This is a genomic window from Streptomyces daghestanicus (assembly GCF_020521275.1).
Classification (GTDB): Bacteria; Actinomycetota; Actinomycetes; order Streptomycetales; family Streptomycetaceae; genus Streptomyces; species Streptomyces griseoviridis.
Genome location: NZ_BNDX01000008.1, coordinates 112,670 through 228,012, shown reverse-complemented (window position 1 = coordinate 228,012; position 115,343 = coordinate 112,670). Strand labels below are relative to the sequence as shown.

At 74.0% G+C, this 115,343-nt stretch carries 92 protein-coding genes (2 of these 92 running past the window's edge); 50 read left to right on the top strand and 42 right to left on the bottom strand.

Translation table 11 applies throughout. The annotated features are described in order from the left end of the window. On the bottom strand, nucleotides 1–1,262 hold the 5' portion of the coding sequence (locus tag Sdagh_RS10465; RefSeq protein WP_190077790.1) for an AMP-binding protein. 400 nt of this gene lie to the left of the window's left edge; the window shows 1,262 of its 1,662 coding nt (coding positions 1–1,262); its start codon is at nucleotides 1,260–1,262; the stop codon falls past the left edge of the window. 116 nt (nucleotides 1,263–1,378) lie between these two features. Between Sdagh_RS10465 and Sdagh_RS10460 the strand changes: the two genes are divergently transcribed. Then, nucleotides 1,379–2,509 carry an acyl-CoA dehydrogenase family protein gene (locus Sdagh_RS10460; RefSeq protein WP_190077789.1) on the top strand — a complete coding sequence of 377 codons (1,131 nt, stop codon included), beginning with the start codon at nucleotides 1,379–1,381 and terminating at the stop codon, nucleotides 2,507–2,509. Beyond that, on the top strand, nucleotides 2,506–2,904 hold the full coding sequence (locus tag Sdagh_RS10455) for a RidA family protein (protein ID WP_190077788.1): 399 nt from the start codon (nucleotides 2,506–2,508) through the stop codon (nucleotides 2,902–2,904). Before Sdagh_RS10460 ends, Sdagh_RS10455 begins: the two co-directional genes overlap by 4 nt. A gap of 12 nt (nucleotides 2,905–2,916) precedes the next feature. Here the strand turns inward: Sdagh_RS10455 and Sdagh_RS10450 are convergent, their stop codons facing one another. Next, entirely contained in the window at nucleotides 2,917–3,111 is a 195-nt protein-coding gene (locus tag Sdagh_RS10450) for a DUF5999 family protein (protein WP_189421061.1), read from the bottom strand. A 207-nt stretch (nucleotides 3,112–3,318) separates the two neighbouring features. Here Sdagh_RS10450 and Sdagh_RS10445 point away from each other — a divergent pair, with 207 nt between their 5' ends. Further along, complete coding sequence (locus tag Sdagh_RS10445; RefSeq protein WP_189421063.1) at nucleotides 3,319–3,759, top strand: DUF6299 family protein; 441 nt, start codon at nucleotides 3,319–3,321, stop codon at nucleotides 3,757–3,759. Nucleotides 3,760–3,789: 30 nt separating this feature from the next. Here Sdagh_RS10445 and Sdagh_RS10440 read toward each other — a convergent pair whose 3' ends face one another. Then, the gene (locus Sdagh_RS10440; protein ID WP_189421065.1) at nucleotides 3,790–5,013 is read right to left on the bottom strand and encodes a helix-turn-helix domain-containing protein; all 1,224 of its coding nucleotides are present in this window, start codon (nucleotides 5,011–5,013) and stop codon (nucleotides 3,790–3,792) included. Nucleotides 5,014–5,713: 700 nt separating this feature from the next. On the opposite strand from Sdagh_RS10440, the gene Sdagh_RS10435 reads away from it, so the two are divergent. After that, complete coding sequence (locus Sdagh_RS10435; RefSeq protein WP_189421068.1) at nucleotides 5,714–6,523, top strand: PAS domain-containing protein; 810 nt, start codon at nucleotides 5,714–5,716, stop codon at nucleotides 6,521–6,523. A 59-nt stretch (nucleotides 6,524–6,582) separates the two neighbouring features. On the opposite strand, the gene Sdagh_RS10430 is transcribed toward Sdagh_RS10435, so the two are convergent. Continuing rightward, a complete protein-coding gene (locus tag Sdagh_RS10430; RefSeq protein WP_189421070.1) occupies nucleotides 6,583–7,101 on the bottom strand; it encodes an RNA polymerase sigma factor in 519 nt (172 codons plus the stop codon). Between the two features lie 80 nt (nucleotides 7,102–7,181). Then, a complete protein-coding gene (locus Sdagh_RS10425; RefSeq protein ID WP_189421072.1) occupies nucleotides 7,182–8,642 on the bottom strand; it encodes a phthiocerol/phthiodiolone dimycocerosyl transferase family protein in 1,461 nt (486 codons plus the stop codon). A gap of 532 nt (nucleotides 8,643–9,174) precedes the next feature. Here Sdagh_RS10425 and Sdagh_RS10420 point away from each other — a divergent pair. The 3 genes from Sdagh_RS10420 to Sdagh_RS10410 all read left to right on the top strand — a co-directional run bounded on the left by Sdagh_RS10420 (nucleotide 9,175) and on the right by Sdagh_RS10410 (nucleotide 21,939). Continuing rightward, nucleotides 9,175–17,811 carry a non-ribosomal peptide synthetase gene (locus tag Sdagh_RS10420; RefSeq protein WP_190077787.1) on the top strand — a complete coding sequence of 2,879 codons (8,637 nt, stop codon included), beginning with the start codon at nucleotides 9,175–9,177 and terminating at the stop codon, nucleotides 17,809–17,811. Continuing rightward, nucleotides 17,804–21,619, top strand: coding sequence for a type I polyketide synthase (locus Sdagh_RS10415; RefSeq protein WP_189421076.1), 3,816 nt, complete (start codon nucleotides 17,804–17,806; stop codon nucleotides 21,617–21,619). The genes Sdagh_RS10420 and Sdagh_RS10415 overlap by 8 nt, the downstream gene beginning before the upstream one ends. A 125-nt stretch (nucleotides 21,620–21,744) precedes the next feature. Continuing rightward, nucleotides 21,745–21,939 carry an antitoxin gene (locus tag Sdagh_RS10410; RefSeq protein ID WP_189421078.1) on the top strand — a complete coding sequence of 65 codons (195 nt, stop codon included), beginning with the start codon at nucleotides 21,745–21,747 and terminating at the stop codon, nucleotides 21,937–21,939. Here the strand turns inward: Sdagh_RS10410 and Sdagh_RS10405 are convergent. From Sdagh_RS10405 to Sdagh_RS10395, 3 genes are all read right to left on the bottom strand, one after another. Continuing rightward, entirely contained in the window at nucleotides 21,909–22,565 is a 657-nt protein-coding gene (locus tag Sdagh_RS10405) for an enterobactin synthetase (protein WP_226535000.1), read from the bottom strand. The genes Sdagh_RS10410 and Sdagh_RS10405 overlap by 31 nt on opposite strands. 71 nt (nucleotides 22,566–22,636) lie before the next feature. Continuing rightward, nucleotides 22,637–24,121 (bottom strand): class I adenylate-forming enzyme family protein, encoded by a 1,485-nt coding sequence (locus Sdagh_RS10400; protein WP_189421095.1) that lies wholly within the window; start codon nucleotides 24,119–24,121, stop codon nucleotides 22,637–22,639. After that, complete coding sequence (locus tag Sdagh_RS10395; protein ID WP_190077786.1) at nucleotides 24,121–24,369, bottom strand: acyl carrier protein; 249 nt, start codon at nucleotides 24,367–24,369, stop codon at nucleotides 24,121–24,123. The genes Sdagh_RS10400 and Sdagh_RS10395 overlap by 1 nt, the downstream gene beginning before the upstream one ends. A gap of 282 nt (nucleotides 24,370–24,651) precedes the next feature. Here Sdagh_RS10395 and paaA point away from each other — a divergent pair, with 282 nt between their 5' ends. From paaA to Sdagh_RS10350, 9 genes are all read left to right on the top strand, one after another. Next, complete coding sequence (gene paaA / locus Sdagh_RS10390) at nucleotides 24,652–25,662, top strand: 1,2-phenylacetyl-CoA epoxidase subunit PaaA (RefSeq protein ID WP_226534998.1); 1,011 nt, start codon at nucleotides 24,652–24,654, stop codon at nucleotides 25,660–25,662. After that, entirely contained in the window at nucleotides 25,659–25,973 is a 315-nt protein-coding gene (gene paaB / locus Sdagh_RS10385) for a 1,2-phenylacetyl-CoA epoxidase subunit PaaB (RefSeq protein WP_189421100.1), read from the top strand. Before paaA ends, paaB begins: the two co-directional genes overlap by 4 nt. Then, complete coding sequence (gene paaC / locus Sdagh_RS10380; RefSeq protein ID WP_189421103.1) at nucleotides 25,957–26,757, top strand: 1,2-phenylacetyl-CoA epoxidase subunit PaaC; 801 nt, start codon at nucleotides 25,957–25,959, stop codon at nucleotides 26,755–26,757. The genes paaB and paaC overlap by 17 nt, the downstream gene beginning before the upstream one ends. Then, nucleotides 26,751–27,263 (top strand): 1,2-phenylacetyl-CoA epoxidase subunit PaaD, encoded by a 513-nt coding sequence (paaD, locus tag Sdagh_RS10375; protein ID WP_370594974.1) that lies wholly within the window; start codon nucleotides 26,751–26,753, stop codon nucleotides 27,261–27,263. Before paaC ends, paaD begins: the two co-directional genes overlap by 7 nt. A gap of 145 nt (nucleotides 27,264–27,408) precedes the next feature. Then, nucleotides 27,409–28,674 (top strand): ferredoxin--NADP reductase, encoded by a 1,266-nt coding sequence (locus Sdagh_RS10370; protein ID WP_226534986.1) that lies wholly within the window; start codon nucleotides 27,409–27,411, stop codon nucleotides 28,672–28,674. A 48-nt stretch (nucleotides 28,675–28,722) separates the two neighbouring features. Next, on the top strand, nucleotides 28,723–29,505 hold the full coding sequence (locus Sdagh_RS10365) for an SDR family oxidoreductase (RefSeq protein WP_189421106.1): 783 nt from the start codon (nucleotides 28,723–28,725) through the stop codon (nucleotides 29,503–29,505). 25 nt (nucleotides 29,506–29,530) lie between these two features. Continuing rightward, nucleotides 29,531–30,379 carry a tryptophan 2,3-dioxygenase gene (locus Sdagh_RS10360; RefSeq protein ID WP_190077785.1) on the top strand — a complete coding sequence of 283 codons (849 nt, stop codon included), beginning with the start codon at nucleotides 29,531–29,533 and terminating at the stop codon, nucleotides 30,377–30,379. After that, nucleotides 30,369–31,208, top strand: a complete 840-nt coding sequence (locus tag Sdagh_RS10355) for an alpha/beta hydrolase (protein ID WP_189421110.1) — start codon at nucleotides 30,369–30,371, stop codon at nucleotides 31,206–31,208. Before Sdagh_RS10360 ends, Sdagh_RS10355 begins: the two co-directional genes overlap by 11 nt. Beyond that, a complete protein-coding gene (locus Sdagh_RS10350) occupies nucleotides 31,205–32,464 on the top strand; it encodes a kynureninase (RefSeq protein ID WP_190077784.1) in 1,260 nt (419 codons plus the stop codon). The genes Sdagh_RS10355 and Sdagh_RS10350 overlap by 4 nt, the downstream gene beginning before the upstream one ends. Nucleotides 32,465–32,489: 25 nt before the next feature. On the opposite strand, the gene Sdagh_RS10345 is transcribed toward Sdagh_RS10350, so the two are convergent. The 4 genes from Sdagh_RS10345 to Sdagh_RS10330 all read right to left on the bottom strand — a co-directional run bounded on the left by Sdagh_RS10345 (nucleotide 32,490) and on the right by Sdagh_RS10330 (nucleotide 37,001). Further along, entirely contained in the window at nucleotides 32,490–33,020 is a 531-nt protein-coding gene (locus tag Sdagh_RS10345) for a hypothetical protein (RefSeq protein WP_190010766.1), read from the bottom strand. Nucleotides 33,021–33,114: 94 nt separating this feature from the next. Beyond that, a complete protein-coding gene (locus Sdagh_RS10340; RefSeq protein WP_190077783.1) occupies nucleotides 33,115–35,097 on the bottom strand; it encodes a hypothetical protein in 1,983 nt (660 codons plus the stop codon). Further along, nucleotides 35,094–36,257 (bottom strand): 5'-methylthioadenosine/S-adenosylhomocysteine nucleosidase family protein, encoded by a 1,164-nt coding sequence (locus Sdagh_RS10335; RefSeq protein WP_190077782.1) that lies wholly within the window; start codon nucleotides 36,255–36,257, stop codon nucleotides 35,094–35,096. The genes Sdagh_RS10340 and Sdagh_RS10335 overlap by 4 nt, the downstream gene beginning before the upstream one ends. Continuing rightward, nucleotides 36,258–37,001 carry an NUDIX hydrolase gene (locus tag Sdagh_RS10330; protein ID WP_189421121.1) on the bottom strand — a complete coding sequence of 248 codons (744 nt, stop codon included), beginning with the start codon at nucleotides 36,999–37,001 and terminating at the stop codon, nucleotides 36,258–36,260. 144 nt (nucleotides 37,002–37,145) lie between these two features. Here Sdagh_RS10330 and Sdagh_RS10325 point away from each other — a divergent pair, with 144 nt between their 5' ends. The 5 genes from Sdagh_RS10325 (at nucleotide 37,146) to Sdagh_RS10305 (ending at nucleotide 41,674) form a co-directional block, all read left to right on the top strand. After that, the gene (locus Sdagh_RS10325) at nucleotides 37,146–37,307 is read left to right on the top strand and encodes a hypothetical protein (protein WP_189421123.1); all 162 of its coding nucleotides are present in this window, start codon (nucleotides 37,146–37,148) and stop codon (nucleotides 37,305–37,307) included. Between the two features lie 960 nt (nucleotides 37,308–38,267). Beyond that, nucleotides 38,268–38,918 carry a TetR/AcrR family transcriptional regulator gene (locus Sdagh_RS10320; protein ID WP_189421125.1) on the top strand — a complete coding sequence of 217 codons (651 nt, stop codon included), beginning with the start codon at nucleotides 38,268–38,270 and terminating at the stop codon, nucleotides 38,916–38,918. A 9-nt stretch (nucleotides 38,919–38,927) separates the two neighbouring features. Continuing rightward, complete coding sequence (locus Sdagh_RS10315; RefSeq protein ID WP_190010760.1) at nucleotides 38,928–39,128, top strand: ferredoxin; 201 nt, start codon at nucleotides 38,928–38,930, stop codon at nucleotides 39,126–39,128. Further along, nucleotides 39,125–40,318, top strand: a complete 1,194-nt coding sequence (locus Sdagh_RS10310; RefSeq protein WP_190077781.1) for an NAD(P)/FAD-dependent oxidoreductase — start codon at nucleotides 39,125–39,127, stop codon at nucleotides 40,316–40,318. The genes Sdagh_RS10315 and Sdagh_RS10310 overlap by 4 nt, the downstream gene beginning before the upstream one ends. 120 nt (nucleotides 40,319–40,438) lie before the next feature. Continuing rightward, the gene (locus Sdagh_RS10305; RefSeq protein ID WP_189421132.1) at nucleotides 40,439–41,674 is read left to right on the top strand and encodes a cytochrome P450; all 1,236 of its coding nucleotides are present in this window, start codon (nucleotides 40,439–40,441) and stop codon (nucleotides 41,672–41,674) included. A 158-nt stretch (nucleotides 41,675–41,832) separates the two neighbouring features. Here the strand turns inward: Sdagh_RS10305 and Sdagh_RS10300 are convergent, their stop codons facing one another. Continuing rightward, the gene (locus Sdagh_RS10300; protein WP_190010752.1) at nucleotides 41,833–43,362 is read right to left on the bottom strand and encodes a helix-turn-helix domain-containing protein; all 1,530 of its coding nucleotides are present in this window, start codon (nucleotides 43,360–43,362) and stop codon (nucleotides 41,833–41,835) included. 88 nt (nucleotides 43,363–43,450) lie between these two features. Then, nucleotides 43,451–43,642 (bottom strand): DUF4236 domain-containing protein, encoded by a 192-nt coding sequence (locus Sdagh_RS10295; protein ID WP_189421136.1) that lies wholly within the window; start codon nucleotides 43,640–43,642, stop codon nucleotides 43,451–43,453. Between the two features lie 598 nt (nucleotides 43,643–44,240). Here Sdagh_RS10295 and acnA point away from each other — a divergent pair. Continuing rightward, nucleotides 44,241–46,958 (top strand): aconitate hydratase AcnA, encoded by a 2,718-nt coding sequence (gene acnA / locus Sdagh_RS10290; protein WP_308288744.1) that lies wholly within the window; start codon nucleotides 44,241–44,243, stop codon nucleotides 46,956–46,958. Between the two features lie 430 nt (nucleotides 46,959–47,388). Here the strand turns inward: acnA and Sdagh_RS10285 are convergent, their stop codons facing one another. Beyond that, a complete protein-coding gene (locus Sdagh_RS10285; RefSeq protein ID WP_190077779.1) occupies nucleotides 47,389–51,192 on the bottom strand; it encodes a GH92 family glycosyl hydrolase in 3,804 nt (1,267 codons plus the stop codon). Nucleotides 51,193–51,573: 381 nt separating this feature from the next. Between Sdagh_RS10285 and ngcE the strand changes: the two genes are divergently transcribed. The 10 genes from ngcE (at nucleotide 51,574) to Sdagh_RS10235 (ending at nucleotide 65,007) form a co-directional block, all read left to right on the top strand. After that, nucleotides 51,574–53,040: an N-acetylglucosamine/diacetylchitobiose ABC transporter substrate-binding protein gene (gene ngcE / locus Sdagh_RS10280; RefSeq protein ID WP_190077778.1), complete on the top strand. Its 1,467-nt coding sequence runs from the start codon at nucleotides 51,574–51,576 to the stop codon at nucleotides 53,038–53,040. A 97-nt stretch (nucleotides 53,041–53,137) separates the two neighbouring features. Beyond that, nucleotides 53,138–54,064 (top strand): carbohydrate ABC transporter permease, encoded by a 927-nt coding sequence (locus Sdagh_RS10275; protein WP_190010748.1) that lies wholly within the window; start codon nucleotides 53,138–53,140, stop codon nucleotides 54,062–54,064. A 2-nt stretch (nucleotides 54,065–54,066) separates the two neighbouring features. Continuing rightward, on the top strand, nucleotides 54,067–54,954 hold the full coding sequence (locus tag Sdagh_RS10270) for a carbohydrate ABC transporter permease (RefSeq protein WP_189421147.1): 888 nt from the start codon (nucleotides 54,067–54,069) through the stop codon (nucleotides 54,952–54,954). A gap of 159 nt (nucleotides 54,955–55,113) precedes the next feature. Then, entirely contained in the window at nucleotides 55,114–56,325 is a 1,212-nt protein-coding gene (locus Sdagh_RS10265) for an ROK family transcriptional regulator (RefSeq protein WP_189421149.1), read from the top strand. Between the two features lie 133 nt (nucleotides 56,326–56,458). After that, entirely contained in the window at nucleotides 56,459–57,562 is a 1,104-nt protein-coding gene (locus Sdagh_RS10260; RefSeq protein WP_189421346.1) for an ABC transporter substrate-binding protein, read from the top strand. 163 nt (nucleotides 57,563–57,725) lie between these two features. After that, nucleotides 57,726–58,517 carry an ATP-binding cassette domain-containing protein gene (locus tag Sdagh_RS10255; protein WP_189421151.1) on the top strand — a complete coding sequence of 264 codons (792 nt, stop codon included), beginning with the start codon at nucleotides 57,726–57,728 and terminating at the stop codon, nucleotides 58,515–58,517. Next, entirely contained in the window at nucleotides 58,514–59,800 is a 1,287-nt protein-coding gene (locus Sdagh_RS10250; RefSeq protein ID WP_189421153.1) for a sugar ABC transporter permease, read from the top strand. The genes Sdagh_RS10255 and Sdagh_RS10250 overlap by 4 nt, the downstream gene beginning before the upstream one ends. Nucleotides 59,801–59,991: 191 nt before the next feature. After that, a complete protein-coding gene (gene dxs, locus Sdagh_RS10245) occupies nucleotides 59,992–61,914 on the top strand; it encodes a 1-deoxy-D-xylulose-5-phosphate synthase (RefSeq protein ID WP_189421155.1) in 1,923 nt (640 codons plus the stop codon). 136 nt (nucleotides 61,915–62,050) lie between these two features. Next, complete coding sequence (locus Sdagh_RS10240) at nucleotides 62,051–63,544, top strand: amino acid permease (protein WP_190010747.1); 1,494 nt, start codon at nucleotides 62,051–62,053, stop codon at nucleotides 63,542–63,544. A gap of 23 nt (nucleotides 63,545–63,567) precedes the next feature. Then, nucleotides 63,568–65,007, top strand: a complete 1,440-nt coding sequence (locus tag Sdagh_RS10235) for a glycosyltransferase family 39 protein (protein ID WP_190077777.1) — start codon at nucleotides 63,568–63,570, stop codon at nucleotides 65,005–65,007. Nucleotides 65,008–65,055: 48 nt separating this feature from the next. Here the strand turns inward: Sdagh_RS10235 and Sdagh_RS10230 are convergent, their stop codons facing one another. Further along, on the bottom strand, nucleotides 65,056–65,838 hold the full coding sequence (locus Sdagh_RS10230; protein WP_189421162.1) for an SDR family NAD(P)-dependent oxidoreductase: 783 nt from the start codon (nucleotides 65,836–65,838) through the stop codon (nucleotides 65,056–65,058). A gap of 87 nt (nucleotides 65,839–65,925) precedes the next feature. Here Sdagh_RS10230 and Sdagh_RS10225 point away from each other — a divergent pair, with 87 nt between their 5' ends. Beyond that, nucleotides 65,926–66,777, top strand: a complete 852-nt coding sequence (locus tag Sdagh_RS10225) for a helix-turn-helix transcriptional regulator (protein WP_190010744.1) — start codon at nucleotides 65,926–65,928, stop codon at nucleotides 66,775–66,777. Here the strand turns inward: Sdagh_RS10225 and Sdagh_RS10220 are convergent, their stop codons facing one another. Continuing rightward, nucleotides 66,778–67,164 (bottom strand): PIN domain-containing protein, encoded by a 387-nt coding sequence (locus tag Sdagh_RS10220; protein WP_189421166.1) that lies wholly within the window; start codon nucleotides 67,162–67,164, stop codon nucleotides 66,778–66,780. 51 nt (nucleotides 67,165–67,215) lie between these two features. On the opposite strand from Sdagh_RS10220, the gene Sdagh_RS10215 reads away from it, so the two are divergent. Then, nucleotides 67,216–68,235: a PLL family lectin gene (locus Sdagh_RS10215; protein ID WP_190077776.1), complete on the top strand. Its 1,020-nt coding sequence runs from the start codon at nucleotides 67,216–67,218 to the stop codon at nucleotides 68,233–68,235. A 121-nt stretch (nucleotides 68,236–68,356) separates the two neighbouring features. Here Sdagh_RS10215 and Sdagh_RS10210 read toward each other — a convergent pair whose 3' ends face one another. After that, on the bottom strand, nucleotides 68,357–68,629 hold the full coding sequence (locus Sdagh_RS10210; RefSeq protein ID WP_190077775.1) for a hypothetical protein: 273 nt from the start codon (nucleotides 68,627–68,629) through the stop codon (nucleotides 68,357–68,359). 334 nt (nucleotides 68,630–68,963) lie between these two features. On the opposite strand from Sdagh_RS10210, the gene Sdagh_RS10205 reads away from it, so the two are divergent. Then, the gene (locus Sdagh_RS10205; RefSeq protein WP_190077774.1) at nucleotides 68,964–69,146 is read left to right on the top strand and encodes a hypothetical protein; all 183 of its coding nucleotides are present in this window, start codon (nucleotides 68,964–68,966) and stop codon (nucleotides 69,144–69,146) included. A gap of 43 nt (nucleotides 69,147–69,189) precedes the next feature. Here Sdagh_RS10205 and Sdagh_RS10200 read toward each other — a convergent pair whose 3' ends face one another. From Sdagh_RS10200 to Sdagh_RS10185, 4 genes are all read right to left on the bottom strand, one after another. Further along, the gene (locus Sdagh_RS10200) at nucleotides 69,190–71,319 is read right to left on the bottom strand and encodes a 3-hydroxyacyl-CoA dehydrogenase NAD-binding domain-containing protein (RefSeq protein ID WP_189421174.1); all 2,130 of its coding nucleotides are present in this window, start codon (nucleotides 71,317–71,319) and stop codon (nucleotides 69,190–69,192) included. Then, nucleotides 71,316–72,533: a thiolase family protein gene (locus tag Sdagh_RS10195; protein WP_190077773.1), complete on the bottom strand. Its 1,218-nt coding sequence runs from the start codon at nucleotides 72,531–72,533 to the stop codon at nucleotides 71,316–71,318. Before Sdagh_RS10195 ends, Sdagh_RS10200 begins: the two co-directional genes overlap by 4 nt. 195 nt (nucleotides 72,534–72,728) lie before the next feature. Then, on the bottom strand, nucleotides 72,729–73,754 hold the full coding sequence (locus Sdagh_RS10190; RefSeq protein ID WP_189421178.1) for a LacI family DNA-binding transcriptional regulator: 1,026 nt from the start codon (nucleotides 73,752–73,754) through the stop codon (nucleotides 72,729–72,731). Then, complete coding sequence (locus Sdagh_RS10185; protein WP_190077772.1) at nucleotides 73,751–76,111, bottom strand: glycoside hydrolase family 2 protein; 2,361 nt, start codon at nucleotides 76,109–76,111, stop codon at nucleotides 73,751–73,753. Before Sdagh_RS10185 ends, Sdagh_RS10190 begins: the two co-directional genes overlap by 4 nt. Nucleotides 76,112–76,274: 163 nt before the next feature. Here Sdagh_RS10185 and Sdagh_RS10180 point away from each other — a divergent pair, with 163 nt between their 5' ends. From Sdagh_RS10180 to Sdagh_RS10170, 3 genes are read left to right on the top strand one after another with little or no spacing between them, the layout of a single operon-like run. Further along, nucleotides 76,275–77,591 carry an ABC transporter substrate-binding protein gene (locus Sdagh_RS10180; protein WP_189421182.1) on the top strand — a complete coding sequence of 439 codons (1,317 nt, stop codon included), beginning with the start codon at nucleotides 76,275–76,277 and terminating at the stop codon, nucleotides 77,589–77,591. Further along, nucleotides 77,591–78,532, top strand: a complete 942-nt coding sequence (locus tag Sdagh_RS10175; RefSeq protein WP_190077771.1) for a carbohydrate ABC transporter permease — start codon at nucleotides 77,591–77,593, stop codon at nucleotides 78,530–78,532. Before Sdagh_RS10180 ends, Sdagh_RS10175 begins: the two co-directional genes overlap by 1 nt. Continuing rightward, the gene (locus Sdagh_RS10170) at nucleotides 78,529–79,359 is read left to right on the top strand and encodes a carbohydrate ABC transporter permease (protein WP_189421186.1); all 831 of its coding nucleotides are present in this window, start codon (nucleotides 78,529–78,531) and stop codon (nucleotides 79,357–79,359) included. The genes Sdagh_RS10175 and Sdagh_RS10170 overlap by 4 nt, the downstream gene beginning before the upstream one ends. Before the next feature lie 3 nt (nucleotides 79,360–79,362). Here Sdagh_RS10170 and Sdagh_RS10165 read toward each other — a convergent pair whose 3' ends face one another. From Sdagh_RS10165 to Sdagh_RS10155, 3 genes are all read right to left on the bottom strand, one after another. Further along, complete coding sequence (locus tag Sdagh_RS10165) at nucleotides 79,363–80,646, bottom strand: ribonuclease D (protein ID WP_189421188.1); 1,284 nt, start codon at nucleotides 80,644–80,646, stop codon at nucleotides 79,363–79,365. Between the two features lie 103 nt (nucleotides 80,647–80,749). Next, the gene (locus tag Sdagh_RS10160; protein ID WP_003972894.1) at nucleotides 80,750–81,412 is read right to left on the bottom strand and encodes a response regulator transcription factor; all 663 of its coding nucleotides are present in this window, start codon (nucleotides 81,410–81,412) and stop codon (nucleotides 80,750–80,752) included. Nucleotides 81,413–81,731: 319 nt separating this feature from the next. Continuing rightward, nucleotides 81,732–82,418 carry a DUF3000 domain-containing protein gene (locus tag Sdagh_RS10155; RefSeq protein WP_189421190.1) on the bottom strand — a complete coding sequence of 229 codons (687 nt, stop codon included), beginning with the start codon at nucleotides 82,416–82,418 and terminating at the stop codon, nucleotides 81,732–81,734. A 225-nt stretch (nucleotides 82,419–82,643) separates the two neighbouring features. Here Sdagh_RS10155 and hemE point away from each other — a divergent pair, with 225 nt between their 5' ends. Beyond that, complete coding sequence (gene hemE, locus Sdagh_RS10150; protein WP_189421192.1) at nucleotides 82,644–83,711, top strand: uroporphyrinogen decarboxylase; 1,068 nt, start codon at nucleotides 82,644–82,646, stop codon at nucleotides 83,709–83,711. Between the two features lie 274 nt (nucleotides 83,712–83,985). Continuing rightward, on the top strand, nucleotides 83,986–84,324 hold the full coding sequence (locus Sdagh_RS10145) for a hypothetical protein (protein WP_190077770.1): 339 nt from the start codon (nucleotides 83,986–83,988) through the stop codon (nucleotides 84,322–84,324). A gap of 204 nt (nucleotides 84,325–84,528) precedes the next feature. Here Sdagh_RS10145 and Sdagh_RS10140 read toward each other — a convergent pair whose 3' ends face one another. From Sdagh_RS10140 to Sdagh_RS10125, 3 genes are all read right to left on the bottom strand, one after another. Beyond that, nucleotides 84,529–85,356: a rhomboid family intramembrane serine protease gene (locus Sdagh_RS10140; RefSeq protein WP_189421196.1), complete on the bottom strand. Its 828-nt coding sequence runs from the start codon at nucleotides 85,354–85,356 to the stop codon at nucleotides 84,529–84,531. A gap of 467 nt (nucleotides 85,357–85,823) precedes the next feature. Then, entirely contained in the window at nucleotides 85,824–87,218 is a 1,395-nt protein-coding gene (locus tag Sdagh_RS10130; protein ID WP_372478455.1) for an FAD-dependent oxidoreductase, read from the bottom strand. A gap of 43 nt (nucleotides 87,219–87,261) precedes the next feature. Next, complete coding sequence (locus tag Sdagh_RS10125) at nucleotides 87,262–88,260, bottom strand: DUF4349 domain-containing protein (protein ID WP_190077768.1); 999 nt, start codon at nucleotides 88,258–88,260, stop codon at nucleotides 87,262–87,264. 210 nt (nucleotides 88,261–88,470) lie between these two features. Here Sdagh_RS10125 and hemG point away from each other — a divergent pair, with 210 nt between their 5' ends. Both hemG and hemQ read left to right on the top strand, forming a co-directional pair. Next, complete coding sequence (hemG, locus tag Sdagh_RS10120) at nucleotides 88,471–89,937, top strand: protoporphyrinogen oxidase (RefSeq protein WP_189421203.1); 1,467 nt, start codon at nucleotides 88,471–88,473, stop codon at nucleotides 89,935–89,937. A gap of 4 nt (nucleotides 89,938–89,941) precedes the next feature. Further along, nucleotides 89,942–90,673 (top strand): hydrogen peroxide-dependent heme synthase, encoded by a 732-nt coding sequence (gene hemQ / locus Sdagh_RS10115; RefSeq protein WP_189421205.1) that lies wholly within the window; start codon nucleotides 89,942–89,944, stop codon nucleotides 90,671–90,673. Here hemQ and Sdagh_RS10110 read toward each other — a convergent pair whose 3' ends face one another. From Sdagh_RS10110 to zapE, 11 genes are all read right to left on the bottom strand, one after another. Beyond that, the gene (locus Sdagh_RS10110) at nucleotides 90,674–92,269 is read right to left on the bottom strand and encodes an alpha/beta hydrolase (protein WP_190077767.1); all 1,596 of its coding nucleotides are present in this window, start codon (nucleotides 92,267–92,269) and stop codon (nucleotides 90,674–90,676) included. It lies immediately after the preceding gene. 147 nt (nucleotides 92,270–92,416) lie between these two features. Then, the gene (locus tag Sdagh_RS10105; RefSeq protein ID WP_190077766.1) at nucleotides 92,417–93,199 is read right to left on the bottom strand and encodes a TIGR04222 domain-containing membrane protein; all 783 of its coding nucleotides are present in this window, start codon (nucleotides 93,197–93,199) and stop codon (nucleotides 92,417–92,419) included. A gap of 95 nt (nucleotides 93,200–93,294) precedes the next feature. Further along, the gene (locus Sdagh_RS10100; RefSeq protein ID WP_190077765.1) at nucleotides 93,295–94,596 is read right to left on the bottom strand and encodes an MbnB/TglH/ChrH family RiPP precursor modification enzyme; all 1,302 of its coding nucleotides are present in this window, start codon (nucleotides 94,594–94,596) and stop codon (nucleotides 93,295–93,297) included. Nucleotides 94,597–94,724: 128 nt separating this feature from the next. Next, nucleotides 94,725–95,444, bottom strand: coding sequence for an aminoacyl-tRNA hydrolase (locus Sdagh_RS10095; RefSeq protein WP_189421212.1), 720 nt, complete (start codon nucleotides 95,442–95,444; stop codon nucleotides 94,725–94,727). Nucleotides 95,445–95,509: 65 nt separating this feature from the next. Next, entirely contained in the window at nucleotides 95,510–96,370 is an 861-nt protein-coding gene (locus tag Sdagh_RS10090; RefSeq protein ID WP_189421215.1) for a polysaccharide deacetylase family protein, read from the bottom strand. Nucleotides 96,371–96,480: 110 nt separating this feature from the next. Next, nucleotides 96,481–98,001, bottom strand: coding sequence for an FAD-dependent oxidoreductase (locus Sdagh_RS10085; protein ID WP_189421216.1), 1,521 nt, complete (start codon nucleotides 97,999–98,001; stop codon nucleotides 96,481–96,483). 32 nt (nucleotides 98,002–98,033) lie between these two features. Continuing rightward, nucleotides 98,034–99,443: a PhoX family protein gene (locus tag Sdagh_RS10080; RefSeq protein WP_189421218.1), complete on the bottom strand. Its 1,410-nt coding sequence runs from the start codon at nucleotides 99,441–99,443 to the stop codon at nucleotides 98,034–98,036. Nucleotides 99,444–99,594: 151 nt separating this feature from the next. Then, nucleotides 99,595–101,124 carry a SulP family inorganic anion transporter gene (locus Sdagh_RS10075; RefSeq protein WP_190010729.1) on the bottom strand — a complete coding sequence of 510 codons (1,530 nt, stop codon included), beginning with the start codon at nucleotides 101,122–101,124 and terminating at the stop codon, nucleotides 99,595–99,597. 8 nt (nucleotides 101,125–101,132) lie between these two features. Further along, entirely contained in the window at nucleotides 101,133–101,714 is a 582-nt protein-coding gene (locus Sdagh_RS10070; RefSeq protein WP_189421220.1) for a carbonic anhydrase, read from the bottom strand. Nucleotides 101,715–101,793: 79 nt separating this feature from the next. Beyond that, entirely contained in the window at nucleotides 101,794–102,195 is a 402-nt protein-coding gene (locus Sdagh_RS10065) for a hypothetical protein (RefSeq protein ID WP_189421222.1), read from the bottom strand. Between the two features lie 206 nt (nucleotides 102,196–102,401). Then, the gene (gene zapE, locus Sdagh_RS10060) at nucleotides 102,402–103,538 is read right to left on the bottom strand and encodes a cell division protein ZapE (RefSeq protein WP_264201186.1); all 1,137 of its coding nucleotides are present in this window, start codon (nucleotides 103,536–103,538) and stop codon (nucleotides 102,402–102,404) included. Between the two features lie 37 nt (nucleotides 103,539–103,575). Here zapE and Sdagh_RS10055 point away from each other — a divergent pair, with 37 nt between their 5' ends. The 4 genes from Sdagh_RS10055 (at nucleotide 103,576) to msrB (ending at nucleotide 107,030) form a co-directional block, all read left to right on the top strand. Continuing rightward, nucleotides 103,576–104,388 (top strand): pyrimidine reductase family protein, encoded by an 813-nt coding sequence (locus tag Sdagh_RS10055; RefSeq protein ID WP_189421224.1) that lies wholly within the window; start codon nucleotides 103,576–103,578, stop codon nucleotides 104,386–104,388. Nucleotides 104,389–104,613: 225 nt separating this feature from the next. Beyond that, nucleotides 104,614–105,087 carry an indole-3-glycerol phosphate synthase gene (locus Sdagh_RS10050; protein ID WP_189421227.1) on the top strand — a complete coding sequence of 158 codons (474 nt, stop codon included), beginning with the start codon at nucleotides 104,614–104,616 and terminating at the stop codon, nucleotides 105,085–105,087. A 126-nt stretch (nucleotides 105,088–105,213) separates the two neighbouring features. Further along, nucleotides 105,214–106,602, top strand: a complete 1,389-nt coding sequence (gene murC, locus Sdagh_RS10045) for a UDP-N-acetylmuramate--L-alanine ligase (RefSeq protein ID WP_190077764.1) — start codon at nucleotides 105,214–105,216, stop codon at nucleotides 106,600–106,602. A 14-nt stretch (nucleotides 106,603–106,616) separates the two neighbouring features. Continuing rightward, nucleotides 106,617–107,030 carry a peptide-methionine (R)-S-oxide reductase MsrB gene (gene msrB / locus Sdagh_RS10040; RefSeq protein ID WP_189421231.1) on the top strand — a complete coding sequence of 138 codons (414 nt, stop codon included), beginning with the start codon at nucleotides 106,617–106,619 and terminating at the stop codon, nucleotides 107,028–107,030. 461 nt (nucleotides 107,031–107,491) lie between these two features. On the opposite strand, the gene Sdagh_RS10035 is transcribed toward msrB, so the two are convergent. Further along, a complete protein-coding gene (locus Sdagh_RS10035; protein WP_190077763.1) occupies nucleotides 107,492–108,418 on the bottom strand; it encodes a LysR family transcriptional regulator in 927 nt (308 codons plus the stop codon). 85 nt (nucleotides 108,419–108,503) lie between these two features. Between Sdagh_RS10035 and Sdagh_RS10030 the strand changes: the two genes are divergently transcribed. From Sdagh_RS10030 to Sdagh_RS10020, 3 genes are all read left to right on the top strand, one after another. After that, nucleotides 108,504–109,622, top strand: coding sequence for an epoxide hydrolase family protein (locus Sdagh_RS10030; protein ID WP_190077762.1), 1,119 nt, complete (start codon nucleotides 108,504–108,506; stop codon nucleotides 109,620–109,622). 145 nt (nucleotides 109,623–109,767) lie between these two features. Further along, entirely contained in the window at nucleotides 109,768–110,658 is an 891-nt protein-coding gene (locus Sdagh_RS10025; protein WP_189421237.1) for a fumarylacetoacetate hydrolase family protein, read from the top strand. Between the two features lie 58 nt (nucleotides 110,659–110,716). Beyond that, nucleotides 110,717–111,622, top strand: coding sequence for an SCO6745 family protein (locus tag Sdagh_RS10020; protein ID WP_226534973.1), 906 nt, complete (start codon nucleotides 110,717–110,719; stop codon nucleotides 111,620–111,622). Nucleotides 111,623–111,718: 96 nt separating this feature from the next. On the opposite strand, the gene Sdagh_RS10015 is transcribed toward Sdagh_RS10020, so the two are convergent. Beyond that, nucleotides 111,719–113,212, bottom strand: coding sequence for a HAMP domain-containing sensor histidine kinase (locus Sdagh_RS10015; RefSeq protein WP_189421353.1), 1,494 nt, complete (start codon nucleotides 113,210–113,212; stop codon nucleotides 111,719–111,721). A 5-nt stretch (nucleotides 113,213–113,217) separates the two neighbouring features. Then, complete coding sequence (locus Sdagh_RS10010; RefSeq protein ID WP_189421241.1) at nucleotides 113,218–113,913, bottom strand: response regulator transcription factor; 696 nt, start codon at nucleotides 113,911–113,913, stop codon at nucleotides 113,218–113,220. Between the two features lie 123 nt (nucleotides 113,914–114,036). On the opposite strand from Sdagh_RS10010, the gene Sdagh_RS10005 reads away from it, so the two are divergent. Next, nucleotides 114,037–115,343: the 5' portion of a ferredoxin reductase family protein gene (locus Sdagh_RS10005; protein WP_190010725.1), read on the top strand. 46 nt of this gene lie beyond the right edge of the window; only the first 1,307 of its 1,353 coding nucleotides appear in the window; it begins with the start codon at nucleotides 114,037–114,039; its stop codon lies off the right edge, out of view.

Genomic DNA, 115,343 nt, shown 5'->3' with positions numbered 1-115,343 from the left:
GGCTCGCGGACGTAGGTGTCCCCGGTGATGTTCCAGCCGCCGCGCACGTACTCCCGCTGCCGCGGATCGGCCAGGTAACGGCACCCGACCGGGCCGCGCACCGCGAGCAGCCCCGGCTCCCCGTCGGGCACGGGCCGGCCCCGCGCGTCCTGCACCTCGGCCCGCCACCCCGGCACCGGCACCCCCGTCGTGCCGGGCCGGATGTCGTCGTCGGCGGCGGAGACGAAGATGTGCAGCAGCTCGGTGGCGCCGATGCCGTTGATGATCCGCAGCCCGGTGCGCTCGTGCCAGGCGTGCCAGGTGACGGCGGGCAGGTTCTCGCCGGCCGACACGCAGCGGCGCAGCGAGGACACGTCGTGGGCGTCCAGGCCGGCGAGCATCGCGCGGTACGCCGTCGGCGCGGTGAACAGCACCGACACCCGGTGCCCGGCGATCGCCGGCGGCAGTTCGCGCGGCCCGGCCCGCTCCAGCAGCAGGGAGCACGCCCCCGCCCGCATCGGGAAGATCACCAGCCCGCCCAGGCCGAAGGTGAAGCCGAGCGGCGGACTGCCGGTGAACAGGTCGTCAGGACGCGGCCGGAGCACGTGCCGGGAGAAGGTGTCGGCGACCGCGAGGACGTCCCGGTGCAGATGGACGCAGCCCTTGGGCCGGCCGGTGGTGCCGGAGGTGAAGGCGATCAGTGCCACGTCGTCGGCCGCGGTGTCCACGGCCCGGTACGGCGTGTCCGGCGCCGGGCGGTGCGCCGGGTCCGCGAGGCCGGCCCCGCCGTACGTCGCGATCCGCAGCCCCGGGACGTCCGCCGCGACCAGGCCGTCCACCGAGCGCGCGTCGCACAGGGCGTGCCGGACCCGCGCGATCGCGCACATCCGGCGCAGCTCCCGCGGGCGCTGCTCGGCCAGCACGGTCACGGCGATCGCACCCGCCTTGAGCACCGCCAGCCAGCACGCGGCCAGCCACGGGGTGGTGGGGCCGCGCAGCAGCACCCGGTTGCCGGGGACCACCCCGAGGCCGCCGGTGAGGAGGTGCGCGATCCGGTCGACCCGGGCACCCAGCTCGCCGTAGCTCCACACGGCACCGGAGGCGGTACGGAAGACGGGGCGGTCCGGGGCGCCGCCGGCGAGCAGCTCCACGGCGGCGTTCAGCCGGGCCGGATAGCGCAACTCCGGCAGGTCGAAGCGGAGTTCGGGCCACTGGCCGGGCGGCGGCAGCCGGTCACGGGCGAAGGTGTCGACATGGGCGGTGGCGGTGCTCCGGGGATTCATGACGGCGCCCCCCTGAGGCTGACTCGTGCCGTGAGCGTAGCGCGGTGATGACGGCAGTCAACGCCCCGCGATAGCCTCGCTCCACAGGAGCCGCAGGCACCCAAGGGGGACCGGCGATGACCGCCTTCTCGCTCGCACCGGAACAGTCCGCCTGGTGCGCCGCCCTGCGCGCCCTGGCCGCCGAACGGCTCCGCCCGCTCGCCGAGCGCGGCGAACCCGGCCGGGTCAACCGCCCCCTGGTCGCCGCCCTCGGCTCCCTCGGGCTGCTCCCGCGCCTGTTCACCTCCACCGCCCTCGACCTGTGCCTGATGCGCGAGTCCCTCGCCTACGCCTGCACGGAGGCGGAGACCGCGCTCGCCCTCCAGGGCCTGGGCGGCCACCCGGTGCACCTCCACGGCACCGGCGCCCAGCGCGCCCGCTGGCTGCCCCGGGTGGCCGACGGCACCGCGGTGGCCGCCTTCGCCCTCACCGAACCGGGCGCCGGTTCGGACGCGGCGGCGCTGGCGCTGGCGGCCCGCCCCGAGGGCACCGCCGGCTGGCGGCTGACCGGCGAGAAGTGCTGGATCTCCAACGCGCCCGAGGCCGACCTGTACACCGTCTTCGCCCGGACCACCCCCGGCGCCGGGGCCCGCGGCGTCACCGCCTTCCTCGTCCCCGCCGACCGCCCCGGCCTCACCGGCACCCCGCTGGAGATGCTCTCCCCGCACCCCATCGGCACCCTCGCCTTCGACGGCGTCCCCGTCACCGCCGACGACGTGCTCGGCGCACCCGACCAGGGGTTCCGGGTCGCCATGGACACCCTGAACCGGTTCCGCCCCAGCGTCGGCGCCTTCGCCGTCGGCATGGCCGGCGCCGCCCTGGACGCCACCCTCGCCCACACCCGCGCCCGCGACGCCTTCGGCGGCAAGCTCCGCGACCTCCAGACCGTCGCCCACCAGGTCGCCGAGATGGCGGTGCGCACGGAGGCGGCCCGACTGATGGTGCACGCGGCGGCGACGGCGTACGACACCGGCGCCCCGGACGTCCCCGAGCGCGCCGCGATGGCGAAACTGCTGGCCACCGAGACCGCCCAGTACGTCGTCGACACCGCCGTCCAGCTGCACGGCGCCCGCGCCCTGACCCGCGGCCACCTCCTGGAACACCTCTACCGCGAGGTCCGCGCCCCCCGCGTCTACGAGGGCGCCAGCGAGGTCCAACGGGACATCATCGCCCGGGAGTTGTACCGGCGGACCGAGGAGGGGCCATGAGCACCGAGCGGGTGAACCCGCCGGGCCTCGCCCCGCCGGCCGGCTTCTCGCACGCCGTCGTCGCCACCGGCAGCCGCGTCGTCCTGCTGGCCGGCCAGACCGCGCTGGACGCGTCCGGCACGGTGACCGGCGCGACCCTGCCCGCCCAGTTCGCCCGCGCCCTGGACAACCTGCTGACGGCACTGCGCGCGGCCGGCGGCACCCCGGCCGACCTCGCCCGGGTCACCGTCTACGCCACCGATGTCGCCGCCTACCGCGCCCACTCGGCCGAACTGGGCCGGATCTGGCGGGAGCGGATGGGCCGCGGCTACCCGGCGATGGCCGTCGTCCAGGTGGTCCGGCTCTGGGACGAGGAGGCGCTGGTGGAACTGGACGGCCTCGCCGTACTGCCGTGAGCGGTGGCGCGCTCAGGCGGCGATCGTCAGTACCCCGGCGGCGACCCGGTGCGGCCCCACCGCCCGGCCGTCGGGCAGGAGTTCACCGGTGTCGTCGAAGACGATGGTGCCGTCGCACAGCAGGTACCACCCCTGCTCCGGGCGGGCCGCGACGACATGGGCGGGGACGGTGTCGGAACCGGGACACGAGGACCGGTGGGAACACATGGCGCACCTCCGCGCGGGATACGGGCCTTCCTCACCGGAGACGATGCCCGCGCCCCGCGCCCGCCGGAACCCGCGGCGGCCGACCGTGACAACACCCGGACACGACCGGCACGCCCCGGCAACGCGCCGCCGAAGGGGTGACGGACGCGCCGCGCGCCGCACGGGCGGGTACCAGTGGGAACCCCACCCTCGGATCAGGAGGTCCCTGTGTCCTTGACGTCCGCACTCGCCGCCGCCGCCCTGCTCACGCTGGCCGCCGCCCCCGCCGCCCAGGCCGGAACCGTCCCCGCCGCCGGCGGTTCGGTGACCGTCGACCCGGCCGGCCGCATCGCCCCCGACGGCACCGTCACCCTCACCGGCACCTACCGCTGCGACGCCGCGAGCGGCCCGGTCTACGTCACCTCCTCGGTGAGCCGGGACGCCGGGTCCGTACGGCACGGCATCGGCGGCACCCCCGCGGTCTGCGACGGCCTGGACCACCCGTGGGCCAACTCGGGCAGACCGTCCGGCGGGTCGGCCCCGGCCGGGCCGGCGCCGGGCCCGGCCCGGGTCGAGGCCACCCTGATGGAGCTGCGCCCCCTCGGCGGCCTGCCGCTCCCCGCCTTCCACGCCCGGCAGACGCGGACCGTGACCCTCGTCCGGGGCTGACGGCCGGGCGGGAGGCGCGGGCCGGTCCGGTCAGGAGCGGACGTCGGCCAGGGTGGTGGCCAGGGACTGCCAGACGTGGGCCGCCAGGTCCAGGTGCTGCGACTGGGCCGCCTGCTGGCCGAGCCGCCGCAGCGCCGCGATGCCCTCGTCCACCCGGCCCGCGAGGATCTCCAGCCGCCCGTCGAGCACCGCGAGGCGCACCCGGTCCCGGTAGGACAGCCGCAGGTCCTCCTCGTGCAGCAGCCGCCGGCTGAGCGATCTGGCCTCGTCGAACCGCCCCTGGTGAAAGGCGAGGTGGGCCTGGAGGGCATGCAGCTCCTGCACCTGGAGCGGAGTGCCGATCAGGTCGAGGACGGAGGCGGCCTCGCCCAGCCAGCGGTCGGCGGCGGCCACCTGCGGCGGTGACATCTGGAGGGCGGCGGCGGTCGCGGCGGCCCGCAGCCGGGTCCACAGGGCCAGGTCGTCCTTGCCCCGCAGCAGCGCCAGCGCCCGGTCGAGGCGGGACCGGGCGGCCGCGTGATCGCCCTCGCGGTTGCTGACCATGGCGGCCGTCCACAGCGCCTCGGCCGCCTGGGCCGGGCCGGCCTGCGGCAGCAGGTCCCGCTCCAGCTCCTCGACGTGCCGCCCGGCCTCCTCCAGCCGGCCCAGTTCCGTCTCGACGCTGATCAGCACCATCAGGGCGGCGAGCGTGTCGGACACCGACAGCTTCTCGGTGCGGGCGACCGACAGGGCCGTGACGGCCGCGGGCTCCGCCGTCCGCAGGTCACCGAGGGCCCTGGTGCAGCGGGCGTACTGCACCCGCGAACGGGCCCGCAGCTCCGCCGCCCCCAACTCGTCGGCCAGCTCGACGAGTTCGCGGAGCAGGGTGCGCTCGCGCTCGTGGTCGCCGTCCCGGCCGGCGGCGCGGCCCAGCAGCCACAGGGCCTGCCAGCGGGCGGCGGGATCGTCACCGGCGTCCTCCTCGACCGCGCGGCACAGCGCCGCCGTGTCGTCCGCGCCGGGCGGCGCGGAGGCGACGGCGGCCAGCACCCCGGTCAGGGACCGGTCGTCCGCCGGGCCGGTCAGCGCGGACGGGTCGACGCCGAGCCGGCGGGCCAGATAGGCCACCGCCCGCTCGGTCGGGCGCCGTTCCCCCGACTCCAGACGTGACAGGTATCCCGTCGACATGCCGTCGCCGACGAGACCGGCCTGGCTCAGGCCCCGCTCCAGCCGGAGCCTCTTCAGCCGGCGGCCGAAATGCGGCTGTGTCAGCATCTCCCCCCTTTTGGTTCCGTGGCGCGATCGTCAGGGCCTCTTTCTTCCCGGGCCTGCCCGGTCGGGCGCATGGAGTTGCCACCACCTTATGAAGCGGGCGTAGCGGTGGGCAAGCCTCTCCGTGAACGGGGAACCGCGCAGTTCAGAGGTGCCCGTTCGGCTTCCGGAACGGGCAGGGGAGAGCGTCATGCGGGCATCTGCAATTTCCCTTTCGGAAAGGAAGTTGACAGGAATTCCGGTTCGCCTGGCAAAACCTTGCCAGAGACGGGGGCGGCCCTTAATCTCGAAGGCGCCGCCTTGACGCGATCCCCTACTCGTCTCACGGAGGTTTTCGTGCTGCGCAGCGCCCGACCGGGCCCGCCCCGACGGCCGGCCCCTCGGTCCGCGGTCGCCGCTCCCGCCCTTCCCCCCGCCCCCCGGGGTCTGCCCCCGGGAGGGAGCGGCGAGATCGAATGGCCGTGACAACGTTTTCCAGGTGCCGGCCGTCCCGGTGCCCGTCCCTGTCCGCACCCTGATCGACCCGGGAGACCGGCGCCCGGCGCCGGCCGGCCCGGGGCGACGCGGAACACCGGCCCCGCGCACCCACCAGGTGACACCGGCCGGCCCCGGCGCACCGCCGGCACCCGGCCCGGTGCACCGGCCGGCTCCGCGTTCGCATCCCTTCCCAGCCCCCACGCGCAGGAAGAAGGACGGTACGTCCGTGGCGACCACCAGGTTCCCCGACGCTTCGCCCCGCAAGAACGGAGCCGCGCTCACGGCTTCGCCCGCCCCCGACCTCCCCGTTCCCCGGCCCCGCGTCCCGCGCGGTGCCTGTACGGCCCATGCCTCGCCCGGCGCCCTGGTCATCACGGCGGCGGAACACGAGTTCGCCCGCCTCTTCGGTCTCCGGCCCAAAGAGATATGCGGACGCGGTCTTTTCGAGCTGCTGCGGTCGTCCGCCCCCGGGCGCCTCCGGGAGCAACTCACCGCGCTGTCCTCGGGACGGTGCCGCCGCGTCACCCGGAAGGTGACCGGACGGGACGCCGCCGGGCGGGAGTTCACCGCGGAGCTCACCGCGACCGCAGTGCGGGCACCGGCCGGCGGGACCACCGGAGTCCTCGTCCTCCTGCGCCGTACGGAAACGGAAGCGGTGCGCCGCACGGGGAGGGTGGACCGCGCGGAAGTGACGGACCGGGCGGAAGCGGTGGACCGGGCGGATGCGGTGGACCGGGCGGGCGCGGAGCGTAAGGAGGCCGTGGCCGGTGCGGCGGAAGGGGACCGCACGGCCGGGCGGCCGGTGCTCAGCGCCCTGGACGCACAGGTCCTGGAGGGCGTGGCGAGTGGCGAGTCCACGGTGCAGTTGGCCTCCCGTCTCTATCTGAGCCGTCAGGGGATCGAGTACCGCGTGGGGCAGATGCTGCGCCGGTTCGACGCGCCCAACCGCCCCGCCCTGGTGGCGCGGGCGCACGCGCTGGGGATGTTCGCCGCGGGCCAGTGGCCGCCGCGGGTCCTTCCCGAGCGGGTGAGGTGACGACGGGCCGGGCCCGGTGACGGCGGCCGTGGCGGTGCGCACCGCCACGGCCGCCGCCCTCACGCCGCGGTGGGCTGCCACGCCTCCTGGAACCGGCGGCGGGCGCGGAAGAGGCGGGAGCGGACGGTGCCGACGGGCAGCTCCAGCACCTCGGCCATCTCCTCCTCGTTGAGCCCGTACGCGCGCAGCGTCAGGACCTGCCGGTGCGCCGCGGAGAGCCGGTCCAGCACATCGGTGATGTGCACCGCGTCCAGGGGGTTGGCCTCCTGCCGGGACTCCACCTGCGAGCAGGCGCACTCCTCGCCGTACCGCCGGGCGGTGCGGACGGCCTCGCGGACCGTCACCGAGCGCACCCAGCCGTAGAAGGCCGCCGGTTCGCGCAGGGAACCCAGACCGCGGTAGATGGCGAGCAGCGCCTCCTGGGTGGCGTCGGCGCCGTCGTCGTGGGTGATGGACCGGCAGATGCGGGCCACATAGGGGGTGATGCGGTTCAGCAGGTGGTTCATCGCGTGCTCGTCGCCCGACTGGGCTCGGGGGAGCAGCGTCAGGGGGGAGGGAAGTTCACTGACGGTGGTCATGCCGGGCAAGCTCCTTGGGGTGACCGATGACCGGTGATCGTGGCCGGTGACCGGGCGGCGGGTACGGGAGCGGGTCGCGCTCAGCCCACGGCCGCGGGGACGTGCGCGGCGGGGACGTGCTCGGGGCGCCCCGCGTGCGCGAAGCGGAGCAGCCCGGCGCGCACGTCGTCGCGGAACGCCCGCATGAAGGACGGGCTGAAGCAGGCGGTGGAGTGCGGGAACTCGATGGCGAGCCGGCCCCCGAAGGAGACGACGCACGCCATCACGGGGCTCCGCCCGGCCTGCGGGAAGTACTGCTCGCGCGCCGGGACCAGCCGGACGTCCACCATGCGCAGCCCGCCGGGCAGCCGGGGGCCGGGGACGACCCCCATGTTGGTGGCGATCACGGTCGCCCGTTGCAGCGCGGGGTCGCGGGGGATCTCCGGGGTGATCCGCGTCTCGTGCAGGTGGTCCCCGTCGGCGACGAAGCGGGTGAGGCGGGTGTGCACGGTGCGCGCCAGCTCCGCCGGGTCGGAGGCCCGGGACACGTCGAGGGTCTGGAGGTGGGTGGTGACGGCGGGCACCAGCAGGGCGGCGGGCAGTGCCGGGGAGAGCCGGGAGCGCAGGTCGACGGGGGAGAGGACGCCGAGGGTGCGGGGTCCGTCGCCGTCCAGCCGCCGCCGGGCCGTGGCCAGCAGGGTCGCGCCGATCAACGCGTGCACGGAGACACCGTGGGCGCGGGCCGCCGAGCGCAGCCGCGCGGTGAGGTCCGTGTCCAGGGTCAGCCGCCGCACCTCGATGCGCCCGGCCCCCTCCGGGCCGTCCGCGCGGGGCGCCGCGCCGGTCTCCGTGGCGGTCTGCGCGCGGGGCGCCCCGTCGGCCTGCGGGGCCGTCCCGCCGGTTCCCGCTCCGGTCTCCGTGCCGGTCGGGGCGTCGGGCGTGGCCGGGCCGGGCACGTCGTACGGGACCAGGTCGACCGGGTGCCGGCGGAGCGCCTCGACGCGGCGGTCCAGGTACGCCGCCGTCGCGGCCCCGTCGGCCGGGGGCAGCAGCCGGCTCACCGGCTCCGGCCAGTGCGGCCCGCCGTCCCCGTCCCCGCCGGCGGCGGGCGCCATGGGCACCGGCTCGCCCTCGACCAGGGCCCGGTACTGGTCCCACAGCGCGTTGAGCGCCGCGATGCTGCTGTGGCCGTCGGTCACGGTGTGGTCGATGACCAGCACGAACAGATGGCTCTTGCCGTCCGGTCCGCTGATCAGGACCGCCCGGCTCAACGGCCCCCCGACCGGCAGCGGCCGGTTCAGCTCCGCCGCGTACTCCGCCGCCTCGTCGGAGCCGGTACGGGTGCTCAGCCGGGGCCGTTCGTCCTCGTCGAGCAGGTGCAGCGCGTAACCGTCGCCGTCCCGCGCGATCCGGGACCGCAGCGTCGGATGCGCCCGCGTCAGCGCGTCGAACGCGGCCGACAGCGCACCGACGTCGACGCGTCCGCGCAGGGAGCACGACAGGACGGCCCTGCTTCTCTGACCCACGTAGAGCGTCTCGACCGGACACAGCGCACGGTGCATGCCGTCAGCCTTCTTTCGTCGTTCATTTCCGGGACGTTCACGGGGGGACGCCTGCGAGAGGCGCGCAAGAAGGGGAACCGCCAAGGGCGTTCAGAGGGGGAGGAGCCCACGCCCGGACCGGGGGCCATCCGAGAGTGCACCGGCGGGCACGGCCGAATCCAGCGGGGAAGGCGGCACACCGGGAAGTCGCGTGATTTCCCTAGAACTCTGCCCGGATTCCGGGAAGTCCGCCCGATCGGACGCCGTCCACTCCCTCGCCGCGCACAATTCAGGGAAACCCCTGAATCGCCGCCCCGGCGGCCGGTCCGGCTTGACCCGGGGACCGGCGCCGCGCACGGTGGTGAGCCGTGGAACCGGGGCCGGGAGAGGCCATATCCCCTGCCCCCGGCGTGCGGCCCCTTCCTGCGCCCCGTGGGCCGGCCCGGCGCGTGTACCCGACGCGCGGGCGGCACGGAGCGCCGGCCGCACCCGCCCCATCCGGCCGGGCCTTCGCCGTCCGGGACATCACCGCTTGCCACGTGAGGGTTGTGCCATGTCACTCCAGGAGGACGAACGTCGACCGCTGTCCGGGGCCCAGGAGGGACTCTGGTACGCCGGGCGGCTCGCGGCGGACGGCGCCGCCTACACCACCGCGGAGGCCGTGGAGATCCACGGGCCGCTCGACACCGACCTGTTCGAGACCGCGCTGCGGCGGACCGTGGGCGAGGCCGACACCTTCGCCCTGCGCTTCACCGACACCGACGACGGCCCCCGCTGCCACCGCGCCGCCGACGCGGACGACTGGGTCCTGCACCGGACCGACGTCAGCACCGCCGAGGACCCCGAGACCGCCGCCTGGGCCCACGTCCGCGCCGACCTCGCCACCCCCGTGGACCTCGACAAGGGCCCGCTGTTCGCGCACAGCCTGCTGACCCTCGCCCCCGACCGCCACCTCTGGCTGCTGCGCGCCCACCACCTCCTGCTCGACGGCTACAGCTACAAGCTCCTCGGCCGGCGCCTCGCCGAGACGTACAACGCGCTGGCCGAGGGACGCGACCCCGGCCCCTCCGGTTTCGCGCCGGCCGCCCGGCTCCAGGAGGACGAGGCCGCCTACCGCGCCTCCGAGCGGTACGGCCGCGACCGCGACCACTGGGCGCGGCGCCTGGCCGGCCTGCCGCCGGAACCCGCCCGGCTCACCTCCCGTACGGCGCCCCCCACCGCGCCCTTCCTGCGCCGCACCGCCGAACTGACCCCCGCCGAGACCGCCGCCCTGGACGCCGCCGCGGCCCGCCTCGGCGTCACCCGCGCCGACCTGCTGGCCACCGTCACCGCCGCCTGGCTGCACCGGATGACCGGCGCCCGGGACCTGGTGCTGGGCCTGGCCACGATGAGCCGGCTCGGCAGCGCCGCCCTGCGCGCCCCCGGCACCGCCTCCGACGTCCTCCCGCTGCGGGTGGCCGCCGGCCCTAAGACGCCCCTCGCGGACCTCGCCCGCACCGTCGCCGGGGAGATGCGGGCCCTGCGCCGCCACCAGCGCTACCGGGGCGAGTTCCTCCGCCGCGACCTGGGCCTGCTCGGCACCGGACGACGGCTGTACGGGCCGGTGCTGAACATCGTCCCGTTCGACGAGTCCCCCGTCTTCGGCGGCGCCCCCACCACCTGGCACCACCTGTCCGGCGGGGCCGTCGACGACCTCCAGATCTCGGTGCGCCCCGGCGCCCGCGCCGAGGGCCTCTGGCTGGCCTTCGACGCCAACCCCGCCCTGTACGAGGAGGACGAACTCGCCCTGCACCGCGACCGGTTCCTCGCGGTGCTGCGCCGCTTCGCCGAGGCCGGCGCGACGACCCCGCTGGGCGACCTGGACGTCCTGCTGCCCGGCGAGCACCCCCGCGACGCCCCCGTCCGTACCCACCCCGTGGCCAGGACCCTCACCGCCCTCTTCGAGGAACAGGCGGCGGCCGGCCCCGAGCGGACCGCCGTCACCTGCGGCGACGACCACCTCACCTACGCCGCCCTCAACGCGGAGGCCAACCGGCTGGCCCGGCTGCTGACCGGGCACGGCGCCGGCCCCGGCCGGGTGGTGGCGCTGGCCCTGGACCGGGGCCCCCGGCTGCTGCCCGCCCTGCTCGCCGTCCTCAAGACCGGCGCCGCCTACCTCCCGCTGGACCCCGGCCACCCCGCCGAACGGCTCCGCCTGGTCGTCGAGGACGCCGCCCCCGTCGTCCTCGTCACCGAACGCGCCCACGCCCACCTCGCCGGGGACGCCCTCCCCGCCGTCCTCCTCGACACCCCCGAGACCGCCGCCGCCCTCGCCCGCCACCGGGCCGGCGACCTCACCGACGCCGACCGGCACGGCCCGACCGGCCCGGACGACATCGCGTACATCATCCACACCTCCGGCTCCACCGGCCGCCCCAAGGGCGTGCCCGTCCCGCACGCCAACGCCGTCCGCCTCTTCTCCGCCGCCGCCGCGCACTTCACCTTCGGCGCCGACGACGTGTGGACGCTCTTCCACTCGTACGCCTTCGACTTCTCCGTCTGGGAGATCTGGGGCGCCCTGCTGCACGGCGGCCGGGTCGTCGTCGTGCCGTACGCCGTCAGCCGCTCGCCGCGCGCCTTCCTGGACCTCCTGCACCGCGAGGGCGTCACCGTCCTCAACCAGACGCCGTCCGCCTTCGAGCAGCTCATCGACGCCGACCTGGAACGCGGCGGGGACACCGGCGCGCTGCGGTACGTCGTCTTCGGCGGCGAGGCGCTGCGCCCGGCCCGGCTGCGCCCCTGGGCCGACCGGCACGGCCTGGACCGCCCGGCACTGGTGAACATGTACGGCATCACCGAGACCACCGTGCACGTCACCCACCACCGCCTCACCCGCGCCGACCTGGACGACCCGCGCCGCGGCAGCGTCATCGGCACCCCCCTCGACGACCTGCGCGTCCACCTGCTCGACGACCGGGGCCGCCCGGTGCCGCCCGGCGCGACCGGCGAGCTGTACGTCTCCGGCGCGGGCGTCGCCGCCGGCTACCTGAACCGGGCCGGCCTGACCGCCGAACGCTTCCTGGACGACCCCTTCGGCCCGCCCGGCACCCGCATGTACCGCTCGGGCGACCTGGCCCGGCGCCGCCCCGACGGCACGCTGGACTACGTGGGCCGGGCCGACGCCCAGGTGCAGCTGCGCGGCTTCCGGATCGAGCCCGGCGAGATCGAGGCCGTCCTCGCCGCGCACCCGGACGTCGCCCGGGCCGCCGTGCTGGTCCGCCGCGCCGCGCACGGCGCCGCGCAGCTCGTCGCCTACACCGTCCCGGCGGGCGGCACGCCCCCGGACCCGGCCGCGCTGCGCGCGCACGCCGCCGCCCGGCTGCCCGAGTACATGGTCCCGGCCGTGTGCGTGCCCGTGGACGCCCTGCCGCTGACCGCCAACGGCAAGCTCGACGCCGACGCCCTGCCCGCCCCCGACTTCACCGCCGCCGCCTCCGGCAGCCGCCCCGCGGACCCCCAGGAGGCCCTGGTCTGCGCGCTGTTCGAGGACGTCCTGAAACTGGACCGGGACACCGTCGGCACCGACGCGAACTTCTTCGACCTCGGCGGCGACTCCCTGCTCGCCACCCGGCTGCTCGCCCGCCTGCGCCACGAGGCCGGCGCCGAGATCCCCATCACCGCCCTGTTCGAGACGCCCACCCCGGCCGCCCTCGCCCGGCGGCTCGCCGTACCGCACGGGGCCGCCCCGGCCCGCCCGGTCCTCGGCGCCGCCGCGCGGCCCGCGCGGGTGCCGCTGTCCTACGCGCAGGAACGCATGTGGTTCCTGCACCGGCTCGACGACGGCGCCGCCACCTACAACATCCCGCTCCTCGTCCCGCTCGGCACCGCACCCGACACCGACGCCCTCCGGGCCGCCCTCGGCGACCTCGCCGACCGCCACGAGATCCTGCGGACGGTGATCGCCGAGCACGACGGAACCCCGTACCAGCGCGTCCTGCCGCCCGGCGAACTCCGGCCGGAGCTGCGCGAGGCCGACTGTCCCGAGGCGGAGACCGCCGCCCACGTCACCGCCGCGCTGCGGCACCGCTTCGACCTCACCGCCGAGAGCCCCCTCGCCGTCTGGCTGCTGGGCCCCACCCTGCTGTTCGTCCTGCACCACAGCGCCGCCGACGGCTGGTCGCTGCGCCCCTTCGCCGACGACCTGGGCACCGCCTACGCGGCCCGCCGGGCCGGCCGGGCCCCCGAGTGGAGCCCGCTGCCCGCCCAGTACGCCGACTACGCCCTGTGGCAGCGCGCCCTGCTCGCCCCCGCCCCGGACGGACCCGGGCACCTGGAGCGGCTGACCGCCCACTGGCGCACCGCCCTGGCCGGCCTGCCCGAGGAGTGCACCCTGCCAGGTGACCGGCCGCGCCCCGCCGTGCCGCGCGGCGCCGGCGCGCACGTCGAGGTCACCGTCGACGCCCCCGGGCACCGCGCCCTGCTGGACCTCGCCGACCGGGCGGGCGCCAGCCTCTTCATGGTGCTGCACGCCGCCCTCGGCGCCCTCCTCACCCGCTGGGGCGCCGGCGAGGACATCGTGCTCGGCACCCCCGTCGCGGGCCGCACCGAACCCGCCCTCGACCCCCTGATCGGCCTCCTCACCAACACCCTGGTGCTGCGCGCCGACACCTCCGGCGACCCCGCCTTCCGGGACCTCCTCGCCCGGCTGCGCACCGCCGACCTCGCCGCCCTCGACCACCAGGACCTGCCCTTCGACCGGCTGGTCGACGACCTCAACCCGCCCCGCAGGCCCGGCCGGCACCCCTTGTTCCAGGTGATGCTGGCCCTCCAGAACAACGAGCCCGCCGTCCTCGACCTGGACGGCCGCCGCACCGAGCTGCGGCCCACCGCCACCGGCACCGCCAAGTTCGACCTGTTCGTCGACGCCCAGGAACGCCGCACCCCCGAGGGCGCCCCCGACGGCCTGACCCTGCACGTCGAGTACGCCACCGACCTGTACGACGCCGGCACCGCCGAGGCGTTCGCGCACGCCCTGCACGACGTGCTGCACGCCGTGGGCGCCGACCCCGGTCTCCGCGTCGGCGCGCTGCCCGCGCCGCCCGAGCGGACCCCCGCCCCGGCCGGCCCCACCGACCTCACCGGCCTCACCGACCTTACCGACACCGTCCGGTCGGTGCCCGGCATCCGCGACGCCCACGCGCTGCCCGCCGCCGACGGCACCCCGCCGCGCCTGTACGTGGTGCCGGGCCGGGCGGACGCCGCCGAACGAGCCGAGGACGCCCTCGCCCGCGCCGGCCACGGCCCCGTCCGCGTCACCGCCGTCAACGCCCTGCCCCGCACCGCGGACGGCGGTGTCGACACCGCCGCGCTGCGCGCCCTGCCCGCCGTCGACCGCGCCGCCGCCGAAGCCTGGCGGGAGCGGCTGGCCGGCCTGCCCGGCGTCACCGCCGCCGAGGTGACGGTGGAGGACGCACCCGGGGAACTGGACCGCCGCCACACCGGCCTGCCCGAGCACACCGCCGCTCCCGCCCCCGCCGCCCGGACCCGGAACGCCTCGGCCGCGCCCGCCCTCAGCGAGGGCCCCGCCCTGACCGAACCGTCCGTGCCGGGCTGGGCCGACGCCCTGCGCCGCGCCGCCGCGCGGGGCCGCGGCGACATCGTCCACGTCCACGCCGACGGCACCGAACACCGGCGCGACTACGCCTCCCTGATCCCCGAGGCGTCCCGCGTCCTGGCCGGACTGCGCCGGGCGGGCCTGCGCCCCGGCGACCAGGTCATCCTCCAGTGCGACGCCACCGAGGACTTCCTCGCCGTCCTCTGGGGCTGCGTCCTCGGCGGCTTCGTCGCCGTCCCGCTGACCGTCCCGCCCTCCTACGACACCCCGTCGGCGGCCCTGACCAAGCTGGAGGGCATCTGGCGGATGCTCGGCCGCCCCTGGATCGTCTGCTCCGCCGGACGCGAGAGCGGCCTGCGCGCCGTCGCCGCCCGGCAGGACTGGCCCGGCCTCCGGCTGGCCACCGCCGACGCGCTGCGCGACGCCCCCGAGGACCGGGACTGGTACGCCGCCGCGCCGGACGACCTGATGCTGATGCTGATGACGTCCGGCAGCACCGGCCTGCCCAAGGCGGTCCGCCTCACCCACCGCAACGTCCTCACCCGCTCCGCCGCCACCGAGCAGCGGAACGGGCTCGGCGCCGACGACGTCACCCTGAACTGGATCCCGCTCGACCACGTCACCGGCGTGGTCATGTTCCACCTGCGGGACGTCTACCTGGGCTGCCGCCAGATCCACGCCCCCACCTCGTACGTCCTCCAGGACCCGCTGCGCTGGATGGACCTCGCCGACCGGCACCGGGTCACCGTCACCTGGGCGCCCAACTTCGCCTTCGGGCTCCTCGCCGAACAGTCCGACCGCTTCGCCGGCCGCACCTGGGACCTGTCCCCGATGCGGCTGGTGATGAACGCCGGCGAGGTCGTCGTCGCCTCCGCCGCCCGCCGGTTCCTGCACACGCTGAAGCCGTTCGGCCTGCCGCAGGACGTCATGCACCCCGGCTGGGGCATGTCCGAGACCTGCTCGGTGGTCACCGACGCCGTCCTGCCCGCCGAACCCGCCCCGGACGAGGGGACGTTCGTCAGCTGCGGCCTGCCCTACCCCGGCTTCGCCATGCGGATCGTCGACGAGCGGGGCACGGTGCTGCCGGAGGGCGAGGCGGGCCGCTTCCAGGTCCGCGGCACCTCCGTGACCGGCGGCTACCACGACAACCCGGCCGCCAACGCCGAGGCGTTCACCGAGGACGGCTGGTTCGACACCGGCGACCTGGCCTATCTGCGCGACGGCGAGCTGTACATCACCGGCCGCGCCAAGGACGTCATCATCGTCAACGGCGTCAACCACTACAGCCACGAGATCGAGGCGTGCGTCGAGGAACTGCCCACCGTGGAGCGCAGCTTCACCGCCGCCGTCGCCGTACGCACCGACCCGTCCTCACCCACCGACGAACTCGCCCTCTTCTGCCACCTCCCCGGCGAGGCCACCGCCGACGCCCTGCGCGAGATCGCCGGGAAGGTCACCCGCGAGATCGGCGTCAGCCCCGCCTTCCTCGTCCCGGTCGGCCGGGACGCCATCCCCAAGACCGAGATCGGCAAGATCCAGCGCACCAAGCTGCGCAAGGGCTTCGAGGCCGGGGACTTCGACGACGAGGTCCGCCGCGCCCAGCTCATGATGGGCACCGCCGCCACCGTCCCCGACTGGTTCCTGCGGCCGGTCTGGCAGCGCGCCGCGCGCCCCGGCCCGCACCCCGCGCCCCCCGGCCGGCACACCCTCGTGCCGACCGGCGCCGACCCCCGCGCCCGCCGGCTCGCCGAGCGCCTCGCCGACGCCCTGCGGGCCGACGGCGGCCTGTGCACGCTGGTCGACCCCGGCCCGTCGTACGAGCGGCTGGGCGCCGCCCACTACCGGGTCAGGCCCGGCGAGGCGGGCGACTGGGCGGCGCTGCTGGAGCGGCTCGCCCACGACCGGCGGCCGGTCGACGCCGTCCTCCACCTCGGCGCGCTCTACGGCCCCGGGAACGCCGACGGCCACACCGCCGTGGAGGAACTCCTCGCCCTGGCACGGGCGTCGGTCGCCCGGCGGCGTCCGCTGGACCTCGTGTACGTGACGGCGGGCGCCCAGGCCGTACGCCCCGGCGAGCGGCCCTCACCCGCGCACGCCATGGCGGGCGCCCTGCTGAAGTCGCTGGGCGAGGAGTCCGGCGGGCTGCGCGGCACCCACCTCGACCTGGCGCCGGACGAGGACACGGACCCGCTGCCCGTCCTGCTGGCCGAGGCGACCGTCACCACCGACGGCACGGACGTGGCGTACCGCGACGGCCACCGACACGTGCGCCGCCTCGCCGCCCTGCCCGAGCGGCCCGAGCGCGCCACCACCCCCGCGCGCGACGGCTTCACCCTGCTCACCGGCGGCCTCGGCGGCGTCGGCACCGAACTCGCCGCCCACCTGCTGCGCACCCCCGGCACCCGGCTGCTCGTCGTCGGCCGCACCGAGCGGCCCGCGGACGAGGCCCTCGGCCGGCTCCGCGAACTGGGCGAGGTCCGCTACACCGCCGCCGACGTCACCGACGAGCAACAGGTACGGGCCGCCGTGTCCGCCGCCGCCGAGGCGTGGGGCGTCCCCCTGGCCTCGGTGCTGCACCTCGCCGGCACGCTCGTGGAACGCCCCGTCGGCGAACTGGACACCGCCACCTGGCGGCGTGCGGTGGCGGCGAAGACCCGCGGCGCGTGGACGCTGCACCGGCTCACCGAGGACCACCCGGTCGCCTCCTTCGTCACCTTCTCCTCCGTCAACGGCCTGTTCGGCGGCGCGCTGAACGCCGCCTACGCCGCCGCCAACGCCTACCTGGACGCCCTCGCCCTGCACCGCCGCGCCCTGGGCCTGCCCGCGCAGTCCCTGGCCTGGAGCATGTGGCGCGAGAAGGGCATGAGCCGCGGCTACGGCCTCACCGCGCTCACCGAGGCCCGCGGCTACCGGCTGCTCGACACCCCCGCCGCGCTGCGCTCCTTCGACCTGGCCCGCACCCTGGACGCGCCGCACCTGCTGATCGGCGCCGACCGCACCGCCCCCTGGGTCCGCAGCCACGTCGTCGCCCCCGTCCGCCAGGTCCGCCGCCTGGCCGCCCGCGTCGGCCTGGCGGACGGCACCGACCTGGGCGCCCTGTACCGCGCGGCGGCCGACGCCGCCGGGTCGGCCGGCCTGTCCGACGCGTGGACGCTGCGCTCGGCCGGCGCCACCGGCGACCGGGACGGAGCGGCGGACCGGGAAGCCGGCCCGGGCGCCCTGGAGGGCCGGCTCGCCGAGGTGTGGTCCGGGGTCCTCGGCCGGGACCGGGTGGGCCGGGACGAGAACTTCTTCGACCTGGGCGGCAACTCCCTGCTGCTGGTCACCGCCCAGTCCGCCGTCAACCGCGCCTTCGGCACCGCGCTGACGGTCGTCGACCTGTTCGCCCACCCGACCGTGCGGGACCTCGCCCGCCACCTCGCGGCCCTCGGCGCCCGCACCCCGGCGGAGCGGGCGGCGGACGGCGGCGGTCCCGGACCGTCGTCCCCGCCGCGCGAGCCCAGCGGCCTGGACCGCGCCAAGGAACAAGCACAGCGCCTGCGGGCGGCCCGCGCCCGCCGCACCGCCCGGCACGGGAAGGACCGAGGCCATGCCTGACACCACCGCACCCCACGACGCCGCGTTCCCCGACGAGGAGTTCCCCGCCGTCGCCGTCATCGGCATGGCGGGCCGCTTCCCCGGCGCCGACGACCTCGACGCCTTCTGGGAGAACCTCGCGGCCGGCCGGGAGTCGATCCGCCCCGTCACCGACGACGAGTTCCTCGCCGCCGGCGGCGACCCCCGCGACCTCGATGACCCCTCGCTGGTCCGCATGGTGTCGACGGTCGACGGCATGGACCGCTTCGACGCCGGCTTCTTCGGCCTGAGCCCCGCCGAGGCCGCCGTGATCGACCCGCAGCAACGGCTGCTGCTGGAGACCGCCTACCACGCCCTGGAGGACGCCGGCCGGCTCGGCGCCGACCGGACCGGCGAGCGGTTCGGGGTGTACGCGGGCAGCGGCGACAGCCGCTACTACCCGGCCCACGTGTACCCCCGCTTCGCCGGGCAGCCCGGCTCGGTCGCCCTCGTCCACGCGGCCACCGCCAACTCGCTGGGCACCCTCGCCACCCGCGTCGCCTACGAACTCGGCCTCACCGGGCCCGCCCTCTCCGTCCAGACGGCCTGCTCCACCGCGCTGGTCGCCGTGCACACCGCCTGCCAGGACCTGCTCGACCACCGCTGCGACACCGCCCTCGCCGCCGCCGTCTCCCTCAACCCCTCGGCCGCGCTCGGCTACCGCCACGTCCCCGACGGCCCCTTCTCGCCCGACGGGCACTGCCGGGCCTTCGCCGCCGACGCCGCCGGCACCTCCTCGGGCGACGGCGTCGGAGCCGTCGTACTGAAGCGGCTGGAGGACGCCCTCGCCGACGGCGACCGGGTCCGCGCCGTCATCCGGGGCAGCGCCGTCAACAACGACGGCCGCCGCAAGGTCGGCTTCAGCGCGCCCAGTTCCGCCGGCCAGACCGAGGTCATCCTCGACGCGCAGGCCCAGGCCGAGGTCGACGCCGGCACCATCGGCCTGGTCGAGGCGCACGGCACCGCCACCAAACTCGGCGACCCCATCGAAGTGGCCGCCCTCACCGAGGCGTTCCGGCACTCCACCGACCGCACCGGGTACTGCGCGCTCGGCTCGGTCAAGACCAACATCGGCCACCTCGGCGCCGCCGCCGGCATCGCCGGACTCATCAAGGCCGTCCTCGCCCTGGAACACCGGCAGATCCCGCCCAGCCTGCACTTCGACCGGCCCAACCCGCACATCGACTTCACCGCGAGTCCCTTCCGGGTGCCCACCGCCCTGGAGGACTGGCCCGCGGGCGAGCACCCCCGCCGGGCCGCCGTCAGCGCCTTCGGCATCGGCGGCACCAACGCCCACGTCGTCCTGGAGGAGGCCCCGCCCGTCCCGCCCGCCGCCCCCCGGCCGCCCGAGGACGGCCGCCGCCTCGTGCTGCCGCTGTCCGCCCGGACCGCCGGCGCCCTGCGCGGCCAGGCCGAGGCCCTCGCCCGGCACCTCGAACACCGGCCCGCGCTCCGCCTGGACGACGTCGCCCACTCCCTGCGCGCCGACCGGCCCGCGCTGCGCCACCGCCTCGCCGTCACGGCCGCCGACCGCGCCGAGGCCCTCGACGCGCTGCGCTCCGCCGCCCCCGCCACCCCGCCGGTCCCCGACGACCCGGTCCGCGTGGCGTTCCTGCTGCCGGGCGGCGGCACCCAGTACCCCGGCATGGGCGCCGGGCTCTACCGCGGCCACGCCGTCTACCGGGACACCGTCGACGAGTGCGCCCGCATCCTGCGCCCCGCCCTCGGCACCGACCCGCGCACCGCCCTGTTCGAGCGGCGCGAACCCGACCAGGTCTCCGCGCTGCTCTCCCTCGTCGTCACCGAGTACGCCCTGGCCCGCACCCTCATCGAGGCGGGCGTCCGCCCCGACGCGCTGATCGGCCACTCCCTCGGCGAGTACACCGCCGCCTGCCTGGCCGGCGTCATCGACCTGGCGGACATGCTGCCGCTGGTCACCGAGCGGGTCCGGCTCATCGCCTCGGCCGGCGGCGCCACGGTCGGCGTCGCCGCCCCCGCCGAGGAGATCCGGCCCCTGCTCGACGACACGCTGTCCCTGGCCGCCGTCAACGGCCCCGGCGCCTGCACGGTCGCCGGACACCTCGACGCCGTCACCCGCTTCGAGGCCGAACTCACCCGCCGCGGCGTCCCGTTCCGCCGGCTGCGCATCCCCGTCGCCGCCCACTCCCACGTCCTCGACCCGGTCCTGCCCGCCTACGAGGCCCACCTGCGCCAGGTCACCCTGCGCCCGCCGCGCGTCCCGTACGTCACCAACGTCACCGGCACCTGGGCCACCGACGCCCAGGCCACCTCCGTACAGCACTGGCTCGACCACACCCGGCACACCGTGCGGTTCGCCGACGGCATCACCGCCCTCTGGGACCGGCTGCACCCCGTCCTCGTGGAGATCGGCCCCGGCGACACCCTGACCAAGCTCGCCACCGGCCGCCTCACCGGCCAGGCACCGGTCACGGTCACCACCATGCGGCACGCCAAGGCCGAGGCGTCCGACGACTTCGTCCTCGCCGAGGCCCTGGGCCGGCTGTGGAGCGCGGGCGTCGACGGTGCCCTGCCCCCGGTTCCGGGCACCCCCCGGCGGGTCCCGCTGCCCCCGTACGCCTTCGACCGCCGCCGTCACTGGATCGACGCCCCCGGCGCCCGCGCCGCCGCCGACGACACCCAGGCCACCGAGGAGAGGGCCCCCGCGCTCGCCCCGCGCCCCCGGCTGACCACGGAGCACGTGGCGCCGCGCACGGAGCGGGAGGCGGCGGTCACCCGGCTCTGGGAAGAGGCCCTCGGCATCGGCGGCATCGGCGTGCACGACAACTTCTTCGACCTCGGCGGCGACTCGATGCGCGCCGTGCTCCTCGCGGGCCGGCTGCGCCGGACCGGCGTCCTCACCGTCCCGGCGGCCACCCTGCTGGCCGCGCCCACCGTGGCCGGCGTCCTCGCCGCCGCCGACGAGCGGGGCGGGCCGGAGCCGGGCACCGCGCCCACCGCGCTCGGGCCGCTGCTGCCGCTGCGCGCGGAGGGCACCGCCATACCCCTGTTCTGCGTCCACCCCGGCGCGGGCGTCTCCTGGCGGTACACCGGGCTGCTGCCCCACCTCGGCGGCGACCAGCCCGTCTACGGCATCCAGGCGGCCGGCCTGGACGGCACCGCCCCGCCCGCGCCGGACGCCGCCGCCATGGTCGCCCACTACCTCGGCCTGGTGCGGCGGATCCAGCCGCACGGCCCGTACCGGCTGCTGGGCTGGTCCTACGGAGGGTTCGTCGCGCACGCCATGGCCTGCGCGCTCCAGGCGGAGGGCGAGCGGGTCGAGCTGCTCGCGCTGCTCGACGCCCCGCAGCCGCACGGCACCGTCCACGACCCGGCCGGGGTCGAACGGCAGGTGGCCGCGCTGCTGTCGCGGGTGGCCGGACTGCCCCTGGACGCCGGGACCGCGCCCCCGGACGTCGGCACCGTCCTGGACCGCATCGGCGCCGCCGTCGCGGCGGACCCGGCGAGTTCCCCGGTCACCCGCGCCGAGGCCGCAGCCATCGCCGCCGTCATGCGCAACAACCTGCGCATCGCCCCCCAGTTCGCCCCCGGCGTCTTCCACGGGGACGTGCTCTTCTTCAGCGCGGCCGAGGAGGAACCGGCCGGGGCCGCGACCGACCTGGCGGTCCAGCCGGGGAAGGCCGACAGCTGGCGGCCGTACGTCGACGGCACCCTCCACGACCACCAAGTCCCGTGCGGCCACTACGACATGACCGAACCCGGGCCGATCGCCCGGATCGGCGAGGCCGTCGCGAAGGCCCTGCGCGACTGAACCGCCGGCGACCGCCCCACCCTTCCCCCGGCCGGAAAGCCCCCGCCGGCCGGGGGATTCGCGCGGTCCACGCGGGGTACCTGCGGCCGGGTACGACGCACGAAGCGAGGCACGGGAGGTATCCCATGGGCAAGCTCGGTGACATGGCGGACAAGGCCAAGCAGCTGGCGAAGGGCCACCCCGACCAGGCCGACAAGGGCGTCGCGGGCGCCGAACGGGCGGTGGACCGGCGGACGGGCGACAGGTACGACGCCCAGACCGACCGGGCCGCCGACGCGGCCCGCCGCTCCTACCGGGACGGCGGCTCCGCCGGGCACTGACCCGCCCGGCCGGGGCGGTCACCGGCCCAGCCCAGCACGAGGCTGAGCACCCCCGCCCCGGCCGGCCGCACCCGGACCCGCACCGCGCGTGCGGGGTCGGCCCGGTGCGCGACGCACAGGTCGTCCCCGTACGGGCGGGCCAGCAGGTCCCACACACTTCCGGGCCGCCGCCCGTCCGGCACGTACAGGGCCTTCCAGGCGGCCTCCTTGGCGGAGAACAGCTCCGTCACCGACCACGGGCGGGCGCCGCCGAGCAGCGGTTCCTCGTCCGGGCGCAGCACCAGCCGGGCGGCGCGGCGGGGGAGGGGCCGCAGCTCGATGTCACAGCCGAGCGGGACGTCGTCCCGGCCCGGCGCGCGGGCCACGGCGACGGCGGTCCCGGCACTGTGCGAGATCGACGCGGCCCGGCCCGGCGGGAACACCGGCAGCCGGCCCGCGCGGGGGATCTCCCCGCACTCCAGCCCCACCGCGCGCAGCGCCCGCCGGGCGGCCCACCGCCCCGCCAGGAACTCCCGCCGGCGCCGCTCGGGCATCCGCGCCGCGGCCGCCGCCTCGGCGGGCCCGGCGGGTGCGAGGCCCGCCTCGGACACGGTGGCGACGCCGAGCCCGAGCCCGGTGGCGGGCAAGGAGGGGAACGCCTCGGCCGGCGCACCGGAAACCGGTCCGCCGGCCGAGGCGTGGCGCGTGCCGGGGCCCCTCACACCCGCAGCAGCTTCTTGACGATCTTCCCCGCCGGGTTGCGGGGCACCTGCTCGATGAACTCGATGCGGCGCGGCCGCTTGTACGGCGCCAGCAACCCCGCCACATGCTCCAGCAGCGGCGCCGGGTCCGGGGCCGCGCCCGGCACCAGGGAGACGTAGGCCAGCGGCACCTCGCCGTAGTCCTCGTCGGGGGTGCCGACGACGGCCGTGTCCCGGACCGCCGGATGGGTCATCAGGGCCCGCTCGATCTCCGACGGGTAGACGTTCTGCCCCGCGCGGATGATGACGTCCTTGGTGCGGTCCACCAGGCTGATCCGGCCCGCCTCGTCCAGGAAGCCGAGGTCGCCGGTGCGGACCCAGCCGTCGAGGGTGATCTCGCGGGTGGCCTCCGGGTCGTTCCAGTACCCCCGCATGACGCCCGGCCCGCGCACCACGATCTCGCCGATCTCCCCGGGCGGCAGCTCCCGGCCGGCCCCGTCCACCGCGCGCGCCGACATGCCCGGCACCACCCGGCCGCAGGGGATGCGGGCGGTGACGTCCCCGGGCTGGGGGTGCTCGTCCGGCCCGAGCGTGACGAACGGGCCGCCCACCTCCGTCATCCCGTACACCTGCCGGAAGCCGCAGCCGAGCCGCTCCACCGCGTCGGCGTAGACGTCGAGCGGCATGGGGGCGGCGCCGTAGAGGATCTCCCGCAGGGAGGACAGGTCGGTGCGCTCGGACACCTTGGCCTGGAGCATGAAGCGCAGCATCTGCGGCACCAGCCACATGTGCGTGGCCCGGTGCCGGGCCACCGCGGCGAGCGCCCGCTGCGGGGTGAAGCCCGGCAGCAGCACGACGGTCGCGCCGGCCGCCAGATAGGTCAGCGACACCACCATGCTGCCGTGGTACAGCGGGCAGCAGTTGACCATGACGATGTCGTCGGTGGGCCGGGCCATCACCAGCCAGCCCAGGGCGATCGCCCGGAACGACGCGCTGTCCACGGTGACGCCCTTGGCCTGCCCGGTGGTCGCCGAGGTGTGCAGCACGGCGATCGGGTCGGTGTCGGCGACGTCCGGCAGCTCCCGCCGGTCGGACAGGGTGCCCAGCGCCTCGAAGGCGGGCTTGTCCAGGGCCATCCTGATCCGCACCGACGCCGGCAGCCGGGGGTGCCGGTCCAGCAGCTCCGACTCGCCGAGGACGGCCACCGCCCCGACGCGTTCGACGATGCCGGCCACCTCGGGCACGGCCAGGCTGTGGTTCAGCGGCACGAACAGCGCGCCGAGCCGGGCCAGCGCGAAGTAGCTCTCCAGCACCTCGATGCGGTCCTTGGACAGCACCGCCACCCGGTCACCACGCTCGATGCCCAGCTCCGCCAGTCCGTGGGCGAGCTCGATCGTACGGTCGTGCAGTTCCGCCCAGGTGACGCTGCGCTCCTCGTCGACCAGGGCGGTCCGGTCCGGCCAGCACTGGCGGTTGCGCTCCAGCAGTTGCGTCAGCCACATCACGCACCGCCGGCGGCGCCGGCGACCTGCCGTCCGGCGACGAAACGCTCGTAGTCGGCGATGGTCCGCAGCTCCTCCATGTCCTCGGCGGTGATCTCCACGCCGAGCCGCTGCTCGATGAGGAGGACGAGCCGCACCAGGTCCCCGGAGTCGATGCCGCTCGCGGCCAGGTCGACGTCGTCGCCGACCTGGCCGGCGTACTCGGCCGTGCCGGTGAGTTCGACCAGCAACTCTCGGACGGTGCTCATGGTTTCCCCTTTCCTCGGCGTGCCGGCCGCCGTACGGGTCTCGGCCGTCACCCCCTCCAGAGGCGGACGGGGCCCGCCGCACTCCCCGGGCCGTCCCGTGAGCTTTGTCACGCGCCCGAACCCCGCCCGGCGGGGATAGCGGGCGCCCGCGCACCGCCTCTTACCGCAACGAAGCGCCCCGACCGAAGGAGTGATACGAGTGCACAGGCAGCCGGTACGGGTCCGGGACCGGGCCCCGGGGCGGCGCCGCCCGGCGGACCCCGCCCACCCGGGTGGTGCCCGGTGACCGCGCCGACCGCCGCCCCCGCCGTGGACGCCGACGCGTCGCTCGCCCGCTTCGAGGAGCTGATCGCCGCCGGCGAGACCATCGAGCCGCGCGACTGGATGCCCGACGGGTACCGCCGCATGCTGGTCCGCCAGATCGCCCAGCACGCCCACTCCGAGATCATCGGCATGCAGCCCGAGGGCGCCTGGCTCACCCGGGCCCCGTCCCTGCACCGCAAGTCCGTCCTCCTCGCCAAGGTCCAGGACGAGGCGGGCCACGGCCTCTACCTCTACTCCGCCGCCGAGACCCTGGGCGTGGACCGCGCCGACCTGCTCGACGCCCTGCACCACGGCCGGCAGCGCGCCTCCGCGACCTTCAACCACCCCGCGCTGACCTGGGCCGACACCGGTGCCATCGCCTGGCTGACGGACGGCGCCGCCGTCATCAACCAGGCACCCCTGTGCCGTACCTCCTACGGGCCGTACGCCCGCGCCATGCGCCGCGTCTGCCAGGAGGAGGCGTTCCACGTGCGGCAGGGCTACGACCTGATGCGCGCCCTGTGCGAAGGGACCCCGGAGCAGCGGGAGATGGCGCAGGACGCGGTGGACCGCTGGTGGCTGCCGGCCGTGGCGCTGATGTTCGGGCCGCCCGACACCGAGGCGGGCGGCGACGCGCGGACCGCCGCGCTGGGCGCCGCCGTCTCCCGCCGCGCCCTGGCCTGGGGCATCAAGCGGCACACCAACGACGAACTCCGCCAGCGCTTCGTCGACACCTGCGTCCCGCAGGCCGAACGCCTCGGTCTGGCACTGCCCGACCCGGCGATCCGCTGGAACGAGGAGCGCGGCCACTACGACTTCACCCCCGTCGACTGGGACACCTACCGCGAGGCGCTCGGCGACGACACCCACTGGGCCCGGCAGCGCGTCGCGCACCGCCGGGCCGCGCACGAGGACGGCGCCTGGGTGCGGGAGGCCGCCGCCGCGTACGCCGCCCGCACCGACGACACCGCACGAGGAGAGGACGGATGAGCGCCGCCGCACGGGAGGGCGCGCCGGCGTCCTGGGAGGTCTTCCTGCGGGCCCGCCGGGGCCTCGCCCACCAGCACGTGGGCTCCGTACGGGCCGTGGACCCGGACGCGGCCCTGGCTGCCGCCCGCGACCTGTACACCCGCCGGGGCGACCCGCTGTCGCTGTGGGTGGTCCGCTCCGACGCCGTGCACGCGGCCTCCCCGGACGAACACGACCCGTACTTCGCGGGCGCCCGCCACAAGCCGTACCGCCACCCGGAGCACTTCGCGCCGCTGACCGAGAAAGGCACCGAAGGTGACCACCACACGTGAGGCCCCGCCCCGGCACCGGGCGGCCCCGGCCGGAGACGCCGACCTGGCCACGCTCCTGCTGCGCCTCGGCGACGACGCCCTCGTCCTCGGGCAGCGGCTGTGCCAGTGGATCACCTGGGCGCCGACCGTCGACGAGGACCTGGCCCTGTCCAACATCGCCCTCGACCTGATCGGCCACGCCCGGGTCCTGCTCACCCGGGCCGGCCGCCTCGACGGCACCGGCCGCACCGAGGACGACCTGGCCTTCACCCGCCCGGAGCGCGCCTTCACCAACGTCCTGCTCGCCGAACTCCCCAACGGCGACTTCGCGGCGACCGTGGCCCGCCAGCTCGCCTACACCCACTACGCCGTCCTGTACTACGAGGCGCTGGCCGGGTGCGCCGACCCCGAACTCGCCGCGTTCGGCGCCCGCGCCGCCAAGGAGGTCGCCTTCCACCGGCTGCACGCCGACCGCTGGACCAGGACCCTGGCGGGCGGCACCGCAACGAGCGCCCGCCGGCTGCGGGAGGGCCTGGAGCGGGTGTGGCCGTACACCGCCGAACTCTTCGAGGAGGACGCCGTACTGCGCCGTCTGACGGCCTCCGGCACGGTGCCCTCCCCGGCGGGCGTACGCCGGGCCTGGGAGCGGGCCGTCGCCGACGTGCTCACCGGCGCGGGGCTCACCGTGCCCGCCCCCGCCTGGACGGCCACGGGCGGCCGGTCCGGCCTGCACACCGAGGAGTTCGGCCCGCTGCTCGCCGAACTCCAGTCGGTGCACCGGCAGTTCCCCGGAGGCACCTGGTGACCGCGCCGACGCGCACACCGCTGCCGCCGGCCGAGGTACGGGAGCGGGTGGCGGCCCTCCCCGACCCGGAACTGCCGGTGATCGGCCTCGGCGACCTCGGCGTGGTCGGCGCGGTCGCGCCCGGCGCCGACGGGGTGCTGGAGGTGGAGATCCTGCCCACCTACCTCGGCTGCCCGGCGCTGCCCGAGATCACCGCCGCGGTACGGGACGTCCTGACCGCCTGCGGCCACCCCGGCGGCCGCGTCCGGCAGGTGCTGTCCCCGGCGTGGACGACCGACCGCATCACCGCCGAGGGTCGGCGCGCCCTCGCCGCGCACGGGATCGCCCCGCCGGTCGCCCCCGCCCCGGACGGCGGCCCGGTCCCCGTGGAACTGGCCGGCGTGCCCTGTCCGCACTGCGCCTCCCGCGCCACCCGCCCGCACAGCCCCTTCGGCCCGTCCCGCTGCCAGTCGGTCCTGTGGTGCACGGCGTGCGAGGAGCCGTTCCCCCATGTGAGGGCGTTGTGAGACGGGCGCGTCGCGTGGCCGCCGCGCTTCCGTGAGCCCACCCCGACCGCACCGCGCCGTTCGGCGCGCCCCCTCCCGGCCGCGAGCCCCGCAGTGTGCGGCCCCGGCCCCGTGACCCCCGCCCCGACCACGCCCCGAGGCACCCGTGAACACCGTCGCCACCCAGCCCCACGTGCAGCCCGGCACGCAGCCGGGCACGCAGACCGGCTCCCAGCCCGGCACGCGGCCCGGCACCCCCCGCCGCGCCGGTTGGCACCGCCTCCCGGTCACCGAGGTGCGCCGCCTGACCGCCGACACCGTGGCCGTCACCCTGGACGTCCCCGCCGCCCTGCGGGACGTCTTCGCCCACCGCCCCGGCCGGCACGTCGTCGTCCGGCACCGCCGCCCCGGCGGCGAACTGCGCCGCAGCTACTCGCTCTGCCCGCCCCCGCACGACCCCGGCGGGTTCCGCCTGGTGATCAAGCGCGGCTCGGCGGACGGCTTCGGGGCCCACGCCCTCACCCGGCTCGCCCCCGGCGACCACCTCGAACTCTCCCCGCCCACCGGCTCCTTCGCCCTCGCGGAGCTGCCGCCCGGCGGCCACCACGTCCTGCTCGCGGGCGGCTCCGGCATCACCCCCCTCGCCCCGATGGCCGCCGACGCCCTGCGCCGTGACCCGGCCTGCCGGGTCAGCCTCGTCCACTCCGTGCGCACCGCCGCCGACGCCGTGCTCGCCGACGAACTGGCCGAGCTGAAGGACCGGTACGTCCGGCGCCTCACCGTCCTCCACGTGCTGACCCGCGAGGACCGGGGCACCGGCGGCCCGCTCGCCGGACGGATCGACGGCGACGCCCTGCGCCGCCTGCTGGCCGCCGTGGACGCCCGGCCAGGACCGCACACCGCCTTCGCCCTGTGCGGCCCGCCCGGCCTGCTCGACACCGCCCTGCGCACCCTGACCGACTGGGGCGCCGACCCGGCCCTCGTCCGCCGGGAACTGTTCACACCGGGCGCGCCGGGCACGCCGGGCGCGCCGGGCACGCCGGGCACGCCGGGCACGCCGGGTTCGACGGGGGCGACGGGGACGCCGGACACGGCGGGTCCCCGGGACACGCCGGGCGCGCAGCCCCCCGCCCCCGCCCGCACCGCCGCGGGGGAGACCCGCGTGACCGCCCTCCTCGACGGCCGCCGCCGCACCGCCACCGTCCAGGCCCGGGACCCCGCACTCCTCGACGCGCTGCTGCGCGCCCACCCCGACGTGCCGTACGCCTGCCGCGAGGGCATCTGCGGCAGCTGCCGCGCCAGGGTCGTCGCCGGGCGCGTGACGGCGGACGACCAGCCCGCCCTGGACGACCGCGACCGCGCCGCCGGCTACACCCTCGTCTGCCGCGCCCGGCCCGCCACCCCCGACCTCACCCTCGACTTCGACGCCTGACCCCGCCTCACCGAAGCCGGTACACCACGCTCACCGAAGGAGACCGAGATGACCACCGCCGCGCGCCGCCACCAGGGCAGGACCGCCCTGGTCACCGGAGGCAGCCGGGGCATCGGCCGAGCCATCAGCCACCGCCTGGCCCGCGAGGGCGCCCTGGTGGCGGTCCACTACGGCCACGACGCGACCGCCGCCGAACGCACCGTCAAGGAGATCGAGGCCGACGGCGGCCGGGCCTTCCCCGTCCACGCCGAACTCGGCGTCCCCGGCGACGCCGACACCCTGTGGGCGGCCTTCGACCGGGCCCTGGCCGAACGGGACGACGCCCCCGCCGGCCTGGACATCCTCGTCAACAACGCCGGCATCACCCTCCCCCGCCCCCTCGCCCGGGTCACCGAGGCCGACTACGACCGGGTCTTCGCCATCAACACCAAGGCGCCGTTCTTCATCATCCAGCGCGGCCTGGACCGCCTGCGCGACGGCGGGCGCGTCATCAACATCTCCTCCGTCGTCACCCGCATCGCCTACCCGCCCCTCGTGTCGTACGCCATGACCAAGGCGGCCCTCGACCACCTCACCCTCACCCTCGCCCAGGAACTCGGCCCCCGCGGCATCACCGTCAACGCCGTCGCGCCCGGCTACACCGAGACGGAGATCAACCCCACCCTCGCCGTCCCGGAGATCCGCCGCAGGTACTCCGAGGCGTCCACGTTCGGCCGGCTCGGCGACCCGGTGGACATCGCCGACGTCGTGTCCTTCGTCGCGAGCGACGAGGCCCGCTGGGTGACCGGCCAGTGGATCGACGCCTCCGGCGGCGCCCACCTCGGTGTGTGACCCGCCCGCACCCCCAGGAGACGCGATGAACGACAGCACGACCACCCTCGACCGCCCCGTGGCGGACGACGCCCTGACCCGCCCCTTCCCAGGCGCGAGCCCCTACGACACCTACGTCCACGCCTCCGTCCTCAACTCCCTGCAACAGCCGCTCACCGAGGCCCCCGACGAGATGGGCTTCCTCGTCACCACCCAGGTGATGGAGCTGTGGTTCACCCTGATCGTGCACGAGTGGCGCACGGCCCGGGTGGCCTTCGCCAAGGACGAGCTGCCCGCGGCCATGGACGCGCTCACCCGCAGCCGCCGCGCGCTGACCGCCCTCTCCGGCGCCTGGGCGCCCATCGCCGCGCTGACCCCGGCCCAGTTCAACGGCTTCCGGGCGGCGTTCGGCCAGGCGTCCGGCTTCCAGTCGGCGATGTACCGGCACATGGAGTTCCTGCTCGGCGACAAGAACGCCGGCCTGCTGCGGGCCCACAGCGGCGACCGGGCCGTCCACGAGGCGCTCGGCGAGACCTTCCGCGAGACGTCCCTGTACGACGAGGTCCTGGCCCACCTGCACCGGCAGGGCCGGCCCGTCCCCGCCCACGTCCTCGAACGGGACGTCACCCGCCCGTACGCCTCCGACCCCGGCGTCGTGGAGACCTGGCGGCAGATCTACGCCGGTCCCCAGCACCACCCCCACGTCGCCCTCGGCGAACTCCTCACCGACGTCGCCGAACTCGTCGCCCGCTGGCGGTACGAGCACGTCGCGGTGGTCCGCCGCGCCATGGGCGCCAAGCCCGGCAGCGCCGGCTCCTCGGGCCTCGCCTGGCTGGAGCGGCGCGCGGCCCGCCCCGTCTTCCCGGAGCTGTGGGAGGCCCGCGGTGCCGTCTAGGACCATCTCCGCCTTCGCGGCCGAGGAGGAGCGCCGCGTCCTGAGCCTGAAGCCGGTCCTCGCCCCGGCCCACGGCCGCTACGGCGACCACCCCCACCACACCTACGACCGCTGGCCGTCCGACGACCCCGACGCCCCCCTGGTCGTCCTGCTGCACGGCGGGTACTGGCGCTACGACCGGATGCACCTCACCCCGTTCGCGGCGTACCTCTCCCGGCAGGGCTTTGACGTGCTGCTCCCCGGCTTCCGCCGCTCCGGCGGCGCGGGCGGCTACCCCGAGACCTTCGACGACGTCGCCCGGATCGTGGACACCCTGCCCGAGGGACGGCCGTACGTCCTCGCGGGCCACTGCTCCGGCGGCCACCTGGCCCTGTGGTGCGCCGCCCGCGGCCTGCTCCCCGAGGGCTCCCGCTGGCACACCCGCACCCTGCCGACCAGCGTGCTCGCCCTCGCCCCGATCACCGACCTGACCGCCACCCGCCGGGACGACCTCAGCGACGGCGCCGCCCTCCAGCTCCTCGGCGGCGAGGAGAGCTTCGCGCGCCGCCTGCCCGAGGTCGACCCCCTGACCCTGCTGCGCGCCGCCGGCACCACCGGCGTGCCCACGGTGCTGCTGCACGGCGCCGCCGACGAGGAGGTCCCGCTCACCCAGTTCAGCGACTACGCGGCCGTGCACACCGACCTGAGGACGGTCGTCCTGCCCGGCACCGGCCACTACACCCTCATCGAACCGGAAGCACCCGGCGCCCGCGCGGTCGCCGGCACCCTCCGGGAACTGGCGGCCGCCTTCCCGCCCGGCCGCGCGGACCAGGAGGCCGCACCCCGATGACCACCGCACTCTCCGCCCCGCCCGCCCTGCGCGCCCAGGCCGGCCGCCTGGACGCCGCCGACCCCCTGGCCCCCCTGCGCGCCCGCTTCCTCCTCCCCCCGGACGTCGTCTACCTCGACGGCAACTCCCTCGGCCCGCTGCCCGCCGCCGTGCCGCCCGCCCTGGACGACGCGGTGCGCCGCCAGTGGGGCACCGGCCTGATCGGCTCCTGGAACGGGGCCGGCTGGTGGGAGGCCCCGCTGCGGGTGGGCGACGCCGTCGGCCGGCTGATCGGCGCCGCGCCGGGCCAGACCGTCGCGGGCGACTCCACCAGTGTGCAGCTGTTCACCGCGCTGGACGCCGCCGCCGCGCTCCGCCCGGACCGCCCCCTGCTGGTCACCGACCCCGGGCACTTCCCCACCGACCGCTACCTGGCCGACGCGGTCGCCCGCCGGCGCGGCCTCGACGTCCGCCGGGTGGCCCCGGCGGACCTCCCGGCCTTCCTCGCCGCCGAGGGCCACCGGACCGCCGTCGTCAGCTACTCGCCCGTCGACTTCCGCACCGGCGAGCTGTACGACCTGGCGGCGCTGACGCGGGCCGCCCACGACGCCGGCGCCCTCGCCCTGTGGGACCTGTGCCACGCCGCCGGGGCCCTCCCGCTCGACGTCGACGGCACCGGCGTCGACCTGGCCGTCGGCTGCGGCTACAAGTTCCTCTCCGGTGGCCCCGGCGCCCCCGCCTACCTGTACGTCGCCCAGCGCCACCACGCCGCGCTGGAGACGCCCCTGCCCGGCTGGACCGGCCACGCCGCCCCCTTCGACCTGGCCGCCGGCTACCGCCCGGCCCCGGGCATCGCCCGCGCCCGCATCGGCACCCCGCCGATCCTCTCCCTGCTCGCCCTCGAAGCGGCCCTCACCGCCTTCGACGGCGTCGACCTGCGCCAGGTCCGCGCCAAGAGCCTCTCCCTGACCGGCTTCTTCCTGCGCTGCGCGGACGAACTCCTCACCCCCCTCGGCTTCGCCCCGGTCACCCCCGCCGACCCGGCCCGCCGCGGCAGCCAGGTCACCCTGCGCCACCCCGACGCCCACGCCCTGACCCGTGCCCTGGCCCACCACGGCGTCCTGGCCGACATGCGCGCCCCCGACCTCCTCCGCTTCGGCGTCAACGCCCTCTACACCACCCACACCGACCTCCTGGAAGCCGCCCTCCGCCTCCACACCCTCACCGCCACCGGGGCCTACGACCGGACACCGCCCGCGCCGGGGGTGGTGACCTGAGCGGCCTCGTCACCGTCCGGGGCGGTCACCGCTCCGCGTAGCGCAGGAACTGCCAGCCCAGGACGGCCTGGAAGAGCGTCTGGACGAGTGAGACGATCACGAACGCCGGCCGGACGGCGGACGAGCACCAGAACGCGGTCAGGCAGAGCATCGGCAGGACCAGGTAGGTGATCAGGTCCACGGCGGTCTGCAGCCGCTTGCGGGTGGCGCGGCCCGCGTCGTCGCGGTGGTAGGTCTCCCAGCCGAACACGCCGTCGGCGCCGCTGAGTTCGGCCAGCCGCGGTCCCAGCCGGTCGCGGACGTAGCAGCCGGCCGCCGAGATCTTCTCGTCGTTGACCAGGTAGGTCCAGCCCAGGACCAGGCAGATCACGGGGACGGCGAGCAGCAGCCGGGTCTGCCCGCTCTGGACGGTGATCGTCAGGACCGCGGTGGCCGCGGCGAGCGTGAAGTACAGCAGGTTGTCACGGAAGCCTATCCGGGTCTTCTGCTCCTCCTTGAGCCGGTCGTACTCGGCCAGCAGCAGTCTGCTCTCGGTGACGTCCTCGGTGGCGGCCACGGCCCTCCCTGAACTCGGGTACCGGCTGGTCCGACGCGGGGCGGGCGGGGTTCCGGCGCTCCGGACCCCGCCCGCCCTCAAGGCTCCGGACATCTCAGTCAGGTGCGCGGAAGGGCGGCAGGTTGTTGGGGTTGTTCCGTTCGATCCACTTCTTCCCGTCCGCCGCGATTCCCTCCAGGAGGCGGAAGGTGTGGATGAAACCGGCCGCGTTGAGATTGATCTCGGCGATCTCCTGGGCGTTCTCGTCCGGCGCCAGTTGATGGGTGTCGGCGTCCTTGACGCGGATGTTCCTGGCCGGCCCGTTGGTGAGGACGAGTTCGAGGTCGTACCCGACATTGCTGCGTTCCGTGACCTGCACGGAGGACAACGCGTCGAAGCGGTAATTGCTCCGCTGCTCGTTCTCGCGTTTCCCATCGGTGAAATCGAATTCCGTGCTGATCTCGCGGACACCGTCCTGGGTGACCAGGAAAAGCCGGAAACTGTAGCGCGAGTATCGCCAGGGACCGCCCTTCACGCGCCCTCGCTTGTAGGGGCGGGCGGGGGTCACCAGGATGGTGTGGGTGATCAGGTCCCGCCAGGTGAGCTGGTAGTGGCGGAGCGCTTCGTCGACGAACAGCGTCTTGTCGCAGCTGAGCCAGGTCTCCATCTCCAGCTCGCTGGGCCGCGTGGTGTCCAGATACGACTTCCAGTTCTGGTACGCGGCCTGCCGCGCGGCCAGCCGCTCCTGGTAGGCGCGGTGCTCCTCGGCCACTTCGCGTTCCTCGTCCTTGGCCTGCAGCCACAAGGTCGCGGCCGTGCGTCCGGACCAGAAGGCACCGGCCAGGGCCAGGACGGCCAGCAGCGTCCGGAACGCCCCGGAACCGGAGGCCACGGCTCCGAGCAGGCCGAAGGTGGTGAAGGCGAGAACGATGAAGGCCACCACGCACAGGGCCTTGGCCGGCACCGGTGTCCGGTGCTGGGGACCCTGGTCGAACAGGGTGCCGTCGTCGTGGCGGTCCCGGGCGTCCTCGGCGAGGTGACGGATCAGCCAGTTGACCCGGTCCACGCCGATCCGGCTCTCGCGGTAGAGGACCGCGATCTCGGCCACGAGGCCGTCGCGGACACCAGCGCTCAGGCTGAGCCACTGGGGCGCGGTCAGACCGCGGGGCACGTGGACACCGAAGTAGTACTGGAACGACTGGCGGACGCTCTTGGTGAACCCGTCCGAGGCGGACGCGGGACCGACCGTGTGCGGGGCCGGGGACCGGGCGCCCGCGGCCTTCAGCCGGTGTTCCTGGTACCACCACGCCCGGCCGAAGCGGACCAGGGCCGCGGCGGCGCCGCCCGCCAGCAGGAGCAGCGGGACTGCCGTGGCCGGCTCCGCGAGCAGCGCCAGGACGGAGAAGACGCCGACGCTCACGGCGAACAGGCCGGCCCGGACCGGGACCGCCGCCTGGCCGGTGGCGTCGGTGCGCGGCCGGGGCGGCAGGGCGCGCGGCCCGATGGGGTCGGGTTCGAAGTAGGCCCAGACCCGCTGGACCCGGTCATGCCCGAAGCGTTCCGCCTCGGCCCGCTCGCGGTGCTCGGACCACAGGCTGTCCTTCAGCCCCCCGGTGAGCACGAGGTCGAGGTGGTGGAGGATCGCCTCCCGCCGGAGCGGCGGCAGGGCCCGCAGCCGCTCCAGTACGCGTCCGGTCCCGCCGTCCGGGGTGCTGAGCATCGCCAGCAGTTCGAACGTGACGCGCAGCGCGTCCTTCCACTCCCCCTCGGCGTAGGCCCCCACGAGTCCGGAGGCGTAGTGCAGCCGCTGGAGTTCCTCGGCGCCGAGCTCGTGGTAGGCGCGTGCGCTGAGCATGGCGAGCACCCAGTGGAAGCGGACCTCCGCGTTGTCGTGTCCGTGGGCGATCGCGTCACCGATCAGCTCGCGGGCTCGGCTGGGGACGCCCTCCTCCAGGAACCGCACACCGACCTTGTACTTCTCCTGGGGCGACGCGTCCGGAGGGACTATGTACACCTGGGAGTTGTGTACGGTCTCGGCCTGGATCCCGACGGTGGAGTACGCGGCCGTGTTGTACGTGCCACCGCTGCCGTCGCTCATGACAGGTCACCCGCCGCGGCGACCAGGGGAGCCAGCGCGGCCAGCAGCTCGGGGGAGTCCGCGACCAGGCCGCGCAACCTCTTCAGCGCCATGGTCGCCCGCTTGCGCGAGGCGGGGGTGTCCTCCTTCACCGCCCGGCGGGCGAAGCCCAGTTCGGCCAGCGCCTCCCGGTGCGTGTCGTCGTCGAGGGTGCCCTCGGCGTGGTGACGCCTCAGGCGGTCGCGGAGCCCGTCCAGCTCCGTGACCAGGTCCGCCGGGCGGCTCACCGCCGGGGCCGCGTTCACGTGCGCGCTGCTGCTCTGGACGGAGCCGGCCATGATGCCGACGGTGCTGCCGTGCGCGGTGTTGTCGACGTGCTCCCTCGGCCTGTCGCCCGTATGGGCCCGGTCTGCTCGGGACATGGCGATCTGCTCCTGTTCTCCCACCAGTTCCACGGCCAGCCGGACGGCGAACGCCGCCGCGTTCGCCGCGGCCCGTGGCTGCCGGTCACGGTCCTTCGTGCTGCTCTTGGTGCCGTCCGCCCGGTCGCTGATCCCCCGGATGATGGCCACCGGCGCCCCGTTCAGATGGCCGGCCTGCGCCACGCCGGCGGCCTCCATCTCGATGGCGAGCGCGTCGTTGTAGTGCTGCCTGATCCACCGCGCCTCGGCGGAGATCCTCGAGTTCTGCACCACCTCGCCGGCGGCGATCGCGCCGAAGCGCACCTGCGGCGCGCGCCCGCGCCCGGGGGACTCGTCGGCCCAGCCGCCGACCCGGGCCAGGTGCGCACCGAGCTGGCTGATGCCGTGGGCCGTCTCCCACACCCGGGGACGGGACTTGAGCCCGTCGTCCTCGCTGGTCCCGCCGTGGTACGCGTACACATGGCTCGCCATCACCACGTCGCCGAGCCTGGCGGTGTCCCACAGGGCACCGGCGACGCCGACGAACAACACGGCCACCGGCGAGAACTCCTGGATCGCGCGCTCGGCGATGACCGCGGCGGAATGGTTCCCCTTGTTGGTCAGCCCCAGCGCGACCCGGCACGAAGTGCCTTGTACGGTTCCCACCTCGAACCGGGTCCCGCGCTCGTGGAGGTGCGCCCGCGGTCCGGCCAGTTTCCGGCGCACGGCCTCGTACTCGAGATTGAGGGCGGTGAGGATCACCACCAGGTCTTTCGACATCTAATTCGCTTCTCCCTTCGTTTCCTTTTCCGTCGTGGACGGTGTGGGACGGGTCAGCGGCGGTGACAACACCGTCTTCGGACCGGCCCGGTACAGCCGCGCCGGCCGTCCCCCCGTGGTCCTGCGCCCCGAACCGGCGGGGACGATGAATCCCTTCACAGCCTGGACTTTCCGGTAGAAATTACGGGTGTCGAGTTCGGTGCCCCAAACCGCCTCGTACACCTGCTGCAACTCGGCTATGGTGAACAGTTCTCCGCAGAAAGCCGTGGCCAGCGCCGAGAATTCGAGCTTGGTCCGCGCGCGTTCGATCCCGTCCGTCACGATCCGACGGTGGTCGAAGGCCAACGCCACCTCACCCGACAGGACGGACTCCGCGGGGACCCACCCGGCGTTCATGGCGTCGGTCCCCGCGACCGGTTCGGGGAGTCCCGGCGCGATCGCCAGATGGGCCACGGAGACGACCCGCCCCCGGGGATCACGGCCCGCGGCGCCGTAGGTGCCGAGCTGCTCCAGGTGCACGGACCCGGCACCCAGCGCGGTCTCCTCACGCAGTTCACGGTGGGCGGCGTCGAGGATCTCCTCACCGGCGTGATTGAGGAAACCGCCCGGCAGTGCCTGCATGCCCTGGAAGGGATCTTCACCCCGCTCCACGAGCAGCACACACAACCGCCCCTCGCGCATCGTCAGGATCACGAGATCGACCGTCAGCAGAACGGGAGGAGGTGACCACACGTCATCTTGCATGCCTTGTACGGTACTTGGGTTCCTGTCACTTTAACAAGAAGGGAGACGGGGTTCGGTGCGAGCGGCCGATGGACGCCCTTTCCCGCGCCGGCCGGCGACCCGGCGAGGGGGCCCACGCTCGGGCGACGGCGAGGGGGGAACGCCATGTCCGGACCGCTGTACGGGCCTGTCCTGTCGGCCCGTCCGTACGCGGCGGCCGCGTACCGGGATCTCGCACCGGACGTACGGCGCCGGATCACGCCGCTGTGGACGCCGCCTCCCCACCCGGGCGTGCCGCCCGGCCCGCTCGCCGGGCGGATCGCGTAGGACGCCGCCGCCCGTGCGCGACCACGCACGCCGGCGCTGGCCGGACGCGCCGTTCGCGGACGACGCGGAAGCGGCGGTGCCGGCGAGCGCGCTCGGCCCCGAGTCGTGGGAGGACCGCCATCTGCTTCCGGTCACCGGCCCGCGGCACCCCGAGCGCCGGCGGACACCCGCTCCGGGCGCACGAGGCATCGCGCACGGACCGGGAGACCCGGACGGCGGAGATCCGGCTCGGCGACCGCCCCTGCCTCCCCGGCCTGTGCTGCGGCGACTGCGCCACCCGCCCCGCGGCGTACGACACCCAGCGGCCCGGCCTCGGGCGGCGGCTCGCCGTGGGGCATCCTCCGCCGCACGACCGCCCGCTCCTGCCACCTGTCCGAGGTGCCGTACGGCAACCGGTACGACGCCCGGAACCGCGCGGCGGCCGGACTCCTCACCGACCTCACGTCCGCGGGGCGGGGGCGAGCCCGGGGGAGTGCTGGCCGCGGGACCGGGTCCTGGGCGCCGGCGCACCACCACGCCTGGCGCAAGGCCGGGATCGTCCAGTACATGACGTACGTCGCAGGGAGCCTGAGCCACGGCTGAGCGACGCCTGAGCGGCCGCAGGCCGGGCTTCGGGTGCCCGGCCGCCCCACCCGGTTCCCGGCCGGCCGGAGCCTGCCCACGCCGGCCGGCGCGGCCCATGGCGGAGCGACGTGTCCGAGCCATATTAATTCAGTCGATTGACTTACTGATTCCTGTGGCGTCTACTGCTCCCGGAGGCCCGTTCGTCCGCGACTGGAGACACGTGACCGAAGACCACCGCAACGCCGAGCCCCGGCACCACGGGACCACCGTGCTGTCGGTCCGGGCTCTCCGCTCCGGGCCGACAGCCCCCCGGACGAGCGGCACACGGCACGGGTCGAAGGGGCCGAGCGGCTCCCCGGTCCCGGCCGTACCGAGCGACGAGCGGCCGGTCACGCGATGACCGGGGTCCGTCCGGCGGCGCGCTCGGCCGCAACGCGCGAGGCGATCATGGCGGCGGCCGAACGGCTGTACGCGGAGCAGGGGCTGTCCACCGTGTCCAACCGGCAGATCAGCGAAGCGGCCGGCCAGGGCAACGTGACCGCCGTCGGCTACCACTTCGGTACCCGGCTCGACCTGGTGCGGGCCATCATGGCGCGCCACGGCCGTGAGGTGGACGCGCTGCGTGAGCGCCACGTGTCCGGGCTCAGGGACGGCGGCGACCTCCGGGACTGGGTGCGTTGCCTGGTCCGGCCGGTGACCGAGCACCTGGGAACCCTGGGCGTTCCCTCCTGGCAGGCCCGCTTCTCCGTGCAGGTGCTCACCGACCCGGTGGCCCGGAACCTGATCACCGACGAGGCACTGACCCGCCCCGGACTGCAAGCCGTCATCCGGGGTCTGGAGCGGTGTCTGTCCCCGCTTCCGCCGGGAGTGCGGCGGCGACGTGGCGGCATGGCCCGCACGCTGATCATCCAGACCTGTTCCGAATGGGAACGGGACCTCGCCGACGGCAACGCCCTGCCCTCGTACACATGGTCCGACATCGCCGACGAACTGGAGGACGCGGTCGTCGGCCTGTTCACCGCTCCCGTCACACACCCCCACACCTGAGGAACGCACATGAAGATCACGGTCGACGAAGACAAGTGCTGCGGCGCCGGCAGCTGCGTGCTGACCGCGCCCGATGTCTTCGACCAGCGGGACGAGGACGGCATCGTCGTCCTGCTGGAGGCCCGACCGCCCCGGGAACGGCACGACGCCGTGCGCGAGGCCGCCACGGTCTGCCCGGCCGCCGCCATCCACGTGGGCGAGGAGGCGTGAAAGCTCCCGGGCACGTCCTGGTCGTCGGCGCCTCGGCAGCCGGGCTCGGCACCGCGGAGGCGCTGCGCCGCAAGGGCTTCACAGGGCGCCTCACCCTGGCCGGCGCCGAACCCGAACCGCCCTACGACCGGCCGCCGTTGTCCAAGCGCGTCCTCGCCGGCGCGTGGGAGCCTGCCCGCGCGCACCTGCGTACGCCGGACGTCCTGGACGTACTGGACGCCCGCTTCCTCCTCGGCGATCCCGCCACCGCGCTGGACGCCGAGCGCCGCAGTGTGTCCACCGCCTCCGGACGCACCCTGACCGCGGACGCGATCGTCGTGGCCACGGGAATCCGGGCGCGGAGGCTTTCCGGCCACGGCGGACCGCGAGGCGTGCACGTCCTGCGCACCCTCGCCGACGCGGCCGCGCTCCGTGCCGACCTGCTCGGGGCCCGGCGCGTCGTCGTCGTCGGTGACGGGGTCCTGGGCGCGGAGACCGCGGCGACCGTGCGGACGATGGGCCTCGAGGTGTGCCTGGTCGGGCCGCAGCCGGCGCCGATGACCGGCCAACTCGGCCCGCTCGTCGCCCGTCGCCTCTCCGCCCTGCACGCCGGCAACGGCGTCGTCCTGCGCGCCGGTGTCCTGCTGGACGGCCTGCTGACGCGCGACGGGCGGGTGTCCGGCGTCCGGCTCAGCGACGGGGAGGAACTGGAGGCCGACGTGGTGGTGACCGCGATCGGCTCCTCACCGGCCACCGACTGGCTCGACGGGAGCGGCCTGCGCCTGGACGACGGCGTCGTGTGTGACGCGTACTGCCGTGCCGCCGACGGCGTATGGGCCGTGGGCGACGTGGCGCGCTGGCACCATGAAGGGCTGGGACGGCTGCTGCGCCTGGAGAACCGGACCAACGCGTCCGAGCAGGCACTCGCCGTGGCCGGGAACATCCTCGGAGAGAACCGGCCCTACTCTCCGGTGCCGTACTTCTGGACCGACCAGTTCGACGTCAGGATCCAGGTGTTCGGCCTGCCGTCCGCCGAGGCTCCGGCACGGGTCGTCGAGGGCGACCTCGCACAGGGACGGTTCGTGGTGTGCCAGGACGGTCCTCGCGGACCGCTCAGTGTGCTCGGCTGGAACATGCCCAGGCAGACCCGCTCGCACCGGGCGAGTCTCGTCGACCACTACACCAGGCCGCTCGAACCGACCGCGCCATGACGGTCGGGAGGCGCCGACCGCGGTGACGCCCCGGTCACCCGGCCCCGGGCGGCACCCCGCGCCCCCGTGCCCGGTGCCGTTCCGTACTCCCCTCCACCCCCCACCCGCAAGGAGAGGACCATGACCCCACACCCCGAGACCGCCGTCTCCCCGGAGATTCCCGACTTCCCGGCCCCACGCTCGTCCGGCTGCCCGTTCGACCCCTCCCCGGACATGCGGGCGCTGAGCGACCGCGGTCCGGTGACCCGCGTGCGTTCCTGGGGCGGCAGCACGCCCTGGGCGGTCACCGGACACGCCGAACAGAAGGCCCTCCTGGCCGATGCGCGGCTGAGCGTCGACTTCTCCCGCCCCGGTTATCCCAGCCCGGTCGACCCCCGGTACACCCACGCGGGCGGAACGACGGACCTGAGCTTCGTCGGCATGGACGACCCCGAGCACAACCGGCTGCGCCGCATGATCAGCGGAGCGTTCACCGTCAAACGGGTCCAGGCCATGCGACCGGCCGTGCAGCGGATGACCGATTCCCTCATCGACGAGATGCTCGCCGGCCCCAAGCCCGCCGACCTCGTACAGGCACTGGCTCTGCCGCTGCCCTCGCTGGTCATCTCGGAGCTGCTCGGCGTGCCCTACCGTGACCACGGGTTCTTCCAGCGGAACAGCAGGACCATGGTGTCCGCCGTCGCCACCGGCGACGAACGGCACGCCGCCCACACCGCGTTGTCCGAGTACCTGGACGACCTGGTGGGGCGGAAGACGGCCGAGCCGGCCGACGACCTGCTGTCCGCGCTCGGCCGGCGGATCGAAGCAGGCGAACTGACCCGCCGGGAAGCGGCCACGATGGGGGTCCTGCTGCTGCTCGGCGGTCACGAGACCACCGCCAACATGATCAGCCTGGGCACGCTGTTGCTGCTGCGCCACCCGGACCAGCTCGCCGCCGTCCGCGACGCCACCGGCCAGCGGGCCGTCGACGACGCGGTCGAGGAACTGCTGCGGTACCTCTCCATCGTGCACCTCGGACGCCGCCGTACCGCCGTGGAGGACATCGAGGTCGGCGGCCGGACCATCAAGGCCGGCGAAGGCGTGATCCTCCTGGGGGAACTCGCCAATCGTGACCCGCGGGTCTTCCCGGACCCCGACCGCCTGGACGTCACCCGCGACGCGCGCGGGCACCAGGCGTTCGGCGCCGGGACCCACCACTGCGTCGGGCAGCCGCTGGCCCGCCTCGAACTCCAGGTGGTCTACCCCACCCTCCTCCGCCGCGTCCCCACCCTGCGCGCCGCGGTCCCGCTGGAGGACACCCGTTTCAAGTACGACGCGGTGATCTACGGCCTCCACGAACTGCCCGTCACCTGGTGAGCCGGAGCCCCCCTGGCCAGGAGACCGGCGCGGAGCCCGCCGCCGATCCCCGTCCGATCACGGAGAAGCCCGGAGTCGCCGCCGCACCCCCTCCCTGACCTGCTGAGCCGCAGGCCGGACGGGGTGCGGCGGCATCCTCCGATTAGATGTCCCGGAAATTAGATGTCCCGGAAAATCTCGATCTGCGCCCCGATCGAGTTCAACCGCTCCGCCAGATCCTCGTACCCCCGGTTGATGACGTACACGTTCCGCAGGACCGACGTCCCCTCCGCCGCCATCATCGCCAGCAGGACGACGACGGCCGGGCGCAGGGCCGGTGGGCACATCATCTCGGCGGCGCGCCAGCGGGTGGGGCCCTCCACCAGGACGCGGTGGGGGTCGAGGAGCTGGAGGCGGCCGCCGAGGCGGTTCAGGTCGGTCAGGTAGATCGCGCGGTTGTCGTAGACCCAGTCGTGGATCAGGGTCTTGCCCTGCGCCGACGCCGCGATCGCCGCGAAGAACGGGACGTTGTCGATGTTCAGGCCCGGGAAGGGCATCGGGTGGATCTTGTCGATGGGCGCCTCCAGCTTGGAGGGGCGCACGGTGAGGTCCACCAGGCGGGTGCGGCCGTTGTCGGCGAAGTACTCCGGCGTGCGGTCGTGGTCGAGGCCCATCTCCTCCAGGACCGCCAGCTCGATCTCCAGGAACTCGATGGGGACGCGACGGACCGTCAGTTCGGACTCCGTGACGACCGCCGCGGCCAGCAGGCTCATCGCCTCGACCGGGTCCTCGGAGGGGGAGTAGTCCACGTCCACGTCGATGACCGGGACGCCGTGCACGGTCAGGGTGGTGGTGCCGATGCCCTCGACCCGGACACCCAGCGCCTCCAGGAAGAAGCAGAGGTCCTGGACCATGTAGTTGGAGGAGGCGTTGCGGATGACGGTGACGCCGTCGTGACGGGCGGCGGCCAGCAGCGCGTTCTCCGTCACCGTGTCGCCGCGCTCGGTCAGGACGATGGGGCGGCCGGGGCGGACCGCGCGGTCGACGACCGCGTGGTACTGGCCCTCCGTGGCCGCCACGTCCAGACCGAACCGGCGCAGCGCGATCATGTGCGGCTCGATGGTGCGGGTGCCGAGGTCGCAGCCGCCGGCGTAGGGCAGCTTGAAGCGGTCCATGCGGTGCAGCAGCGGCCCGAGGAACATGATGATCGAGCGGGTACGCACCGCCGCCTCGGCGTCGATCGCGTCCATGTCGAACTCGGCGGGCGGCACGATCTCCAGGTCCACGCCGTCGTTGATCCAGCGGGTGCGCACGCCGATGGAGTGCAGCACCTCCAGGAGGCGGTACACCTCCTCGATGCGCGCGACCCTGCGCAGGACCGTGCGCCCCTTGTTCAGCAGCGAGCCGCACAGCAGGGCCACGCACGCGTTCTTGCTCGTCTTGACGTCGATGGCGCCGGAGAGGCGCCGGCCGCCGACCACGCGCAGGTGCATCGGACCCGCGTAGCCCAAGGAGACGATCTCGCTGTCCAGCGCCTCGCCGATCCGGGCGATCATCTCAAGGCTGATGTTCTGGTTGCCGCGTTCGATGCGGTTGACCGCGCTCTGACTGGTGCCGAGCGCCTCCGCGAGCTGTGACTGCGTCCAGCCGCGGTGCTGCCGGGCGTCACGGATGAGCTTGCCGATGCGTACGAGGTAGTCGTCTGCCATGAGGTTGAGGCTATCTCAGATATGAGATGGCGCCTCTTGGGGGGTCCGTTCGAGTGGCGAACGGAGTGGCGAACGGGGTGACGGGCGGTCAGCGGCCCTTCGTGGTCCGCCGCCAGCCGAACGGGCCGGGCAGGTCCATCGACGTCGTACGGCGTCCGGTGCTGCTGTGGGTGTGGCGCGGGCCGTTCTTGCCGCCGGTCGTCACGGACCAGGACTTCTTGTTGATGTTCAGGCGCACTCCGGGAAGGATCCGGAAACTCTTGCGGAACGTGAGGGGCATCGTGCCTCCAATCCGAGTGGTGCCGGGCCGTCCCGGCACCGGTCGGATACCCCCGGACGGCGTAGTGATGGCCCTCCGGGCGCTCCGGGTGCGGCGGTCGCTCTCGATCGGCGCGACGCGGGGCGTCCGGGGGTGTGGGTCCGGAGGGCGGGGAGGCCGGGCTCGGCCACACGCGCCTGCCGAGGTGTACGGATGCGGATACGCCGCGGTGGCACTCGACCGGTGCGCCGACGCGCATCCCGCGAGCCGGTGGCGCTCCGCGCCCGGACCGTCGGCGACCACTCGTCGCGGGGCCGTGCGCCGGACCGCTGGACGGGTCCAGCCGCCCCCAACCTGGGACCGTGTCGCCGGCCGGTCCGCCCACCGTGCCCCCGCGGGACGCTCCCCACGCCGGAACGGCCGGGTCCGGGCATGACCGTTCCGCCCTCATGTACTAGAGTTATCTCGACATCGAGATATCTGCCGAGGCGTACTGCGGTCGCCGCCCCGGAGCCCGATCTAGTAAGGGTGACCTAACTTAGCCTCACCTTACCGGATCGGCCAGGGTGGCGTGGCGGCAGGATGCGGTGGTACGCGCACATGAATGAAGGAGACTGTCGTGTCGGCGAACAGCTTCGACGCCCGCAGCACGCTGCAGGTGGGCGACGAGTCGTACGAGATCTTCCGGCTGGACAAGGTCGAGGGCTCCGCGCGCCTTCCCTACAGCCTGAAGGTGCTGCTGGAGAACCTCCTCCGCACCGAGGACGGCGCGAACATCACCGCCGACCACATCCGCGCCCTCGGCGGCTGGGACTCCCAGGCCCAGCCGTCGCAGGAGATCCAGTTCACACCGGCCCGTGTGATCATGCAGGACTTCACCGGCGTGCCCTGTGTCGTCGACCTCGCCACCATGCGTGAGGCCGTCAAGGAGCTGGGCGGCGACCCGGACAAGATCAACCCGCTCTCCCCGGCCGAGCTGGTCATCGACCACTCCGTCATCGCCGACAAGTTCGGCACCAGCGACGCCTTCAAGCAGAACGTCGACCTGGAGTACGGCCGCAACAAGGAGCGCTACCAGTTCCTGCGCTGGGGCCAGACCGCCTTCGACGACTTCAAGGTCGTCCCGCCGGGCACCGGCATCGTCCACCAGGTCAACATCGAGAAGCTCGCCCGCGTCGTCATGGTCCGTGACGGCAAGGCGTACCCCGACACCCTGGTCGGCACCGACTCGCACACCACCATGGTCAACGGCCTCGGCGTCCTCGGCTGGGGCGTCGGCGGCATCGAGGCCGAGGCCGCCATGCTCGGCCAGCCGGTCTCCATGCTCATCCCGCGCGTCGTCGGCTTCAAGCTGACCGGTGAGCTGAAGCCCGGCACCACCGCCACCGACCTGGTGCTCACCATCACCGAGATGCTGCGCAAGCACGGCGTCGTCGGCAAGTTCGTCGAGTTCTACGGCGAGGGCGTCGCCGCGACCTCCCTCGCCAACCGCGCCACCATCGGCAACATGTCCCCGGAGTTCGGCTCCACCGCCGCGATCTTCCCGATCGACGGCGAGACGCTGAACTACCTGCGCCTGACCGGCCGCAGCGACCAGCAGGTCGCCCTGGTCGAGGCGTACGCCAAGGAGCAGGGCCTCTGGCTGGACCCGAAGGCCGAGCCCGACTTCTCCGAGAAGCTGGAGCTGGACCTCGCCACCGTCGTCCCCTCCATCGCCGGCCCGAAGCGCCCGCAGGACCGCATCGTCCTGGCCAACGCCGCCGAGCAGTTCAAGCAGGACGTCCGCAACTACGTCGACGACGTCGACGAGGCCGGCCAGGAGTCCTTCCCGGCCTCCGACTCCCCGGCCGTCGCCCCCAACGGCGCCCCGAGCAACCCGGTCCAGGTGACCGCCCCCGACGGCTCCACCTACGAGCTGGACCACGGCGCGGTGACGGTCGCGGCCATCACCTCCTGCACCAACACCTCCAACCCGTACGTCATGGTCGCCGCCGCGCTGGTCGCGAAGAAGGCCGTGGAGAAGGGCCTGACCCGCAAGCCGTGGGTCAAGACCACCCTCGCCCCGGGCTCCAAGGTCGTCACCGACTACTTCGACAAGGCGGGCCTGACCCCCTACCTCGACAAGGTCGGCTTCAACCTCGTCGGCTACGGCTGCACCACCTGCATCGGCAACTCCGGCCCGCTGCCGGAGGAGGTCTCCAAGGCGGTCAACGACCACGACCTCGCCGTCACCTCGGTCCTCTCCGGCAACCGGAACTTCGAGGGCCGCATCAACCCCGACGTCAAGATGAACTACCTGGCCTCCCCGCCGCTGGTCGTCGCCTACGCGATCGCCGGTTCCATGAAGGTGGACATCACCAGGGACGCGCTGGGCACCGACACCGAGGGCAACCCGGTCCACCTCGAGGACATCTGGCCGAGCGAGGCCGAGGTCGAAGAGGTCGTCGCGAGCGCCATCGGCGAGGACATGTTCAACAAGTCCTACGCCGACGTCTTCGCCGGCGACGCCCAGTGGCAGGCGCTGTCGATCCCGACCGGCAACACCTTCGAGTGGGACCCGGAGTCGACCTACGTCCGCAAGCCCCCGTACTTCGAGGGCATGACGATGGAGACCACCCCGGTCTCGGACATCTCCGGCGCCCGCGTCCTCGCCAAGCTCGGCGACTCGGTGACCACGGACCACATCTCGCCCGCCGGCGCCATCAAGGCCGACACCCCGGCCGGCAAGTACCTCACGGAGCACGGCGTCGAGCGCCGCGACTTCAACAGCTACGGCTCGCGCCGCGGCAACCACGAGGTCATGATCCGCGGCACCTTCGCCAACATCCGCCTGCGCAACCAGATCGCGCCGGGCACCGAGGGCGGCTACACCCGCGACTTCACCCAGCCCGACGCGCCGGTGTCGTTCATCTACGACGCCTCGCGCAACTACCTCGAGCAGGGCATCCCGCTGGTCGTCCTGGCCGGCAAGGAGTACGGCTCCGGCTCGTCCCGCGACTGGGCCGCCAAGGGCACCGCGCTCCTCGGCGTCAAGGCCGTCATCGCCGAGTCCTACGAGCGCATCCACCGCTCCAACCTCATCGGCATGGGCGTCCTGCCCCTCCAGTTCCCCGAGGGCCACACCGCCCAGAGCCTCGGCCTGACCGGCGAGGAGACCTTCTCCATCACCGGCGTCACCGAGCTGAACGACGGCACCACCCCGCGCACGGTGAAGGTCACCACCGACACCGGCGTCGAGTTCGACGCGGTCGTCCGCATCGACACCCCCGGCGAGGCGGACTACTACCGCAACGGCGGCATCATGCAGTACGTGCTGCGCAGCCTGATCCGCAAGTAAGAGGCGGAGCGCGACAGTCGAGGGGCGTGTTCTCCGGTCACCGGAGAACACGCCCCTGCCTTGACACCCGGCCGGTTCGCGCAGGGCCCCTCGCCTGTGACAGCGCACACCCGTCCACCCGCCTGGACGGGCGCCTGTCCAGAAGCCCCCGCGCGTTCTCGCCGGCAGGGCGCGCAGGTCACTGACGGACGCACTCACCGTCCCGGTCTCCACACGGATGAGCTTCGACCGCGACCACTCCGCCTGCGCTGCGGCCTCACGCCGGCTGGGCCCGGCGCTCTCCTCTCCTGGGCCTCGCGCGGGGCCAGGCGCAGCCTGCGCCGGCTGGGACCCGGGTCCTCCGCGCGGCATGACGGAGTGACGCCGGGACCCGGACGACGCGGAGGGCCCGCCCGGAGACCGGGCGGGCCCTCTCACACGCCGGAGGCGGTCACGCCAGCAACTCCACCTCCGCGACCGTCGCCCCGCCCGTGAACACCAGCCGGTACCGCTCGTACGCCCCAGGTGCCCGCACCGAGAACGCCCGGGTCTGCCGGTCCCAGGCGAAGGACTGGCCGGTCCGCTCGTCCAGCGTCCGCCAGGCCGTCCCGTCGGCCGAGCCCTCCAGCTTCCAGCCGGCCGGCGCCTTCGTGCGGTCCTTCGGCGAGGTCAGCGTGTACTGGACGGCCTCGGTGCGCCCGGCGACCGGGAGGTCGACGGAGGTCACCGCCGCCTCCGTCGCCGAGGTGTCGTCGAAGAGCGCGCCGTCGCCCCGGACGGCGTCCTTCCGCGGCGCCGGCACCTCGTCGCCGGTCGTGATCGACACCGGCGCCGCGTGCTCGCCGGTGCCCCACGAGGACGGCCGCGCGCCCATGGCGAACTCCAGGACACCGCCCTTGGCGAGCACGGAGTGCGGCAGCGACGTGGAGTTCCAGGAGCGGCCGTTGACCTTCAGCCCCTGCACGTACACGTTCTTCGTACTGTTCCGCGGGGCCTTGACGACCAGCTCGCGGCCGTTCTCCAGGTGGACGGTGGCCTTGGTGAACAGCGGGGAGCCGATGGCGTACTCGCCGCTGCCCATCACCAGCGGGTAGAAGCCGAGCGCGGAGAAGAGGAACCAGGCCGACTGCTCGCCGTTGTCCTCGTCGCCGTGGTAGCCCTGCCCGATCCCGCTGCCGGTGTACAGGCGGGAGAGGACCTCGCGGACGTTCTTCTGCGTCTTGTACGGCTGCCCGGCCGCGTCGTACATGTACAGGGCGTGGTGGGCGACCTGGTTGGAGTGGCCGTACATGCCCATCCGGACGTCCCGCGCCTCGGTCATCTCGTGGATGACGCCGCCGTAGGAGCCGACGAACTCGGTGGAGGCCGTCTCCGGGGTGGCGAGGTACTCGTCCAGCTTGTCGGCGAGGCCGGAGCGGCCGCCGTAGAGGTTGGCCAGGCCCCGGCTGTCCTGCGGGGCGGTGAAGGCGTAGCCCCAGCCGTTGGTCTCGGTGTAGTCGTAGCCCCACACGCGCGGGTCGTACTTCTCCGAGTCGACGCGCCACTTGCCGGACGCGTCCTTGCCCTGGAAGAAGCCGGCCTTCGCGTCGAACATGTTGACGTAGTCCTGGGCGCGGTTCAGGAAGTACGCCGACTCCTCCTTGTACCGCTTCTCGCCGGTCTCCTTGTACAGCTTGGCGCCCATCTGCGCGATGCCGTAGTCGTTGAGGTAGCCCTCCAGTGCCCAGGAGAGGCCCTCGTGGGTGTCGGTGGCGGTGTAGCCGAGGAACGGCGAGGTCTCCATGCCCTTGCGGCCCACGCCGGAGGACGGCGGCACCACGGTCGCGTTCTTCACCGCGGCGTCGTACGCCGCCTTCGCGTCGAAGCCGACGCCCTTGACGTAGGCGTCCGCGAAGGCGACGTCGCTGGAGGTGCCGGTCATCAGGTCCGCGTAGCCCGGGGAGGACCAGCGCGAGGTCCAGCCGCCGTCCTTGTACTGCTGCACGAACCCGTCGACCAGCTCACCGGCCTTCTGGGGGGTGAGGAAGGAGTACGCAGGCCAGGTCGTCCGGTAGGTGTCCCAGAAGCCGTTGTTGACGTACACCTTGCCGTCGACGATCTTCGCGCCGGTGTGCGTCGGGGTGTCCGGCTCCGGCATCCTCTGGAAGGGGGAGGCGTACTTGTACGTCCCGTCGACCTTCTCGAAGCCCGAGTTGGGGTAGAGGTAGAGCCGGTACAGGCTGGAGTACAGGGTCGTGAGCTGGTCCCGCGTGGCGCCCTCGACCTCGACCTTGCCGAGGATCTCGTCCCACGCCCGCTGGGCGGACCGCTTCACCTTCTCGAAGGAGGTGCCCTCCGGCGCCTCCTGGCGCAGGTTGTCCTTCGCCTGGTCGACGCTGATGAGGGAGGTGGCCAGGCGGAGGGTGACCGTGCGGTCCCGGCCCGCGTCGAAGGTGAGGTGGCCCTTGACGCCGCTGGAGCCGCCGCCCGTCACCTTCTTGTCGAACTCGCCGTAGACGAAGAGGCGGGTCGCGCCCGTCGACAGGCCGGACTTCACGTCCGAGTAGCCGGTGAAGGTGCCGCTGTCCTTGTCCAGGGTCAGGCCGGCCTGGTCGGTGACGTTGTCGAAGACGACGCTCGCGTCGTCACCGGGGTAGGTGAAGCGCATCAGCGCCGCGTGGTCGGTCGGCGTCATCTCGGCCTTCAGGCCGTTCTCGAAGGTCACGCCGTAGTAGTACGGGCGGGCCGTCTCGTTCTCGTGCCGGAACGGCAGCGCTCGGGCCTCCCGGCCGGTGTCCGGGGTGCCGGACGCGGCCGACGGCATCACCTGGAAGGTCTGGCGGTCACCCATCCACGGGCTCGGCTCATGGCTCGCGCTGAACGCCTGGAGCGTGGGGAGGTTGTCGGCGTTGTTGCCGCGCGCGTAGTCGTACAGCCAGCTCAGCGAACCGGCGTTGGTCACCGGCGTCCAGAAGTTGAAGCCGTTCGGGACGGCCGTCGCCGGGAAGTTGTTGCCGCGCGAGAAGCTGCCGCTTGAGTTGGTGCCGCGGGTGGTCAGCGCGTAGTCGGAGAGGTGGGCCTCGGGCCTCGCGGCCTTCGCCCGGCGGATCGAGATGTCGTCCAGCCAGCCCCGGAACTTCGCCGGGCCCTTGGGGGAGTCGTACGCGACGAGGACGCGGTCGACCGTCTTGCCGGCCGCGACCGAGCCGATGCCCGACTCCACCGCGTTCCACTGGTTGACGTAGAGGATCTTCGCGGCGCCCTGGCCGCGCGGCGTCAGCGGGAAGCCGTGGGCGTCGGTGGCGCCGAGGTCGCTGAGGTAGGTGCCGTCGGTGAAGGCGAGGTCGACGGAGACGTTCGTGGCGTCGTAGTCGAGATCGCCGTCGGCCATCGACGGGAAGATCTTGTAGGACAGTTCGGTGCGGCGGTCGACCTTGACATTGACGTCGAACACCTTGTTGTACGAGTAGGCCCGGCCGTCTGCGGTGTGCCGGCCCGCGTAGCGCAGCGCCCGCTTGCCGGTGAAGCCCGCGCCCGCCTTCGCCGTCGGGGAGCCGGTCGGGCCCTTGTCGACCAGGGAGAGCATGTCCTCCGGGACGGCTGTGCCGTCGCCGCCCGTGGAGAGCTGGACGTCCGCGAGCTGGAGGGCGTCGCCGGCGCCGTTGTTCCTGGTGAACTCCAGCCGGAAGTGCCGGTACTCGGCCTTCTCGGCCAGCTCGAACGTCCTGGTCTGGAACCGCTCGGCGAAGGACTCCCCGGAGCGGGTGTCCACCGTCGTCCAGTTCTCGCCGTCCGCCGACCCGCGCAGCGTCCAGTCCACCGGGTCGCGTTCGTCGTGGTCGTTGGCCGAGGTGAGCGCGTACCGGGTGACCGCGGTCGGCGCGTCCAGGTCGAACTCCACCCAGCCGGTGGGCGCGAAGGTCAGCCACTTGGTGGAGGGCTCGGTGTCGACGAGGTTCTCCTTCACCTCGTTGCCGCCCGCGTTCTCCCCGCTGGCCCGTACGTCCGTGACATGGCCGCTGACATTGCCGGGGATGCCGGTGCTGTAGCCGCCGTCCACCCCCGAGGCGCGCTTGTCGCCGTCCGGACCGGTGTCGACGGTGTTGAGCCAGTCCGGAGCCGGGTCCTCCGCCTCGAACGAGGACGTGAACTCCCGGTCCGGAGCGGCGGCGGCCCGCGGCAGGGCGACCGCCGCGCCCTGCGCGCCCGCCGCCAGTGCGAACGCGGTCGTCACCACGACCGCCGGACCCCATCTGTGCCGAGTTCTGCGCTGCATCTCCCGAGACCCTCCCTGCGCGCTGGACAACGTTGTCAATTCCTGTGCGCAAGCTCCAGTAGTGGGTCAAGGGGTCAGGGATGTCAAGGGTGTTGCCTGCGGCGTTCGGGGTTTATGTCGCGGATTTTTCCGGCGATCCGCCCACAGCCCACGCATATGTCCGCCAGGTCTCAACTCGGAAAAGACCCGGGCCGGAGCGTGCCCTCGATCTTGCTCCGCTGGCGGGAAGTGGACTATACCTGTCGGCCACCGGAGAGATATCTACCCGCACGATCCGTACTTCCCGCACTTCCTGCACGACCCAGCGAGACCCGAACCGCGGTGCCGGGGAAGGATGTTCCGGTTCACCGCCTGAGTCCTGGAGAAGGCGAGGACTTGAGCATGGGATCCACTTCCGCCGAGCCCACCGGCACCACCGGCCACCCCGCGGGCGTCGGCCGCCGCGACCTGATCAGGAGGTCGGCCGCGCTCGGCCTGATCTCCGTCCCCACGATGAGCTTCCTGTCCGCCTGTGCCAGCGGGGGCGGTGGCGGCGGCGAGGACAAGGCGGAGGCGGGGAAGAAGACCGCCGAGAACCCCCTCGGCGTGAACGGCAGCGCCCAGCTGGAGTTCGTCCTTTTCGACGGCGGATTCGGCAAGGAATACGCCGAGGACGCGGTGAGGATCTACGAGAAGGACTTCCCCGACGCGACCGTCGAATTCTCCGCGACCCAGAAGATCCAGTCGACCCTTCAGCCCCGTTTCAACCAGGGCACCCCGCCCGACCTCATCGACAACTCCGGTGCGGAACAGATGGACATGGGCGTCCTGGTCGGCAAGAACCAGCTCGCGGACCTCACCCCGCTGCTCGACGCCCCCTCGTACGACGACCCGGCCAGGAAGGTCCGCGACACGCTGCGCCCCGGCATCGTGGAGATGGGCCGGTTCGACGGCGAGAAGGTCTGGATCCTCTACTACGCCTACACCGTGTACGGCGTCTGGTATTCGCAGAAGGCGCTGGACTCGCTGGACGCCGAATACCCCAAGACCTGGGACGAGATGCTCGCGGTCTGCGCCAAGGCCAAGAAGAAGGGCATGGCCGGCTGGACGTATGCGGGCAAGTACCCGTACTACATCCCCTTCTCGCTCTACCCGATGATCGCCAAGGTGGGCGGCACCGAGGTCCTCGACGCCATCGACAACCTGGAGCCGAACGCCTGGAAGCACCCGGCCGTCAAGGCGTGCTTCGAGGCGTACTACGAGCTGTACCGGAAGGGGTACGTCCTCAAGGGCACCCCCGGCCTGGACCACATCCAGTCGCAGACCGCGTGGGCCAAGGGCGACGCCCTGTTCCTGCCCAACGGCTCCTGGGTGGAGAACGAGTCGGCCAAGGTCATCCCCGCCGACTTCCAGGTCACCGTCTCCGCGCCCACCGGCCTGGACGCCTCGGACAAGCTGCCGTTCGGCACCATCTGGGCCTCCGGCGGCGAGCCGTTCATCGTCCCCGCCAAGGCGAGGAACGGCACCGGCGGCATGGAGCAGCTGCGCATCATGCTCAGCGAGGCGTCGTCCAGGAACTTCACCTCCAAGGTCAAGTCCCTGACCGCCTACGACGGCGGCACCGACGGCATCGAGCTGACCCCCGGTCTGAAGGCGGGCGTCGCCGCCCTCGACCTGGCCGGCGAGAACGTCGTCAACCCCCGCATCCAGGACTGGTACGTCAAGCTCCAGAAGGAGCAGATCGGCGTCGGCGGCCTCGGCGAGATGATGGCCGGCCGGCTCACCCCGGCCGAGGCCGTCAAGAAGATCCAGGGCTACGCCGACGACGCCGCCAAGGACACGTCGATCAAGCACTACAAGCACCAGTAGCACCCTCAAGGAAGCGCGCCCAGGGCCGGTCCGGAGCCCGCCGTGCCCCGGACGGGCCCCGGCGCGCCGTCCGCGCGCAGATCGGGGTCGGTTGGCAATGCAGCACGGCAAGTACCGCTTCATCGTGGGGTTCCTGGCGCTGCCGCTGGGGATCTACGCCCTCTTCGTCGTCTGGCCGTTCGTCCAGTCCATCTACTACTCCTTCACCGACTGGACCGGCCTGAGCCCCGACTTCGAGATGGTCGGCTTCGACAACTACACCCGCATGCTCGACGACGACATCTTCTGGAAGTCGCTCTGGCACAGCGTGCTCTTCGCCCTGCTCGTCCCCCTGGTGACGCTCGGCCTCGCGCTGTTCCTCTCCTTCATGATCAACGTGGGCGGCCGGAAGCGGAAGGGCGGCCCGGTGGTCACCGGCGTCCGCGGCTCCGCCTTCTACAAGATCGTCTACTTCTTCCCGCAGGTGCTCTCCATCGCGATCGTCGCCCTGCTCTTCCAGTTCGCCTACAACCCGGACAGCGGCGCGATCAACTCCCTGCTGCGCGGCATCGGCCTGGACGGCCTCCAGCCGCTGTGGCTGGGCGACCCGGACCTGGCGCTGTGGGCGGTGACGGCCGTCCTGGTCTGGTCCACGGTCGGCTTCTTCGTGGTCCTGTTCTCCGCCGGCATGGCCTCCGTCCCGGCGGAGCTGTACGAGGCGGCGCTGCTGGACGGGGCGACCCGCTTCACCACGTTCTTCCGGGTCACCCTGCCGCTGCTGTGGGACACCGTGCAGTCCGGCTGGGTCTACATGGGCATCCTCGCGCTCGGCGCCGAGTCCTTCGCGGTCGTGCAGATCATGACCGTCGGACCCGGCGGCCCCGACTACTCGACCACCGTCATGGTCCTGTACGTGTACCAGAAGGCGTTCCGTGACGGTCAGGCCGCCTACGCCACCACGATCGGCGTCGCCCTGCTCGTCGTCACCCTGGCCTTCGCGGCCGTGGTGATGCGGCTGGGCCGGCGCGAGCGGCTGGAGTACTGACGATGAAGACGACCGAAGCCCCCGCCACCACCGCGAAGGGGAAAGGGAACGGCACAGGGAAGAAGGAGGGCACCGCCCTCAACGTCTTCTCGCACGGCATCCTCGTCCTCTGGGCGATCATGGTGGTGCTGCCGCTGCTCTGGGCGGTGATGACGTCCTTCAAGGACGACGCCTCGATCTTCGGCTCGCCCTGGTCGCTCCCGGACGCGCTGCACTTCGACAACTGGTCCCGGGCCTGGACCCAGGCCCACATGAGCGAGTACTTCCTCAACACCGTGCTGGTCGTGGGCGGCTCGCTCATCGGCACCCTGGTGCTCGGCTCGATGGCCGCCTATGTGCTGGCCCGCTTCGACTTCCCCGGCAACCGGTTCGTCTACTTCCTGTTCGTCGGCGGCATGAGCTTCCCGATCATGCTGGCCCTGGTCCCCCTCTTCTACGTGGTGGACAACATGGGGCTGCTGAACACCATCCACGGGCTGATCCTCGTCTACATCGCCTACTCGCTGCCGTTCACCGTCTTCTTCCTGACCGCGTTCTTCCGCACCCTGCCGACCTCGGTGGCGGAGGCCGCGTTCGTCGACGGTGCCTCGCACACCCGGACGTTCTTCCAGGTCATGCTGCCGATGGCCAAGCCGGGGCTGATCAGCGTGGGGATCTTCAACTTCCTCGGGCAGTGGAACCAGTACATGCTGCCGACCGTGCTGAACACCGACCCGGACAAGCACGTCCTCACCCAGGGCCTGGTGCAGCTCGCGGTCAGCCAGGGGTACAAGGGCGACTGGTCGGGACTCTTCGCCGGCCTGGTGATGGCGATGCTGCCGGTGCTCGCGGCGTACATCCTCTTCCAGCGGCAGGTGGTCCAGGGGCTGACCGCCGGGGCGCTGAAGTGACGCCGGCGGGAGCGGCGGGGAGATTCGGCGGAGGAGGGCAGGGGCACCCGGATGCGGTTCAACCTCTTGACGGGAGGCGACCCGAACGGCTCAGCTTAGAGTTCACTAGTTGGACATAGACGGGGCCTCATCGCTGCGGCCCCGGCGCAGGAGGTCGTCGTGGAGACTCCGGGGTCGCAGTCGTCGCTGCACCGAGCCAACCTGGAGAGGGTCGTACGTGCCGTACGGCTGGCCGGGTCGCTCACGCAGGCGGAGATCGCGAGGACGACGGGGCTGTCCGCCGCGACCGTCTCCAACATCGTCCGGGAGCTGAAGGACGGCGGCACGGTCGAGGTGACGCCCACCTCGGCGGGCGGCCGGCGGGCCCGCAGCGTCTCGCTCAGCGGGGACGCCGGGATCGTCATCGGCGTGGACTTCGGCCACACCCATCTGCGGGTCGCCGTCGGCAACCTCGCCCACCAGGTGCTGGCCGAGGAGTCCGAGCCGCTGGACGTGGACGCCTCCTCGGCCCAGGGCTTCGACCGGGCGGAGCAGCTGGTCAGCCGGCTGATCGTGGCGACCGGCGTGGACCGTTCCAAGATCGCCGGGGTGGGTCTCGGCGTGCCCGGCCCGATCGACGTGGAGTCGGGGACGCTGGGCTCGACGTCGATCCTGCCCGGCTGGAGCGGCACCCGGCCCGCCGAGGAGCTGCGGGGGCGGCTCGGCGTGCCCGTGCACGTGGACAACGACGCCAACCTCGGCGCCCTCGGCGAGCTGGTCTGGGGGAGCGGCCGGGGGGTGCGGGACCTGGCGTACATCAAGGTCGCCAGCGGCGTCGGCGCCGGGCTGGTGATCAACGGCAAGATCTACCGGGGGCCGGGCGGCACGGCCGGTGAGATCGGGCACATCACCCTCGACGAGTCGGGACCGGTCTGCCGCTGCGGCAACCGCGGCTGCCTGGAGACCTTCACCGCCGCCCGGTACGTGCTGCCGCTGCTCAGATCCAGCCACGGCACCGATCTGACCATGGAAGCGATGGTCAGGCTGGCCCGGGACGGCGATCCGGGCTGCCGTCGGGTCGTCGCCGACGTCGGCCGGCACATCGGCAGCGGCGTCGCCAACCTCTGCAACCTGCTCAACCCCAGCCGGGTCGTCCTCGGCGGCGATCTCGCCGAGGCCGGCGAACTGGTCCTCGGCCCCATCCGGGAGTCCGTCGGCCGGTACGCCATCCCCAGCGCCGGACGCCAACTCTCCGTGCTCCCCGGGGCACTTGGCGGGCGGGCCGAGGTGCTGGGCGCGCTCGCCCTCGCGCTCAGCGAGATGGGCGATTCGACCCTTCTGGACGGCAGCGCGGCGGGCGCCCGGCCCACCGCCACCCCCGTCTTCACTTAGAGAACGGATGGCACCGTTGCCATCTCGTTAAGGATTTACTTCTTGACGTCGCACGTGTGGCCGAGTTGACTTCCAGCCACCTCGGCCGCAACGACGCGGCCTCGTCAGGGAGGTTTCTGAAGTGAACACGCGTATGCGTCGTGCCGCCGTTGCCGTAGCCGCCACCGCGATGGCCGTCTCGCTCGCCGCCTGTGGCAGTGCCAAGGAGTCCGGCGACAACGCCGATTCCTCGAAGGACTCGGGCAAGAAGGGCGACGCGATCAAGGTCGGTCTGCTCCTTCCCGAGAACCAGACCGCGCGCTACGAGAAGTTCGACAAGCCCTTGATCGAGAAGAAGGTCAAGGAGCTGACGAACAACAAGGGCGAGGTCGTCTACGCCAACGCCAAGCAGGACGCCAGCCAGCAGGCGCAGCAGGTCGACACGATGATCACCAACAAGGTGGACGTCCTGATCGTGGACGCGGTCGACTCCAAGGCCATCGCCGGTTCGATCAAGAAGGCCAAGGACCAGGGCATCCCGGTCGTCGCCTACGACCGCCTGGCCGAGGGCCCGATCGACGCCTACACCTCGTTCGACAACGTGACCGTCGGCAAGACCCAGGGCGAGGCCCTGCTGGAGGCGCTGGGCGACAAGGCCAAGGACGGCCAGGTCGTCATGATGAACGGTTCCTCCACGGACCCGAACGCCGCCCAGTTCAAGGAGGGCGCGCTCTCCGTCCTCAAGGGCAAGGTGAACATCGGCCGCTCCTACGACACCAAGGAGTGGAAGCCGGAGAACGCCAACGCCAACATGGAGGGCGCCATCTCCGCCCTGGGCAAGGACAAGATCATCGGCGTCTACTCCGCCAACGACGGCATGGCGGGCGGCATCATCACCGCCCTGAAGGCCGCCGGGATCGACGACATCCCGGTCACCGGCCAGGACGCCGAGCTGAACGGTGTGCAGCGCATCATCACCGGCGAGCAGTACATGAGCGTCTACAAGTCCTACCCGCAGGAGGCGGCCACCGCGGGTGAGATGGCCGTCGCCCTCGCCAAGGGCGAGTCGCTCGACTCCATCGCCAAGGACAAGGCCGACAGCGCCACCACCAAGGACATCCCGACCGTCCTCGTCCCGGTCGTCTCGCTGACCAAGGACAACATCAAGGACACCGTGGTGAAGGAAGGCTTCTACACGGTCGACGAGATCTGCGCGGGCAAGTACAAGAGCGCCTGCGACAAGATCGGCCTCTCCTAAGCAGCACCGCCTCCCGTACCGCGCGCGCCGCGTACGGGACCGGCTGCCCCAGCTCCTCCGGCGCCCCGCACACACCAGCCCCGCAAGCTAGGCGGGGCGCCGGACGGACCACCACCCCCCAAATCTTCTGCACAACCTCCCGCCGGGTCAGGCGGCGAAGGAGTTGGTTCACGTGTCCGCTACGCCCGTGCTGGCGTTGCGCGGGGTCTCCAAGCGGTTCGGTGCCGTCCAGGCGCTCACCGACGTAGAGCTTGAGGTCCACGCCGGTGAAGTGGTCGCCCTGGTCGGCGACAACGGTGCCGGAAAGTCCACGCTGGTCAAGACGATCGCCGGCGTCCACCCCATCGACGAGGGCGCCATCGAGTGGGACGGCAGGCCCGTCACCATCAGCAAGCCGAACGACGCCCAGAACCTCGGCATCGCGACCGTCTACCAGGACCTCGCGCTGTGCGACAACATCGATGTCGTCGGCAACCTCTACCTGGGCCGGGAGATCCGCAAGCGCGGTGTCCTGGACGAGGTGGAGATGGAGCGCCGCTCCCGGGAACTGCTGGACACGCTGTCCATCCGCATCCCCAGCGTCCGCATCCCCATCGCCTCGCTCTCCGGCGGTCAGCGCCAGGTCGTGGCGATCGCCCGCTCGATGCTCGGCGAGCCCAAGCTGGTCATCCTCGACGAGCCCACCGCCGCCCTCGGCGTCGAGCAGACCGCCCAGGTCCTCGACCTGGTCGAGCGGCTGCGCGAGCGCGGCCACGCCGTCATCCTCATCAGCCACAACATGGCCGACGTGAAGGCCGTGGCCGACAAGGTCGCCGTCCTGCGGCTCGGCCGCAACAACGGCATCTTCGAGGTCAAGTCGACCTCCCAGGAAGAGATCATCTCCGCCATCACCGGTGCCACGGAAAACGCCGTGACCCGTCGTGCGGCGCGCACCAATGGGGAGATCCAGAAGTGAGCATCGACAAGACCCCCGCCCCGGCCGCCACCGAGCCGGCCGAGAAGACCGCCGCCGCCGCGGTGCCCGCGGTCGACCCCCGCCTGCTCGTCCGCGAACAGGGCTTCGCCGGTTACGTGGGCGAGTTCAAGCGCAAGATGAAGGCCGGCGATCTCGGTTCCATGCCGGTCGTCGTGGGCCTGCTGGTCATCTGGGCCATCTTCACCAGCCTCAACGGCAACTTCCTCACCGCCGGCAACTTCTCCGACATGTCCGTCGCCATGGTCGGCACCGGCATGATCGCCGTCGGCATCGTCTTCGTCCTGCTGCTCGGCGAGATCGACCTGTCGGTCGGCTCGGTCAGCGGTGTCGCGGGCGCCGCCTTCGCGGTCATGAACGTCACGCACGGCATGAACGAGATCCTGGCGCTGGTGCTGTCCATCCTCACCGGCACCGTCGCGGGCGCCATCCACGGCTTCGTCTTCGCCCGCATCGGCGTCCCGGCGTTCGCCGTCACCCTGGCCGGCCTGCTGTTCTGGCAGGGCTTCATGCTCCGCATACTCGGCGACAACGGCACCATCAACCTGGACGCCGACGGCATCGTCGTCAACCTGACCAGCTACTACTTCAGCGACGTGGCCGCCGCCTACGGCCTCGCCGTCGTGGTGACCGCCGGGTACTTCCTCTCCGCGTTCCTCGGCAACCGCCGCCGCGAGGCCGCCGGGGTGCCCTCCCGCCCGCTGAGCGAGATCATCGTCCGCACGGTGCTGCTGGGCGTCCTCGCCTTCGTCGTGGCGATCGTCTTCAACCAGTACAAGGGCCTTCCGCTGGCCGTCGTGATCTTCCTGGCGTTCCTGCTGCTCACCGATTTCGTGCTGCGCCGCACCGCCTACGGCCGCAAGGTCTTCGCGCTCGGCGGCAGCGTCGAGGCGTCCCGCCGGGCCGGCATCAACGTCGAGCTGGTCCGGATCTCGGTCTTCGCGATCGCCGGTACCTTCGCCGCGATCGGCGGCCTGTTCGTCGCGTCGAAGATCGCCTCGGCGAACCAGGGCGCGGGCACCGGTGAGTTCCTGATGAACGTCATCGCCGCGGCCGTGATCGGCGGCACGTCCCTCTTCGGCGGCCGCGGCCGCACCTGGGACGCGCTGCTCGGCGTGATGGTCATCGTCTCCATCCAGTACGGCCTGGCCCTGGAGGGCATCGCCTCCCCGGTCCAGTACATGATCACCGGTGGTGTGCTGCTCGCCACGGTCGTCATCGACGCGGTGACCCGCAAGACCCAGAAGACGGCCGGCCGCGCCTAGCGATCCGGCCGCTTCTGAACCGGCCTGTGCCCGGCACCAACGGCGGTGCCGGGCACAGCCGTGTCATAGGAGGGGCCCCTGCGGGGTAGGGCCGAACGCGTGACGTACGCCGCACCGCCCGGAGTCGTGGCACCGGAGCGGAACATTAGACTCGACAGGCCCGGCAACAGCTCTACTGCAAGGAGGCACGGGTGCCGCTGCTGACCCGCATCACGGGACCGCGCGATCTGGACCGGCTCAGCCTGGAGGAGCTGGATCAGCTGGCCCAGGAGATCCGGACCTTCCTCGTCGAGGCCGTTTCCAAGACCGGCGGCCACCTCGGCCCGAACCTCGGCGTGGTGGAGCTCACCATCGCCCTGCACCGCGTCTTCGACTCCCCCCGGGACAAGGTGCTCTTCGACACCGGACACCAGTCCTACGTGCACAAGCTGCTCACCGGCCGCCAGGACTTCTCCCGGCTCAAGATGAAGGGCGGCCTCTCCGGCTACCCCGCGCAGAGCGAGTCCGAGCACGACGTCATCGAGAACAGCCACGCCTCCACCGTCCTCGGCTGGGCCGACGGCATCGCCAAGGCCAACGAGATCCAGGGCCTGGACCGGCACGTCGCCGCCGTCATCGGCGACGGTGCCCTGACCGGCGGCATGGCCTGGGAGGCGCTGAACAACATCGCCGCCGCCAAGGACCGCCCCCTGGTCATCGTCGTCAACGACAACGAGCGCTCCTACGCGCCCACCATCGGCGGCCTCGCCAACCACCTGGCCACCCTGCGCACCACCGACGGCTACGAGCGCTTCCTCGCCCGTGGCAAGGACCTCCTGGAGCGCACCCCGGTCGTCGGCCGCCCCCTCTACGACACCCTGCACGGCGCCAAGAAGGGCCTGAAGGACTTCATCGCCCCGCAGGGCATGTTCGAGGACCTGGGCCTGAAGTACGTCGGCCCGATCGACGGCCATGACATCGAGGCCCTGGAGTCCGCGCTGACCCGCGCCAAGCGCTTCGGCGGCCCGGTCATCGTGCACTGCCTCACCGAGAAGGGCCGCGGCTACCAGCCCGCCCTCGCCGACGAGGCCGACCGCTTCCACGCCGTCGGCAAGATCCACCCCGACACCGGCCTGCCGATCTCCACCGCCGGCGCCGACTGGACGTCCGTCTTCGGCGAGGAGATGGTCAGGCTCGGCGAGGAGCGCGCCGACATCGTCGCGATCACCGCCGCGATGCTCCAGCCGGTCGGCCTGGACAAGTTCGCCAAGCGCTTCCCCGAGCGGGTGTACGACGTCGGCATCGCCGAGCAGCACGGCGCGGTCTCCGCGGCCGGCCTCGCCCACGGCGGCCTGCACCCGGTCTTCGCCGTCTACGCCACCTTCCTCAACCGGGCCTTCGACCAGGTGCTCATGGACGTCGCCCTGCACAGGTGCGGCGTGACCTTCGTCCTGGACCGGGCCGGCGTCACCGGCACCGACGGCGCCTCCCACAACGGCATGTGGGACATGTCGATCCTCCAGGTCGTCCCCGGCCTCAGGCTCGCCGCCCCGCGCGACGCCGACCAGGTCCGCGCCCAGCTCCGCGAGGCCGTCGCCGTGGACGACGCGCCGACCGTGGTCCGCTTCTCCAAGGGCGCCGTCGGCCCCGCCGTCCCCGCCGTGGGCCGCGTCGGCGGCATGGACGTCCTGCGCGAGCCCGGCACCGGGAACCCCGACGTCCTCCTGGTCTCCGTCGGGGCGCTCGCGCCGATGTGCCTGGAGGTCGCGGACCTGCTGGACAAGCAGGGCATCACCACCACCGTCGTCGACCCCCGCTGGGTCAAGCCGGTGGACGAGGCGATGGCCCCGCTCGCCGAGCGGCACCGCGTCGTCGTCACCGTCGAGGACAACTCGCGCGTCGGCGGCGTCGGCTCCGCCATCGCCCAGGCCCTGCGGGACGCCGGCGTGGACGTGCCGCTGCGCGACTTCGGCATCCCGCCGCGCTTCCTCGACCACGCCTCCCGCGCCGAGGTCCTCGCCGAGATCGGGCTGACCGCACCGGACATCGCCCGCCAGGTCACCGGGCTGGTCGCCAAGCTCGACGGCCGGTACGACCGCTCCGGCGCCGAAGCGGTGGAGGCCACCCGCGACTGACGCGCCGCCGACGGGCCGGTCCCGCCACCGCATCGGGGTGGCGGAACCGGCCCGTCCGCGTGGATGCGCGCCCGCCGGGGCATACGTACCGCGCCCCCTCTCGATCATGTCGAGGGCGACCAGCGTGGGAGGTCCCGTGAGCAGCACCCTCTTCCGGACGAAGCAGATCGAGCAGTCCATCCAGGACACCGAGGAACCCGAGCACGCCCTCAGGAAATCCCTGTCCGCGCTCGATCTGACCGTCTTCGGCGTCGGTGTCGTCATCGGCACCGGCATCTTCGTGCTCACCGGCACGGTCGCCAAGAACAACGCCGGACCGGCCACCGCGCTGGCCTTCGTCGTCGCCGGCGTGGTCTGCGCGCTCGCCGCCCTCTGCTACGCCGAGTTCGCCTCCACCGTGCCGGTGGCCGGATCGGCGTACACCTTCTCCTACGCCTCGCTCGGCGAGCTGCCGGCCTGGATCATCGGCTGGGACCTGGTGCTGGAGTTCGCGCTCGGCACGGCGGTGGTCGCCGTCGGCTGGTCGGGGTACATCCGCTCGCTGCTGGAGAACGCCGGCTGGCACTTCCCGGACTACCTCGGCGGCCGGGACGGCGCGGACGGCTTCGGCTTCGACATCCTCTCCGCCGCGCTGGTGCTGGTGCTCACCGCCGTCCTCGTCCTCGGCATGAAGCTGTCGGCGCGGATCACCTCGGTCGTCGTCGCCATCAAGGTGGCCGTCGTCCTCGTCGTCATCATCGCCGGGGCCTTCTTCGTCAAGGGCGCCAACTACGACCCGTTCATCCCGAAGTCCCAGCCGGTCGAGGCGGGCGGCGGACTGCACTCACCCCTCATCCAGCTCATGTTCGGCTGGGCCCCGGCCAACTTCGGCGTGATGGGCATCTTCACCGCCGCATCCATCGTCTTCTTCGCCTTCATCGGCTTCGACATCGTCGCCACCGCCGCCGAGGAGACCAGGAACCCGCAGCGCGACATGCCCCGCGGCATCCTCGGGTCCCTCTTCATCTGCACGATCCTGTACGTCGCCGTGTCGATCGTCGTCACCGGCATGCAGCACTACAGCGAGCTGTCGGTGGACGCACCGCTCGCCGACGCGTTCAAGGCGACCGGGCACCCGTTCTTCTCCGGCGTCATCAGCTTCGGCGCGGCGGTCGGCCTGACCACCGTCTGCATGATCCTGCTGCTCGGCCAGACCCGGGTCTTCTTCGCCATGAGCCGCGACGGCCTGCTGCCCCGCTTCTTCTCCCGCGTCCACCCCAGGTTCAAGACGCCGTACCGTCCGACAATCCTCCTCGGCGTCGTCATCGCGATCGTCGCCGGCTTCACCTCCCTGAGCGAACTCGCCGAGCTGGTCAACATCGGCACCCTCTTCGCCTTCGTGATCGTCGCCGTCAGCGTGATCATCCTGCGCCGCACCCGCCCCGACCTGCCCCGCGCCTTCCGCACCCCGCTGGTCCCGGTCCTGCCGATCGTCTCCGTGGCGGCCTCGTTCTGGCTGATGCTCAACCTGCCCGCCGAGACCTGGCTGCGGTTCGGCATCTGGATGGTGATCGGCGTCGTCGTGTACTTCTTCTACGGCCGCACCCACAGCCGCCTGGCCCGCGGCGAGGCGGAGAACGGCCGGGGGTGACGCCGGACCGCTAGCGTGCGGGCATGCACGCTCTGCTGCCCGCACCGTCACCCTCCGTCGCCGTCCCGCGTGCCGGGCGCCGGTACTGGACGCGGGTGCTGCCGCTCCTCGCGGCGCTGGCCTGCCTCACCCGCGTCCCGTCCTTCACCCGGCCCTGGTGGAACCCCGACGAGGGCTACCTCGCCGTGCAGGCCCGGCTGCTCGCCGGGGGCGGCCGGCTCTACGAGACGGTCGTCGACCGCAAACCGCCGCTGGTGCCCTGGCTCTACCAGGGCGCCTTCGCGCTGACCGGTTCCGAGTCACTGGTGTCGGTACGGGTCCTGGCGGTCCTCGCCCAGTTCGCCACCGCGGCCCTGCTCGCCTCGCTGGCCCGCCGCCGCTGGGGCGACGGCCCCGGCCGCACCGCCGGGGTGCTGTACCTGCTGGTCTCCGTCGGCCTCAACCCCGAGGACGCCCAGGCCGCCGGCTTCGAGGTGTTCATACTGCCGTGCACGGCGGCGGCCCTGTGGTGCGCCGACCGCCGCCGCTGGACCGCCGCCGGGCTGGCCGTCGCCTGCGCCTTCCTGGCCAAGCAGACCGGCGCGGCGGTGCTGCTGCCGGTGCTGTGGCTGTGCGGCCCCGGGCGGGGCCCCCTGCTCCGGCTGACGGCGGGCGCCGCCCTCCCCGTCCTCGGCGCGGCCCTGCTCACCGACCCCTCCGGTTTCCTCTTCTGGACGGTCACCGGCTCCGGCTCCTACGCCTCCTTCTCCGGCTCCTGGACGCACGTCGCACTGCGCGCCGCCGGCAACGCGGCGCTCCTCGCCGTCGCCTGCGCGGCCCTGCTGTCCCCGCTGGCCCGCCGCCCGCCCGGCCGCGCCGCCGACCTGTGGGTGTGGCTCGCCGCGTCGGCCCTGGCGGTCGGCACCGGCCTGCACTTCTTCGGCCACTACTACCTCCAGCTGCTGCCGCCGCTGACCCTGCTGGCGACGGCCGCGCTCACCGCCCTTCCCCGGGAGCGCACCGCCCGCGCGGTCCTCGGCACCGCGTGCTGCTGCGCGCTCTTCCTGACCTGGGGGCTGCTCGCGCCCCGCGCCTCGCTCGACCACTCCCGGCGGCTCGCCGACGCCGTGGCCCGCGCCACCGCGCCGGACGACCGGGTCCTGGTCTGGGGCATGCACCCGGAGACGTACTGGCTGGCCGGCCGGTCCCCCGCCAGCCGCTACCTCACCGCGGGGCTCCTCACCAACCACAGCGGCGGCCGGTCCGGCGCCCGGGTCGGCGAACGGTACGCCGTCCCGGGCGCCTGGCGCGTCTTCCGCCGGGAGACGTCCGCCCGGCCGCCCGCCCTGATCGTCGACGACTCCCGCGGCGCCCCGTACGCCCCGGCGCACCTCCCGACCCTGCGCCGCCTCCTGGCCGAGCGGTACCGGGAGGCGGCGGTGGTGGACGGGGCGGTGGTGTATGTGCGGGTACGGCGGCCGTGACGGGGCGGTGGGGTACGCGCCCTACGGCGCCCCTGGACGGGCCTCGGCTCAGGCGCCGGCGCCGCCGTCCACCGGCACGATCGCGCCGGTCACGTACGAGGCCCGGTCGCTGAGCAGCCAGGCGGCGGCCTCGGCGATCTCGCGGGGCTCGGCCATCCGGCCCAGCGGGACCGACGAGGTGATCCGTTCGACGACGCCGGGGGTCGCCGCCTCCCACGCGTCGATCATCTCCGTGGTGGTGCCGCCGGGGGTGATGCCGTTGACCCGGATGCCCTCCGGGGCCCAGGTCACCGCCGCCGTCTCGGTGATGCTGTTGAGCGCGCGCTTCATCGCGCCGTACGCCGGGAGGGCCGGGTTGGCGCGGCGGCTGCCGACGCTGGAGGTGTTGACGATCGCGCCGCCACCGCCGCGCCGCATGAGGGCGGCCTCGGCGTTCATGGCGGTCCAGTGCGCCCGGAAGTTCACGGTGAACTGGACGTCGATGTCCTCGTCGCTCGTGGTGTGCAGCGGGCCCGGCCGCTGGATCGCCGCGCCGTTGTTGAAGGCGCCGTCCAGCCGGCCGTGCAGTTCCCCGACGCGGTCGACCGCCGCGCGGACGCTGTCGGGGTCGGCGAGGTCCAGGGCGACCGCGTCGGCGGTGCCGCCGCCGGCCCGGATGCCGGCGACGACGCGGTCGAGGGCGTCCGTGCCGCGGGCGGCGAGCACGACGGCGGCGCCCTCGGCGGAGAAGAGCCGGGCGGCGGCCTCCCCGATACCGCGGCTGGCGCCGGTGACGAGGACGACCTTGCCGGTGAGCAGGCCGATGGGGGCGATGTCGGTGTGGTTCGTCATGCCACCAGTGTGGGGGCGGGCCCCGGACCGGGGGCAGGCACACCCCGTACCAGGATCGGCGGCCGGGCGGGGTGCACACTTCGGGGTATGGACAAGCAGGAACTGGGGGCGTTCCTCCGCTCCCGTCGCGAGCGGCTCCGCCCCCAGGACGTCGGCCTCCCCACCGGACCGCGCCGCCGGACCCCGGGCCTGCGCCGGGAGGAGGTCGCGGTGCCGGCGCACATCTCCACCGAGTACTACGTCCGGCTCGAACAGGGCCGGGCGCCCCGCCCGTCGGGCGAGGTGCTCGCCGGGATCGCGGGCGCGCTGCGGCTCACCGACGCCGAGAGCGACCACCTCCACGTCCTCGCGGGCACCGCGCCGACCCGGACCCGGGCGCACCGGCGCGACGTCCGGCCGAGCATCCTCGCGTTGCTGGAGCGGCTGCCGCAGACGGGCGGCCTCGTCCTGTCCGCCGCCTTCGAGGTGCTCGCCTGGAACGACCTCGCCGCGGCCCTCATGGAGGACTTCGGCCCGCTCGCCCCCGAGCAGCGCAACCTCGCGCGCCGCGCCTTCCCCGGCCCGGACCGGGCCGGCCCCCCGCTGTACGGGGTGTCGGACGCGGCCGAGTTCCGGCTGCACGTCGTCAGGCAGCTGCGGACCGCCCTCGCCCGTTACCCGGCGGACCCCGTGGTCACCGGGCTCGTCGCCGAACTCCGGGCCACCAGCCCCGACTTCGCCCGCCTGGGGGAGCGCCACGACGTGCGCGCCGCGCCGACCCTGACGAAGACCTTCCGGCACCCGGTCGTCGGCGAGGTCACCGTCGACTGCGACTCCCTCGCCCTCACCGACCGCGACCAGCACCTCGTCCTCTACAGCGCGCCGCCCGGTTCCCCCGCCGCCCAGGCCCTCGCCCTGCTCGGCGTCCTCGGCACCGAGACCGACGCCTGCCTGCGCTGACTAGGTGGCGTCCCGCCCCGGCCGCACCGTCCGCGGCCCCGCCACCTCGGCGCCCAGGTCCGTCACCCGGCGCCGCAGTTCCCGGTCGGCCGTCACCACCAGGACGGGGCGGCCGCCGGCCCGCGCGACCAGGTCGACCATGTGGTCGTCACCGCTGCCGGGGGCGTCCTCCACCCGTACGCCGGGCACGGACGGCACCCCGCGTGCCGCGCCCTCCACGACCAGCACCAGCTCCACCGGCCCCGCCCGCCCCGGCACCCCGTCCGCGGCCAGCCGGTCCCGCAGCCGCTCGGCGGCGCCGCGCCGGTCCCGCCACCAGCCGTCGGGCACCGACCCGACCACGTTGGCGGCGTCCACGATCACGAGCAGGGGGGCGTCGGAGTCCATGCGGTCAGGGTCGCACGGCAGGGTGCGAACGGCGCCGCGTAAAGTGAACTGGTGAACGGCGACTGGCTCCTGCGCGGCCGTGACGGCCGCCTCTGCGTCTATCTGCCGTCGGGCGACGCGGTCCTGTGCCGCGCGGAACCGGGGCCCGGCGGCCCCTGGGAGGCCCCGCGCCGGATCGGCGGCGACCAGAAGCTGCGCCCCGGCCTCTCGGTCGGCGTCGGCGCCGACCGGTACGCCCATCTGGTCGCGTGGCGGCCCACCGGCGGCGGCCAGTCCGGCCTGGTGCACTCCACCCACTTCCGGCCCCGGCTCGCCCCGCTGGACTGGAGCCCGGTCGGCCACCCCGACAAGAAGGGCGCCCGCACCGGGACGCCCGCCGTCGCGGTCGACGCGCGGGGCCGCGCCCACCTCTTCGTCCGCAACGCGGGCGGCGGCATGAGCCTGCTGGCCCAGAAGGAGAAGGGCGGCTGGGAGCCCTGGCGGGACCTCGGGGGCGAGGGACTCCAGGACGAACCCGCCGCCGTCACCGGGGAGTCGGGTCTCGTCGAGGCGTACGCCGCCGCCGACGGCGTACTGCTGCACTGGCGGCAGGAGAAGCCGGGCGCGCAGCCGGTTCTCGACGACCGGGCCGAGGCGAGCGTCCGGCCGGGCACGCTGCGGGCGCTGGCCACCTCCGCCGGGCACACCACCGTCTTCTTCACCGACGCCGTCTCCGGGGACCTGTGCGCCTGGCGTCCCGGCGGGCCGCCCGTCGCGCTGGCCGCCGCCGCGGGACCCGGCCCGGTCGCCGCCGTGCGCTGTGTGATCGAGGGGTACGACTGCACGCTGCTCGGCCAGCGGTCGGCCGGCGGGCGCGTCGCCTTCGCGGCCTACCCGACCGAGCGGGAGGCGGCGGGTGCCTGGTGGACCGAGTCCGGGCCCGCGCTCGCCGACGACGCCGAACTCGCCCTGGCCGTGGACGAGACCGAGCGGGTGGTCGCGGTCACCCTCTCCCCGTCGACCGGGCGCCTCCTGCTGACCCGCCGCAAGGACGAACCGGGCCTGGCGCTGACCGCCTGGCAGGAGGTCTGAGAGCCGGGGGACGCGCGGGCGGAGGGGCACGGGCCGCGGCGGCACCCACCGTGCAGTTCGTGCCGTATATCCCGATCGGCGCACTCTTTCGGGGCGTGGTGGATGAGTACGGACCTTGTCGTCACCGGGCTCGGCCCCGTCGGGCTGCCCCTCGCCTCGCCCGCGCGGCCACGGCGGCCGGCTGCGGGCGCCGGCAGGTGTTCTCCAGCAGCTCGGCCGGCTCGGCCTCCCGGGCGCCCCTGGCCTCCACCACCCGGGACGCGAACCGCTCGTAGGAGGTCAGGGGCGGTGTACGCGGTGAGCGGGTCGGTACGCGGATCACCGCCGTGCCGGCGGCGGCGATCACGCCGGGCTCGCGGACGGCCGTGAACCCCTGTGCCCGCCTCGCCCGCATCGCCCGCGCGTCGGCGACGTCGACCCGGCGTCGGCGGGCACCGCATCCCGGTCGCCCCCCACTGCCTCTCGTACAAGGTGCGTTCGCTCGGCATCCCGTTCCGGTTCGTGGAGCTGGCGCAGGAGATCGACCAGCGGATGCCGGCGCATGTGGGGGACCGCGCCGCGAAGTTGTTCGACGACGTGGGCCGGCGGTGCGCGGCTCACGGGTCCTGCTGCTCGGCGTCACCTGCAAGCCCGGCGTCTCCGACCAGCGGGAAGCCCCGCGCCGGCCGTGGCCGGCCGCTTCCTGGCCCGGGTGCCGAGCTGGTGTACGGCGACCGGCGGGTGGAGCGGTGGACGGTGGCCGGGGCCCCGGTGGAGCGGGCCGGGGGCCGCCCGCCGCCGCGGCCGCGGACCTGACCGTACTGCTCCGGCCGTACCGGGAGTCCGACCCCGCCCTGCCGGCGGACCGCCCCCGGCTGCTGCCCGGCACCCGGGGCGTCACCGCCGGCCACCCCCGGGCGGCCGGGCTCTGACCGGGCGGGGCGAGGGGCACGGCCCCCGCCCCCCTCCGGCCGTCTACGCCGGGACGCTCGCCACGCCCGGCTCCAGGAACCGCTTGCCGTTCACCCGCTCGGCGACGCCCGCCCGGTCCAGGTACGGCGTGACGCCGCCCAGGTGGAAGGGCCAGCCGGCACCGGTGATCAGGCACAGGTCGATGTCCTGCGCCTCGGCGACGACGCCCTCGGCGAGCATCAGCCCGATCTCCTGGGCCACGGCGTCCAGGACGCGGTCGCGGACCTGCTCCTCGGTCAGCACGGTGTCGCCCTGCTTCAGCAGCGCGGCGACCTCCGGGTCCAGCTCCGGCTTGCCGCTGTCGTAGACGTAGAAGCCGCGCTTGCCCGCCTCGACGACCGCCTTGAGGTTCGGGGAGACGGTGAAGCGGTCCGGGAACGCGCGGTGCAGCGTCTCGGAGACGTGCAGGCCGATCGCCGGGCCGACCAGTTCGAGGAGGACCAGCGGGGACATCGGCAGGCCGAGCGGCTCCACCGCCTTCTCCGCGACCTCGACGGGGGTGCCCTCGTCGATCACGTTCTGGATCTCGCCCATGAAGCGGGTCAGGATGCGGTTCACGACGAACGCCGGGGCGTCCTTGACCAGGACGGCCGTCTTCTTCAGCTTCCTGGCGACCGCGAACGCCGTCGCGAGCGAGGCGTCGTCGGTCCGCTCACCGCGGACGATCTCCAGCAGCGGCAGCACCGCGACCGGGTTGAAGAAATGGAAGCCGACGACCCGCTCGGGGTGCCTCAGCTTCGACGCCATCTCCGACACCGACAGCGAGGAGGTGTTGGTGGCGAGGATCGCGTGCGCCGGCGCCACGGCCTCCACCTCGGCGAACACCTGCTGCTTGACGCCGATCTCCTCGAACACGGCCTCGATGACGAAGTCCGCGTCCGCGAAGCCCTCGGCCTTGTCCAGGACGCCGGTGACCAGGGCCTTGAGCCGGTTGGCCTTGTCCCGGTTGATCCGGTCCTTGAGCAGCAGCTTGTCGATCTCGGCGTGCACATAGCCCACGCCCTTGTCGACGCGCTCCTGGTCGATGTCGGTCAGCACGACCGGCACCTCCAGGCGGCGCACGAACAGCAGCGCGAGCTGGCTGGCCATCAGACCGGCGCCGACCACGCCCACCTTGGTGACCGGGCGGGCCAGGTTCTTGTCCGGGGCGCCGGCCGGGCGCTTGCCACGCTTCTGCACCAGGTTGAACGCGTAGAGCCCGGCACGCAGTTCACCGCTCATGATGAGGTCGGCGAGGGCCTGGTCCTCGGCGTCGAAACCGGCCTGGAGGTCGCCGTCCTTGGCGGCGGCGATGATGTCCAGGGCGCGGTAGGCGGCCGGGGCGGCGCCGTGCACCTTGGAGTCGGCGATGGACCGGCCGCGCGCGACGGCCTGGTCCCAGCCCTCGCCGCGGTCGATCGCCGGACGCTCGACGGCGATCTCGCCCTTGAGGACGGACGCCGTCCAGACCAGGGACTGCTCCAGGAAGTCGGCGCCCTCGAAGAGCGCGTCCGCGATGCCGAGGTCGTAGACCTGGCCGCCCTTGAGCTGCTTGTTCTGGTTGAGGCTGTTCTCGATGACGACCGTCACGGCCTTGTCGGCGCCGATCAGGTTCGGCAGCAGCGTGCAGCCGCCCCAGCCGGGGACCAGGCCGAGGAAGACCTCGGGCAGGGAGAACGCGGGGACCGCGGCCGACACCGTGCGGTACGCGCAGTGCAGGCCGATCTCCACGCCGCCGCCCATCGCCGCGCCGTTGTAGTACGCGAACGTCGGCACGGCCAGCGTCGACAGCCGCTTGAAGACGTCGTGGCCGCCCTTGCCGATGGCGACCGCGTCCTCGTGCCGCTTCAGCAGCTCGACGCCCTTGAGGTCGGCGCCGACCGCGAAGACGAACGGCTTGCCGGTGACGCCGACACCGACGATGCCGCCGTCCGCGGCCTCCTTCTCGACCTGGTCGATGGCGGCGTCGATGTTCGCCAGCGACTGCGGGCCGAGGGTGGTCGGCTTGGTGTGGTCGTGACCGTTGTCGAGGGTGATCAGGGCGAAGCGCCCGGCACCCAGCGGCAGGTCGAAGTGGCGTACGTGGGCCTGGGTGACGACCTCGCCGGGGAACAGCTCGGCCGCACCCTTCAGCAGCTCTGCGGTGGTGCTCACTTGTCCCCCTCGAAGTGCGGGTTCTCCCAGATGACCGTCGCGCCCATGCCGAAGCCGACGCACATGGTGGTCAGGCCGTAGCGGACGTGCGGCTGCTCCTCGAACTGGCGGGCCAGCTGCGTCATCAGCCGGACGCCGGAGGAGGCCAGCGGGTGGCCGAAGGCGATGGCGCCGCCGTACTGGTTGACGCGCTCGTCGTCGTCCGCGATGCCGTAGTGCTCCAGGAAGGCGAGGACCTGGACCGCGAACGCCTCGTTGATCTCGAACAGGCCGATGTCGGAGATCGACAGCCCCGCCTGCGCGAGGGCCTTCTCCGTCGCCGGGATCGGGCCGTAACCCATCACCTCGGGCTCGACGCCCGCGAAGGCGTAGGAGACCAGGCGCATCTTGACCGGCAGGCCGTTCTCGCGGGCGAAGTCCTCGGAGGCGATCAGCGAGGCGGTCGCGCCGTCGTTCAGACCGGCCGCGTTGCCCGCGGTGACCCGGCCGTGCACCCGGAACGGCGTCTTCAGGTTCGCCAGGTTCTCCAGCGTGGTGCCCGGACGCATCGGCTCGTCGGCGGTGACCAGGCCCCAGCCCGTCTCGCCGCTCGCCGGGTCGGTACGGCGCACCGACACCGGCACCAGGTCGGCCTGGATCTTGCCGTTGGCGTACGCCTTCGCGGCCTTCTCCTGCGAGCGCACCGCGTACTCGTCCGCCCGGAGCTTGGTGAGGGTCGGGTAGCGGTCGTGCAGGTTCTCCGCGGTCATGCCCATGAACAGGGCGGACTCGTCGACCAGCTTCTCGGACACGAACCGCGGGTTGGGGTCCACGCCCTCGCCCATCGGGTGGCGGCCCATGTGCTCGACACCGCCCGCGATGGCGACGTCGTACGCGCCGAAGGCGACGGAACCGGCCACCGTGGTGACGGCGGTCAGCGCGCCCGCGCACATCCGGTCGATGGAGTAACCGGGCACCGAGGTCGGCAGACCGGCCAGGATGCCGGCGGTGCGGCCGATGGTCAGGCCCTGGTCACCGATCTGCGTGGTGGCGGCGACGGCGACCTCGTCGACCTTCTTGGGGTCCAGGCCGGGGTTGCGGCGCAGCAGCTCCCGGATCGCCTTCACCACGAGGTCGTCGGCCCGGGTCTCGTGGTAGACGCCCTTCGGGCCCGCCTTGCCGAACGGGGTACGGACGCCGTCTACGAAGACGACGTCCCTGACGGTACGAGGCACGATGGCTCTCCTCCAGAGGTGCGGGACGCTGAGCGCTTGCCCAACCCATGCTACTTACCAGTAACGTAGCTGCCCAGTCCTGACGGACACAGCGGCGCAGGTCACATGAGAAAGCGCGGTGAGAGGACACCGCCAGGGGCGCGGGGAACCGCGCGATCGGCCACACCGAGCCCGCGGCCCCCCCCCGTACGGCCGTCAACCAGGCGGCGCAGTGGACCCCCGAGGCACCAGCACCGGCGTGGCCACCGGACGGGAACCCCCGCCCTCCCCGCCGATCACCCCGAACAGCGTCCGGGCCACCTCCGCCCCGAACCCGTGCACGTCATGGCTCATCGCCGACAACGTCGGCCGGGTCAGCCGGCACAGCTGCGAGTCGTCCCACGCCAGCAACGACACGTCCGCCGGCACCCGCAGCCCCATCTCCGCGGCCACCGCCAGCCCCGCCACCGCCATGATGTCGTTGTCGTAGACCACCGCCGTCGGCCGGTCCCCCGGCGGAGCCGTCAGCAGCGACCGCGTGGCCCGCGCCCCCGCGTCCCCCGAGAAGTCCGTGGCCACCTGCCGCGCCCCGGCCAGTCCCAGCGTCCGCGCCGCCTCGTCGAACGCGGCCGTCCGGATCGCGGTGTGCCCCAGCGCCGCCGCGCCGCCCACCCGGGCGATCCGCCGGTGCCCGAGCGCCGCCAGATAGCGCACCGCCTCGCCCACCGCGGACGCGTCGTCGGTCCAGACCGAGGTGAGCGAGCCGGTCAGCGAGGGGTGTCCGACCGCGACCGCCGGTATCCGCAGCCGTCGCACCGGCTCCACCCGGGGGTCGTCCGCGCGGAAGTCGACGAGGATCGCCCCGCCGATCCGCCGCGCCCGCCACCAGGACTCCAGCAGCCCGGCCTCCTCCTCCACCGTCCGCACCAGCCGCAGCAGCAGCGAGCAGGAGTGCTCGGTCAGCACGCTCTCCACCCCGGAGACGAACTCCATGTAGAACGGCTCAAGACCGAGCAGCCGGGCGGGCCGGCACACCGCCAGCCCCACCACGTCCACCCGCGATCCGGCCAGCGTCCGTGCGGCCGGGTCCGGTGCCCAGCCCAGGTCCCGCGCGGCCCGGAAGATCCGGTCCCGGGTCGCCTCCGACAGCCCCGGCTTGTGGTTGAAGGCGAGGGACACCGCTCCCTTGGACACGCCGGCGCGCGCGGCGACGTCCTTGATGGTCACGCGGGGGCTGGTCATCGTGGGGGCTCCAGGCAGTACAGGGCGGTCCGGGCGGCGTGCGCGTCCGGAGTCTTCCAGCCGCGCACGCCGATGGTCACGCTCTCCCCGGGCAGCAGGGTGACCAGTCCCCGGTCGGCCCGTGCCGCCGCGTCCAGCCGGTCGGCCTGGAGCAGCAGGTCCCGGACCAGGGTCCGGGCGGTCACCGTGATCCCGCCGGGCGCGAGCGCGACGCCGTACTCGGGGACGACGTAGGGGATGTCGCGGTCCGGCGCCGGGAAGCGCGTCGCCCGCAGGCCGTCCGCGTCGGCGACGAGGAACTCCTCCGGCCCGGCCGGCCGCAGCTCCCGCGGTACGTCCAGGACGGCGACCGTCCGCCGCTCCGCCGTGAACGGCAGCTCCGCCCGCCCCAGTTCCGGGCCCGCCACCGACATCCGGCGCAGCAGCACCCGCCCCGACCAGCGCTCGGCGGCCTGGTTGACGACGGCGAGCGACGCGTCGCGCAGGGCCAGCAGCCGGTCCGCGTAGAGCCGGCACAGCTCGTGGTAGAGCGGCTTCTCCCGGCCGTCGCCGTCGATCGCGGCCCAACTGGTCACCGGCCAGCAGTCGTTGAGCTGCCAGAGCACCGTGCCCGCGCACACCGGCCAGTGCGACCGCCAGTGCTCGATCCCGGCGGCGACCGCGCGGGCCTGGTTGACCTGGGTGAGGTAGTGCCAGCGGTCGAAGTCGCCGGCGTGAGGCGGGACGAAGTGCCGTTCCAGACCGCGCGCGAGCTTGCCGTTGCCGTCGTCGGCCTTCTGGTGGTGCAGCATGCCGGGGGAGTCCGCCGCGAGCCGCTCGCCGGGCAGGGCGCGCCGCAGCGTGGCGTACGCGGGCGGCGCCTGCCAGCCGAACTCGGCCACGAACCGCGGCACGCTCGCCCGGTACGCCGCCCAGTCCTCCCGGTTCCACACCTCCCACGAGTGGTGCGTGCCGTGCGCCGGGTCGTTCGGGTGGTGGTCCCAGGACCCGGACCAGGGGCTGCCCGCCGTGTACGGCCGGGTCGGGTCCAGCTCGGCCACCACCCGCGGCAGCAGCCCCAGGTAGTACCCCTCGCCCCAGGACTCCCCGGCCAGCCGCCCCTCCCACGCCCAGTCACGGAAGCCCCACAGGTTCTCGTTGTTGCCGTTCCACAGCACCAGCGAGGGGTGCGGCATCAGCCGTACGACGTTCTCCCGGGCCTCGGCCTCCACCTCGCCGCGCAGCGGCTGCTCCTCCGGGTAGGCGGCGCAGGCGAACGGGAAGTCCTGCCAGACCAGCAACCCCAGCTCGTCGCAGGCGTCGTAGAAGTCCTCGCTCTCGTAGATCCCGCCGCCCCAGACCCGCACCAGGTCGACACCCGCGGCGGCGGCCTGCGCCAGCCGCTCCCGGTAGCGGGCGCGGGTGATCCGGCTGGGGAAGACGTCGTCCGGAATCCAGTTGACGCCCCGCGCGAACAGCCGCTCCCCGTTGACCACCAGGGTGAAGCCGGTGCCGTGCGCGTCGGCGGAGGTGTCCAGCGCGACGGAGCGGAAGCCGATCCGCCGCCGCCACACGTCCAGCGCGGCGTCCCCGTGCAGCAGCGTCAACTCGACGTCGTACAGCGGCTGTCCGCCGTAACCGCGCGGCCACCACAGCTCCGCCTCCGGCACCCGCAGCTGTACCGTGCCGCGGGTGCCGTCGAGGGCGGCGCGGGCCGTCACGCCGTCGATCGTGGCCTCGACGGCGAGCGGGGCCTCCACGCGGGTGCGTTCGACGTCGACGCGGAGTTCGACCACGCCGGTGCCGTCCTCGACGGTGACCAGGGGGCGGACCCGGGCGAGGCGGGCCGTCGACCAGTGCTCCAGGCGGACCGGCCGCCAGATCCCGGCGGTCACCAGGGCCGGCCCCCAGTCCCAGCCGAAGGAGCAGGCCATCTTCCGTACGTACTGGTAGGGCTCGGCGTACGCCCCCGGCCGCTCGCCGACCCGGCCCCGGACCGCCTCCGCCTCGGCGTACGCGGAGGCGAACCGCACGGTCAGCCGCCCGCTCAGCCCGGTGACGTCGAAGCGGTGCGTCCGGTGCATGTTCCGGGTCCGGCCCAGCGGCCGGCCGTCCAGCAGGATCTCGGCGACCGTGTCGAGGCCGTCGAAGACCAGGTCGGTCTGCTCCTGCCCGGAGCCCGCGTCGAGGACGCGCTCATAGGTCCAGCCGCGGCGGCCCACCCACGCCACCTCGGCCTCGTTCCGGCCGAGGAAGGGGTCCGGGATCAGGCCGGCCGCCAGCAGGTCGGTGTGCACGCAGCCCGGCACCGCCGCCGGCAGCGGGCCGTCGGGGTGACGCAGGGTCCAGCCCTCGGTGAGCGATGTCGCCTGAAGCATGCGCACTCCCTTAACCGGTTCAACGAACTGCCGTCGGTGCGGCGTCAGTTCGGTGGTCAGTCTGGCGGAAACGGGACTTTACCGGTTCAGCGAGCGCTGTCAGAGTGCGGAACCGGCCAACACCCACCACTCGTGCTCGTCCGCCCGAACGGAGCTGGTGCACATGAAGAGCCGCCACGTACTCGCCGGATCGATCGCCGTCCTCGCCCTGCTGGCCTCGGCCTGCACGGGAACCGGGGGCAGCACCGAGGGCGCGGACGCCGAGGCGCCCGGCGACCCGGCGACCGTCGAGGGGACCATCACGGTCCTCACCCACCGGACCGACCTCGTGCAGGACGGGACGATGAAGAAGTACGCAGCCGAGTTCAACCGGACCTACCCCGAGGTGAAGGTCGAGTTCGACGGCCTCACCGACTACGAGGGTGAGGTGAAGATCCGGATGAACACCGAGGACTACGGCGACGTCCTGATGATCCCGTCCGTCGTGCAGAAGAAGGACTACCCGAGGTTCTTCGCCTCGCTGGGCAGCGCGGCCGAGTTGTCCGGGAAGTACCGCTTCACCGGCTACTCGACCGTCGACGGCAAGGTCTACGGGCAGAGCCCGATCGGCGTCGTCCCCGGCATGGTCTACAACAAGCGGGTCTGGAAGCAGGCCGGCGTCACCGACTGGCCCACCACCCCGGCCGAGTTCCTCGCCGGCCTCAAGGCCGTCAAGGCGAGGACCGACGCCGTGCCGTACTACACCAACTTCAAGGACATGTGGCCGCTGACCCAGTGGACCAACGTCAACGGCTCGGTCGGCTGTGACCCGCGGGCCACCACGGAGCTGGCCGAGGGCGACCCGTGGGCCGAGGGCGCCGACCTGCGCGTCGGCGACACCCTGCTGTACGACATCGTGCGCTCCGGGCTCGCCGAGAAGGACCCGACGACCACCAACTGGGAAGCCTCCAAACCCGGACTGGCCAAGGGCGAGATCGCCACCATGTGGCTCGGCTCCTGGGCCGTCGTCCAGATGCGGCAGGCGGCCGAACAGGCCGGCACCGATCCCGACGACATCGGCTTCATGCCGTTCCCGGCCCGGCGCGACGGCACGTTCTGCGCGGTGACCTCCCCCGACTACCAGCAGGCCGTCAACGTCCACTCCGCGCACAAGGACGCCGCCCGCGCCTGGATCGACTGGTTCACCGACCGGTCCGGCTACGCCGCCGCCAACCTCGCCCTCGACCCGCGGAAGGACGCCCCGCTGCCCGCCCTGCTCCGGCCCTACGAGGAGGCGGGCGTGAAACTGCTCGACCTCGACGACACCAAGGGCGCCGAGGTGAAGGCGCTCGACAACGCCTCCGAGGTCGGCATCTACAAGCCCGACTACCGCCAGGACCTGGTCGACCTCGCCCGCGGCGCCGCCGACGGCGAGCTGGCGGACTTCTTCGACGGCCTCAGCGGCAAGTGGGACGCGGCCCGGAAGGCGGCGGGCTCCTGATGGCCGGCCTCGCCCGCACGGCACCGCCGGCGGCCACCGCCGCTCGGGGCCAGGTGACGCGCAGGCCCCGGCGCCGGTGGAGCCCGACGCCCTGGCTGTTCCTGCTCGCCCCGCTCACCCTGCTGATCGTCTTCACCTACGCGCCGGTCGCCAACATGGTCGCGTACAGCTTCACCGACTGGGACGGCGTCAGCCCCGGACTCCGTTTCACCGGCGCCGGCAACTACGCCGAGATCTTCACCCGCGCCGACCTCTTCCGCGTCTTCTTCGTCAGCGGCTACTACCTCGCCGCCTCCGCCGTCCAGATCACCGCCGCGCTCTACTTCGCGACGGTGCTGAGCTTCGACGTCCGCTTCCGCGCCTTCTTCAAGGGCGTGCTGTTCTTCCCGTACCTGATCAACGGCGTCGCCATCGGTTTCGTCTTCCTGTACTTCTTCCAGGACGGCGGCACCCTCGACTCGGTGCTGCGCCTCCTCGGCCACCACGGCGACCACGCCTGGCTCGGCACCTCCACCTCGGCCAACGTCTCCCTCGCGGGGGTGTCGGTGTGGCGCTACACGGGGCTGAACTTCGTGCTCTTCCTGGGCGCCATCCAGTCCGTCCCGGGCGAGCTGTACGAGGCCGCCGAGCTGGACGGGGCCAACCGGTGGCAGCAGTTCCGGCACATCATCGCGCCGAGCATCCGCCCGGTGATCGGGCTGACGGTGATCCTCGCCGTCTCCGGCTCGCTGTCGGTCTTCGAGATCCCGTACATCATGACCGGCGGCGCGACCGGCACCGAGACCTTCGTGATCCAGACGGTGAAGCTGGCGTTCCAGTTCAACAAGACCGGCCTCGCCTCGGCGGCGGCGGTCGTCCTGCTGCTGATCGTGCTGGCCGTCACCTGGGTGCAGCGGCGCCTGTTTCCCGACGACCCCGACCGGAAGGCGGAACCCGTATGACCCGCCGAGCCGTGGCCCGCGCCCTGGTCCACCTCTCCCTGATCGCCGCGACGCTGGTGGTGCTGCTGCCCCTCGCCGTCGTCCTGCTGACCTCGCTGAAATCCTCCCGCGAGATGGCCGACGGCTCCGGCGCGCTGGCGCCGCCCGACGACCCGTTCAACGTCGGCAACTACGTCACCGCCTTCCAGGACGGCCGGATGCTCACGGCCTTCGGCAACACGGCCTTCGTCCTGTTCTTCGCCGTCGGCGGGACGGTGGTCATCGGGTCGATGGCGGCGTACGCGATCGACCGCTTCGCCTTCCGGATGAAGAAGCCGGTGCTGGCGCTGTTCCTGGTCGCGGCCCTGGTCCCGGGCGTCACCACCCAGGTGGCGACCTTCCAGATCGTCAACAGCCTCGGCATGTTCGACAGCCTCTGGGCGCCCGTCCTGCTCTACATGGGCACGGACATCGTGTCGATCTACATCTTCCTCCAGTTCATCCGGTCCATCCCCGTCTCCCTGGACGAGGCGGCCCGGGTGGAGGGCGCCAACGCCTTCACGATCTACCGGAAGATCATCTTTCCGCTGCTCCGGCCGGCGATCGCGACCGTCGTGATCGTGAAGGGCATCACCGTCTACAACGACTTCTACATCCCGTTCCTCTACCTGCCGTCCGAGGATCTTGGCGTGATATCGACGTCGCTGTTCCGCTTCAAGGGCCCCTTCGGGGCGCACTGGGAGACGATCTCGGCAGGCGCGGTGCTGGTCATCCTGCCGACGCTGCTCGCCTTCCTCTTCCTCCAGCGGTTCATCTACAACGGCTTCACGCGCGGCGCGGTGAAGTGAGCCTCACTCCTGGGCGGACAGCGCCGCCACCAGGACCGGCGTCACCTGCTCCACCTGCCAGGGCCGGGCCCCGTGCGCGGCCAGCGCCGCGCTCACCGACCCGGCGTCGGCCGGCGCCGGGGGCTCCCAGCAGACCCGGCGCACGGTGTCCGGGGCGATCAGGTTCTCCTGCGGCATGTTCAGCTCCTCGGCCAGCGCCGAGACGGCGGACCGGGCCGCGGCGAGCCGGGCCGCGGCGACCGGGTCCTTGTCGGCCCAGGCCCGCGGCGGCGGGGGGCCGGTCACCGGCTGCCCCGGCTGCGGCAGCTCCGCCTCCGGCAGCGCCCTGGCCCGGTCGACCGCCGCCTGCCACTGCTCCAGCTGCCGGCGGTTGACCCGTCCGAAACCGGTCAGCTGGGCCAGCGCGTGCACGTTGGGCGGCAGCGCCAGGGCCGCCTCGACGATGGCCGCGTCACCGATGACCTTGCCCGGCGAGACGTCACGGCGCTGCGCGATCCGGTCCCGGGCCTGCCACAGCTCCCGGACGACGGCGAGCTGCCGGCGCCTGCGCACCTTGTGCATGCCGGACGTACGCCGCCAGGGGTCCTTGCGGGGCTCGGCCGGCGGCGCGGCGGCGATGGCGTCGAACTCCTGCCGGGCCCACTCCAGCTTGCCCTGCCGGTCCAGCTCCTTCTCCAGCGCGTCCCGCAGGTCCACGAGCAGTTCGACGTCGAGGGCGGCGTAGCGCAGCCAGGGCTCGGGCAGCGGGCGGGTGGACCAGTCGACGGCGGAGTGGCCCTTCTCCAGCGTGAAGCCGAGGACGCCCTCGACCATCGCGCCGAGCCCGACCCGCGGGAAGCCGGCGAGCCGCCCGGCCAGCTCGGTGTCGAACAGCCGCGTCGGCACCATCCCTATCTCCCGCAGGCAGGGCAGGTCCTGGGTGGCGGCGTGCAGCACCCACTCGGCGTCCTTCAAAGCGTCCCCGAGACCCGACAGGTCCGGGCAGGCCACCGGGTCGATCAGGGCCGTGCCGGCGCCCTCGCGGCGCAGCTGCACCAGATAGGCGCGCTGGCCGTAGCGGTACCCGGAGGCGCGCTCGGCGTCGACGGCGACGGGGCCGGAGCCGGCGGCGAAGGCGGCGATCACCCCGGCGAGCGCGTCCGCGTCGGCGATCACCGGCGGAATGCCCTCCCGTGGCTCCAGCAAGGGGATCGGCGCCTCCGTCGCAGAAGTTCCGGTCTCGTCCGGAGGAGCGCCTCCGGTGGTGCGCAGTGAACGGTCTGCTGCGGTTTCGTGGGCGTCGGTCACCTGTCAAGGGTATCCGTGGATGCGCGGCGCCCGCCGACGGAACGTTCCGTCGGCGGGCGCTCGGGGGGTGGTATCCGGTCAGGTGGGGGCGGGGAGGGTCGGGTCAGTGGATGATGCCGGTGCGCAGGGCCACCGCGACCATGCCGGCCCGGTCGCCGGTGCCGAGCTTGCGGGCGATGCGGGCGAGGTGGCTCTTGACGGTCAGGGCGGACAGGCCCATGGAGACGCCGATCGCCTTGTTGGACTGGCCCTCCGCGACCAGTCGCAGCACCTCGACCTCGCGGCCGGACAGCTCGCGGTAGCCGCCCGGGTGGCTCGGGGCACCCGGGGGGCGGCGGTGCAGACGGGCGGCGGCGGCGCCGATGGGCGCGGCACCCGGCCGGGTGGGGAGTCCGACGTTGGTACGGGTACCGGTGACGACGTAGCCCTTCACGCCGCCGGCGAGGGCGTTGCGCACGGCGCCGATGTCGTCGGCGGCGGAGAGGGCGAGCCCGTTGGGCCAGCCCGCGGCGCGGGTCTCCGACAGCAGGGTGAGACCGGAGCCGTCGGGGAGGTGGACGTCGGCGACGCAGATGTCGCGGGGGTTGCCGATGCGGGGACGAGCCTCCGCGACGGACGAGGCCTCGATCACGTCGCGCACACCGAGCGCCCACAGATGGCGGGTGACGGTGGAACGGACGCGCGGGTCGGCCACGACCACCATGGCGGTGGGCTTGTTCGGGCGGTAGGCGACCAGGCTTGCGGGCTGCTCAAGAAGAACGGACACCAGGCCTCCTGGGTGCGGGGACGGGGCCGGCTCACGGGGAAGAAGCCGGGACGAACCGTGCTTTCAAGGTCACAGTCGTCTTCGGCATGGAACGTGTCTCCCTTTAGAGAATGATCACGATCTGGTGAGTAACAATCCGACTAATTCGGACAAGCGATCGATCATTCGAAGACCGAACGGTTCCGATCTGCGCCGATACGCTTACGAAAGTGGCCGTATCGACAAAGTGACTCCAAAGATTCCGGACAAAAGGAACGGAGGGTGCGGCATATGCCGTACCCTCCGTCGTCGCCCGTGGGGCCGCCGGGGCCCGCGGGACCTATCGCGACTGCGGCCCCCGGCGCTGCGGCAGCGTCACCACCGAGGCGTCACCCGGCCCGGCCGGCGGCAGTCCGCCGACCTGGGCCAGCAGATCGCACCAGGCGCCCAGGTGTGCCGCGGTGTCCGGCACCCCGCCCGGGCCCTCGCGGGGCGTCCAGGAGGCGCGGATCTCGATCTGCGAGGCGGAGGGGCGCGCGGCGAGGCCGCCGAAGTAGTAGGAGCCGGCGCGCGTCACCGTGCCGCTGGCCTCGCCGTAGGACAGGCCGCGGCCCTGGAGGGCGCCGGTCAGCCAGGTCCAGCACACCTCCGGCAGCAGCGGGTCGGTGGCCAGCTCCGGTTCCAGCTCGGCGCGCACCAGCGTCACCAGCCGGAAGGTGCCCTGCCAGGCGTCGTGCCCGTCCGGGTCGTGCAGCAGCACCAGCCGGCCGTCCGCGAGGTCCTCGTCGCCGTCGACGACCGCGGCCTCCAGCGCGTACGCGTACGGCGCGAGCCGCTGCGGCGGGCGGGTCGCCTCCACCTCGATCTGCGGACGCAGCCGCGCGGCCCGCAACGCCTCGACGGCGGACCGGAACGGCAGGGGAGCCGTGCTCTCCGGATGCCGGACGTCCTCCGCGCCGTCCTTGATGTTCTTGGATTCGTCCATTCCGCCAGCGCCGTCCGACAGTCGTCCCTGAGCCGCAGCCATGCGGGGAAGGTTAAGCGGAACGGGGCCCCGGCGCAGGGAGGACACCCGCGTGGGCGCGCGATGTCCGGATCACGCGGTGCGCGGGCGGGCAGGGCGGCGCGCGGGCGGGGCGGCCGGTGCGCGGCCGGGGGGTCCGGCGCACGGACCGGGCGCGGTGCCGGGGCCGTCCGCCCCGGTGTGCCCCGAGGTCCGGAGCGGGCGGCGCGTCATGCGAGACTTGCCGTCGTGAGTGCCAACCAGAACCCCGCGGGCCAGCCGCCCACCGCCACGTACGACTCCGCGTTCCTCAAGGCGTGCAGGCGTGAGCCGGTGCCGCACACGCCCGTGTGGTTCATGCGGCAGGCCGGCCGCTCGCTGCCGGAGTACCGCAAGGTGCGCGAGGGCGTCCCCATGCTGGAGTCCTGCACGCGGCCGGAGCTGGTCACCGAGATCACCCTCCAGCCGGTGCGCCGGCACGGGGTGGACGCGGCGATCTACTTCAGCGACATCGTCGTCCCGCTCAAGGCCATCGGCGTCGACCTCGACATCAAGCCCGGCGTCGGCCCGGTCGTCGAGCGGCCGATCCGCACCCGCGCCGACCTCGCCCGCCTGCGCGACCTCACCCCCGAGGACGTCTCGTACGTCGCCGAGGCGATCGGCCTGCTCACTGCCGAGCTGGGCGAGACCCCGCTGATCGGCTTCGCGGGCGCCCCCTTCACCCTGGCGAGCTACCTCGTGGAGGGCGGCCCGTCCCGCAACCACGAGCACACCAAGGCGCTGATGTACGGCGACCCGCAGCTCTGGGCCGACCTGCTCGACCGCCTCGCGGAGATCACCGCCGCCTTCCTCAAGGTGCAGATCGAGGCGGGCGCGAGCGCCGTGCAGCTCTTCGACTCCTGGGTCGGCGCCCTCGCCCCCGCCGACTACCGCCGCTCGGTGATGCCCGCCTCCGCCAAGGTCTTCGAGGCCGTCGCGGGGTACGGCGTCCCGCGCATCCACTTCGGCGTCGGCACCGGCGAGCTGCTCGGCCTGCTGGGCGAGGCCGGCGCGGACGTGGTGGGCGTGGACTGGCGCGTCCCGCTGGACGAGGCCGCCCGCCGGGTGGGTCCCGGCAAGGCGCTCCAGGGCAACCTCGACCCGGCCGTCCTGTTCTCCTCCCGCGAGGCGGTGGAGGCCAAGACGGGTGAGATCCTCGCCGCCGCCGAGGGGCTGGAGGGCCACATCTTCAACCTGGGCCACGGTGTCCTGCCGTCCACCGAACCGGACGCGCTGACCCGCCTGGTGGAGGACGTGCACACGCGTACCGCGCGCTGAGCGGGTCGCACGGAACAGCCCTCCTTCACGCCTTTTGGCTCGTTCGGCTGGGCGGTCGGCGCTTTCCGTCTGTCGGGCCGGCCTCCGGGCACCACCGGGCGGTCGGGGCGGCGACCCGCTCGACGTCTGAGGGGCTCTCGTGGCCAACTCCCTTCTCCCGGCGACTCGTTCGGCCTCGATGTGTCCGCCGGGAACCGGATCGGGCAGGAGGGGCCGGCCTTCGCCGTCGACCCGTCCGGTGACCTGACGTTCCGAGATCCGCGAGATCGACGGCGTGATCCCCGGCCGGGCCGTTCTCGTGGCCTCGCCCCGGTTCCGGCTGACCGGCCGTCACGACCGGGGTTCCACGTCCGGACAGGCCACCGTGGAGCAGTGGGACCCGGACGCGGACCCGGACCGGCGGAACCCGCTGCGGCTCACCGGTGACTCCGGGCTCGGCCACGTCCTCGCGCTCGTCCTGGGGGTGGCCTTCGGACGGTCGGGGGAGGAAGCGGCGGCGGACGACCCCGAGCGGGACCGGGGCCGGCGCGTCCTGCGGACCAGGGAACCGGCCGTGTTCCCCAGCCGGTCGCTGGACGACCGGCCGCCCGAGGGGACGAGTACCGGCTGCTGAGCCCGGTCCCGCTGGTCGACGACGACCGTGACGACGGCGACGACCGCGACAGGGGCGAGGTGGTCGCCGTGATCGACCGCTTCCCGCTGCGGGCGGGCGGCGACTGCCCCGTCCCCCCTCGAAACACCGGCCGCCCTGCCGCACCCCCCACCCCCGCGCCGGCGGGACCGGGGCCGGGGCGGCCCGCTCCTCACCGGCGCCGGATCACCACGTCCGCCGCGCCGGCCGGGCCTGGCGGCCGAAGAGGATGCCGCGTGGCTCCGGCGGCGGGGGAGTGCCCCGCCTCAGCGGCCAGGCCAGCAGCATGCCGGCGACGAAGCCGGCGACATGGGCGACGTAGGCGACGGTGCCGGTGTCGGTGACGCCCTGGCCGGCGGAGTAGAACGCCTGGAGGACGAACCACAGGCCCAGGACGATCCAGGCGGGCAGGCGCAGGGGAAGGAAGATCAGGAAGGGGACGAGGACCCAGACCCGGGCCCTCGGATACAGGACCAGGTACGCGCCGAGGACGCCCGCGATCGCGCCGGACGCGCCGATCAGGGGAGCCGCGGAGTCGGCGTTCGTCAGCGCGAAGCCGTACGCGGACGCGTAGCCGCAGACCAGGTAGAACAGCAGGAAGCGGAGACGGCCCATCCGGTCCTCGACATTGTTGCCGAAGATCCACAGGAAGAGCATGTTGCCGAGCAGGTGGAGCCAGCCGCCGTGCAGGAACATCGCGGTCAGGACGCTCAGCTCGGGTGACTTGTCGTAGTCCGGCGGGGCGATCACGCACCCCGGCCCGCGCGGGCCGACCCCGGTGTCGCCGGTGGGGACCAGCCGGGGCAGCTGATGGTGGATCAGCTCCTGGGGCACCGCCGCCCAGTGGTCCAGGTACGCCTGGAGACCGCACTGCTGGGCCAGACCGCCCTCACCGGTGAGCGAGCCGGCCATGCCGGGCATGGAGAGGAACACCGCGAGGTTCGCGGCGATGAGCGCGTAGGTGACCCAGGGGGTACGGCGCACCGGGTTCACATCATGCACGGGGATGACCACGGATCACTCCTGCCCGGGACGCGGCCGGTGAATCGGGCGGCGGTCCGAACGCCGCCGTTCGGACGCCCGTATGACTCCTCGACCGGCCGCGGCGCGGTGCCGCGGGACGAGGGAGGACCAGGCGACGGACGACCGAGCGACCCCCGCGCGCCCGACGCCGCGCGCCCTGCCCGGCGGCGGGGACGGGAGCGCCGTGGTACCGCGGCTGCCCTGGGAGGACGTGGCCCGGCTGGGCCGGGAGGCGGGCCGTCCGGCGGCGCAGCGGCCGTGCCCGGTCACCCGGGACGAGGCCGCCGGCCACCGGCTGCGCTCCGTGCGGGCCGCCGCCCCCGCGCGGCGGGCCGCGCCGGCCGGAGGGCGGCCGCCGCAGGTCCCCGCCCCGGCACCGGTGTCCTCGCCGCCGGCCCGGCCGCCGGCGGAACAGGCCCGGCAGGTCATCGACCGGCTCAACGGCACGGCGTGGGGCGTCACCCGCTCTCCTCCACCGCCCGCGCCGCCTTGCGGGCCGCGACCAGCACCGGGTCCCACACCGGGGAGAACGGCGGGGCGTACCCCAGGTCCAGCGCGGTCATCTGCTCCACCGTCATGCCCGCCGTCAGCGCCACCGCCGCGATGTCGACCCGCTTGCCCGCGCCCTCCCGGCCGACGATCTGCACGCCCAGCAGCTTGCCGGTGCGGCGTTCGGCGAGCATCTTCACCGTCATGGGGGAGGCGTCCGGGTAGTAGCCGGCGCGGCTGGTCGACTCGATGGTGACCGCGACGAACTCCAGGCCCACCCGGCGGGCGTCCTTCTCGCGCAGCCCGGTCCGGGCGATCTCCAGGTCGCACACCTTGCTGACCGCCGTGCCGACCACCCCCGGGAAGGTGGCGTACCCGCCGCCCGCGTTGGTGCCGATGACCTGGCCGTGCTTGTTGGCGTGGGTGCCGAGCGCGATGTGCCGCAGCTGCCCCGAGACCAGGTCCAGGACCTCCACGCAGTCGCCGCCCGCCCAGATGTCCGTGTGTCCCCGCACCCGCATCGCCCGGTCCGTCAGCAGGCCGCCGTGACCGCCGACGGGCAGTCCGGCGGCCCGCGCGAGGGAGGTCTCCGGCGTGACGCCGATGCCGAGCACCACCACGTCCGCCGGGTACACGGCGTCCGCGGTGACCACCGCGCTCGCCCGGCCGTCGCCGCCGGTGCGCACTTCGGTGACCCCGGTGTCGTTCACCATGGTGATGCCGAGGCCCTCCATGGCCTTGTGCACCAGGCGGCCCATGTCCGGGTCGAGCGTGGACATCGGCTCCCGGCCCCGGTTGACGACCGTCACCTCGTAGCCCCGGTGGATCAGCGCCTCGGCCATCTCGACGCCGATGTACCCGGCGCCGACCACCACCGCGCGCCGGCCACGCGCGCGTGCCAGCGTGTCCAGCAGCGCCTGCCCGTCGTCGAGGGTCTGCACCCCGTGCACGCCGGGGGCGTCCGCGCCCGGCAGGTCGGGCCGCACCGGCCGCGCCCCGGTCGCGATGACGAGCTTGTCGTACGACGTCCAGGACGCGGCGCCGGAATCGACGTCACGCGCGCGTACCCGCCGCCCCGCCACGTCGATCTCCGTGACCTCGGTGCGCGTCCGCAGGTCGATGTGGCGGGCGCGGTGCTCCTCGGGGGTACGGGCGATCAGCCGGTCCGGCCCGTCGACCTCGCCGCCGACCCAGTAGGGGATGCCGCACGCCGAGTAGGAGGTGAAGTGGCCGCGTTCGAACGCCACGATCTCCAGCTCGTCCGGTCCCCGCAGCCGGCGGGCCTGCGACGCCGCGGACATCCCCGCGGCGTCGCCGCCGATCACCACCAGCCGCTCACGCCGTCCACCCGCCGCACCGTTCATGTCCATGCGGACACGCTACGGCGCTCCGGGTGCCGGGCGCCGGTCAGCCCTCCGGGTGTTCGTCCGGGCGGGCCGTCTGCGGTGCCGGGCGGGCCGACGGGAGCGGCCCCGGGGCGGACGGCACCGGCACGGGCGCGGGGACCGGGCGGCGCGGCAGCCGGGGCCGTACCAGCCGGGTCCACCCCAGCACCAGCAGCACCGCCACCGCCGCGAACGGCAGCACCGCGCCCAGCACCACCGCGAGCCAGCGCAGCATCGTCACGAAGGCGTGCCAGCCGCCCGCCAGGGCGTCCGTGAACCCGGGGTCGTCGTCCCCGCCGTCCGCCGGGGGCGGGGTCTCGGTGAGGGTGAGGGTGATGGTGGCCAGGGCGGTGCGGTCCTCCAGCGACGCCTGCCGGGCGAGCAGCGACTCCAGCTCGGCCTGACGGCTGCTCAGCTCGCCCTCCAGCGTGACCACGTCGGTCAGCCGCTCCGCCCGTTCCATCAGCTCGCGCACCCGGGCCACGCTGGCGCGCTGCGAGGCGATCCGGCTCTCCACGTCGACCACCTGGTCGGTGACGTCCTCGGCCTTGGTGCTGCGCTCCAGCAGCTCGCCGGTGCCGGACAGCGCGGCGAGGACCTCGTCGTAGGAGCCGCCGGGCACGCGCAGCACGACCTCGGTCCGCTCGTGGCCCTCCTCGTCGCGGCCGGTGGTCTCCCGGCCGACGTGACCGCCCGCGTCCTCGGCGGCGGTACGGGCCTCGGCGAGTGCCTTCGGCACCTCGGCGACCCGCACGGTCAGGGAGGCGGTGCGGATGACGTGCTCGGGGGCGAGCGCGGCAGGCGCGGTGGCCCCGGACCCCTTGGCGCCCCCGGCCCCCTCGGCTCCCCGGCCGGAACCGGCGCCGGCGGCCCCCTGCCCGCCCGCCGCGTCCGAGACGGCCTTGTCGGCGCCGCTCCCCGCCGAGTCGTCGGCGCCGCCGCACCCGGTGAGCGCGAGGGCGGCGGCCAGCAGCAGCCCGGCCAGGGCCGGGACGGGTCGTACGGAACGGCGTGTGCGCATGCGGGTCTCCCCCGGGACGTGACCACTGACGCCTCTTCGACGCGGGGAGCGGCCGGAACGTTGGGGTCCGGCGGTTCCGAAGAGGTCACGGTCCGGACGCGGGACGGACACCGGGGACACGGGGTCCCGGCCGGGGTGGACCGAGCGGCCCGGCCGGCGGGGCCGCGGGGTCCTTCGGGTGCTGTCAGCGGGGTCTGAGAAGGTGGTGGCATGTGCGCAAGTCGGACCCGTGCGGGCACGGGGCATGTCGTCGTCGTCGGAGCCGGCGTGGCGGGCCTGGCCGCCGCCCACCGGCTGCTCCAGCGCGGGGCGCGGGTGACCGTGCTGGAGGCGTCGGACCGCGTCGGCGGCAAGCTGCTGCCCGGCGAGATCGCGGGAGTCCGGGTCGACCTCGGCGCCGAGTCGATGCTGGCCCGCCGCCCGGAGGCGGTCGGCCTGGCCCGGGAGGCCGGGCTCGGCGACCGGCTCCAGCCGCCGGCCACCGCGACGGCCGCCCTGTGGACCCGGGGCGCCCTGCGGCCCATGCCCAAGGGCCACGTCATGGGCGTCCCCGGCACCGCCGCCGCCCTGGCCGGCGTGGTCTCCGAGGAGGGCCTCGCCCGCATCGGGCGCGACGCCGAGCTGCCCCGCACCGAGATCGGCGACGATGTCGCGGTGGGGGAGTACGTGGCGGCGCGGCTCGGCCGTGAGGTCGTCGACCGCCTGGTCGAGCCCCTGCTGGGCGGGGTGTACGCGGGGGACGCGTACCGCATCTCGATGCGCTCCGCCGTTCCCCAGCTGTTCGAGGCCGCGCGGACGCACCCGTCCCTGACCGAGGCGGTCCGCGCGATCCAGGGCCGTACGGCCGCCGCCCCGCAGGCCGCAGGACCGGTCTTCGCGGGCCTGGAGGGCGGCATCGGCACCCTGCCGCCGGCCGTCGCCGGCACCGTCCGCGCCCGGGGCGGCGAGATCCTGCTGGGCACCCCGGTCACCGAGCTGCGCCGCACCGCGCCCGGCACCTGGCGGATCACCGCCGGCGGCCGGGTGCTGACCGCCGACGCGGTGATCGTCGCGGTGCCCGCCCCGGCCGCCGCGTCGCTGCTGCGCGCCGAGGCGCCCGCCGCCGCGGCCGAGCTGGCGGCCGTGGAGTACGCCTCCATGGCGCTGATCACCCTCGCCTACCGCCGCGCGGACGCCGCCGCGCTCCCCGGGGGCAGCGGCTTCCTCGTCCCGCCGGTCGACGGACGGACCATCAAGGCGGCCACCTTCGCCTCCCGCAAGTGGGGCTGGATCGACCGCGAGGACCCGGACCTGGTGGTGCTGCGCACCTCGGTCGGCCGGCACGGCGAGACGGAGGTCCTCGGCCGCGACGACGCCGCACTCGTCGCCGTCTCCCGGCACGACATCGAGCAGGCCACCGGTCTGTCCGCCGCGCCCGTCGCCACCCGCGTCACCCGCTGGACCGACGGCCTGCCGCAGTACCCGGTCGGCCACCACGCGCGCGTGGCCCGCGTCCGCGACCACGTCGCGAAGCTCCCCGGCCTCGCGGTGTGCGGCGCCGCCTACGACGGCGTCGGCATCCCCGCGACCATCGCGAGCGCCCACGCGGCCGTCGACCAGCTCCTCGGCGACCCGGCCGGTGTGGAAGAACTCACCGCGCACCCGGTGCGGAGCCTCGACGGCGGAGCGGGAGAATGAGGCCATGAGTGACGACGCCTCCACCCCCGCCGCCGAGCGCATCCCCAACAAGGGCAAGCTGGCCAAGGACCTCAACGAGGTCATCCGCTACACCCTCTGGTCGGTCTTCAAGCTGAAGGACGTCCTCCCCGACGACCGGGCCGGGTACGCCGACGAGGTCCAGGAGCTGTTCGACCGGCTCGCCGCCAAGGACGTGACGGTCCGCGGCACCTACGACCTGTCCGGGCTGCGCGCCGACGCCGACCTGATGATCTGGTGGCACGCCGAGACCAGCGACCAGCTCCAGGACGCCTACAACCTCTTCCGCCGCACCCGGCTCGGCCGCGCGCTGGAGCCGGTCTGGTCGAACATGGCGCTGCACCGCCCCGCCGAGTTCAACCGCTCGCACATCCCGGCCTTCCTCGCCGACGAGACGCCGCGCGACTACATCAGCGTCTACCCGTTCGTGCGCTCCTACGACTGGTACCTGCTGCCCGACGAGGACCGCCGCCGGATGCTCGCCGACCACGGGAAGATGGCCCGCGGCTACCCGGACGTGCGGGCCAACACGGTCGCCTCGTTCTCCCTGGGCGACTACGAGTGGATCCTCGCCTTCGAGGCCGACGAGCTCTACCGCATCGTCGACCTCATGCGCCACCTGCGCGGCTCCGAGGCGCGGCTGCACGTCCGCGAGGAGGTCCCCTTCTACACGGGCCGCCGCAAGGACATCGGCGAGCTGGTGGCCGGGCTCGCCTGATCAGTCCCCCGGGGCCGGCACCGGCGCCGGGCGCGGGGCGCAGGACGCGTCCCGCGCCGGGAGCCGGCCCTCCAGCAGATACGCCTCCAGATGGCGGTTGACGCAGGCGTTGGGGCCGCCCGCGACGCCGTGGGTGCCGGCGTCCCGCTCGGTGACCAGCACCGAACCCGCCAGCCGCCGCCGCAGCTCCACCGCCCCCTCGTAGGGGGTGGCCGCGTCCCGCTCGGCGGCCAGGATCAGCACCGGCGGCAGCTCACCGGGCGCGGTGCGCACGTCCAGCGGGTGCTGCCGGGGCGCCTTCCAGTAGGCGCACGGCAGATTGGTCCACACGTTGTCCCAGGTCTCGAACGGCGCCCGGCGCGCCAGCCGGGTGTTGTCCCGGTCCCAGACCTCGAACTCCGTCGGCCAGGGCGCGTCGTTGCACTCGACGGCCGTGTACACCGCGCTGGAGTTCTCCGCCCCCCGCGCCGCCTCCGGGTGCGGCCCCGCCAGCTCGACCAGCGGCTCGGGATCGCCCTTCAGATAGGCCGACAGCGCGCGGGCCCGGTGCGGCCAGTGCTCGTCGTAGTACCCGGCCTTCAGGAACGCCCCCTGCAACTGCGAGGGGCCCACCGTGCCGCCCGCCGGGCGCTGTGCGAGCAGGGCGCTCGCCCGCCGGTAGTTCTCCGCCACCTCGCGCGGGGTGTCCCCGAGCCCGTAGACGTCGTCGTGCGCGGCGATCCACTTCCGCAGGTCCCGCCAGCGGTGCTCGAACGCCGCCGACTGCTCCAGGTTGTTGCGGTACCAGACCCGCTCCGGATCGGGGTTCACCACCGAGTCGAACACCATCCGCCGCACCCGCCCCGGGAACAGCTCGGCGTACAGCGCGCCGAAGTAGGTGCCGTACGAGGCACCCATGAAGGTCAGCCTCCGTTCGCCCAGCGCGGCCCGGATCACCTCCAGGTCCCGGGCGTTGTTGGGGGAGTGGTAGTGGCGCAGCGCGTCGCCGGTCCGCTCGGCGCAGCCGCGCGCATAAGCCTCGGCCTCCGCGGCCCGCTCCCTCTTGAGCGCCGCCGAGGGCTGCTCCGGGGCGGGCCGGGGCCCCTTGAAGAAGCGCTTCGGGTCCTGGCAGGAGAGCGGGGCGGACGGGGCGACCCCGCGCGGCGCGTAGCCGACCAGGTCGTACGCGGCCGCGAGCCGCTTCCATCGCGGCACCATGCCGATCAGCGGGAAGTACAGCCCGGAGGCGCCCGGCCCGCCCGGGTTGTAGACCAGCGCGCCCTGCCGGGGCACCGCCCGCCGGGCGTTCGCCGGGTCCTTTCCGGTGGCCCGGACCCGGCTGACGGCCAGTTCGATCCGCCGCCCGTCCGGACGGGCGTAGTCGAGCGGGACGGTGACCGTGCCGCAGCGCAGGCCGCCCGGCAGGTCCTCCGCCTCGGGGCAGGCGCCGAAGCGGATGCCGGCCGCCGCGGCCCGCTGGGCGGCCACCGCCACGCCGCGCCGCTCGGCCGTGCCGGGGTCCACGGTGGTGCCCCGGGCCGGGGCGGCGGTGAGAGCGGTCAGGAGCAAGGACCCGGCGGCCGAACAGAGGGCCGAGTGGCGGACGGCTGCTCTCATCGAGTGTCCCTTCGGTGCACGGCGTACGCGGCGTACGACAAAAGGGATGTTTCGTTCGGTGGGGGCGGAAGGCAAGGACCCCGGCGGGTGTCGGCGCCGAGTGTCCCCGCGCGCCCCGGGGACCGGCCGCGCGCCCCCGCTCCCGGATCAGTCCCGGAACCCCTCGTGCTCCTCGCGGTGGGCGAAGGCCGCGCGCAGGTCCGGTTCGCCGATGGCCCGGACGCCGCGGACGGCGACCGGGACGAGGTCCGCGGGCACGGCGCCGGACCGGCCCGCCCGGCGGGCGAACGCGCCGAGCAGCCGCTGCCCGGCCGGGGACGCCCACGCCGAGTACGGGTGGACCTCGACGCGCGCTATGGCGAGGCAGCCGAGCGTCAGGGCGAGCGGCAGCGCGAACCACAGGGCGACCAGGTGACGCGGCACGCCGTGCGCCGGCACCGCCAGCGCCGCGCCGCCCAGCGCGCACACCGCCAGCGCGGCGAGCCGCACCTGCCGCACCGAGCCGGCCACCGTGCGGACGCCGGCCGGCACCGCGAGGCCCGCGCTCACCAGCCGGTCGGCCAGCCCGCGCACCGCGTCCGCCGCCGCGGCCGAGGCCCGGACCGGCGCGATCCGGGACTGCCCCGCCGGCCCTATGGCCCCGATGACCGACCGCTCCATCTCGTCCCGCCCGAGCGGATCGACGACGGTCGCCCAGCCGGTGTGCGCGAGCAGCAGCCGCCGCTGCCGGGCCATGGACACCAGCGTCAGATCGGCGACCCGCGCCGGGCCGCCGGACAGGAACGCGGCCTCGTACAGATCGAGTTCACGTCCCGGGTCCGGGACCGGGTCCGTGTCACCGTGCGCCGCGCGCGCGGCGGCCAGACAGAGCCGGGCGCACGCCGTACCGGCGACGGCCCAGGCCGGCAGCAGGAGAAGGACCCAGAACATGCCGTTTTTCTATGTCAGGGGCCGGGGCCGGCGCCATGCCCTGTTCAGCATCCGGACCCGGTGCGGCCGGTACGTGACGTTCCGGCCGGCGCCGTTCAGCGCCCCAGCACCGTCCGCCGCACGCCGCGCACCAGCCGCACCACGGGCCGCCGCGACCGGGGCACCGGCCCGGACCGCTCCCGCCACCACGCCCGCACCTCCCGCCGGACCCGGGCGTCCGCGGGCGCGCCCGGCTCCAGCAGGTGAGCCGCGAAGTCCAGGGCGTCCCGGCGGTAGCCACCGCTCATCGGCCGCGTCCCCGCGTACGCCAGGAACGCCGGCCGGTACGCCGCGCCCAGGATCTCCGGCAGTTCGGGGGCGACCTTCGCGACCACCCCGGCCCGCTTCGCGGCGAGCGCGCCGGTCTGCACCGCCAGCCGCGCCCGGTCGAACCCCTCCGGGGCGGGGGTGCCGGCCACCAGCGCCGACAGCAGCGCGGTCTGGTCGAGGGCGAGCCGCCGCCGTACGGGCTCCCCGGCCGGCCGCTCCTCGGTCGGCCGGCCCGAGCAGCGCGCGGAGTCCCGGGACCCGGTGCGCCCCCTCTCCACCGCCGCCCGGATCGCCGCCAGCTCCCCCTCCAGCTCGGCCGGTCCGGGGAAGTCCTCGTCCCGCTCCAGCAGCACACCGGGCGGGGTGACGCGGGAGGCGAGGTCGGCCAGTACGTCGAGCACCGGGGCGGGGACGGGGTGGGCGTGGCTGTCGTGCCAGACGCCGTCGCGCTCCACACCGCCCGCGACATGGACGTAGGCGAGCGCCTCCAGCGGCAGTTCGGCCAGCGCCCGCGCCGGGTCCTCGCCGTTGTTGACGTGGTTGGTGTGCAGGTTGGCCACGTCGATCAGCAGCCGTACGCCGGTCCGGTCGGCCAGCTCGTAGAGGAACTGGCCCTCCGTCAGTTCCTCGCCGGGCCAGGCGAAGAGCGCCGCGATGTTCTCCACCGCGAGCGGCACGGGCAGCGCCTCCTGCGCGATCCGGACGTTCTCGCACAGCACGTCCAGGGCGTCGCGGGTACGCGGCACGGGCAGCAGGTGGCCCGCCTCCAGGCGCGGTGAGAACGTGCCGGGGCCGCCCGCGCGGACGAATGCGATGTGCTCGGTGACCAGCGGCGACCCCAGCGCCTCCACCCGCTCGGCCAGCGCCGCGAGCCGGCCCGCGTCCGGCCGGTCGGCACCGCCGAGGCCGAGGGAGACGCCGTGCGGCACCACCGTGACGCCGCGCTCGCGCAGCCGCAGCAGCGAGGCCGGGAGATGGCCGGGGCAGAGGTTCTCGGCCACGGCCTCGACCCAGTCCACTCCGGGCATCGCCTCGACGGCGTCCGCGATCTCCGGACGCCATCCGATGCCGGTCCCCAGTCGCTTCACGACCTCACCCCCCTTCCCTTCGCTCATGCCTGGGGTATCGCCCGGGAGCGGGCGGGGCAACCGTGCCGGGGAAGGGCTCAGAGGAACATTTGAGGTTTCCCGCCCCCTCGGCCCCGCCCCCTCGGCCCTCACCGCAGCGCGGGATGGTCCGCGACCACCGTGCACGACCCCGGCGCGATCTCCGTGAACCCGGCGTCCCGGACCACCGGGAGACCGCCGGCGGTGAGCCGCGCCCACTCCGCCGGGTCGGCGGTCCGTACGGCCAGCGGGAAGCCGGCGCCCCGCCAGTCGGCCCGCTGCGCGTCGGTCAGCTCCCACCAGGCGAGCTGGGCACCGTGTCCGGCCTGCGCCATCGCCTTGCCGGCCGACATGCCGACCTCGGGGTTCAGCCACAGCACCGGCCCGGAGCGGTCGGGCGCGGCCGGCGGTTCGGGGTCGTCCAGTTCCGTGCCGGAGACCTGGAGCCTGGCCAGGTCCTTGGGCCAGCCGTCCAGCGGGACCGGCGGGAAGACCCGGACCTCGGCCGACTTCCCGGTCACCGTGATGCCGGGCAGCGCCCCGGCCCGCCGCCACTCGGCGCCGCGCGCCCGCCGGACCACCTTGCGGATACGGGCGTCCTGCCAGTCCCGCACCGCCCCGGCCCACTCCCCGTCCCCGGCCGACCGCTCGTCGGCGAGCAGGACCAGCACCGCCCGCGCGGCGGTCTCCAGCGCGTCCGTCCGGGCCGGCGGCGCCGCCCGCTCGATCCGGACGACGAGCGGGAGGACGTACTGCGGCGCGAGGTCGCGGTCGCCGGGTCCGGCGCGGAAGGGGCTGTCGGTCGCCGGGGGCGTGGGCTCTGTGCTCATGACCCCAGTCTGCCAAGGCCCCCGGCCGGCCCGGACCGGCCGGGGGCCTTGTACGACGGCCGGTGTCAGGTCCGTCCGTGGGCGGCGCCGACCAGCTCGGACACCTTCACGAAGCGGTACCCCTGGCGGCGCAGCCCCGGCACGATCGCCCGCACCGCCCGCTCGGTGACCGGGGCGGCGCTGCGGGTGCAGTGCAGCACCACGACCGATCCCGGCCGGACCCCGTCCAGCACCTGCCGGGCCACCGCGTCCGCGTCCGTCGCGAAGGCGTCGCCGCTCACCACGTCCCACTGCACGGCGGTGACCCCGGCCGCCGTCAGCTCCTTCAGCGCGGCCCGGTCGTGGCAGCCGCCCGGGAAGCGGAAGTACGGCATCGGCTCCGGCACCCCGGCCTTCCGGAACGCCGCGTACGCCCGCTCCACGTCCGCCCGCATCCGGTCCGCGGCGACGGTCGGCAGGCCGTAGCAGTCACCGGTGAACGCGTAGTGGCTGTAGGAGTGGTTCGCGACCTCGAAGAGGCGGTCCCGGCCGATCGACCGGGCCTGCTCCGGATACTCCTCTGCCCACCGGCCGGTCATGAACACCGTCGCCGGCACCTTCAGCTCCCGCAGCGCGGCGATCAGCCCCGGATTGTCGAACCGCTCACCCGCCGCGGCCCGCGGCCCCTGATCGGCCGTCATGTCGGCGTCGAAGGTCAGCGCCACATTCCGCCCCCCGCCCCGCGGCCCGTGTGAGAACACCGGCGTGAGCCCGGCCGGCCCGGGCGCGAGCGTCGGCACGGACGGCCGCACGGAGGCGGAGGGGGAGGGGGAGGCGGAGGCGGACCGGGGGGCCTCCGGGTGGGCGGGGGGCTCGGGGGTGCCGCAGGCGGCGAGGGCGGCGGCCAGCAGACAGAGCGGCACCGCACGGCGTACGAGAGTGATCATCGTACGAACGTATGGGCGGCTTCGCTGGTTTCCGGGGTGCCCGACCGTGACCCGGCCGCGCGGTCACCCGCGCGGCCGGACGCCCGCCGTACCGGGCCGGTGCCGGGCCGTCAGATCTCCCGCCGCTCCAGCGGCTTCGTCGCCGGGCCCTCGATGACCGTGCCGTCCGGGGTGAAGCGGGAGCCGTGGCACGGGCATTCCCAGGCGCGTTCGGCGCTGTTGAAGCCGACCAGGCAGCCGAGGTGGGTGCAGCGGGGGGAGACGCCGTGCAGGACGCCGGCCTCGTCGCGGTAGACGGCCACGCGGTCGCCGTTCGCGGTGCGGACGACCGCGCCCTCGCCGGGCGGCAGGGCGTCCACCGGCGGGGCGGGGCGCAGCCGGTCGCCGACGAAGTGGCCCGCCACCTCGGCCTGCGTCTTCAGCAGCCGGCCCGCCTCCCGCACCTGGCTGCGCAGCCGGCGCGGGTCGTACAGGCCGCTCCACTCGCTGCCCTCGCCGGTGATCAGCGAGGTGAGCAGCAGGCCCGCCATCATGCCGCCGCTCAGGCCCCAGCCGCCGAAGCCGGTGGCCACGTAGGCGTGGTGGGCGCCGGGGTGCAGCGGGCCCACCATCGGGACGGTGTCCGTGGGGTCGATGTCCTGGGTGGCCCAGGAGTGGGTCGGCTCCACACCGGGGAAGTACTCGCGGGCCCAGGCGGAGAGGCGGTCGAAGCGCTCCCGGGTGTCGCCGGTGCCCGGGGTGAAGTGCTCCCCGGTGACGATGAGGAGCCGGCGGCCGTCGGCGAGGGGCGCGGTGCGCAGCGAGCGGGTGTTCTCGTCCGGGGTGATGTACATGCCGTCGATGTCCCGGCCGGCGTCGATCGGTCCGGCCACCACCAGCTCGCGGCGCGGGCTGAGGCGGGTGAACAGCAGCGCCCGGTCGAACACCGGGTAATGGGTGGCCACCACCACGTCCTTCGCCCGTACCGTCGCCCCGGTCCCGGCCGAGACCCGGCAGGGCTCGCCCTCGTCCAGGCCGTGCACGGTGGTCCCCTCGAAGATCCGGCCGCCGAGCGCCTCCAGCGCGTCCGCGAGGGCCAGCAGGTACGCCCGCGGGTGGAACTGGGCGCCGCCGGCGACCCGGACCGCGCCCGCCACCGGGAACGGCAGCCCGGTCTCCGTGACGAACTCGGCCGGCAGCCCCGCCTCCTTCGCCGCCGCGGCCTCCGCCCGCAGCTCGTCCACCCGGTTCTCGTCCCGGACGTAGGTGTACGCGCTCCTCGGCTCCCAGTCGCAGTCGATGCCCAGCTCGTCCACGAGCGCGGCGGCGTGCGCGATCGCCTCGCTCTGCGAACGGGCGTACAGCCGGGCGCCCTCGGGCCCCCGGGTGCGGCGCAGCTTGTCGTAGACCAGGGTGTGCAGGGCGGTGAGCTTGGCGGTGGTGTGCCCGGTGACGCCCGCGGCGATCCGCCCGGCCTCCAGCACCACCACGCTCCGCCCGGCCCGCGCCAGCTCGAACGCCGTGCTCAGCCCGGCGACGCCGCCGCCGATGACGGCGACGTCGGCCTCGGTGTCCTCCGTCAGGGCGGGGCGGGGCGCACCCGGTGCCGTCTCCAACCAGTACGAGCCGCTGACCTGCGCGTTCTGAGTCATACGGCGCCGGGTACCCCGTTACGGCGGCTGCGTCACCCGCGCCACGGCCCGGTCACCGCGAACGTCGTCCCCGGGGTGTAGCAGTTGACGTACATCGTCTCGCCGTCCGGCGAGAAGGTGACGCCCGCGAACTCGCCCCACTCCGGCTCCTCGGGCGTGCCGATGTTCTGGCGGCCCCGGGCCATCGCGTAGACCTCGCCCCTCCTGGTCACCCCGTAGACGTGCTGGGCGCCGTTCCCGTCCTCGCAGACCATCAGGCCGCCGCTGGGGGCCAGGCAGATGTTGTCCGGGGACTCGCCGGGGAGCCGGACGTCGGTGTCCGGGCCGAAGACGATCACCAGGGTGAGACGGCGCCGCTCGGGCTCGTAGCGCCAGATCTGCCCGTGGTGGTCGGCGGCCGAGCCCTGCGCGCTGCGGGCGAAGGACGACACGAAGTAGACGCTGCGCCCGCCCCAGTAGCAGCCCTCCAGTTTCTGCGCGTGGGTGATGCCGCCGGGGCCGAAGTCCTGGAAGCGGATGGGGGTCGCGGTGGCCAGCGGGTCCGGTACGTCGGCCCATTCGACGCCGTCGAAGGCGGCGCCGGTCTCCCGCACGGTGGAGAGGTCGGGGACGCCGGGCACCCGCATCGCCTGGAGCCGGCCGCCCGCCCGCAGGGAACCCGTGCCGCCGAGCGGCTTCTCGGGCAGGAAGCGGTAGAAGAGGCCGAAGGGCTTGTCGAAGGCGTCCTCCGTCTCGTAGACCACGCCGCGGCGCGGGTCCACGGCGATCGCCTCGTGCTGGAAGCGGCCCATCGCGGTCAGCGGGACCGCCCCGGTGCGGTGCGGGTCGGCCGGGTCGACCTCGAAGATGAAGCCGTGGTCCTTGGTGTAGCCGTTGGTGCCGGCCCGGTCCTCGGTCTCCTCGCAGGTCAGCCAGGTGTGCCAGGGGGTGGGGCCGCCCGCGCAGTTCACGGCCGTACCGGCGAGGGCGATCCGTTCGGACAGGACCCGGTCGCGGGAGTCCAGGGTGAGGGCGGTGCAGCCGCCCCGGCCGGCCGGGTCGTAGGTGAGGCCCTCGACGGGGGTGACCGGGACCCGGCCGTCGGCGCGGTTCTCGTGGTTGCGGACCAGGTGGACGGCGCCGCGGCCCCGGCGGACGGGGAAGGCGGCCATGCCGTCGTGGTTCGAGGGGACCGGGCCCTCGCCCGAGCGCAGGGGGTCGCCCTCCCGGGACAGCACCCGGTAGCGGAAGCCGGCGGGCAGGTCGAGCAGCCCGTCGGGGTCGGGGACGAGGGGGCCGTAGCCGGTGTGGCCGAGGGACCGCGCGGCGGCGGTGCCGGTGAAGAGTTCCGTCAGGGCGCCGGTGAAGACGATGCCCGCTCCCAGGGCACCGGAGCGGGCGAGGATCTCACGGCGGGACGCCGGACCGGTCGGCGGGATCGCCGGGCGGGGGGACACGGACATGGGGAAACCTTCCTGCTGGCGGACAGGGACGGTGACCCGCTGTGTTTATCACTTCACAGATGCCTCGGGAACCACGCGCGGAGCATGTGTCACGGCCGGCCGCCGCGCATCCGTGCCGGGGTGCGCGGCGGCCGGCCGTACCGGGCGGGCGTCACCCGGTGGGTGCCGCCGTGTGTTCCGCGGATGGGCGTTCCGCGGTCGCGCGTCCCGCGGGGCGCGTGGGCCCCGTGACCTTCACCGGGTCGGTGCCGGTGGCGCTGTGCCGTTCGGCCCAGTTCTCCAGGGCCGTGCGGCAGGCGTGGTCCAGGTGGTGCAGCCCGGTCAGGTCCAGCTCGATCGGGCGGTCCTGGGGCAGCGACTCCAGGCTGTCGAGGATCTTCGGCAGCCGCAGGAAGGTGGCGTTCCCCGTCAGGTACACCTGGATCGGGCCGGCGCCCTTGTCGACGGTCTCGGTCCTCAGGTGCGAGGCCTCCCAGGCGGTCTTGACGACCGACAGGGCCAGGCCGATGAGCACGCCCTCGAACATGTTGACCGCGACGATGGACACGGCCGTGACGACGAGGATGAGCGCCTCGCCCCGGTGCGTGCGCCACAGCGCCGCCAGGCCGCGGAACGGGATCAGCTTCCAGCCGGCGTGGACCAGGATGCCGGCCAGCGCGGGCAGCGGGATCAGGGCCAGCGCGGCGGGCAGCAGCGCCGCGAACAGCAGCAGCCAGACGCCGTGCAGGACACGCGACGCCTTGGTCCTCGCGCCCGCCGCGACATTGGCCGAGCTGCGCACGATCACCGCGGTCATCGGCAGCGCGCCGAGCACGCCGCAGACCGCGTTGCCCGCGCCCTGCGCCATGAGTTCCTTGTTGTACTCGGTGCGCGGACCGTCGTGCAGCCGGTCCACCGCGGCGGCGCTGAACAGGCTCTCGGCGGAGGCGATCAGGGTGAAGGCGATGATCGTGCCGATGATGCCGACGCTCGCCAGTTCGCCGAAGGCGTCGGCGCCGGGCACCTGGACGGAGTCCAGCAGCCCGTTGACCTCGACGGTGGCGACCGGCAGCCCGAAGGCGAGGACGGCGAGGACGGCGAGGACGACCGCGGCGAGCGCGCCCGGCACGGTCTGCGCCTGCCGGGGCAGCTTCTTCCACAGCACCATCACCGCGATGGTGCCCGCGCCGACCGCGAGCGAGGCCAGCGCCTCGGCCGAGCCGACCGCGTCGGCCGCCGCCCCCGGCAGCCCGGCGATCTTGCCGAGGCCGGAGGAGGGGGCCTCCAGGCCGGCCGCCGCGTAGAGCTGGCCCGCGATGATGACCAGTCCGATACCGGCCAGCATGCCCTCGACCACCGAGAGCGAGATGGCCCGGAACCAGCGCCCCAGCCGCAGGGCGCCCATGCCGAGCTGGAGCAGCCCGGTGGCCAGCACGATCACGCCGAGCGCGGCCAGGCCGTAGGTCTGGACGGCCTCGTAGACCAGCACGGTCAGTCCGGCGGCGGGGCCGGACACCTGGAGGCTGCTGCCGGGCAGCAGGCCGGTGACGATGCCGCCGACGATGCCGGTGATCAGACCGACCTCGGCGGGGACCCCGGAGGCGACGGCGACGCCCACGCACAGCGGCAGCGCCACCAGGAAGACGACGAGGGAGGCGGCGAAGTCCTGCCGCAGGAACGGGTACTTGGCTATTCGGGTCATGGCGTCGCTCACAGGACCTCGAAGGTGTCGGTGTCCGCGCGGTGGGCGCGGACGGTTCCGGTGTGCACCTCGTAGAACCAGCCGTGCACCCGCAGCCGGCCCTCCGCCAGACCCCGCTGCACACACGGGTAGGAGCGCAGCCGCAGCACCTGGGCCAGGACGTGGTTCTGCACGGGCTCGGCGACCGCCGGGTCGGCCGGGTCGGAGCACTCCGGCCGGTCCGCGCCGTAGTCCAGCCAGTCGCGCACGGCCGGTACGGTGCTCAGGTCGTCGCCGCGGACCATCGCGCCGACGGCGCCGCAGTGGGAGTGGCCGCAGACCACGATGTCCGCGACGCCGAGGACCTGCACGGCGTACTCGATGGTGGCCGCCTCGCCGGTGGGGCGCTCGGCGGTGTACGGGGGGACGACGTTGCCCGCGGTGCGCAGCTCGAAGAGCTGGCCGGGGCGGGCGCCCGTGATCAGGGCGGGGACCACCCGCGAGTCGGAGCAGGTGATGAACAGGACGTCGGGGGACTGGCCTTCGGCGTACCTGGCGAACTCCTCAGGGCGCTGTCCGTACGTGCGGGCGTGGTCGATGAGGGGTTGCATGAGGGTGTTTTCCTCCTGGCGCGCAGTGGGGGCGCGTCGGACGGGCAGGTGACAGAGGTGGGGGCTGCTGCGGGCAGGCTCAGCAGCGGAACACCTGGAGTGCCGCCGGGGTGCGGTCCGTCGAGGGTCTCGACGGCCGCCGGTGCCCGGGGTCGGGCGGGGCCGGGTCGGAGACGGCCGGGGTGGGCCGGCTCGTGAGCGGCCGCTCGGCGGCCTGTGGCGCACCGGCGGCGGTGGCGCGGTGCCGGTCGCGCGGACGCAGGGGACCGGTCGGGTCCCCGGGCCGGCCGGCGTCGTGACAGCTGACGGTCTCCGTGCGGAGGGCCCGTCCGGCGGGGTCGGCCCCGGTCGGGGCTTTGGCCACGGCTTCACGAGTCGTATGCGCGGATGCGAACGGAGCACTCGGTGCGAAGAGCTGGAGGGCGAGCAGGGCGGCGGCGAGGAAGGAGATGACGGATCGGGCCGTCGTGCCTCGGAACATGCGCCCCCCTCCGCGACGTTCGAACGTTTTACGAAGACCAAGTCTTGGTCAATGACTGGTCAAGAGAGACGGTAACCCGGCGGAGTCGTTTGCAGGGTTAACTCGACGTTTCGAGTCTGAAGAGAGCGTGAAAAGAGCGGGCGGGTGGCGTGAACACCCCCTTGCCTGGGGCGCTTTCGGCGTGCTGCGCGGGGTGGGGCGCCGCCTCAGCGGGTGTCGACGAGGCGGGCCGCGTCGCGGGCCAGCGCGGTCAGCCGGGAGATCGCGCGGAAGTACTTCTTGCGGTACCCGCCGTTCAGCATGTCCTCACCGAACAGCTGGTCGAAGGGGAGCCCGGAGGCGAGGACCGGCACCTCGCGGTCGTAGAGCCGGTCCGCGAGCACCACGAGGCGCAGCGCCGTCGACTGGTCCGGCACCGGACGCACCCCGGTGAGGCACACGGCGCTCAGGTCGCCGGTCAGCGCGCCGTAGCGGCTGGGGTGGACCCGGGCGAGGTGGTCCAGCAGGTCGGGGAAGGCGTCCAGGGAGGCGCCGGCGGTGGCGTGCGCGGCCCGGGTGACCTGCTCGTCGGAGTACGGCGCCGGTGCCTCGGGCAGGCCGCGGTGGCGGTAGTCCTCGCCGTCGATGCGCAGGGTGCGGAAGTGGGCGGACAGGCCCTGGATCTCGCGCAGGAAGTCGGCCGCCGCGAACCGGCCCTCGCCGAGCTTGCCGGGCAGCGTGTTGGAGGTGGCGGCCAGCGCCACGCCCGCCTCCACCAGCCGGGCCAGCAGGCTGGAGACGAGGACGGTGTCGCCCGGGTCGTCCAGTTCGAACTCGTCGATGCACAGCAGCCGGTGCCCGGACAGGGTCCGCACGGTCTGCTGGAAGCCGAGGGCGCCGACCAGGTTGGTCAGCTCCACGAAGGTGCCGAACGCCTTGCGGGAGGGCTCGGCGTCGGTGGCGTGCCACAGGGAGGCGAGCAGGTGGGTCTTGCCGACGCCGTAACCGCCGTCCAGGTAGACACCGCGGGGGCCCGCGGGGGCCTTCGGCGCCTTGCTCCGGCCGAATCCGAACAGGCCACGCCGCCCGCCCGCCGCCGGCGTCCCGCCGAGCCCGGCCGCGAAGTCCTCCAGCACCCGCACGGCCTCGCTCTGGCTGGGCTGCGCCGGGTCCGGTACGTATGTGTCGAATCGCACCGAGTCGAACCGCGGCGGTGGCACCATCTCGGCCACCAGCCGGTCCGCCGGGACACGCGGCTCGCGGGCGCACAGGGACAGCGGGGCGGTGTCCGCGCCGTCCGCCAGGGGGGCGGAGGCGGCGGGGCCGGAGGTGGCGGGGCCGGAGGCCGGGGAGGGAGACGACACGGTTCGCCATGCTAGTTGCCGTGGAACACTGCACCGCATGCGACGCCTGTTCCCTGTGACCGATCAGACAGCAGCGCCGGCGCCCTCCGGGGAGGCCGAGCGGGAGTGGAGCCTCGCGGAGCTGGCCGCCGCCTACGCCTATCCCGCGCTCGGCGGTGACCGGCCGGGCGGCGGGGGGCCGGACGTGTGGCTGCGGGCCAACATGGTCTCCTCCCTCGACGGGGCCGCCCAGCACGACGGCCGCTCCCACCCCCTCTCCGGCGCCACCGACATGCGGATCTTCGGCACGCTGCGGGCGCTGGCCGACGTGGTCGTGGCCGGTGCCGAGACGGTCCGCCAGGAGGGATACCGCCCGGCCAGGGTGCGGGACGCGTTCGCGGCGGCGCGGCGGGCCGCCGGGCAGGCGCCGGTGCCGGCGATCGCCGTGGTCAGCGCCGGTCTTGAGCTGGACTTCTCGCTGCCGCTGTTCGCCGCGCCGCCGGTGCCCACGCTGCTCCTGACCGGCGCCGCGGCACCGGCCGACCGGGTCGCCGCGGCGGAGCGGGCCGGCGTCCGCGTGGTGGTCGCCGGGGACGGCGCCGGCGTGGACCCCGCGCGGGCGGTCGCGGAGCTGGCCGGGCTCGGCCTCCGACGGCTGCTGACCGAGGGCGGGCCGCGGCTGCTGGGCCAGTTCGTCGCGGCCGGGGTCCTCGACGAGCTGTGCCTGACCGTGTCCCCGACGCTGACGGCGGGGGACGCGCAGCGGATCGCCGGGGGCCCGTCCCTCGCGGTGCCGCGGCGGTTCGAGCTGGCCTCCCTCTTGGAGGAGGAAGGTTTCCTCTATGCCTGCTACCGGCGGCCCGCAGGGTAGGGGGCGAGGCCGGAAGGTCCGGCATTCGGGTATATGTTCGGCGGGTACCGCGCCGCCGGGAACCCTGCCGGGAATCGGCGGAATCCGCCATTCCGCTTACCGCGCGACGGGCACACTGATTGCGTCAGTACCCGTGGGATCACGGGGCAGGATGGTTTCCTCAAGGGCCGGAACACGGCTACCGGAGGGAGGGCCCGAGCGGCCCTCGAGGGAGAAGGGGCGCTGGTGTTCACAAGCGTTTTGATGATCGAGAAGGCCCTGACGTCCGCCGACGTCGAGTTCGTCACCACCTTGCACGGGGACGAGTCCGTCTCCTTCCACGTGCTGCTCCAGCCGCGCGGCGACCAGGCGGACCGGCTGCTGCGGGCCATCGACGACGTCGCGCTCGGCGAGCTGGACGAGGCGGTCCGCGAGGGCGAGACGCCCGAGGGCGAGGAGGCGCTGAGCACGGGGCGGCGGGCCCTGGAGGTCTCCCTGACCGCGCTGCGCGCCTCGGGCAGCGCGGCGGCGGGCCGGCTGATCGACGCCCACCCGCTGGACGAGTTGCAGTCCCTCGTGCAGGAGGTCGGCGCCGACGAGGTGATCGTGCTGACCGACCCGCACTACGTGGAGGAGTTCTTCCACCGGGACTGGGCCTCGCGGGCCCGGCACAAGGTCGGTGTCCCGGTGCTGAAGCTGTTCTCGCACAGCGAGGCGTGAGCCCGGCCGCTCCCGACGCCGGTCGGCGGGCGTGCGGCGCACGGCATAGGCTGGCCACCGCACGTCCGCCGTACGTCCCCCGTACCCCGCGGACCCCCACGGAACAGCACGCACAGGGAGACAGACATGGCACCCGGCCTCCCCACCGCCATGGACCGACCGCACTTCATCGGCATCGGCGGCGCCGGAATGTCGGGGATCGCCAAGATCCTCGCGCAGCGCGGCGCCAAGGTGGCCGGCAGCGACGCGAAGGACTCCGCGACCGCCGAGGCGCTGCGCGCGCTGGGGGCGACGGTCCACATCGGGCACGCCGCCGAGCACCTCGCCGATGACGCGAGCTGCGTGGTCGTCTCCTCCGCGATCCGCGCCGACAACCCGGAACTGGCCCGCGCCGCCGAGCTGGGCGTCCCGGTCGTCCACCGCTCCGACGCCCTCGCCGCCCTGATGGACGGCGCGCGTCCGCTCGCGGTCGCCGGCACCCACGGCAAGACCACCACCACCTCGATGCTGGCGGTCGCCCTGGCCGAGCTGGGTCTGGACCCGTCGTACGCCATCGGCGGCGACCTGGACGCGCCCGGCTCCAACGCGCTGCACGGCGACGGCGAGATCTTCGTCGCCGAGGCCGACGAGTCCGACCGCAGCTTCCACACGTACGCCCCCGAGGTCGCCGTCGTCCTCAACGTGGAGCTGGACCACCACGCCAACTACGCCTCGCTGGAAGAGATCTACGAGTCCTTCGAGACCTTCGCGGGACGGATCGTGCCCGGCGGCACGCTGGTGGTCTCCGCCGACCACGAGGGCGCCCGGGAGCTGACCCGGCGGCTGGCCGGAGCGGTGCGGACGGTGACGTACGGCGAGGCCGCCGACGCCGACGTACGCATCCTGTCCGTGGTCGCGCGGGGCCTCAGGAGCGAGGTCACCGTCGTCCTGGACGGCGCGGAGCTGACCTTCACCGTCTCCGTCCCCGGCCGGCACTACGCGTCCAACGCGGTGGCCGCCCTGGCGGCGGGCGTGGCGCTCGGCGTCCCGGCGGCCGACCTGGCCGCCGCGCTGGCCGCGTACACCGGGGTCAAGCGGCGGCTCCAGCTCAAGGGCGAGGCGGCCGGCGTCCAGGTCATCGACTCCTACGCCCACCACCCGACCGAGATGACCGCCGACCTGGAGGCGATGCGCGCGGCGGCCGGCGACGCCCGTATCCTCGTCGTCTTCCAGCCCCACCTGTTCTCCCGCACCCAGGAACTCGGCAAGGAGATGGGCCAGGCGCTCACGCTCGCCGACGCCTCCGTCGTCCTCGACATCTACCCGGCCCGCGAGGACCCGGTTCCCGGCGTCACCAGCGACCTGGTCATCGAGGCGGCCCGCGCGGCCGGCGCGGAGGTCTCCGCGCTCCGCGACCCGGCGCGGGTGCCGGACGCGGTCGCGGGAATGGTCCGGCCCGGTGATCTCGTTCTCACCATGGGCGCGGGCGACGTCACCGACCTCGGCCCGCTGATCCTGGACCGTCTGAGCAAGTAGGGAGCTGAGCACTCATGGCGTACGACGTCGAGAAGCCGGACGAGCAGTGGCGCGCGGAGCTGTCCCCGGCCGAGTACGCCGTCCTGCGGCAGGCCGGCACCGAGCCCGCGTTCGTGGGTGAGTACACCGACACCAGGACCGAGGGCGTCTACTCCTGCCGGGCCTGCGGCGCGGAGCTGTTCACCTCGGACACCAAGTTCGAGTCGCACTGCGGCTGGCCGTCCTTCTACGACCCGAAGGACACCGGCGCGGTCGAGCTGATCGAGGACCGGTCCCACGGGATGGTCCGCACCGAGGTGCGCTGCGCCCGGTGCGGCTCGCACCTCGGACACGTCTTCGAGGGCGAGGGGTACCCGACCCCGACCGACCAGCGGTACTGCATCAACTCCATCTCGCTGCGGCTGCGGCCGCAGGAGAACGCCGGCTGAGCGGACACGTTCCCCGAGGCCCGGCCTCCACGGGGACGAGGAGTCACCGGCCTGGGCGGGCCGCGTCGTCGAGGACGCCGCGGCCCGCCGTGCCGCCCGGATCGTGGAGCGGTCCGCCGTCCGGGCCTTCCCGGACAGCGGCCCGGCGGCCACCGGGGAGTACGACCACCTGGCGGAGCAGTGGGCCCGGGAGCACCCGGGGGAGGACCCCGGCGCCCGGGACGCGGTGGAGCTGCGGCTCCGCCCGCGGTGCTCCCCGCGGGTGTGGCGGGCGGGTCCGCGAGCCGGCGCTCGCGGAACTCCGCCCGGCGGGCGCCGGGCCGCACGTGGGCCGGGTGCCCCGGAGCGCCTGAGCGCGCGGTGGGCGCGGGGCGCGACCGCGGGCGGGCGGTGCGCGCCGGGCGGGTGCTGACACGTGAGGCGCCCGCGCACGTCCTGATCGAGCGCGGAGCCGCCGCCGGTCAGGGGGTGCGGGCCGGTCCGGCCCGGTGGGTTCCGGTGAGCAGCTCCTCGGCGTGCTTGCGGAACGCGGTGACCAGACGGCCGCGGTCGCCGGCGCGCGTGGCGAGGACGACCTGGCTCGGTTCGACCCCGCGCAACGGGACGGTGGTGAGGCTGGGGTGCAGGCCGGTCGCGTGGTCGAGGGGCGGCCCGATGGCCACGGCCCGCCCGGCGGCGATGAGTTCGTGCTTGTCCTCCAGCGCCTCGACCAGGGGCCCTTCGGGCGCGGGCCGCCCGCCGGGCCGGGGGTCGAGCCGCCAGTAGGCGTTCAGCAGCGGGTCGGACTGGCGTACGTGGGGGATCGGCTCGTCGGCGATGTCGTCGAGGGTGACGGACTCCCGGCCGGCCAGCCGGTGGTCCCGGGGCACGACCAGCACACGCGGTTCGTCGTGGAGGACGGTGACGCGCAGCCGGTCGGTGGGGAACGGCAGCCGCGTCACCACCGCGTCGACGCGGTGCTCCAGCAGCGCGCCGCGCGAGTCGTTCCAGTCGAGCAGACGGGTGTGGACCTCGGCGTCGGGATGGCGGTCCCGCAGGGCCCGTACGGCCGCGGTGACGACCAGCCCCCTGGTGTAGCCGACGGTGATGCTGCCGGGCCGGGCCGCGGCCCGGGTGCGGGCCATCGCCTCGGCCGCGTCGCGCAGCAGCCGCTCGGCCCGGGGCAGGAAGACCTCGCCGGCCTCGCTGAGCCGGGTGCCGCGCGTGGTGCGGTCGAGCAGGCGGGCGCCCACCTGCTGTTCGAGGCGGCGGATCTGCCGGCTCAGCGACGGCTGGGTGGTGTGCAGCGCCTCGGCGGCACGGCCGAAGTGCTGGTGCTCGGCGACCACCGTGAAGCACTGCACCAGGCGGAGGTCGAGGTCCACGGGCGCGGGGAAGCGTTCGGACACCACCCCACCCTAGCTGGTGTCATACGCGGACCGTATGACGTGTACCGGAACAATCATTGGACCGCGCACTCGTCGTGGCCGCACCGTGGTGACCATGACATCGGACAGCGTGACACCGTTTCCTATCGCCCTTCCGGACAGTGCCCTGGAGGATCTGGGGGACCGGCTGCGCCGCGTACGCCTGGCCGGCCGGGAGACCGTGCCGGACAGCGGACAGGGGGTGCCGCGGGATCGCCTGGAGGAGCTGCTGGAGTACTGGGCCACCGGGTACGACTGGCGCGATCTGGAGCGGCGGCTCAACGAGCTGGGCCAGTTCCGCACGACCATCGACGGTCTCGGCCTCCACTTCATGCACGTGCGCTCGCCCCGCCCCGGCGCCACCCCCCTGTTGCTGCTGCACGGGTGGCCGGGCTCGTTCCTGGAGTTCCTCAAGACCGTCGGCCCGCTCACCGAGCGCGGTTTCCACCTGGTCGTGCCCTCGATGCCCGGCTACGGCTTCTCCGACCACCCCGTCTCGACCGGCTGGGACCCGGACCGGATCGCCCGCGCGTACGGCGTGCTCATGCGGCGCCTCGGCTACGACTCCTACCTGGCCCAGGGAGGCGACTGGGGCGGTGTCGTAGCGACCCGCATGGGGGCGCAGCGCCCGGCGGGCCTGCGGGCGATCCACGTCAACTTCCCCGAGTTCCTCGCCGCGCCACCGGTCGGCGACGATCCGACCCCGGAGGAGAAGGCCGCGCTCGAACAGGGCAGCCACTTCCTCGCCGTCCACTCGGGGTACCACGTCGTGCAGCGCACCCGGCCGCAGACCATCGGCTACGCCCTGACCGACTCCCCGGCCGGGCAGGCCGCCTGGATCTACGAGAAGTTCCTCGACTGGGCCCGGCCGGGCGCCCTCACCCCCGACGAGATCCTCGACCACATCTCCCTGTACTGGTTCACCGGAACCGCCGCTTCCGCCGCCCGCCTGTACTGGGAGTACGCCCGGCAGCCGCTCGTTCCGGCCGAGGTGGACCTTCCCGTCGGGGTCAGCGTCTTCCCGGACGAACTGACGCGCACCCCGCGCGTCTGGGCCGAGCGCGCCTACCGCGACCTGCGGTACTTCAACGACGACATCCCGGCGGGCGGCCACTTCGCCGCTCTGGAGCAGCCCGCGCTGTTCGTCGAGGAGATCGTCAGGTTCGCTCGGGCGGTGGCCGCGTGAGGACGGTCGTGATCACCGGGGGCACGGGCGGCGCCGGGCGGTCGGGTCCGTCGGGCCGTCGCCCCATGGTCCTCCTGGTTCCGTCGGCATCCTTCCTCGCCGGCGCGGGTCGGCTGCCCGGCCGTACCCGGGAGGTGCCCGCCCGGTGAAGTGGGTCAGCTACCGCTCCCCGGACGGGTCCACGCGCTGCGGCGTGGTGCGCGACGGCACGATCCACGCCGTGGGCACGGACCTGCTGGAACTGCTGCGCGCCGAAGGCGGACTGGAGTCCGCCGCCACCAGGGAACCGGCCGAGACCGTCGAGACGGCCACGGCCGACCTGCTGGCGCCGATACCGGTGCCCCCGTCGGTCCGGGACTTCGCCGCGTTCGAACGCCACGTCAGCAACGCGGGCAGGGCGGCCACCGGCGACGGCACGGTCAGCCCGGCCTGGTACGCGTGTCCGCTCTTCCACTTCTCCAACCCGGCGGCGATCAAGGGGCCGTACGACGAGGTCCCCATCGCCCCGGGCACGCACTCGTGGGACTACGAGGTCGAGGTCGCCGCGGTGATCGCCGGGGACTGCTCGGACCTCGACGCCGCCACGGCGGAGCGGCACATCGCCGGCTACCTGGTCTACTGCGACTGGAGCGCACGCGACATCTCCGCGAGCGAGATGGGGTTCGTGTACGGCCCGTCCAAGAGCAAGGACGCCTCGACCAGCCTCGGCCCGTTCCTCGTCACCCCCGACGAACTGGAGCCCTACCGCTCGGACAAGGGCTACGCGCTGCGGATGGACGGGTACGTCAACGGCGAGCATTACGGCGGCGGCAGCTGGGACGAGATCCACTGGTCGTTCGGCGAGATGCTGGCGCACGCGTCGCGCGGCACCACGCTGCGAGCCGGTGACATCGTCGCCAGCGGACCCGTGGGCACCGGGTGCATCCAGGAGCTGGCCGGCCGCCGCCCCTACCTGGCACCGGGGGACACGGTCCGGATCGAGGTGCGGGAACTCGGCGCGATCTCCGCGCGGATCACCGCGCCGGAGCCGTCCTGACGTGCCGGACCCACCGCGCACGTCCCCGTTCCCCCACCCTTGTCAGGAGACCACCACGATGCTTCTCACCAGCACCTCTGCCCGCACCGCCATCGGCATGGAGGCCGTCCGCGAGGTCAGCCTCACCGTCAACGCGGCCCACCTGTTCGTCTACTTCGTCCCCGAGGCGCCGGAAGAGGCCGCCGGGCTGGGCGTGACCGATCCCGGGCCGGCGTACTTCGCGTTCCGGTCGGCCCCGATGGGCGCGGTGCCCTGGCAGGTCACCCTCGCGGCCTTCTACGGCTTCAGCCCGCGGTCGGTGCGGGCCATGGCCGGCGTGTGGGACGCAGCGGCGCCCCGGGAGTGGCAGGCGGCTCGGTTCACCGCCGTCGGCCGGGCGCTGCGGCGCGTCGGCGTGCGCCTCACCGCCGATCAGATCGCCGAGGCACGCTCGCTGATCGACCCGGTCGTCGCGGGGGCCGACCACGCCGGGAAGCCGATGGCCGCCGCCAACGCCTCGGTGCCCCTCCCCGCCGATCCGCTCGTCGCGCTCTGGCAGCAGATCACGGTGCTGCGCGAGTGGCGGGGCGACGCGCATTTCACCGTGCTCGCCGCCAACGGCGTCGGGCCGTGCGACTGCAACGTCCTCCAGACCGCCACGGGGCACTTCCCGGAAGCGATCGCGCGGGCCACCCGGCTGTGGGACGACGAGGAGGTGGCCGCGGCGACGGCACGCCTCGCCGCACGCGGCTGGCTCGACGCCGACGGCACCGCGACCGGCGCCGGCAGGGCGGCGCGCGAGCGGATCGAGACCGAGACCGACGAGCACTGCGCCGCGCTGTGGACGCCGATCGGCGACACCGGCGTCCGCCGCCTCACCTCGCTCATCAGGCCGATCCACGACGCGTTCACCGCGGCCGGGACGTACCCCTTCCCCGTGGAGACGGGAGAGCGGCGGTCCGCCGGTCCGGGGGACGCCGGGTAGGCCCCGCTGCCGGGCGGCGCGGCGGACCGGGGCGGGCCGCCCGGGAGCACGGGTGACGCCGGGGGCCGGACCGGGCGCGCGAGGGAAGCCGGGCCGTCACCGGTCCACGGACGCGGACCCGCCCCCGCCGTCCGCCCCTTCCGCCCCCTTCGTGCTCTCCGCCCCGTCCAGCGGCAGCGTCACCGTGAACACCGTCGCCCCGGGGGAGCTGTCCACCGTGATGGTGCCCCCGTGGGCGAGGATCAGCGACCGGGCCACGGCCAGGCCCAGGCCGCTGCCGCCCCGGTCGCGGCTGCGGGTCTTGTCGACGCGGTAGAAGCGGTCGAAGACGCGTTCCTGGTCGGCGGGCGGGATGCCCGGCCCCGCGTCCGCCACCTCCACCCGCGCCGCGTCCGCGCCGGCCGACACCCGCAGGCGTACCTCCGTGCCGGGCGGGGTGTGCACGGCCGCGTTGGTGAGCAGGTTGTCCAGGACCTGCCGGACCCGCTGCGGGTCGAGCCGCAGCCGTACCGGCGTCGCGGGCGCCGCCACCGCCAGCGCCCGCCCCGGGTGCGAGGCGCGGAACGCGTCGGCGGCCTGCCGGACCAGGTCCGTCAGGTCCGTCTCCGCCTGCCGCAGCGGCGCCTCCACCTCGGCCGCGTCCAGCCGGGCGAGCAGCAGCAGGTCGTCCAGGAGGACGCCCATCCGGGCCGCCTCGCCGCGCAGCCGGGCCAGGTGCTTCTCCCGCTCGCCGGGCTCGTTGGCCGCCGCGTACTGGAAGAGGTCCGCGTAGCCCCGGACCGACATCAGCGGGGTGCGCAGCTCGTGGGAGGCGTCGGCGACGAACCGGCGCAGCCGCCGCTCGGCCTCGGCGCGCACCGCGAGGGAGTCGTCGATGTGCTCCAGCATCGCGTTGAACGCGGTGCGCAGCTCCGCCACCTCGCGGCCGCCGTCCCGGCCGCCGTCCCGCAGCGGCAGCCGGGCCGCCGACTCGGTCAGGTCGTGCGAGGCGATGCCGTGCGCGGTGCGGGCCATGTCGCTCAGCGGCTCCAGCCCGCGCCGCAGCATCCGCCGCCCGAACACCACCAGCGCCAGCAGCGCGAGACCGAAGGCGACGACCTGCACGGCGATCAGCCGGTCCATGGTGCTGTCGACGTCCCCCAGCGGCGCGGCGCTGACCAGCACCACCCCCGGCTCCACCGCGCAGGCCCGCAGCAGGTACGGCCCCCGGCCGCCGATCCGCACGGTGCGCGTGATGTCCTCGTCCGAGTGGGCCATGTCCTCGGCCAGCGCGGTCAGCGCGCCGGGGTCCGCGGGCACGTCGGCGGGCCTGCGCAGGTCGGCCGAGGAGCCGGAGACGTCGTAGACGGCCGTGTACCAGCCGTAGTACGGCCGGCGCCGGACCGTGCCGTGCTCGGCCGCGTCTTTGGTCTGTACCACCTGCGCCAGCTTCATCTGGTCGACGAGCCGCGCCTCCAGGTACTCCCGCATGTACGTGGTGAGCGCCGTGCCGACCACGGCGAAGGCCAGCAGCGACAGCGCGCCCAGGCCCAGCGCCAGCCGGGTGCCGAGCCGGGAGCCGCGGTAGGCGCCCCACAGCCGCCGTACCAGCCGTGTCACGGGGCGGCCCGGCGCAGCGCGTACCCGAAGCCGCGCACGGTGTGGATCAGCGGGGTGCCGTCGCCCGCCTCGTCCAGTTTGCGGCGCAGCCGGCTGACCACCAGCTCCACCACGTTGGACCGGCCGCCGAAGCCGTACTCCCACACGTGGTCCAGGATCTGCGCCTTGGTCAGCACGGTCGGGGACTTGCGCATCAGATAGCGCAGCACCTCGTACTCGGTGGGGGTCAGGCTCAGCAGGGCCTCGCCGCGCCGCACCTGCCGGGTGTCCTCGTCCATCGTCAGGTCACCGACGCTCAGCACCGACCGCTGGAAGCCGGGCCCGGCGCTGCGCCGCAGCACGGTCCGCAGCCGCGCCATCAGCTCCTCCACGGCGAACGGCTTGACCAGGTAGTCGTCGCCGCCCCGGGTCAGCCCCGCCACGCGGTCGGCGACCTGGTCGCGGGCGGTGAGGAACACCACCGGCACCTGGGTGCCCGAGCGGCGCAGCCGGTCCAGGACGCCGAAGCCGTCGAGGTCCGGCAGCATCAGGTCGAGCACCACGATGTCGGGGTGGAACGCGGCGGCGGTGCGCAGCGCCTCCTCGCCGGAGTGCGCGGTGGCCGCCTCCCAGCCCTCGTACCGGGCGACCGTGGCGACCAGGTCGGCGATGGGCGGGTCGTCGTCCACGACGAGGAGTCGTACTTTGTCCACCCGCCCATACTGCGGCACCGGGTCCGCGCAGCCGAGCCCCAGGTCTTCGCCGTACCGGGATCGACAGGCAGTCGAAAGGCGGCCGACAGGAGAACGACAGGGCGCGCGGGTGAAGCTCGGGGCGTGACCACTGCCCCACGCGCTCCCCGTGTCGTCCAGCCGCCTCCCGCGCCGGTCCTTCGCCCCCGGGTGGTGGCCCGCGCCGGCCTGTACGCGTTCCTCGCCGCCCACGCCGCCGCCGTGGCCGTCCTCTTCGCGCAGGGCGGTTTCGCCTCCAACGCGCTGATCGTGCTGGGCCGCCTGGCCGGGCTGTACGGCGCCCTGTTCATGGCGTTCCAGCTGCTGCTGGTGGCCCGGCTGCCCTGGCTGGACCGGCGGATCGGCATGGACCGGCTGACCTCCTGGCACCGCTGGACCGGCTTCGGCGTGCTGTGGACGCTCCTCGCCCACGTGGTGTTCGTCACCTTCGGCTACGCGCGGGGGTCCGGGCTGGACCCGCTGAACCAGCTCGTCGACCTCGCCGAGACCGTCGAGGGTGTGCTGCGGGCGCTCGTCGCCCTCGCGCTGCTCGTCGTGATCGGCGGGGTCTCCGCCCGCGCCGCGCGGCGCCGGATGGCGTACGAGACCTGGCACTTCGTCCACCTGTACGCGTATGTCGCGGTGGTGCTGGCCTTCACCCACCAGATCGCCGCCGGGACCTCGTTCACCTCGTCGGCGTGGGGGACGGCGTACTGGTACGCGCTGTGGGGCGGGGCGCTCGGCGCGGTGTTCGCGGGGCGGGTCGCGCTGCCGCTGTGGCGCAACGGGCGGCACCGGCTGCGGGTCACGGCCGTCGTCCCGGAGAACGACCACGTCGTGTCCGTGTACCTGACCGGCCGCGACCTGGACCGGCTGCCCGCGCGGGCCGGGCAGTTCTTCCTGTGGCGGTTCCTCACCCGGGACCGCTGGTGGCAGGCGAACCCCTTCTCGCTGTCCGCCGCGCCCGACGGCCGCACCCTCCGCCTCACCGTGAAGACGGCCGGCGACGGCACGGCCGGGATACGCCGGATCGAGCCCGGCACCCGCGTCTTCGCCGAGGGCCCCTACGGCGCCTTCACCGCCCTGCACCGCACCCGCCCCGACGCGCTGCTCATCGCGGGCGGCGTCGGCGTCACGCCGATCCGGGCGCTGCTGGAGGAGCTGGACGGGCACGCGGTGGTCGTCTACCGGGTCACCGCCGACCGGGACGCGGTCCTCTACGGCGAACTGCGCGACCTCGCCGCCGCCAAGGGCGCCGAGCTGCACCTGGTCACCGGGCCCCCGGTGCCCGACCGGCTCGCCCCGGCCGAACTCGCCCGGCTGGTCCCCGACCTCGCCGACCGCGACGTCTTCCTGTGCGGACCGCCGCCCATGATGAACGCCGTCCTGGGCAGCCTGCGCACACTCGGCGT

Bases quoted from the DNA above. Each gene is read 5' to 3' on its own strand.
- Sdagh_RS10085 (WP_189421216.1), bottom strand. From the start codon at position 98,001: ATGACTCAGAACGCGCAGGTCAGCGGCTCGTACTGGTTGGAGACGGCA.
- Sdagh_RS10325 (WP_189421123.1), top strand. From the start codon at position 37,146: ATGTCCGGACCGCTGTACGGGCCTGTCCTGTCGGCCCGTCCGTACGCG.
- murC (WP_190077764.1), top strand. From the start codon at position 105,214: ATGGCACCCGGCCTCCCCACCGCCATGGACCGACCGCACTTCATCGGC.
- Sdagh_RS10330 (WP_189421121.1), bottom strand. From the start codon at position 37,001: ATGCAAGATGACGTGTGGTCACCTCCTCCCGTTCTGCTGACGGTCGAT.
- Sdagh_RS10090 (WP_189421215.1), bottom strand. From the start codon at position 96,370: ATGATCACTCTCGTACGCCGTGCGGTGCCGCTCTGTCTGCTGGCCGCC.
- Sdagh_RS10180 (WP_189421182.1), top strand. From the start codon at position 76,275: ATGAAGAGCCGCCACGTACTCGCCGGATCGATCGCCGTCCTCGCCCTG.
- Sdagh_RS10190 (WP_189421178.1), bottom strand. From the start codon at position 73,754: ATGACCAGCCCCCGCGTGACCATCAAGGACGTCGCCGCGCGCGCCGGC.
- paaB (WP_189421100.1), top strand. From the start codon at position 25,659: ATGAGCGCCGCCGCACGGGAGGGCGCGCCGGCGTCCTGGGAGGTCTTC.
- Sdagh_RS10285 (WP_190077779.1), bottom strand. From the start codon at position 51,192: ATGCAGCGCAGAACTCGGCACAGATGGGGTCCGGCGGTCGTGGTGACG.
- hemG (WP_189421203.1), top strand. From the start codon at position 88,471: ATGTGCGCAAGTCGGACCCGTGCGGGCACGGGGCATGTCGTCGTCGTC.
- Sdagh_RS10315 (WP_190010760.1), top strand. From the start codon at position 38,928: ATGAAGATCACGGTCGACGAAGACAAGTGCTGCGGCGCCGGCAGCTGC.
- Sdagh_RS10335 (WP_190077782.1), bottom strand. From the start codon at position 36,257: ATGTCGAAAGACCTGGTGGTGATCCTCACCGCCCTCAATCTCGAGTAC.
- Sdagh_RS10275 (WP_190010748.1), top strand. From the start codon at position 53,138: ATGCAGCACGGCAAGTACCGCTTCATCGTGGGGTTCCTGGCGCTGCCG.
- Sdagh_RS10020 (WP_226534973.1), top strand. From the start codon at position 110,717: ATGCTTCTCACCAGCACCTCTGCCCGCACCGCCATCGGCATGGAGGCC.
- Sdagh_RS10225 (WP_190010744.1), top strand. From the start codon at position 65,926: ATGGACAAGCAGGAACTGGGGGCGTTCCTCCGCTCCCGTCGCGAGCGG.
- Sdagh_RS10395 (WP_190077786.1), bottom strand. From the start codon at position 24,369: ATGAGCACCGTCCGAGAGTTGCTGGTCGAACTCACCGGCACGGCCGAG.
- Sdagh_RS10110 (WP_190077767.1), bottom strand. From the start codon at position 92,269: ATGAGAGCAGCCGTCCGCCACTCGGCCCTCTGTTCGGCCGCCGGGTCC.
- Sdagh_RS10210 (WP_190077775.1), bottom strand. From the start codon at position 68,629: ATGCGGGCGAGGCGGGCACAGGGGTTCACGGCCGTCCGCGAGCCCGGC.
- Sdagh_RS10155 (WP_189421190.1), bottom strand. From the start codon at position 82,418: ATGGCTGCGGCTCAGGGACGACTGTCGGACGGCGCTGGCGGAATGGAC.
- hemQ (WP_189421205.1), top strand. From the start codon at position 89,942: ATGAGTGACGACGCCTCCACCCCCGCCGCCGAGCGCATCCCCAACAAG.
- Sdagh_RS10080 (WP_189421218.1), bottom strand. From the start codon at position 99,443: ATGTCCGTGTCCCCCCGCCCGGCGATCCCGCCGACCGGTCCGGCGTCC.
- Sdagh_RS10220 (WP_189421166.1), bottom strand. From the start codon at position 67,164: ATGGACTCCGACGCCCCCCTGCTCGTGATCGTGGACGCCGCCAACGTG.
- Sdagh_RS10340 (WP_190077783.1), bottom strand. From the start codon at position 35,097: ATGAGCGACGGCAGCGGTGGCACGTACAACACGGCCGCGTACTCCACC.
- Sdagh_RS10230 (WP_189421162.1), bottom strand. From the start codon at position 65,838: ATGACGAACCACACCGACATCGCCCCCATCGGCCTGCTCACCGGCAAG.
- Sdagh_RS10295 (WP_189421136.1), bottom strand. From the start codon at position 43,642: ATGCCCCTCACGTTCCGCAAGAGTTTCCGGATCCTTCCCGGAGTGCGC.
- Sdagh_RS10350 (WP_190077784.1), top strand. From the start codon at position 31,205: ATGACCACCGCACTCTCCGCCCCGCCCGCCCTGCGCGCCCAGGCCGGC.
- Sdagh_RS10260 (WP_189421346.1), top strand. From the start codon at position 56,459: ATGCGTCGTGCCGCCGTTGCCGTAGCCGCCACCGCGATGGCCGTCTCG.
- Sdagh_RS10320 (WP_189421125.1), top strand. From the start codon at position 38,268: ATGACCGGGGTCCGTCCGGCGGCGCGCTCGGCCGCAACGCGCGAGGCG.
- Sdagh_RS10130 (WP_372478455.1), bottom strand. From the start codon at position 87,218: ATGAACGGTGCGGCGGGTGGACGGCGTGAGCGGCTGGTGGTGATCGGC.
- Sdagh_RS10075 (WP_190010729.1), bottom strand. From the start codon at position 101,124: ATGACCCGAATAGCCAAGTACCCGTTCCTGCGGCAGGACTTCGCCGCC.
- Sdagh_RS10440 (WP_189421065.1), bottom strand. From the start codon at position 5,013: ATGCTGACACAGCCGCATTTCGGCCGCCGGCTGAAGAGGCTCCGGCTG.
- ngcE (WP_190077778.1), top strand. From the start codon at position 51,574: ATGGGATCCACTTCCGCCGAGCCCACCGGCACCACCGGCCACCCCGCG.
- Sdagh_RS10455 (WP_190077788.1), top strand. From the start codon at position 2,506: ATGAGCACCGAGCGGGTGAACCCGCCGGGCCTCGCCCCGCCGGCCGGC.
- Sdagh_RS10170 (WP_189421186.1), top strand. From the start codon at position 78,529: ATGACCCGCCGAGCCGTGGCCCGCGCCCTGGTCCACCTCTCCCTGATC.
- Sdagh_RS10415 (WP_189421076.1), top strand. From the start codon at position 17,804: ATGCCTGACACCACCGCACCCCACGACGCCGCGTTCCCCGACGAGGAG.
- Sdagh_RS10095 (WP_189421212.1), bottom strand. From the start codon at position 95,444: ATGAGCACAGAGCCCACGCCCCCGGCGACCGACAGCCCCTTCCGCGCC.
- Sdagh_RS10125 (WP_190077768.1), bottom strand. From the start codon at position 88,260: ATGCGCACACGCCGTTCCGTACGACCCGTCCCGGCCCTGGCCGGGCTG.
- Sdagh_RS10430 (WP_189421070.1), bottom strand. From the start codon at position 7,101: ATGACCACCGTCAGTGAACTTCCCTCCCCCCTGACGCTGCTCCCCCGA.
- msrB (WP_189421231.1), top strand. From the start codon at position 106,617: ATGGCGTACGACGTCGAGAAGCCGGACGAGCAGTGGCGCGCGGAGCTG.
- Sdagh_RS10425 (WP_189421072.1), bottom strand. From the start codon at position 8,642: ATGCACCGTGCGCTGTGTCCGGTCGAGACGCTCTACGTGGGTCAGAGA.
- Sdagh_RS10410 (WP_189421078.1), top strand. From the start codon at position 21,745: ATGGGCAAGCTCGGTGACATGGCGGACAAGGCCAAGCAGCTGGCGAAG.
- Sdagh_RS10450 (WP_189421061.1), bottom strand. From the start codon at position 3,111: ATGTGTTCCCACCGGTCCTCGTGTCCCGGTTCCGACACCGTCCCCGCC.
- Sdagh_RS10065 (WP_189421222.1), bottom strand. From the start codon at position 102,195: ATGTTCCGAGGCACGACGGCCCGATCCGTCATCTCCTTCCTCGCCGCC.
- Sdagh_RS10070 (WP_189421220.1), bottom strand. From the start codon at position 101,714: ATGCAACCCCTCATCGACCACGCCCGCACGTACGGACAGCGCCCTGAG.
- Sdagh_RS10305 (WP_189421132.1), top strand. From the start codon at position 40,439: ATGACCCCACACCCCGAGACCGCCGTCTCCCCGGAGATTCCCGACTTC.
- Sdagh_RS10175 (WP_190077771.1), top strand. From the start codon at position 77,591: ATGGCCGGCCTCGCCCGCACGGCACCGCCGGCGGCCACCGCCGCTCGG.
- Sdagh_RS10460 (WP_190077789.1), top strand. From the start codon at position 1,379: ATGACCGCCTTCTCGCTCGCACCGGAACAGTCCGCCTGGTGCGCCGCC.
- Sdagh_RS10055 (WP_189421224.1), top strand. From the start codon at position 103,576: ATGCGACGCCTGTTCCCTGTGACCGATCAGACAGCAGCGCCGGCGCCC.
- Sdagh_RS10235 (WP_190077777.1), top strand. From the start codon at position 63,568: ATGCACGCTCTGCTGCCCGCACCGTCACCCTCCGTCGCCGTCCCGCGT.
- Sdagh_RS10365 (WP_189421106.1), top strand. From the start codon at position 28,723: ATGACCACCGCCGCGCGCCGCCACCAGGGCAGGACCGCCCTGGTCACC.
- Sdagh_RS10105 (WP_190077766.1), bottom strand. From the start codon at position 93,199: ATGTTCTGGGTCCTTCTCCTGCTGCCGGCCTGGGCCGTCGCCGGTACG.
- Sdagh_RS10360 (WP_190077785.1), top strand. From the start codon at position 29,531: ATGAACGACAGCACGACCACCCTCGACCGCCCCGTGGCGGACGACGCC.
- Sdagh_RS10300 (WP_190010752.1), bottom strand. From the start codon at position 43,362: ATGGCAGACGACTACCTCGTACGCATCGGCAAGCTCATCCGTGACGCC.
- Sdagh_RS10270 (WP_189421147.1), top strand. From the start codon at position 54,067: ATGAAGACGACCGAAGCCCCCGCCACCACCGCGAAGGGGAAAGGGAAC.
- Sdagh_RS10185 (WP_190077772.1), bottom strand. From the start codon at position 76,111: ATGCTTCAGGCGACATCGCTCACCGAGGGCTGGACCCTGCGTCACCCC.
- Sdagh_RS10420 (WP_190077787.1), top strand. From the start codon at position 9,175: ATGTCACTCCAGGAGGACGAACGTCGACCGCTGTCCGGGGCCCAGGAG.
- Sdagh_RS10400 (WP_189421095.1), bottom strand. From the start codon at position 24,121: ATGTGGCTGACGCAACTGCTGGAGCGCAACCGCCAGTGCTGGCCGGAC.